The organism is Allomesorhizobium camelthorni, assembly GCF_011045125.1.
Classification (GTDB): domain Bacteria; phylum Pseudomonadota; class Alphaproteobacteria; order Rhizobiales; family Rhizobiaceae; genus Allomesorhizobium; species Allomesorhizobium camelthorni.
In genome coordinates this window covers 1-115343 of the sequence record NZ_JAAKZF010000004.1, presented here as the reverse complement: position 1 = coordinate 115343, position 115343 = coordinate 1, and the positions used below count along the sequence as shown (strand labels likewise).

Annotated in this window: 92 protein-coding genes, 1 other RNA gene and 3 pseudogenes (1 of these 96 running past the window's edge); 61 read left to right on the top strand and 35 right to left on the bottom strand. The window is 63.9% G+C overall.

What is annotated here, in order from left to right; genetic code table 11:
• From G6N73_RS36735 to G6N73_RS05780, 7 genes are all read left to right on the top strand, one after another.
• Nucleotides 1-269, top strand: partial view of a hypothetical protein gene (locus G6N73_RS36735; protein WP_246251683.1) — the 3' portion only. Its footprint begins 253 nt before the window's first position; 269 of the gene's 522 nt are visible here — the last part of the coding sequence; its start codon lies off the left edge, out of view; it ends in the stop codon at nucleotides 267-269.
• A 117-nt stretch (nucleotides 270-386) separates the two neighbouring features.
• Nucleotides 387-3737 carry a transglutaminase family protein gene (locus G6N73_RS05805; RefSeq protein WP_165024633.1) on the top strand — a complete coding sequence of 1117 codons (3351 nt, stop codon included), beginning with the start codon at nucleotides 387-389 and terminating at the stop codon, nucleotides 3735-3737.
• A 6-nt stretch (nucleotides 3738-3743) separates the two neighbouring features.
• The gene (locus tag G6N73_RS05800; RefSeq protein WP_165024631.1) at nucleotides 3744-6155 is read left to right on the top strand and encodes a circularly permuted type 2 ATP-grasp protein; all 2412 of its coding nucleotides are present in this window, start codon (nucleotides 3744-3746) and stop codon (nucleotides 6153-6155) included.
• 29 nt (nucleotides 6156-6184) lie between these two features.
• On the top strand, nucleotides 6185-7060 hold the full coding sequence (locus G6N73_RS05795; protein ID WP_165024865.1) for a transglutaminase family protein: 876 nt from the start codon (nucleotides 6185-6187) through the stop codon (nucleotides 7058-7060).
• Nucleotides 7061-7776: 716 nt separating this feature from the next.
• On the top strand, nucleotides 7777-9615 hold the full coding sequence (ilvD, locus tag G6N73_RS05790; RefSeq protein WP_165024630.1) for a dihydroxy-acid dehydratase: 1839 nt from the start codon (nucleotides 7777-7779) through the stop codon (nucleotides 9613-9615).
• Between the two features lie 115 nt (nucleotides 9616-9730).
• Entirely contained in the window at nucleotides 9731-10945 is a 1215-nt protein-coding gene (locus tag G6N73_RS05785; protein WP_165024628.1) for an MFS transporter, read from the top strand.
• A 76-nt stretch (nucleotides 10946-11021) separates the two neighbouring features.
• Entirely contained in the window at nucleotides 11022-12803 is a 1782-nt protein-coding gene (locus G6N73_RS05780) for an SLC13 family permease (protein WP_165024627.1), read from the top strand.
• A gap of 4 nt (nucleotides 12804-12807) precedes the next feature.
• Here G6N73_RS05780 and G6N73_RS05775 read toward each other — a convergent pair whose 3' ends face one another.
• The 6 genes from G6N73_RS05775 to G6N73_RS05750 all read right to left on the bottom strand — a co-directional run bounded on the left by G6N73_RS05775 (nucleotide 12808) and on the right by G6N73_RS05750 (nucleotide 19742).
• On the bottom strand, nucleotides 12808-13983 hold the full coding sequence (locus tag G6N73_RS05775; protein WP_165024624.1) for a serine hydrolase domain-containing protein: 1176 nt from the start codon (nucleotides 13981-13983) through the stop codon (nucleotides 12808-12810).
• Nucleotides 13984-14050: 67 nt separating this feature from the next.
• Nucleotides 14051-15085, bottom strand: coding sequence for an ABC transporter substrate-binding protein (locus tag G6N73_RS05770; RefSeq protein ID WP_165024622.1), 1035 nt, complete (start codon nucleotides 15083-15085; stop codon nucleotides 14051-14053).
• Between the two features lie 30 nt (nucleotides 15086-15115).
• Nucleotides 15116-15922 (bottom strand): ABC transporter permease, encoded by an 807-nt coding sequence (locus G6N73_RS05765; RefSeq protein ID WP_165024619.1) that lies wholly within the window; start codon nucleotides 15920-15922, stop codon nucleotides 15116-15118.
• Nucleotides 15915-16838, bottom strand: coding sequence for an ABC transporter permease (locus tag G6N73_RS05760; RefSeq protein WP_165024617.1), 924 nt, complete (start codon nucleotides 16836-16838; stop codon nucleotides 15915-15917). Before G6N73_RS05760 ends, G6N73_RS05765 begins: the two co-directional genes overlap by 8 nt.
• 2 nt (nucleotides 16839-16840) lie before the next feature.
• Nucleotides 16841-17935, bottom strand: coding sequence for a polyamine ABC transporter ATP-binding protein (locus G6N73_RS05755; RefSeq protein WP_165024614.1), 1095 nt, complete (start codon nucleotides 17933-17935; stop codon nucleotides 16841-16843).
• A gap of 145 nt (nucleotides 17936-18080) precedes the next feature.
• Nucleotides 18081-19742: an amidohydrolase gene (locus G6N73_RS05750; protein WP_165024612.1), complete on the bottom strand. Its 1662-nt coding sequence runs from the start codon at nucleotides 19740-19742 to the stop codon at nucleotides 18081-18083.
• A gap of 142 nt (nucleotides 19743-19884) precedes the next feature.
• Here G6N73_RS05750 and G6N73_RS05745 point away from each other — a divergent pair, with 142 nt between their 5' ends.
• Nucleotides 19885-20916: a histone deacetylase family protein gene (locus tag G6N73_RS05745; RefSeq protein ID WP_165024609.1), complete on the top strand. Its 1032-nt coding sequence runs from the start codon at nucleotides 19885-19887 to the stop codon at nucleotides 20914-20916.
• Between the two features lie 99 nt (nucleotides 20917-21015).
• Nucleotides 21016-22443 carry an aldehyde dehydrogenase family protein gene (locus G6N73_RS05740; protein WP_165024606.1) on the top strand — a complete coding sequence of 476 codons (1428 nt, stop codon included), beginning with the start codon at nucleotides 21016-21018 and terminating at the stop codon, nucleotides 22441-22443.
• A 91-nt stretch (nucleotides 22444-22534) separates the two neighbouring features.
• Here the strand turns inward: G6N73_RS05740 and lpdA are convergent, their stop codons facing one another.
• The 6 genes from lpdA to G6N73_RS05710 form a co-directional block, all read right to left on the bottom strand.
• Nucleotides 22535-23932 (bottom strand): dihydrolipoyl dehydrogenase, encoded by a 1398-nt coding sequence (gene lpdA / locus G6N73_RS05735; protein ID WP_165024601.1) that lies wholly within the window; start codon nucleotides 23930-23932, stop codon nucleotides 22535-22537.
• 232 nt (nucleotides 23933-24164) lie between these two features.
• Nucleotides 24165-25529 carry a dihydrolipoamide acetyltransferase family protein gene (locus tag G6N73_RS05730; RefSeq protein WP_165024599.1) on the bottom strand — a complete coding sequence of 455 codons (1365 nt, stop codon included), beginning with the start codon at nucleotides 25527-25529 and terminating at the stop codon, nucleotides 24165-24167.
• 204 nt (nucleotides 25530-25733) lie between these two features.
• Nucleotides 25734-26747: an alpha-ketoacid dehydrogenase subunit beta gene (locus G6N73_RS05725; protein WP_165024596.1), complete on the bottom strand. Its 1014-nt coding sequence runs from the start codon at nucleotides 26745-26747 to the stop codon at nucleotides 25734-25736.
• Between the two features lie 3 nt (nucleotides 26748-26750).
• Entirely contained in the window at nucleotides 26751-27983 is a 1233-nt protein-coding gene (locus G6N73_RS05720; protein ID WP_165024593.1) for a 3-methyl-2-oxobutanoate dehydrogenase (2-methylpropanoyl-transferring) subunit alpha, read from the bottom strand.
• A gap of 359 nt (nucleotides 27984-28342) precedes the next feature.
• Nucleotides 28343-30421, bottom strand: coding sequence for a penicillin-binding protein 1C (gene pbpC / locus G6N73_RS05715; RefSeq protein ID WP_165024590.1), 2079 nt, complete (start codon nucleotides 30419-30421; stop codon nucleotides 28343-28345).
• Between the two features lie 255 nt (nucleotides 30422-30676).
• A complete protein-coding gene (locus tag G6N73_RS05710) occupies nucleotides 30677-36148 on the bottom strand; it encodes an alpha-2-macroglobulin family protein (RefSeq protein WP_165024588.1) in 5472 nt (1823 codons plus the stop codon).
• A gap of 407 nt (nucleotides 36149-36555) precedes the next feature.
• Between G6N73_RS05710 and G6N73_RS05705 the strand changes: the two genes are divergently transcribed.
• The 6 genes and pseudogenes from G6N73_RS05705 (at nucleotide 36556) to G6N73_RS36720 (ending at nucleotide 44262) form a co-directional block, all read left to right on the top strand.
• The gene (locus G6N73_RS05705) at nucleotides 36556-38211 is read left to right on the top strand and encodes an ABC transporter substrate-binding protein (RefSeq protein WP_165024585.1); all 1656 of its coding nucleotides are present in this window, start codon (nucleotides 36556-36558) and stop codon (nucleotides 38209-38211) included.
• A gap of 95 nt (nucleotides 38212-38306) precedes the next feature.
• On the top strand, nucleotides 38307-39344 hold the full coding sequence (locus G6N73_RS05700) for an ABC transporter permease (protein WP_206078682.1): 1038 nt from the start codon (nucleotides 38307-38309) through the stop codon (nucleotides 39342-39344).
• A gap of 2 nt (nucleotides 39345-39346) precedes the next feature.
• A complete protein-coding gene (locus G6N73_RS05695; protein ID WP_165024583.1) occupies nucleotides 39347-40498 on the top strand; it encodes an ABC transporter permease in 1152 nt (383 codons plus the stop codon).
• A 66-nt stretch (nucleotides 40499-40564) separates the two neighbouring features.
• Entirely contained in the window at nucleotides 40565-43024 is a 2460-nt protein-coding gene (locus G6N73_RS05690) for a dipeptide ABC transporter ATP-binding protein (protein WP_246251681.1), read from the top strand.
• A 292-nt stretch (nucleotides 43025-43316) separates the two neighbouring features.
• Nucleotides 43317-43682, top strand: a pseudogene (locus tag G6N73_RS36725) (IS110 family transposase); the annotation flags it as partial.
• 58 nt (nucleotides 43683-43740) lie between these two features.
• Entirely contained in the window at nucleotides 43741-44262 is a 522-nt protein-coding gene (locus G6N73_RS36720; protein WP_246251679.1) for a transposase, read from the top strand.
• 129 nt (nucleotides 44263-44391) lie between these two features.
• Here G6N73_RS36720 and G6N73_RS05680 read toward each other — a convergent pair whose 3' ends face one another.
• On the bottom strand, nucleotides 44392-44985 hold the full coding sequence (locus G6N73_RS05680) for a transglycosylase SLT domain-containing protein (RefSeq protein WP_165024579.1): 594 nt from the start codon (nucleotides 44983-44985) through the stop codon (nucleotides 44392-44394).
• 216 nt (nucleotides 44986-45201) lie between these two features.
• On the opposite strand from G6N73_RS05680, the gene G6N73_RS05675 reads away from it, so the two are divergent.
• Together G6N73_RS05675 and G6N73_RS05670 are read left to right on the top strand one after the other, a co-directional pair.
• Nucleotides 45202-46740 (top strand): trimethylamine methyltransferase family protein, encoded by a 1539-nt coding sequence (locus G6N73_RS05675; RefSeq protein ID WP_165024576.1) that lies wholly within the window; start codon nucleotides 45202-45204, stop codon nucleotides 46738-46740.
• Nucleotides 46741-47004: 264 nt separating this feature from the next.
• Nucleotides 47005-49431, top strand: coding sequence for a GcvT family protein (locus G6N73_RS05670; RefSeq protein ID WP_165024574.1), 2427 nt, complete (start codon nucleotides 47005-47007; stop codon nucleotides 49429-49431).
• On the opposite strand, the gene G6N73_RS05665 is transcribed toward G6N73_RS05670, so the two are convergent.
• Complete coding sequence (locus tag G6N73_RS05665) at nucleotides 49428-49640, bottom strand: hypothetical protein (RefSeq protein WP_165024571.1); 213 nt, start codon at nucleotides 49638-49640, stop codon at nucleotides 49428-49430. The genes G6N73_RS05670 and G6N73_RS05665 overlap by 4 nt on opposite strands.
• A gap of 355 nt (nucleotides 49641-49995) precedes the next feature.
• Here G6N73_RS05665 and G6N73_RS05660 point away from each other — a divergent pair, with 355 nt between their 5' ends.
• From G6N73_RS05660 to G6N73_RS05640, 5 genes are all read left to right on the top strand, one after another.
• Nucleotides 49996-51378, top strand: coding sequence for an NAD(P)-dependent oxidoreductase (locus G6N73_RS05660; RefSeq protein WP_165024570.1), 1383 nt, complete (start codon nucleotides 49996-49998; stop codon nucleotides 51376-51378).
• A gap of 105 nt (nucleotides 51379-51483) precedes the next feature.
• Nucleotides 51484-52797, top strand: coding sequence for an NAD-dependent dihydropyrimidine dehydrogenase subunit PreA (gene preA / locus G6N73_RS05655; RefSeq protein WP_165024567.1), 1314 nt, complete (start codon nucleotides 51484-51486; stop codon nucleotides 52795-52797).
• Nucleotides 52798-52897: 100 nt separating this feature from the next.
• Entirely contained in the window at nucleotides 52898-53410 is a 513-nt protein-coding gene (locus tag G6N73_RS05650) for an RrF2 family transcriptional regulator (RefSeq protein WP_165024565.1), read from the top strand.
• 11 nt (nucleotides 53411-53421) lie between these two features.
• Nucleotides 53422-53880, top strand: coding sequence for a carboxymuconolactone decarboxylase family protein (locus G6N73_RS05645; protein ID WP_165024860.1), 459 nt, complete (start codon nucleotides 53422-53424; stop codon nucleotides 53878-53880).
• Nucleotides 53881-53942: 62 nt separating this feature from the next.
• Nucleotides 53943-54320: a DoxX family protein gene (locus tag G6N73_RS05640; RefSeq protein ID WP_165024562.1), complete on the top strand. Its 378-nt coding sequence runs from the start codon at nucleotides 53943-53945 to the stop codon at nucleotides 54318-54320.
• 19 nt (nucleotides 54321-54339) lie between these two features.
• Here the strand turns inward: G6N73_RS05640 and G6N73_RS05635 are convergent, their stop codons facing one another.
• Nucleotides 54340-54648 carry an EthD family reductase gene (locus G6N73_RS05635; RefSeq protein ID WP_165024560.1) on the bottom strand — a complete coding sequence of 103 codons (309 nt, stop codon included), beginning with the start codon at nucleotides 54646-54648 and terminating at the stop codon, nucleotides 54340-54342.
• 108 nt (nucleotides 54649-54756) lie between these two features.
• A pseudogene (locus G6N73_RS36715) lies at nucleotides 54757-54896 on the bottom strand (TetR family transcriptional regulator C-terminal domain-containing protein); the annotation flags it as partial.
• Nucleotides 54897-54959: 63 nt separating this feature from the next.
• Between G6N73_RS36715 and G6N73_RS05625 the strand changes: the two are divergent.
• Together G6N73_RS05625 and G6N73_RS05615 are read left to right on the top strand one after the other, a co-directional pair.
• Nucleotides 54960-55331: a DoxX family membrane protein gene (locus G6N73_RS05625; protein WP_165024557.1), complete on the top strand. Its 372-nt coding sequence runs from the start codon at nucleotides 54960-54962 to the stop codon at nucleotides 55329-55331.
• A gap of 282 nt (nucleotides 55332-55613) precedes the next feature.
• Nucleotides 55614-57386, top strand: coding sequence for a cation:proton antiporter domain-containing protein (locus G6N73_RS05615; RefSeq protein WP_165024555.1), 1773 nt, complete (start codon nucleotides 55614-55616; stop codon nucleotides 57384-57386).
• On the opposite strand, the gene G6N73_RS05610 is transcribed toward G6N73_RS05615, so the two are convergent.
• Complete coding sequence (locus tag G6N73_RS05610; protein ID WP_165024552.1) at nucleotides 57383-58027, bottom strand: TetR family transcriptional regulator C-terminal domain-containing protein; 645 nt, start codon at nucleotides 58025-58027, stop codon at nucleotides 57383-57385. The two genes, G6N73_RS05615 and G6N73_RS05610, sit on opposite strands and share 4 nt — an antisense overlap.
• Nucleotides 58028-58267: 240 nt before the next feature.
• Between G6N73_RS05610 and aptA the strand changes: the two genes are divergently transcribed.
• The 5 genes from aptA (at nucleotide 58268) to hydA (ending at nucleotide 63015) form a co-directional block, all read left to right on the top strand.
• Nucleotides 58268-59596 carry an omega-aminotransferase AptA gene (gene aptA / locus G6N73_RS05605; RefSeq protein WP_165024550.1) on the top strand — a complete coding sequence of 443 codons (1329 nt, stop codon included), beginning with the start codon at nucleotides 58268-58270 and terminating at the stop codon, nucleotides 59594-59596.
• 77 nt (nucleotides 59597-59673) lie between these two features.
• Nucleotides 59674-60924 carry a Zn-dependent hydrolase gene (locus G6N73_RS05600; RefSeq protein WP_165024547.1) on the top strand — a complete coding sequence of 417 codons (1251 nt, stop codon included), beginning with the start codon at nucleotides 59674-59676 and terminating at the stop codon, nucleotides 60922-60924.
• Nucleotides 60925-60971: 47 nt separating this feature from the next.
• The gene (locus G6N73_RS05595; RefSeq protein WP_165024545.1) at nucleotides 60972-61187 is read left to right on the top strand and encodes an antitoxin MazE-like protein; all 216 of its coding nucleotides are present in this window, start codon (nucleotides 60972-60974) and stop codon (nucleotides 61185-61187) included.
• On the top strand, nucleotides 61187-61540 hold the full coding sequence (locus tag G6N73_RS05590) for a type II toxin-antitoxin system PemK/MazF family toxin (protein ID WP_165024541.1): 354 nt from the start codon (nucleotides 61187-61189) through the stop codon (nucleotides 61538-61540). Before G6N73_RS05595 ends, G6N73_RS05590 begins: the two co-directional genes overlap by 1 nt.
• A gap of 26 nt (nucleotides 61541-61566) precedes the next feature.
• Nucleotides 61567-63015: a dihydropyrimidinase gene (gene hydA, locus G6N73_RS05585; protein WP_165024522.1), complete on the top strand. Its 1449-nt coding sequence runs from the start codon at nucleotides 61567-61569 to the stop codon at nucleotides 63013-63015.
• A gap of 38 nt (nucleotides 63016-63053) precedes the next feature.
• Here the strand turns inward: hydA and G6N73_RS05580 are convergent, their stop codons facing one another.
• Nucleotides 63054-63464 (bottom strand): cupin domain-containing protein, encoded by a 411-nt coding sequence (locus G6N73_RS05580; protein ID WP_165024520.1) that lies wholly within the window; start codon nucleotides 63462-63464, stop codon nucleotides 63054-63056.
• A gap of 105 nt (nucleotides 63465-63569) precedes the next feature.
• Here G6N73_RS05580 and G6N73_RS05575 point away from each other — a divergent pair, with 105 nt between their 5' ends.
• From G6N73_RS05575 to G6N73_RS05560, 4 genes are all read left to right on the top strand, one after another.
• A complete protein-coding gene (locus G6N73_RS05575; RefSeq protein WP_165024518.1) occupies nucleotides 63570-64361 on the top strand; it encodes an ABC transporter ATP-binding protein in 792 nt (263 codons plus the stop codon).
• A gap of 301 nt (nucleotides 64362-64662) precedes the next feature.
• Nucleotides 64663-65541 (top strand): ABC transporter permease, encoded by an 879-nt coding sequence (locus tag G6N73_RS05570; RefSeq protein ID WP_165024514.1) that lies wholly within the window; start codon nucleotides 64663-64665, stop codon nucleotides 65539-65541.
• Nucleotides 65538-66659: an ABC transporter permease subunit gene (locus tag G6N73_RS05565; protein WP_165024512.1), complete on the top strand. Its 1122-nt coding sequence runs from the start codon at nucleotides 65538-65540 to the stop codon at nucleotides 66657-66659. Before G6N73_RS05570 ends, G6N73_RS05565 begins: the two co-directional genes overlap by 4 nt.
• 25 nt (nucleotides 66660-66684) lie before the next feature.
• The gene (locus G6N73_RS05560; protein ID WP_165024509.1) at nucleotides 66685-67656 is read left to right on the top strand and encodes an ABC transporter substrate-binding protein; all 972 of its coding nucleotides are present in this window, start codon (nucleotides 66685-66687) and stop codon (nucleotides 67654-67656) included.
• Nucleotides 67657-67707: 51 nt separating this feature from the next.
• On the opposite strand, the gene G6N73_RS05555 is transcribed toward G6N73_RS05560, so the two are convergent.
• The 5 genes from G6N73_RS05555 to G6N73_RS05535 all read right to left on the bottom strand — a co-directional run bounded on the left by G6N73_RS05555 (nucleotide 67708) and on the right by G6N73_RS05535 (nucleotide 72235).
• Complete coding sequence (locus G6N73_RS05555) at nucleotides 67708-69360, bottom strand: thiamine pyrophosphate-binding protein (RefSeq protein WP_165024507.1); 1653 nt, start codon at nucleotides 69358-69360, stop codon at nucleotides 67708-67710.
• Entirely contained in the window at nucleotides 69357-70532 is a 1176-nt protein-coding gene (locus tag G6N73_RS05550) for a CaiB/BaiF CoA transferase family protein (RefSeq protein WP_165024505.1), read from the bottom strand. The genes G6N73_RS05555 and G6N73_RS05550 overlap by 4 nt, the downstream gene beginning before the upstream one ends.
• 103 nt (nucleotides 70533-70635) lie before the next feature.
• Nucleotides 70636-71046, bottom strand: a complete 411-nt coding sequence (locus tag G6N73_RS05545) for a DUF2442 domain-containing protein (protein WP_165024502.1) — start codon at nucleotides 71044-71046, stop codon at nucleotides 70636-70638.
• Nucleotides 71039-71278: a DUF4160 domain-containing protein gene (locus G6N73_RS05540; protein WP_206078681.1), complete on the bottom strand. Its 240-nt coding sequence runs from the start codon at nucleotides 71276-71278 to the stop codon at nucleotides 71039-71041. Before G6N73_RS05540 ends, G6N73_RS05545 begins: the two co-directional genes overlap by 8 nt.
• Nucleotides 71279-72235, bottom strand: coding sequence for an alpha/beta fold hydrolase (locus G6N73_RS05535; protein WP_165024500.1), 957 nt, complete (start codon nucleotides 72233-72235; stop codon nucleotides 71279-71281).
• Nucleotides 72236-72862: 627 nt separating this feature from the next.
• Between G6N73_RS05535 and G6N73_RS05530 the strand changes: the two genes are divergently transcribed.
• A complete protein-coding gene (locus G6N73_RS05530) occupies nucleotides 72863-73552 on the top strand; it encodes a DUF2461 domain-containing protein (RefSeq protein WP_165024497.1) in 690 nt (229 codons plus the stop codon).
• Between the two features lie 135 nt (nucleotides 73553-73687).
• Entirely contained in the window at nucleotides 73688-75337 is a 1650-nt protein-coding gene (ettA, locus tag G6N73_RS05525) for an energy-dependent translational throttle protein EttA (RefSeq protein WP_165024494.1), read from the top strand.
• 20 nt (nucleotides 75338-75357) lie between these two features.
• On the opposite strand, the gene G6N73_RS05520 is transcribed toward ettA, so the two are convergent.
• Nucleotides 75358-75768, bottom strand: a complete 411-nt coding sequence (locus tag G6N73_RS05520; protein ID WP_246251676.1) for a hypothetical protein — start codon at nucleotides 75766-75768, stop codon at nucleotides 75358-75360.
• Nucleotides 75769-76004: 236 nt separating this feature from the next.
• Between G6N73_RS05520 and G6N73_RS05515 the strand changes: the two genes are divergently transcribed.
• Together G6N73_RS05515 and G6N73_RS05510 are read left to right on the top strand one after the other, a co-directional pair.
• On the top strand, nucleotides 76005-77126 hold the full coding sequence (locus tag G6N73_RS05515; RefSeq protein ID WP_008837124.1) for a beta-ketoacyl-ACP synthase III: 1122 nt from the start codon (nucleotides 76005-76007) through the stop codon (nucleotides 77124-77126).
• A gap of 97 nt (nucleotides 77127-77223) precedes the next feature.
• On the top strand, nucleotides 77224-77841 hold the full coding sequence (locus G6N73_RS05510) for an MOSC domain-containing protein (RefSeq protein ID WP_165024490.1): 618 nt from the start codon (nucleotides 77224-77226) through the stop codon (nucleotides 77839-77841).
• A gap of 38 nt (nucleotides 77842-77879) precedes the next feature.
• On the opposite strand, the gene G6N73_RS05505 is transcribed toward G6N73_RS05510, so the two are convergent.
• Both G6N73_RS05505 and tsaA read right to left on the bottom strand, forming a co-directional pair.
• The gene (locus G6N73_RS05505) at nucleotides 77880-78194 is read right to left on the bottom strand and encodes a DUF2293 domain-containing protein (RefSeq protein ID WP_165024854.1); all 315 of its coding nucleotides are present in this window, start codon (nucleotides 78192-78194) and stop codon (nucleotides 77880-77882) included.
• A complete protein-coding gene (gene tsaA, locus G6N73_RS05500; RefSeq protein ID WP_165024487.1) occupies nucleotides 78191-78700 on the bottom strand; it encodes a tRNA (N6-threonylcarbamoyladenosine(37)-N6)-methyltransferase TrmO in 510 nt (169 codons plus the stop codon). Before tsaA ends, G6N73_RS05505 begins: the two co-directional genes overlap by 4 nt.
• Nucleotides 78701-78817: 117 nt before the next feature.
• On the opposite strand from tsaA, the gene G6N73_RS05495 reads away from it, so the two are divergent.
• Together G6N73_RS05495 and metF are read left to right on the top strand one after the other, a co-directional pair.
• Nucleotides 78818-79822 carry an ArsR/SmtB family transcription factor gene (locus tag G6N73_RS05495; protein WP_165024484.1) on the top strand — a complete coding sequence of 335 codons (1005 nt, stop codon included), beginning with the start codon at nucleotides 78818-78820 and terminating at the stop codon, nucleotides 79820-79822.
• A complete protein-coding gene (gene metF, locus G6N73_RS05490; protein ID WP_165024482.1) occupies nucleotides 79822-80745 on the top strand; it encodes a methylenetetrahydrofolate reductase [NAD(P)H] in 924 nt (307 codons plus the stop codon). Before G6N73_RS05495 ends, metF begins: the two co-directional genes overlap by 1 nt.
• Before the next feature lie 350 nt (nucleotides 80746-81095).
• Here metF and G6N73_RS05485 read toward each other — a convergent pair whose 3' ends face one another.
• Complete coding sequence (locus tag G6N73_RS05485) at nucleotides 81096-82013, bottom strand: DMT family transporter (RefSeq protein WP_246251673.1); 918 nt, start codon at nucleotides 82011-82013, stop codon at nucleotides 81096-81098.
• A 136-nt stretch (nucleotides 82014-82149) separates the two neighbouring features.
• Between G6N73_RS05485 and G6N73_RS05480 the strand changes: the two genes are divergently transcribed.
• Nucleotides 82150-83373 (top strand): alanine racemase, encoded by a 1224-nt coding sequence (locus tag G6N73_RS05480; RefSeq protein WP_165024479.1) that lies wholly within the window; start codon nucleotides 82150-82152, stop codon nucleotides 83371-83373.
• Between the two features lie 45 nt (nucleotides 83374-83418).
• Here the strand turns inward: G6N73_RS05480 and G6N73_RS05475 are convergent, their stop codons facing one another.
• On the bottom strand, nucleotides 83419-84648 hold the full coding sequence (locus tag G6N73_RS05475; protein ID WP_165024477.1) for a lytic murein transglycosylase: 1230 nt from the start codon (nucleotides 84646-84648) through the stop codon (nucleotides 83419-83421).
• 145 nt (nucleotides 84649-84793) lie between these two features.
• A complete protein-coding gene (locus G6N73_RS05470; RefSeq protein WP_165024474.1) occupies nucleotides 84794-85594 on the bottom strand; it encodes a glycoside hydrolase family 25 protein in 801 nt (266 codons plus the stop codon).
• Between the two features lie 219 nt (nucleotides 85595-85813).
• Between G6N73_RS05470 and G6N73_RS05465 the strand changes: the two genes are divergently transcribed.
• On the top strand, nucleotides 85814-87202 hold the full coding sequence (locus G6N73_RS05465; protein WP_165024472.1) for a serine hydrolase domain-containing protein: 1389 nt from the start codon (nucleotides 85814-85816) through the stop codon (nucleotides 87200-87202).
• A 7-nt stretch (nucleotides 87203-87209) separates the two neighbouring features.
• On the opposite strand, the gene G6N73_RS05460 is transcribed toward G6N73_RS05465, so the two are convergent.
• Both G6N73_RS05460 and G6N73_RS05455 read right to left on the bottom strand, forming a co-directional pair.
• The gene (locus G6N73_RS05460) at nucleotides 87210-87869 is read right to left on the bottom strand and encodes a class I SAM-dependent methyltransferase (RefSeq protein WP_165024469.1); all 660 of its coding nucleotides are present in this window, start codon (nucleotides 87867-87869) and stop codon (nucleotides 87210-87212) included.
• The gene (locus G6N73_RS05455) at nucleotides 87869-89113 is read right to left on the bottom strand and encodes a BtaA family protein (RefSeq protein WP_165024467.1); all 1245 of its coding nucleotides are present in this window, start codon (nucleotides 89111-89113) and stop codon (nucleotides 87869-87871) included. The genes G6N73_RS05460 and G6N73_RS05455 overlap by 1 nt, the downstream gene beginning before the upstream one ends.
• A 189-nt stretch (nucleotides 89114-89302) precedes the next feature.
• Here G6N73_RS05455 and G6N73_RS05450 point away from each other — a divergent pair, with 189 nt between their 5' ends.
• Genes G6N73_RS05450 through G6N73_RS05440 form a run of 3 tightly spaced genes read left to right on the top strand, consistent with a single transcriptional unit; the run spans nucleotide 89303 to nucleotide 90573 of the window.
• Nucleotides 89303-89641, top strand: coding sequence for an ArsR/SmtB family transcription factor (locus G6N73_RS05450; RefSeq protein ID WP_165024464.1), 339 nt, complete (start codon nucleotides 89303-89305; stop codon nucleotides 89639-89641).
• Complete coding sequence (locus G6N73_RS05445; protein WP_165024462.1) at nucleotides 89638-90123, top strand: SRPBCC domain-containing protein; 486 nt, start codon at nucleotides 89638-89640, stop codon at nucleotides 90121-90123. Before G6N73_RS05450 ends, G6N73_RS05445 begins: the two co-directional genes overlap by 4 nt.
• 60 nt (nucleotides 90124-90183) lie before the next feature.
• Complete coding sequence (locus tag G6N73_RS05440; RefSeq protein WP_165024459.1) at nucleotides 90184-90573, top strand: cupin domain-containing protein; 390 nt, start codon at nucleotides 90184-90186, stop codon at nucleotides 90571-90573.
• A 13-nt stretch (nucleotides 90574-90586) separates the two neighbouring features.
• Here G6N73_RS05440 and G6N73_RS05435 read toward each other — a convergent pair whose 3' ends face one another.
• Nucleotides 90587-94222, bottom strand: coding sequence for a hydantoinase B/oxoprolinase family protein (locus tag G6N73_RS05435; protein ID WP_165024848.1), 3636 nt, complete (start codon nucleotides 94220-94222; stop codon nucleotides 90587-90589).
• A gap of 202 nt (nucleotides 94223-94424) precedes the next feature.
• Between G6N73_RS05435 and G6N73_RS05430 the strand changes: the two genes are divergently transcribed.
• The 5 genes and pseudogenes from G6N73_RS05430 to rnpB all read left to right on the top strand — a co-directional run bounded on the left by G6N73_RS05430 (nucleotide 94425) and on the right by rnpB (nucleotide 98090).
• Nucleotides 94425-94610, top strand: a complete 186-nt coding sequence (locus G6N73_RS05430; RefSeq protein WP_165024457.1) for a hypothetical protein — start codon at nucleotides 94425-94427, stop codon at nucleotides 94608-94610.
• 228 nt (nucleotides 94611-94838) lie between these two features.
• The gene (locus G6N73_RS05425) at nucleotides 94839-95558 is read left to right on the top strand and encodes a J domain-containing protein (RefSeq protein WP_165024454.1); all 720 of its coding nucleotides are present in this window, start codon (nucleotides 94839-94841) and stop codon (nucleotides 95556-95558) included.
• The gene (locus tag G6N73_RS05420; RefSeq protein WP_165024452.1) at nucleotides 95555-96319 is read left to right on the top strand and encodes an N-acetylmuramoyl-L-alanine amidase; all 765 of its coding nucleotides are present in this window, start codon (nucleotides 95555-95557) and stop codon (nucleotides 96317-96319) included. Before G6N73_RS05425 ends, G6N73_RS05420 begins: the two co-directional genes overlap by 4 nt.
• Nucleotides 96320-97190: 871 nt before the next feature.
• Nucleotides 97191-97598: pseudogene (locus tag G6N73_RS36710) on the top strand (lytic transglycosylase domain-containing protein); the annotation flags it as partial.
• Nucleotides 97599-97695: 97 nt separating this feature from the next.
• An RNA gene (gene rnpB, locus G6N73_RS05410) (RNase P RNA component class A) lies at nucleotides 97696-98090 on the top strand.
• A gap of 124 nt (nucleotides 98091-98214) precedes the next feature.
• Here rnpB and G6N73_RS05405 read toward each other — a convergent pair.
• Nucleotides 98215-98514, bottom strand: coding sequence for a nucleotidyltransferase family protein (locus G6N73_RS05405; protein WP_165024448.1), 300 nt, complete (start codon nucleotides 98512-98514; stop codon nucleotides 98215-98217).
• Between the two features lie 76 nt (nucleotides 98515-98590).
• The gene (locus tag G6N73_RS05400; protein ID WP_165024445.1) at nucleotides 98591-99706 is read right to left on the bottom strand and encodes a cystathionine gamma-lyase; all 1116 of its coding nucleotides are present in this window, start codon (nucleotides 99704-99706) and stop codon (nucleotides 98591-98593) included.
• 399 nt (nucleotides 99707-100105) lie between these two features.
• Here G6N73_RS05400 and mraZ point away from each other — a divergent pair, with 399 nt between their 5' ends.
• From mraZ to murB, 12 genes are read left to right on the top strand one after another with little or no spacing between them, the layout of a single operon-like run.
• Nucleotides 100106-100570: a division/cell wall cluster transcriptional repressor MraZ gene (gene mraZ, locus G6N73_RS05395; RefSeq protein ID WP_165024443.1), complete on the top strand. Its 465-nt coding sequence runs from the start codon at nucleotides 100106-100108 to the stop codon at nucleotides 100568-100570.
• Nucleotides 100567-101583 carry a 16S rRNA (cytosine(1402)-N(4))-methyltransferase RsmH gene (gene rsmH / locus G6N73_RS05390; RefSeq protein WP_165024440.1) on the top strand — a complete coding sequence of 339 codons (1017 nt, stop codon included), beginning with the start codon at nucleotides 100567-100569 and terminating at the stop codon, nucleotides 101581-101583. The genes mraZ and rsmH overlap by 4 nt, the downstream gene beginning before the upstream one ends.
• Nucleotides 101584-101586: 3 nt before the next feature.
• On the top strand, nucleotides 101587-101961 hold the full coding sequence (gene ftsL, locus G6N73_RS05385) for a cell division protein FtsL (RefSeq protein ID WP_165024438.1): 375 nt from the start codon (nucleotides 101587-101589) through the stop codon (nucleotides 101959-101961).
• Nucleotides 101958-103670 carry a peptidoglycan D,D-transpeptidase FtsI family protein gene (locus tag G6N73_RS05380; protein WP_206078678.1) on the top strand — a complete coding sequence of 571 codons (1713 nt, stop codon included), beginning with the start codon at nucleotides 101958-101960 and terminating at the stop codon, nucleotides 103668-103670. The genes ftsL and G6N73_RS05380 overlap by 4 nt, the downstream gene beginning before the upstream one ends.
• Nucleotides 103671-103724: 54 nt before the next feature.
• A complete protein-coding gene (locus G6N73_RS05375; RefSeq protein WP_165024434.1) occupies nucleotides 103725-105179 on the top strand; it encodes a UDP-N-acetylmuramoyl-L-alanyl-D-glutamate--2,6-diaminopimelate ligase in 1455 nt (484 codons plus the stop codon).
• Nucleotides 105176-106609 (top strand): UDP-N-acetylmuramoylalanyl-D-glutamyl-2,6-diaminopimelate--D-alanyl-D-alanine ligase, encoded by a 1434-nt coding sequence (locus G6N73_RS05370; protein ID WP_165024431.1) that lies wholly within the window; start codon nucleotides 105176-105178, stop codon nucleotides 106607-106609. Before G6N73_RS05375 ends, G6N73_RS05370 begins: the two co-directional genes overlap by 4 nt.
• 20 nt (nucleotides 106610-106629) lie before the next feature.
• Nucleotides 106630-107712 (top strand): phospho-N-acetylmuramoyl-pentapeptide-transferase, encoded by a 1083-nt coding sequence (mraY, locus tag G6N73_RS05365; RefSeq protein ID WP_165024428.1) that lies wholly within the window; start codon nucleotides 106630-106632, stop codon nucleotides 107710-107712.
• A 9-nt stretch (nucleotides 107713-107721) separates the two neighbouring features.
• Nucleotides 107722-109122 (top strand): UDP-N-acetylmuramoyl-L-alanine--D-glutamate ligase, encoded by a 1401-nt coding sequence (murD, locus tag G6N73_RS05360; RefSeq protein ID WP_165024426.1) that lies wholly within the window; start codon nucleotides 107722-107724, stop codon nucleotides 109120-109122.
• Complete coding sequence (gene ftsW / locus G6N73_RS05355; protein ID WP_165024423.1) at nucleotides 109122-110276, top strand: putative lipid II flippase FtsW; 1155 nt, start codon at nucleotides 109122-109124, stop codon at nucleotides 110274-110276. The genes murD and ftsW overlap by 1 nt, the downstream gene beginning before the upstream one ends.
• Nucleotide 110277: 1 nt before the next feature.
• A complete protein-coding gene (gene murG, locus G6N73_RS05350; RefSeq protein ID WP_165024421.1) occupies nucleotides 110278-111405 on the top strand; it encodes an undecaprenyldiphospho-muramoylpentapeptide beta-N-acetylglucosaminyltransferase in 1128 nt (375 codons plus the stop codon).
• A complete protein-coding gene (murC, locus tag G6N73_RS05345; protein ID WP_165024418.1) occupies nucleotides 111402-112808 on the top strand; it encodes a UDP-N-acetylmuramate--L-alanine ligase in 1407 nt (468 codons plus the stop codon). The genes murG and murC overlap by 4 nt, the downstream gene beginning before the upstream one ends.
• Entirely contained in the window at nucleotides 112805-113770 is a 966-nt protein-coding gene (murB, locus tag G6N73_RS05340; RefSeq protein ID WP_165024360.1) for a UDP-N-acetylmuramate dehydrogenase, read from the top strand. Before murC ends, murB begins: the two co-directional genes overlap by 4 nt.
• 323 nt (nucleotides 113771-114093) lie before the next feature.
• Here murB and G6N73_RS05335 read toward each other — a convergent pair whose 3' ends face one another.
• Nucleotides 114094-114837: an SDR family oxidoreductase gene (locus tag G6N73_RS05335; RefSeq protein WP_165024358.1), complete on the bottom strand. Its 744-nt coding sequence runs from the start codon at nucleotides 114835-114837 to the stop codon at nucleotides 114094-114096.
• Between the last annotated feature and the right edge of the window lie 506 nt (nucleotides 114838-115343).

Here is a 115343-nt window from a genome sequence, read left to right as displayed (position 1 = left end):
AGGAACGCAAGCGGCATGCCGAGGAAATGGGGCGAAAGACAGAGGGCCGCGCGGAAGACCGGGAAACCCTCGAAGAGCAACTCGAGGAAGGACTGGAAGACACGTTCCCTGCCAGCGACCCGGTTTCGGTGACTTCGACCACCATCGCCACCAAGACGACGATCATCGGCACCGACGAGGTGCTTCGCCGCCAGGCCGAGGAAAGGGCCAAGCAGGCAGAGAAAAAGGGCGGAAAAGGCGATGGCCACAAACCGGAGAAGGACAAGTAGCAGGCCTTTCGCATCGCACCGGCCGCCCAATCAATCCCATTTCGCAGTGCAATAAGTTCTTGGCGGCCCGAGACGAAGTGTGGAAAGGTGGCCTTCCGACGAAAGGCCCCGGCGCATATGGCAATTCTCGCAGCCGTCTATCACCTGACCCATTATGTCTATGACCGGCCGGTTATTCTCGGGCCTCAAACGATCCGCCTGCGGCCGGCGCCGCATTCCCGCACCAAGGTGCTCAGCCATTCGCTGAAGGTCGGCCCGGCCGAGCATTTCGCCAATCTGCAGCAGGATCCCTACGGCAATTTCCTGGCGCGCTTCGTCTTCCCGGAGCCGGTGACCGAGTTGAAGATCGAGGTCGATCTCGTCGCCGACATGACCGTCTACAACCCGTTCGACTTCTTCGTCGAACCATCGGCGGAGGCGTTTCCGTTCGAATATCCGGAAGACATTCGCCACGATCTAGCGATCTACTGCACGCCCGAGTCGGCTGGCCCCTTGCTTACAGCCTTCCTGAAGACGATCGACCGATCCGAGACGAATACGGTGAATTTCATCGTCGCGCTCAATGCACGGATTCAGCGCGAGATCGGCTACATCGTGCGCCTCGAAACCGGCGTGCAGACGCCGGAAGAAACACTCGCGCTGGCGAAGGGCTCGTGCCGCGATTCGAGTTGGCTGCTGGTCCAGGTGCTCAGGAATCTCGGCATCGCCGCGCGCTTCGTCTCCGGCTATCTGATCCAGCTCAAGCCCGATCTGGTCGCACTCGATGGTCCCGCCGGCGCGGCGCACGACTTCACCGACCTGCATGCCTGGTGCGAGGTCTATATTCCGGGCGCGGGATGGATCGGGCTCGACCCGACATCGGGGCTGCTGACCGGCGAAAGCCATGTGCCGCTGGCCGCGACGCCGCATTTCCGCAACGCAGCGCCCATTTCGGGCATGGCGAGCTTCGCCAACGTCGATTTCAAGTTCGACATGCGGGTCGATCGCGTCGCAGAGCACCCGCGCATCACCAAGCCGTTTTCCGACGCTTCCTGGCAGGCGCTGGACGCGCTCGGCGAAGATGTCGACGCCGTGCTCGAAAAACAGGACGTACGGCTCACCATGGGCGGCGAGCCGACTTTCGTTTCGATCGACGATTTCGAATCCGAGGAATGGAACACCGCGGCGGTCGGGCCGACCAAGCGTGAAAAGGCCGATCTCCTGATCCGCCGCCTGCGTGAAAAATTCGCGCCGGGCGGGTTCCTCCACTACGGGCAGGGCAAATGGTATCCCGGCGAATCCCTGCCGCGCTGGACCTTTTCGCTGTTTTGGCGCACCGACGGCGAGTCGGTGTGGAGCGATCCGTCGCTGATCGCCACGGAAAAGGCGGACGGCAAGACGACGCCGCAGCACGCCGAAACGCTGCTCACCGCGATCGCTGGCGAGCTTGGCATCGATACTGACATGGTTGCCGAGGCCTATGAGGACCCGGCCGAATGGCTGCTCAAGGAAGGCAAGCTGCCGGAGAACGTCGATCCGTCCAACTCGAAGCTGAACGATCCGGAGGAGCGCAGCCGCATGGTGCGCGTCTTCGAGCGCGGACTGACGCAGCCTTCCGGCTACGTGCTGCCGGTGCAGCGCTGGAACGCCGAAGCCGCCGGCCATCGCTGGCGCTCGGAAAAGTGGGAGACGCGGCGCGGCCGGCTTTTTCTCGTGCCGGGCGATTCTCCCGTCGGCTACCGCCTGCCGCTCGGCACGCTGCCCTATGTGCCGCCGTCGCAGTTCCCATTCATCGTGCCGGTCGATCCTTCGGTGCCGCGTGGCCCGCTGCCGCCGCGCGAAGCCGCCCCGTCTCCCGCGGAAGCCGCTAGCGCCGACGAGATGGCGCGCCGCCAGGCAGCGGCGTCCTTCACCGCCGTCACCGGCCAGCAGAACAGGGTCGAGCAGGAGCTCGGCGAGATCGGCGGAGCGGTCCGCACCGCAATCAGCGTCGAGCCGCGCGACGGACGGCTCTGCGTTTTCATGCCGCCCACCGAGGCGCTGGAGGACTATCTCGACCTGATCGCGGCGGCCGAGAACGCGGCGAAGAAGACCGGCCTGCCGGTCCACATCGAAGGCTACGGTCCGCCCCACGATCCGCGGCTCAACGTCATCCGCGTTGCGCCCGATCCCGGCGTCATCGAGGTCAACATCCATCCGGCCTCGAGCTGGCGGGATTGCGTGGCGACGACCACCGCAATCTACGATGAAGCGCGCCAGACCCGGCTCGGCGCGGAAAAATTCATGATCGACGGCCGCCATACCGGCACCGGCGGAGGCAATCATGTGGTGGTCGGCGGCGCGACGCCGAACGACAGCCCGTTTTTGCGCCGGCCCGACCTCCTGAAAAGCCTGGTCCTGCATTGGCAGCGCCATCCGGCGCTGTCCTACCTGTTTTCCGGCCTGTTCATCGGCCCGACCAGCCAGGCGCCGCGCTTCGACGAGGCGCGCCATGACAGCCTCTACGAACTGGAGATCGCACTGGCGCAGGTGCCGCATCCCGACCAAAACAATCCGCCGCTGCCCTGGCTGGTCGACCGCCTGTTCCGCAATATTCTGACCGACGTCACCGGCAACACGCACCGTTCCGAGATATGCATCGACAAGCTGTTCTCGCCGGACGGCCCGACCGGGAGGCTGGGTCTGGTCGAGTTCCGCGGCTTCGAGATGCCGCCCAATGCGCGCATGAACCTCGCCCAGCAATTGCTGGTCCGCGCCATCATAGCGCGGCTGTGGGCGAAACCGCTGGACGGCCGCTTCACCCGCTGGGGCACGGCGCTGCACGACCGCTTCATGCTGCCGCACTATGTCTGGCGCGACTTCCTCGACGTGCTCGACGATCTCGCGCAGCACGGCTTTGCCTTCCGCCCGGAGTGGTTCGACGCGCAGCTCGAATTCCGCTTCCCGTTCTGCGGCGAGGTTCAATACTCCGGCGTGAAGCTCGAGCTTCGGCAGGCGCTGGAGCCGTGGCATGTGATGGGCGAGCAAGGCGCCATCGGCGGCACCGTGCGCTTCGTCGATTCCTCCGTCGAGCGGCTGCAGGTGAAGACCGAAGGCCTCAATCCCGAGCGCCATGCCATCCTCTGCAACGGCCGCGTCGTGCCTATGAAAGTAACAGACAATCGCGAGATCGCGGTTGGCGGCGTGCGCTACAAGGCGTGGCAGCCGGCGTCCGGCATGCATCCGGCGCTGCCGGTCAATACGCCGCTCACCTTCGACATTTACGACCGCTGGTCGGGGCGCTCGGTCGGCGGCTGCGTCTATCATGTCGCCCATCCCGGCGGGCGCAACTACGAGACTTTTCCGGTCAACGCCAACGAGGCCGAGGCGCGGCGGCTGGCCCGCTTCGAGCCGCGCGGCCACACGCCCTCAACTTTCGAGATCCGGCCCGAAGAACCGTCGGATGAGTTTCCGCTGACGCTTGACCTCAGGCGGCCGCCGAGATTGTGATTGGCGATGGCTGAGGGGAATCAGAAGCGCGAGAGGGCAGGGCCGGGCCCCGGCATTTTGCTGGAGGGCTACCGGCCGGTCGCCGGCGTCGCCGACGAGATGGTCGATGAAGCCGGCAATCCGCGGCCGGTCTGGCGTGATTTCATCGCCGCGCTCGAGGATCTTGGCCCCGAGCAGCTTGCGCAGCGCTTTGCCCGCGCCGACCAGTATCTGCGAGACGCCGGCGTCTATTACCGCTTCTACGACAAGGTGGGAGCGAAGGAGCGCGAATGGCCGCTCGCCCATATTCCGCTCCTCATCGGCGAGGACGAATGGGCCGGCATCAGCGCCGGGCTGATCCAGCGCGCCGACCTCCTTGAAGCCATCGTCGCCGACATCTACGGCGACAACAGGCTGGTCGCAGAGGGCCTGCTGCCGCCCGGCCTCGTCGCATCGAACCCGGAATATCTGCGGCCCGTAGCCGGTGTGAAGCCGGCCGGCGGCCATTTCCTGCATGTCTGCGCGTTCGAACTCGGGCGCGGTCCCGGCGGCCAGTGGTGGGTGTTGGGCGACCGGACGCAAGCGCCTTCGGGCGCGGGTTTCGCGCTGGAAAACCGGGTCGCCACGACGCGGGCGCTGTCCGACATCTATGGCGACATGCACGTGCATCGGCTTGCCGGCTTCTTCCGCCGCTTCCGCGACGCGCTGATCGGAATGGTCGCCGATCGGGACGGCCGCGCCGCGATCCTCACGCCCGGGCCGCTCAACGAGACCTATTTCGAGCACGCCTACATCGCCCGCTATCTCGGCATCATGCTGCTCGAAGGCGAGGACCTGACCGTCTCCGGCGGCCGGCTGATGGTGCGCACAGTGTCCGGGCTGAAGCCGGTCAGCGTGCTGTGGCGGCGTCTCGATGCGGCTTTCGCCGACCCGCTCGAACTCAACCCGGATTCGCGAATCGGCACGCCGGGCCTCACCGAGGCGGTGCGGCATGGCTCGGTGGCTATGGTCAACGCGCTCGGCTTGGGGATCGTCGAGACCCGCGCGCTCCTGGCGTTTTTGCCGGGCATTTCCAAGGCGCTGCGCAGCGAGAGCCTGTTGTTGCCGAGCATTGCGACATGGTGGTGTGGCCAGGACCAGGAACGCCGGCACGTGACGGAAAATCTCGACCGCATGATGATCGGCCCAGCGCTGTCGACGCGGCTGGCCTTCGAGGACGACAACGCCACGGTGCTCGGCGCTTCGCTCGACCCGGACGCGAAGCAGCAACTGCTGGCGAAGTTGTCAGCAAATGGCGGCGATTTTGTCGGGCAGGAAGCGGTGACGCTGTCGACCACGCCGGTCTTCGCCGACGGCCGGCTGGAGCCGCGCCCTGCCACTTTGCGTGTCCATCTGGCGCGCACGGCCGAGGGCTGGGTGGTGATGCCCGGCGGCTTCGCCCGCGTCGGCGACACGCTGGACGCAAAGGCGATCGCCATGCAGCGCGGCGGCCAGGCCGCCGACGTCTGGGTGGTGAGCAGCAGGCCTGTCGAGCGCGACACGCTGCTGCCGGCCGAGCGCGACGGCTTCGTGCGCAGCATCCCAGGCAGCCTGCCCAGCCGCGCCGCCGAAAACCTGACCTGGCTCGGCCGCTATATCGAACGCTCGGAAGATATGGTGCGGGTGCTGCGCGCCTATCACGTGCGGCTTGCCGAGACCTCCGATCCCGACCTGCCGCTGCTTGTCGGCATCCGCGACTATCTCGAACCGTTCGGCATCGACGTCGAGGCCGCCGTTCCGGCCGGGCTCATCGCCAATATCGACAGCGCCGTCTACAGCGCCGGGCAGGTCCGCGACCGCTTCTCGCCGGATGGCTGGCTGGCTTTGCGCGACCTGTCGAAGACCGTGCACCAGTTCGCCGCGACGGTTGCGCCCGGCGACGATGCGACACGGGCGATGACGGTCCTGCTGCGCAAGCTTGCGGGATTTTCAGGCTTGCTGCACGAGAACATGTACCGCTTCACCGGCTGGCGGTTCCTCGAAATCGGCCGGCGGCTGGAACGCGCCATCCAGATCGCCCGCACCCTCGCACGTCTGACCCGGGACGACGCGCCGGACGGATCGCTCGACATGATGCTGGAGATCGGCGACAGCGTCATGACCCACCGCCGTCAGTACAACGTACGCTCAGGCCGGCGCACCGTCGTCGACCTGCTCGCGCTCGACCCGCTCAACCCGCGCTCGGTGCTGTTTCAGCTTGAACGGCTGAAGGCCGAGATCGATCTGTTGCCGGGCAGGGGCGTCGCCGGGCATCTCTCGCCCGCCGCGAAGGAAATCCTCAAGCTGCACACGACGCTGGCGATCCGGGAGCCGGCGGAGATGACGCCTGATTCGCTCGACACGCTGGCATGGGACATCGGCGGGCTCTACGAGACGCTGGCCAGGACGTATTTCGGTTAAACGACAATGAAGCAAGCGTGCCGCCCCTGATGCACTACGACATCCGCCTCACTCTCCACTACGACTACGAATCCTGGGCCGGCGGCGGCAGACACCAGATTCGCGTCATGCCGCAGACCATACCCGGCGTGCAGCGGGTGATTGCCGCCAGCCTGTCCTTTTCGCCCGAGCCGGCGGAACGGTCGGATTTCAGCGATTTCTTCCGGAACCATGTCGCTGCGATCGCCTACCGCGACGCGCATGAAACGCTCGACGTGAAGATGAGCGCGCGTATCGCCGTCAAACGGCCGGAACCCGGCCTCGACGTCTCGCCGACCGTGCCGGCGCTCGGCGAAGAAATCCGGCAGGTGCTGTCGCTGGCGCCGGACGCGCCGCATCATTTCCTCGCCTCCAGCGACCATGCCGGCATCGACCCTGCGATCACCGCCTATGCGGCGGAAAGCCTCGCGTCGGGCTCCGTGCTCGCCGTCGCCAACCATCTCTGCCACCGCCTGCACGACGAATTCGCCTATGACAATGAGGCGACCACCGTGGCAACCCATGCGGCCGATGCGTTCAGGCTGAAGCGCGGCGTCTGCCAGGATTTCTCGCACGTGATGATCGCCGGCCTGCGCGGCTTAGGCATCCCGGCCGGCTATGTCAGCGGCTTCCTACGCACCATTCCGCCGGCCGGCAAGGAGCGGCTCGAAGGCGCCGACGCCATGCACGCCTGGGTAAAAGTCTGGTGCGGTCGCGAGATGGGCTGGCAGGAATTCGACCCCACCAACGCCATGCGCGCCGGCAACGATCATATCACCGTCGGCCACGGCCGCGACTATTCCGACGTAGCGCCGATCGTCGGCCGCCTGAAGATGACGGGCGGTCAGGTGGGGGAACAGTCGGTGGACGTCGTGCCGGTGGGGTGAAGGGGGCACTTATCCTCCCCCGTTTACGGGGGAGGGCGACCATGCGAAGCATGGTGGAGGGGGCCGACCGCCGAAGGCGGTGGAGGGCGCGCTGCGACCTCAAACGTGGATAGAATCCACCCTCATTTCGGCCCATTCGCAAAAAGAACCATTGCGGATCAATGGCATAACAGCCGGCGAGAAGAATCTTCGCACCGGATTTGTTCACACATCCTGCCCCTCGCGCATAATTCGTCCATCGCCCTTGCGGGAACCGGTTCCGGACCGGGAATCGGTAGGGCGGCGGTGACCTCTCCCCGTGGATTCGGTTCCCACGGGCCTGAGGGCGTCCGACGGGCCGGCGTTCCTGCGGCAGGCGCAAATGCCTGGACGGCGGGTTTGCGGAGTATCCGTGCGTGCGACCATGAAACGTCCGTGTGCAAATCCGCGGGGCAGCATGGAGACGGCGTGTGATCGGCCGACGGGGCGACAGACACCGGACGGGCGGGCATGGGAGTGCCTGTTCTTTATACGAATTCGTGCGGCGCTTTCCTGCCCGCCCGTCTTCCCGACCACCTCAACAGCCAGACGCGAGAGCGGGCGTGGCGATGATGAAGCGCGCGGGCTGACACACATTACGGGTGACGCGACCGCCGCTTTTCGCTATCAGCAGGGGAACGGTTGCGGGTAAGCCCCCGCGCCCACACATAAAGCAAGCCGACCCAGGAACCATGCCGATGCCGCCCTATCGCTCCCGCACCACCACCCATGGCCGCAACATGGCCGGCGCGCGCGGCCTGTGGCGCGCCACCGGCATGAAGGATTCGGATTTCGGCAAGCCGATCATCGCCGTGGTCAATTCCTTCACCCAGTTCGTTCCGGGCCATGTGCATCTGAAGGATCTCGGCCAGCTTGTCGCGCGCGAGATCGAGAAGGCGGGCGGCGTGGCCAAGGAATTCAACACCATCGCCGTCGACGACGGCATCGCCATGGGCCATGACGGCATGCTCTATTCGCTGCCGTCGCGCGAGATCATCGCCGACTCCGTCGAATACATGGTCAACGCGCATTGCGCCGACGCCATGGTCTGCATCTCCAATTGCGACAAGATCACGCCCGGCATGCTGATGGCCTCGCTGCGCCTCAACATCCCGACCGTCTTCGTCTCCGGCGGCCCTATGGAAGCCGGCAAGGTGGTGCTCGCCGGCAAGACGCAGGCGCTCGACCTCGTCGACGCCATGGTCGCGGCCGCCGACGACCGGGTCTCCGACGAGGATGTCAAGACCATCGAGCGTTCCGCCTGCCCGACCTGCGGCTCCTGCTCGGGCATGTTCACCGCCAATTCGATGAACTGCCTGACCGAGGCGCTCGGCCTGTCTCTGCCCGGCAATGGATCGACGCTCGCCACCCACGCCGACCGCAAACGGCTGTTCGTCGAGGCCGGCCACCTTATAGTCGATCTCGCCCAGCGCTATTACGAGCAGGACGACGAGACGGCGCTGCCGCGCACCATCGCGTCGAAGGGCGCGTTCGAGAACGCCATGACGCTCGACATCGCCATGGGCGGCTCGACCAACACCGTGCTACACATCCTCGCCGCGGCGCACGAGGGCGAGATCGATTTCGACCTTGAAGACATCGACCGGCTGTCGCGCCGCGTGCCCGTCCTGTGCAAGGTGGCGCCCGCCAAGGCCGATGTGCACATGGAAGACGTGCACCGCGCCGGGGGCATCATGGCGATCCTCGGTCAGCTCGACGAAGCGGGCCTCATCAACCGCGATCTGCCGACCGTGCATACGGCGACCATGGGCGACGCGCTCGACCGTTGGGACATCTCGCGCACCAACAGCGAAAGCGTGCGCAAATTCTTCATGGCCGCGCCCGGCGGCGTGCCGACGCAGGTCGCCTTCAGCCAGGAGCGGCGCTGGGACGAGCTCGATCTCGACCGCGAAAAAGGCGCGATCCGCAATGTCGAGCACGCCTTTTCCAAGGACGGCGGGCTTGCGGTGCTCAGCGGCAATCTTGCGCTCGACGGCTGCATCGTGAAGACCGCCGGCGTCGACGAGAGCATCCTGAAATTCGCCGGCCCGGCGCGGGTGTTCGAGAGCCAGGACGCGACGGTGAAGTCGATCCTGTCCGGCCATATCAGGGAAGGCGACGTTCTGGTCATCCGCTATGAGGGACCGCGCGGCGGCCCCGGCATGCAGGAAATGCTCTATCCGACCAGCTATCTGAAGTCGAAGGGGCTGGGCAAGGCCTGCGCGCTGATCACCGACGGACGCTTTTCGGGCGGCACGTCCGGTCTTTCGATCGGCCATGTCTCGCCGGAAGCCGCCGAGGGCGGAACGATCGGCCTGGTGCGCGAGGGCGACCGGATCGAGATCGACATTCCGAACCGCACCATCCATCTTGCCGTGGACGAGGCGACGCTCACCGCCCGCCGCGCCGAGCAGGATGCCGCCGGCTGGAAGCCAGTCGAGCAGCGCAAGCGCAAGGTGACGACGGCGCTGAAGGCCTATGCCGCCTTCGCCACCAGCGCCTCGCGCGGCGCGGTGCGCGACCTCGGCGAGGGCTGAGCCAAGCCTGCGCCACAAAGAACGGCGATCTGTCCCAAGGAGCAACGGTGCGCACGGTCTATGTGACCGACGGGCAGGACTCTTTTTGTCCAGTCTGAGTTCACGGAATGAAATCATGACCGACGCTTCGGCGACAGCCGGCCGTATCCAGGCCGACAATACGGCCTACGCCGTCATCCTGGCGGTAAGCTTCTGCCATCTCCTCAACGACGTGATGCAGTCGCTGCTGGCGGCGATCTATCCGATGCTGAAGGCCGATTACGGCCTCGACTTCTGGCAGATCGGCGTCCTGACCATGACGTTCCAGGTCACCGCCTCGCTGCTCCAGCCGCTGATCGGCATGGTCACCGACAAAAAGCCGATGCCCTATTCGCTGCCGGTCGGCATGGGCTCGTCGATGGTCGGGCTGTTCATCCTGGCCTTCGCCTCGGACTATACGCTGCTGATCCTGGGGGCGGCCTTCATAGGCATCGGCTCGGCGATCTTCCATCCCGAAGCCTCGCGCGTGGCGCGGCTTGCCTCGGGCGGGCGCTACGGCCTAGCGCAGTCGCTGTTCCAGGTCGGCGGCAATTTCGGCTCGGCGCTCGGGCCGCTGCTGGCGGCGTTCATCGTCGTGCCTCGCGGGCAGGGCAGCGTCGCCTGGTTCTCGGCCGCGGCTTTGCTCGGCATGATCATCCTCTGGCAGGTCGGCAAATGGTACAGCCGCTACCGGATCCGCAGCGCCAAGCGCCCGGCCGGCACGGTGACAGTCGCGCTGCCGCGCCGCAAGATCGTTATCGCGCTGGTGGTTCTGGCGCTGCTGGTCTTCACCAAGAACATCTACCTCGCCAGCCTGTCGAGCTATTTCACCTTCTTCGTCATCCACAAATTCGGCGTGACGGTGCAGCAATCGCAACTGATGCTGTTCATCTTCCTTGGAGCGGCGGCGGTCGGCACCGTGGCGGGAGGGCCGGTCGGCGACCGTTTCGGGCCGAAATTCGTGATCTGGTTCTCGATCCTCGGCGTGTTGCCCTTCACGCTGGCGCTGCCCTACGCAAATCTCGAATGGACCATGGTGCTGACTGCCCTGATCGGCCTGATCCTGGCTTCAGCGTTTCCGGCCATCGTTGTGTTCGCGCAGGAACTGGTGCCGGGCAGGGTGGGCATGATCGCCGGCATCTTCTTCGGCTTCGCTTTCGGCATGGCCGGCATCGCCGCAGCCGTGCTCGGCGTGGTGGCCGACGCCAGAGGTATTGAATTCGTCTACCTGGTCTGCTCCTATCTACCGCTGCTCGGATTGCTGACGATCTTCCTGCCGAGCCAGCGCGTGATGCGGACTTCCGCGGCCTGAACCTTCGGCCGCGCAACCATGTCGCGGCCGGCGCGTTTCGTTTTGCCGTGCAGCGGAGGCCGGGGGCATTCCACGAATGACACTTGACCAGATACTATCGATCGGTGTCATAGCGGCAATGATGGCGGCGTTCGTCTGGGGTCGGTTCCGCTACGACCTCGTCGCCGCCGGCGCGCTGCTTGCGGCGCTGGCGCTGGGCGTGGTGCCCTACGAAAAGGCGTTCAGCGGCTTCAGCAACGACATCGTCATCATCGTCGGCAGCGCGCTTCTGGTCAGTGCGGGCGTGGCCCGCTCGGGTATCATGGAATTCACCATCCAGCGCTATGCGCCGGACGTTTCGTCGGTCAGGGCGCAACTGGCTCTCTTGGTCATCGTCGTCACGGTGCTGTCGGCCTTCGTCAAGAACATCGGCGCGCTGGCGATCATGGTCCCGATCGCGTTCCAATTCGCGCGTCGCTCCGGCGCATCGCCCTCGGTATTCCTGATGCCGATGGCGTTCGGGTCGCTGCTAGGCGGCCTGATGACCCTGGTCGGCACGTCGCCGAACATCGTCGTCTCGCAGCTTCGCGACGATATAACCGGCGTTGCGTTCAGGATGTTCGACTTCATGCCGGTGGGCGCAGCACTTGCGGCCGTCGGCACGGTCTTTCTCGTGCTGTTCTACCGCCTCGTGCCCCCAAGGCAGCGCGAAAGCACTTCCATGAACGAGGCGATCGACATCAAGAACTACATGGCCGAAGGCAAGGTTGTGGAAGGATCGACAGTGCTTGGCAAGACCGTCGGTGAGCTCCTGAAGATGTCCGACGGCAGCGCGATTGTCACCTCGATCGTTCGTTCGCGCGACGTTCGCGTCACGCCGCTGCCGGACGCGGTGCTGCGCGAGGGCGACATATTGCTCATGGAAGGCGCGCCCGAGGCGCTCGACCGGCTGGTGGCGCAGGCCAAGCTCAGCCTGACCGACCAACGCAAGCCGGCGGCCAGCAAACAGGGCGCGGCCGAGGAGGTGGATTCCATCGAAGCGGTTATCGGCGAACACTCGATCCTGATCGGATGGTCGGCACAGCGCCTCGCGCTCTATGACCGCTTCAACGTCAACCTCCTGGCCGTCAGCAGGAAGGGCGAAAGGCTGACGCAGCGGCTGGGCGCAATCACGCTGCGCCTGGGCGATGTCATCGTGCTTCAGGGCAACCGGCGGGCGCTGCCGGAGATATTGCGCGATCTCGGCCTGCTGCCGCTTGCCGAGCGGCCGATCATGCTGGGCACCGTTCGGCGCGGCATCGTCCCGGTGCTCATTCTGACAGGCGCGATGGGGTCGACCGCACTCGGACTGCTGCCGGTACAGATCGCCTTCTTCGCGGCGGCCGTGGCGATGATGCTGTTCAGGGTCATTCCCATGCGCGAGATCTATTCGGCGGTCGACGGGCCGATCCTGGTGATGCTGGCCACGCTCATCCCCGTCAGCGATTCGCTTCGAAGCACCGGCGCCACCGACGTCATCGCCGGCTGGCTGGCGAGCGTCGGCGCCACGCTGCCCGCCTATGGCGCACTGGGACTTATCCTGGTGGTGGCGATGGCGATCACGCCCTTCCTCAACAACGCCGCGACCGTGCTGGTGATGGCGCCGATCGCGGCGGGCTTCGCCGCCGGCCTCGACTATCGACCCGAGGCGTTCCTGATGGCAGTGGCGATCGGCGCGGGCTGCGATTTCCTGACGCCGATCGGGCACCAGTGCAACACGCTGGTGATGGGCCCCGGCGGCTACAAATTCAGCGACTATCCGCGGCTCGGGCTGCCGCTGTCCTTCATCGTCGTCGTCGTTGCCGTGCCCATGCTGATGCTGGTCTGGCCGCTGAATTGAGCCGCTACAGCATGGCCGATACCGCCTGGAAGAAAGCGACGCATTGCCGGTCGAGCGGGTCGTCGACCGGCTCGGGCTGCGACGACATCTTGACCATGACGACCTCCGCCGCCGGATCGACATAGAGCCATTGGCCGTGGATGCCGATGGCGAAGAAGGCGCCGCTGTCGAAGCCGGTCTGGTACCATTTGTTGCGATAGCGGCCGTTCTCGACCAGATGGGCGAAGTCGCCGGCTTTCCAGGCCGCCGCACTTCCGCCGGTCAGCGTGTCGCGCACCCAGCTTTCCGGCAGGATCCGCCGGCCGTCGATACTCCCACCGAGCCGCATCATCTCGCCGACGCGGGCGAGATCACGGGGCGTCACCGACACGCCGCCGGCCGCGCGCGCTGTGCCTTCGCCGTCCACCGTCACCGAGGCCGCGCGTTTTGCACCAAGCGGCAGCCAGAGCCGGTCCCGCATCAGTTCAGCATGGCGGCGGCCCGAAGCGCGTTCGACGATGACGCCGAGCAGGTCGGAATTGGGCGAGCGGTAGCGGAACTGCCCGCCATGCGGATGCGGACCTTTCCGAATCGTCAGGATGAAGGGGAGCAGCGCCTCGCCGCCGCCCGGGTTCCACAGCATGGCGCGGCGGTAACGCTCGAAAGCGCCTGTTGGGTCGAGATAGATCTCGTCGAAGTCGACGCTGACCGTCATATCCAGAAGGTGCTGCACCGTTGCGTCGCCATAGGCCGAGCCTTCGGCTTCGGGAACGTAGCGCGTGACGGGTGCCGAGGGATCGAGCAGCCCGTCCGCTTCGAGCGAACCCGCGAGGATGGCGGTCAGCGATTTGCTGATCGAGAAGACGATGTGGGCGGCATCGAGGTCCATATGCGGCGCGAAATAATCGCCAACGAATTCGCCGCGCTTCATTACAACGAAGGCGTCGGTATCCGACCGCTGAAGGAAATCCGCGACCGTCTCCCGCCGGCCTTCGACCGCGACCGACTGCGAAAGCAGATTCGTCGGGTCGACGGCGAGAGACTCGACCGCGCCGTCGGCGCAGGCGATCCCCGCCGACGGTACGAACTCGCCGGCATTCTGGAATGACCATTTGCTGTAGGGCGCAAGCCGCCAGTTCGCCAGCGTCGCCTCGTTGCGGCGGAAGCCGTAGCGCTGTTCGAATGCCGTCCGGTCCGCCATCGACCTCTCCCGGTGTTCAGGTGCAAAAAGACCCGGCGGTCGCCCGCCGGGTCGCATACTGAAAGGCTTATTTCTGCACGTCGGTCCAGATTCGCGAGTAGAGATCGACGACCTCGGGCGAACAGGCCTCCAGGAACTCGCCAGCCTTCTCGAATTCTGCCGGGACGACGAGTTCGGGCGCGGTTTTCATGTCCTCGGGCATGAACTGCTCCGATCCCTTGATGCCGTTCGCATATTTCGCGAATGCCGAGACCATCGCGGCATTCTCCGGGTCCATGATGAAGTTCATGAACAGCTTGGCATTCTCGACATTCTTCGCGTCCTTGAGGATCGCTACGCTGTCCATGAAGATCGGGTATCCTTCCTTCGGATAGCCGAACTTGATGTCCTGGTTGGCAAGGCGTGAGCGCATGATCGCGCCGTTCCAGTAGTAGACGGCAGAGTAGTCGCCGGCAGGAAGCTTGTCCGTGACGCTGTAGTCCATCGCCAGCCATTTGGTCTTTGCCTCGACCAGCTTGTCGCGGACCTTCCTGAGCAGTTCCTTGTCATCGGTGCACCAGTCGCCGCCAAAATATTTGATTGTGGCGTAGAGCACGTCGTTCATCTCCGGCGCCACGTTGATCTTGCCGACGAGTTCGGCCGGCGGGTCGAGGAAGATCGCCGAGGTGTTGATGTCGCCGCCGTAGACCTTCGTGTTGACGCCGATGCCGGTCACGCCCCACTGCCACGGCACGGAGTAGTGGCGGCCGGGATCCCAATGGACGTCCACCCAGCGCGGATCCACGTTCTTGAAGTTTTCCATCTGATCCGGGCGAGCCTCGAGAAGCAGGCCTTCCTTGACCCAGATCGGAACGTAGTTTGCCGATGGGACGACGATGTCGAAGCCGTGGCCGCCGGCGCGGACCTTGGCGAGCGCGGTATCGTTGGAATCGTAGTCGGTGATCGTCACCTTGACGTTGTGGGCTTGCTCGAACTTCTTGATCAGTTCAGGGCTGGTGTAGTCGCCCCAATTGTAGATGTTGAGTTCCCCATCCGCATGCGCCATGCCGGCGAAGGCGAGCAGCGCCGTCGCCGCGGTTGCGGTCCTTAGTTTTTGTCTCATGGTTTTCTCCCTTGGGTTTCCTTGAGCGGGTTACACCTTGCGGCGGTTGACGAAAAAGAATGCCGTGACGAGAACGACCGAGAAGAGCAGGAACGCCACCGCGATCGCATTGATCTCCGGCGTGGTTTCGCGGCGAAGCTGGCCAAGCATGTAGGTCGGCAAGGTATCTTGGCCGCCGGACTTTACGAATTCGGTGATCACCACGTCGTCCAGCGAGATGACGAAAGCCAGCATGAAGCCGGCGATTATTCCCGGCCTCAGCAGCGGCAGCGTGACGTGGCTAAACGCCTGCCATTTGGTTGCGTAGAGATCGGCGGCCGCCGTCTCGAGCGACAGATCCATGTTTTCCAGCCGCGCGCGGATCGGCAGGTAGGCGAAGGGTATGCAGAAGGCCGAGTGGGCGGCGACAAGGTAGCCGAGACCCGAATAGCCGGTCCACACCTTGATCCGCGAGAAGACGATCAGCAGGGCGACCGCCGTCACGATCTCCGGGACCATCAGCGGCTGGTTGATGAATGCGTATTTGAAGGTGAGGCCCCGATAGGGCCTAGTGCGGGTGGTGGCGATGGCGGCCATGGTAGCGGCGACCGTCGCAGTCAGAGCGGCGAACATGGCGATCACGGCCGACCGCAGCGCCGCCTCCTGCACGCGTTCGTTGCCGGCGGCTTCATAGAACCAGCGTAGCGATACGCCTTCCCATACCGCCATCGAACTGCCGGCGTTGAAGGCGTACATGACAAGGGCCGCGATCGGCAGATAGAGCATGAAAAAGGTGAACAGCGCGACAAAGCTGAAGGCCGGCTGACTGCGAAGATCGAAGGTGCGGCCGCTAGCCATGTTGTGCCCCCGAGCGCGCCGCATTGCGCACATAGACGAGCAGAGCCAGCATCACCATGGCCATCAGGGTGATCGAGATGGCAGCGCCGAGGGGCCAGTTGCGGCCGGCGCCGAACTGCAGTTCGATCAAATTGCCAAGCATCATGCTCTTGCCCCCGCCAAGGACGCGCGGAATGACGTAGGCGCCGAGCGACGGGATGAACACCAGAATGGAACCGGCAACGATGCCGGGCCTCACCAGGGGGATGATGATGCGCCAAAGCACCCGCAGTCGCGTCGCGTACAGGTCATAGCCGGCTTCGACGAGGCGAAAGTCCAGCTTCTCCATGCTCGCATAGAGCGGCAGGACCATCAGCGGCAGGTAGACGTAGACCATGCCGAAGAGAATCGCGGCGTCGGTGTACATGAGCTGAATCGGCTGATCGATTACCCCCAGCCGGATCATCAGCGTGTTCAGAATGCCTTCATTGCGGATCACCTCCTGCATGGCGAAGGTGCGTATCAGCAGGTTCGTCCAGAACGGGATGGTGACAAGGAATACCCAGACCTCGCGCGTGTGCGGCGGGCGCGTGGCGATGAAGTAGGCGGTGGGAAAACCCAGCGCCAGCGTCACCAGGGTGGTGATCAGCGACAGCTTGACCGAGCGCCAGAAGATCGACAGGTGCGCATCGGCGAGCCCGATCGTATCGTCGAAGATGTCGCGCTGGAAGAGGACGGAGAACCAGCCGTCGAGCGAGAGCTCGCCAAACCGGACGTCGCCGTAGTCGCCTTTCACCATGACGGAGTAGGCGAGCATCACGAAGAGCGGCCCGATTGCGGCGAAGAAGATGATCAGCAGCGCCGGCGCCGAAAGCAGCCAGCGCGCGCGGACATCGTCGCGCTCCACCTGTGTGACGATCTCGGCAGCACTCGTCATAGTCAGTCCTTCAGAACCTGCGCGGCATTCGCCGCGATCTGGATGCCGACGCGCTCACCGACCTCGAAGCCACAGGACTGGCTGCGCATATTCTGCTGGCGCACCGTGAAGTTGCCGCCGCTGTCCAGCTTGATGTGGATGTGCGTATCGGTGCCGAGATAAACGACGTTCTCCACCGACCCCGGCAATTGTCCTCCCGTTCTCACTGCCGTGGTATGTTCTGGCCTGATGGCGACGGTCGCTTCGGCCTTTGGCTGGTAGCCCTCCGCTACGGTGGCGGAGATCTCCGCTCCCGACAGCAGCTTCACTCTGGCAATGCCGTTTTCAATGGCGCCGACGGCAGCCGGCAGAAAATTGCTGTCGCCGATGAAATCGGCGACGAAGCGCTCCGCCGGGCGGTCGTAGATGTCCCAAGGCGAGCCGACCTGCAGGATCCTGCCGGACGACATGACCGCGATGCGGTCCGACATGGTCAGCGCCTCCTCCTGGTCGTGCGTCACGAAGATGAAGGTGATGCCTGTCTCGTTCTGCAGCCGCTTCAACTCGATCTGCATTTCCTTGCGCAGCTTGTAGTCCAGCGCGGAAAGCGGCTCGTCGAGCAGCAGCACCTTGGGCTGCGGCGCGAGCGCCCGCGCCAGCGCCACGCGCTGCTGCTGGCCGCCGGAAATCTGGCTGGTGCGGCGGTCCTTCAGCGCCTCCATCCTGACCAGCTTGAGCATGGCCGAAACTCGCGCCTCGACTTCGGCCTTGGGCTTGCCGAGCATTTCAAGCCCGAAGCCGATATTCTGGCCGACGGTCATGTGAGGAAAGAGCGCGTAGCTCTGGAACACAGTGTTGACCGGCCGCTTGAAAGGCGGCAGCGGCGCGATGTCCTGGCCGTAGAGCAGGATCTCGCCCTCGGTTGGATAGTCGAAGCCGGCGATCAGCCTGAGAAGCGTGGTCTTGCCGCAGCCGGACGGCCCGAGCAGGGTGAAGAACTCGTTTTCCCGTATCGCTACCGAGACATTGTCGAGCGCCGCCACTTGCGCTTCGCCGGTTCCGAACAGCTTGCTGACGCTGCGAACTTCGATCGCATTCCTACCCGGTGCTGCCGGCACAAAACGCCCCGCTCATTGTCCATCCCGGCTCTTTGCGGCCGGGCGGTGTTCCCGTTTCAATTGTCATCACATGCCGGCATGCTTGGCAACCGGCCTTCTGAACCGCGATTCAACGCGCCCCTATCGCCATGCAAACGCCGTGCCATCAGTGCTGCCAGGTGATTCTTCCGCCGCAGATCGTGGTCGCAACGCGGATGGCGTGCAGCGCCTCGGGCGCGGTCTTTTCGATATCGCCGGAAAGCACAGCGATATCGGCTAGATAGCCAGGCTTCAGCATGCCTTTGCGGTGTTCCATGAAACCGGCATAGGCGCCTTCCACCGTGTAGCTGGCCAGCGCCTCGTGCAGCGAAAAGTGCTGGTCCGGCATGCCTTCTGCCCAAGGCTTGCGCAGCACCGCCGCCTGGATGCCGGCAATCGGGTCGATCGGCGAAACCGGCCAGTCGGAGGCGAAGACGACATGCGCGCCCGCGTCCTTCAGCGTGCGCCAGGCGTAGCTCAGCGGCCAGCGCTTGCGGCCGATGCGCGAAATCGTCGGTTCGAGCGGCAGGCCCATGGCGCCGGGCGGATGCGGCGGCTGCATCGAGGCGATGACGCCGAGTTCCGCGAAGCGCGGCACGTCGGCCTCCGTCGTCACCTCGATATGCTCGATGCGGTGGCGGCTGTCGCGCCGGCCGTTCTTCTTCTGCGCCGCCTCATAGCCGTCGAGCACCGCGCGCACTGCTCCATCGCCGATGGCATGCACGGCGATCTGCAGGCCGCGACGGTCGGCTTCGATGGCGATTTCGGCGAACTCTTCCGGCGAAAACAGCGGCTCGCCACGCCAGTCCGGCCGGTCGGCATAGGGCTCGACCATCACCGCCGTCCAGCTATCCAGGACGCCGTCGTAGAAGACCTTGACCATGCCGGACGACAGCCACTCGCTGTCGTAGCGCTCGGCCATGGCGGACGCCTTCTCGAGCATGTCGAGTGTCATGAAGTTCTTGTAGTGGAACGGAATTTTCACGCGGCAGACCAGCCCGCCCTCTGCCTCGATCTCGGAAAGCAGTTCGAGCTGATAGAGATTGCCGTCCATGTTCTGGATGGAGGTGATGCCGTGCCTGGCGCACCAGGCGAGTCCGCGCCGCAAAATGTCTCGGTCGGCGGCGCGTTCCTCCGGCGTCGGCGCAGGATCCGGCTCGCCCCCGGTTGACAGACCGAGCCGCGCGCGCTCTTCGCCGGCCAGCGCCACGACCGGACCGAACGCCTCGCCTTCGCGCAACTCGCCCTCGGCAAGGCCGTCTTCGCCCATGACGATCTCGTTGCCGGGGCCGAGCGCCTTGCCGTGCAAGATGCCAGCCATCTCCAGCGCTTTGGTGTTGGCCCACATGGTGTGATGGTCCGGCGCGCCCATGACGAAGGGGCGGTCGGGCAGGATGCGATCGAGATGATTGCGGGTGACGCGCTCGCTTCCCAGCACCGTATAGTCGACGCCCTGGCCGACCAGCATTTTCCTGTCCGGATTGGACGCCGCGTAGCCGCGGATCGCGCTTTGCAGGGCATCGAACCCGGCAATGCCGGCAAGCTGCAGATGCGCAAGCTCGGCTGCGCCCGAGAAAAGGTGCATATGCGCTTCGATGAAGCCCGGGATAGCCGAACCGCCGCCAGCGTCGATCACTTTTGTGGCCGGCCCTCGCGCCTCAAGTACCGAGCGCCGGTCCCCTACCGACAGGATCAGGCCGTCCTTGACGGCAATAGCCTCGGCGGCGGGGTTTTCGCTGTCCATCGTGAGGACGCGCGCATTGGTGACGATCAGGTCTGCGAAGGTCATGAAGGCTCCGTTGTCAGGAGGCTAGCACTGCCTCGTGTCCAAACGCCAGACCAGACGGAAGATCGGCCTTGGCCCAAGGCCGGCGCTTGTGAAGTGCCAGCGCCTGCGGCTAGGTTCGCGGCGAACAGCCAAGAGGGCATCCATGAAGACTGTATTTTCGCCGCTGCATGCCGGCCATGGCGGGCAGATGGAACTGGTGGCCGGCGCGATCGTGCCCGGCTTCGAAAAGCCGTCCCGCGCCGAGATCGTCAGGGCGCGCGTCGAAGCCGAGGGGCTAGGCCCCATCCTTGCGCCCGAGACGCACGATCTCGCTGCCGCGGCGCGCGTCCACCGGCAGGACTATCTCGATTTCCTGCCGACCGTCTGGCCGCTCTGGGAGGCATCCGGCAAATCCGGCTCGGCGATCCCGTTCACCTGGCCGACGCGCGGCCTGCGCGGCGATGTCCGGCCCAAAACCATCGACGCGCTGCTCGGCTTCTACTCCTTCGACGGCGGCGCCAGCTTCGTGGAGGGTACCTGGGAGGCGATCAAATCGTCCTACGACGTGGCGATGACGGCAGCCGACATCGTCAAGGCAGGCGAGCGCGCGGCCTTCGCGCTCTGCCGCCCGCCGGGCCACCATGCCGGGGCGGCGTTCATGGGCGGCTATTGCTACATCAACAACGCCGCCGTCGCCGCGCAATGGTTCCGCGACCAGGGCGCGGCGCGCGTCTCGATCCTCGACGTCGACTATCATCACGGCAATGGCACACAGGAGATTTTCTACAAGCGCGGCGACGTGCAGGTGCTCAATTTGCATGGCGATCCGATGACCGAATATCCATTCTTCCTCGGCCATGCCGACGAGTGCGGCGCAGGCGAGGGCGAAGGGTTCAATCATAATTATCCGATGCCATTCGGCACGGACTGGGAAAGCTGGGGTGCTGCGCTCGACGATGCCTGCGCCAAGCTCCAGGCGTATCGTCCAGAGGTCGTGGTCGTGTCGCTCGGCGTCGATACGTTTGAAAAAGACCCGATCAGCCGGTTCAAGCTGAAAAGCGCGGACTATCCAAAGATCGGCAGGAGGATCGCCGCGCTCGGCCTGCCGACGCTGTTCGTCATGGAAGGCGGCTATGCGGTCGACGAGATCGGAATCAATGCCGTCGGCGTGCTCACCGGCTTCGAGGGCGGTTGAGCCGCCTCCGGCCTTTTTCCTAAACCATGCGCCGGATATGAGCCATTGAGCAGGCGCTATCTCGGCCATACTTCCCCGAAACCCACCGGAGCACCGAGCATGAGCAATCATCTGAACTTCTATATCGACGGCAAATGGGTTTCTCCGGTCGCCCCGGCGACGCTCGACGTGATCGACCCGTCGACCGAGGAAGCCTACACCGCGATTTCCGTCGGCTCGAAGGCCGATGTCGACAGGGCGGTCGCTGCTGCCCGCGCGGCGTTTGCGAGCTTCTCGCAGACCTCCAGGGAAGAGCGTCTGGCGCTGCTGCGCAAGGTTCTGGAAGTCTACAACAGGCGTTACGAGGACGTGGCGCAAGCGATTTCGCAGGAAATGGGCGCGCCGATCACCTGGGCCCGCGAGGCGCAGGCCTGGGCCGGCCGGGCGCATATGGAATCGACCATCAAGGCGCTGGAAGACTATGAATTCAGCGAGAAGCGCGGCGCGACCATGGTTGTCAAGGAGCCGATCGGCGTCTGCGCACTGATCACGCCGTGGAACTGGCCGCTCAACCAGATCGTCTGCAAGGTCGCGCCTGCCATAGCCGCCGGCTGCACTGTGGTGCTCAAGCCCTCCGAGATCGCGCCGATCAGCGGCATCGTCTTCGCCGAGATCATGCATGAGGCCGGCGTTCCCAAAGGCGTCTTCAATCTTGTCAACGGCACCGGCCCCGATGTCGGGCAGGTCATGGCCGGCCATCCCGACGTCGACATGGTGTCGTTCACCGGCTCGACCCGCGCCGGCATCATCGTGGCCAAGACCGCCGCCGATACAGTCAAGCGCGTGGCGCAGGAACTCGGCGGCAAGTCGCCCAACATCATCCTGCCCGACGCGAATTTCGCCCATGCGGTGCGCGAGGGCGTCAATGGCTGCTTCGGCAATAGCGGCCAGTCCTGCGATGCGCCGACCCGTATGCTGGTTCCCGCCGAACGCCACGACGAGGCACTGGCGGTGGCGAAGGAAGCCGCCGAAGCCCATAATGTCGGCGATCCACGCTCGCCCGACACCAAACTCGGGCCGGTGGTCAGCCAGCTTCAATACGACAAGATCCAGCGGCTCATCGAAAGCGGCATTTCGGAAGGCGCGACATTGGTGACTGGCGGACCGGGCCGTCCCGAAAACCTCAACCGCGGCTATTATGTGCGGCCGACCGTATTCGGCCACGTCACGCCCGAAATGACCACCGCGCGCGAGGAGATCTTCGGGCCGGTGCTTTCGATCATGTCCTACCAGGACGAGGAGGATGCGATCCGCATCGCCAACGACACGGTCTACGGCCTCGCCGCCTACGTCCAGTCTGAGAACATCGAGCGCGCCCGCCGCGTGGCGTCAAAAATGCGCGCCGGCTCCGTCTACCTCAACTACCCGGAATGGGACACTTTCGCTCCCTTCGGCGGCTACAAGCAGTCCGGCAACGGCCGCGAATATGCCGACTGGGCCATCCACGATTTTCTCGAGATCAAGGGCATCGTGGGATACGGGGAGTGAAGTTCCCCCTTCCCCGTCTCTATACGGGGAGAAGGTGCCGGCAGGCGGATGAGGGGCGGCACTGCCGGGGCGGGATTAGTCTGTAAGCCCCTCAAATATGCAGCGCATGCCCCAGCGCCTTGAGCGCGGCTTCCTGAAAACCCTCGCCCTGTGTCGGGTGCGCGTGGATCGTGCCGGCGATGTCCTCCAGGCGCGCACCCATCTCAATTGCCAGGCCGAAGGCGGTCGACAGCTCGGAAACGCCGTGTCCGACGGCCTGGATGCCGAGCACGACATGATTGTCGGCGCGGGCCACGACGCGGACGAAGCCTTCCTCGCCAAGCTTGGTCATGGCACGGCCATTGGCCGAGAACGGAAACTGCCCAACCTTGATCTCGCGGCCGGCCTTCCTCGCTTCGTCGGGCGACAGGCCGGCGGTCACCACTTCCGGGTCGGTGAAGCAGATCGCCGGGATGCAGCGTTTGTCCCAGCTCCGTTTGTGGCCGGCGACCATCTCGGCGACCATCTCACCCTGCGCCATGGCGCGGTGCGCCAGCATCGGCTCGCCGGTTACGTCACCGATCGCATAGACGCCACGCATCGAAGTGCGGCACTGGTCGTCTATGCGGATGGAACTGCCGTTGCGGTCGAGGACGAGTTCTTCGAGCCCCCAGCCATCGGTCGCCGGCTTGCGCCCGACCGTCACCAGCACCTTGTCGGCTGCCAGCCGTTTCTCCGTACCATCGGCCGCCTCGACCAGCAGCGCGTCACGCTTGGCCGAAAGACCCTTTGCCTTCACCCCGGTCAGCACCTCGATGCCGAGTTCCCCTAGCCGCTTGGCGACCGGACGGGTCAGTTCGGGGTCGTATTGCGGCAGGATGCGCGGCTCGGCCTCGACGACGCTCACCTTCGAACCAAGCTTGGCGAAGGCCGTGCCTAGCTCCAGCCCGATATAGCCGCCGCCGACCACCACCAGCTTCTCCGGCAATTTGCTCAGCGCCAGCGCCTCGGTCGATGAAATCACAGGACCGCCGAAGGGCAGGGAAGGCAGTTCCACCGAGTTGGAGCCGGTGGCGATCACCACCGTCTCGGCGCGGATTATCTGGATACCGGTTTCGGTCTCGACCTCCACCGTCTTGCCGTCCCGGAATCTGGCCCAGCCATGAACTGTCTTCACCTTGGCCTTCTTCAAGAGACCTGACACCCCGCCGGTCAGCCGTCCAACGATGCCGTCCTTCCATGCGACGGTTTTTGCGAGGTCGAGCTTGGGCGTCGACAGCGAGATGCCTAGCGGGCCCTTGCCGCCTGCCATTTGGACGACCTTCTCGAGTTCCTCGGCCGCGTGGATCAGCGCCTTGGAAGGGATGCAGCCGACGGTCAGGCAGGTGCCGCCCGGCTTCTTCGCCTCGACGATAACGGTATCCACGCCAAGCTGCCCCGCCCGGATCGCGCAGACATAGCCTCCCGGACCTGCGCCGACGACCAGAAGCTTGCAGGAGATTTCTTTCATGGCCTTGCTGTCCCCTGCAATGTGAGGCGCTCGACGTTGCCCCCCTCTGTCCTGCCGGACATCTCCCCCACAAGGGGGGAGATTGGCCGGCCGCCGCGTTGGCTTCTATTCTGAAAGCTTGAGGATTGGCGAAAGCTGCGGTGGCAGTTGATCTCCCCCCTTGTGGGGGAGATGTCCGGCAGGACAGAGGGGGGCGCGACGGAGTGCTGACGGTTCAAGGCGGCCATCCCCATCACCCCTCTACAAAAATCAGCGCCGGCGTTTCCAGCAGCGTCTTGATGCGCTGGACGAACACCGCCGCGTCCCAGCCGTCGACGACGCGGTGGTCGAAGCTCGACGACAGGTTCATCATCTTGCGCGGGATGAAGGCGTTGCCGTCCCATACAGGGCGAACCATCATCTTGTTGACGCCAACGATCGCCACTTCCGGGTGGTTGATGACCGGCGTGGTCGCAACGCCGCCCATCGCGCCGAGCGAGGTGATGGTGATGGTCGAGCCCGACAGTTCTTCGCGGGTCGCCGTACCGGCCTTGGCCGCTTCGGCCAGCCGGTTGACCTCGGCGCCGCAATCCCAGAGATCTCGCGACTCGGCGTGCTTGACGACCGCCACGACCAGCCCCGACGCGGTCTGCGCGGCGATGCCGATATGAACGCCGCCATGTCGGTGCACGATGCCGGCCTCGTCGTCGAAAATGGCGTTGAGGCCGGGCTGCTCGGCGATTGCCCTGACCATCGCCCGCATCAGGAAGGGGAGCACCGTCAGCTTCGGCCGGTCGGCGCGCTTGCCCTTGTTGAGGGCCGCGCGCAAATCCTCCAGCGCCGTCACGTCGATCTCCTCGACATAGGTGATGTGCGGGATGCGCGATTTGGCCAGCGCCATCTTTTCCGCGATCTTGCGCCTCAGCCCGACGATCTTGATGTCCTCGACCATGTCGTTGCGCTGCAGGCCGGTTGGACGCGCCGCCTGCGGGCCACGGGCGATGAAGGCGTCGAGGTCTTCGTGGGTGATGCGGCCGGCCGGGCCGCTGCCCGGAACCTGGCGCAGGTCCACGCCCGCCTCCTTCGCCCGGAGACGGACGGCGGGCGTTGCGAGCGGCTTTTCGCCCTCCGCGCGAGGCGCGCCCGAGGGTACCTGTCTGGACGGTATACCCCCACCCCTAACCCCTCCCCTCAAGGGGGAGGGGGACTCTGCCCGCACTATCTTCTCGGCTTCCCGGCCCAAGGTTGGCTGGCGCGCGGTCAGCTCCACCTGTTCCCCTCCCCCTTGAGGGGAGGGGGCAGGGGTGGGGGTATCCTGCTTGGCAGATAGGGCTTCCTCGCGGGCAGCCTGCTCGCTCTCGCCGGCCTCAGCGCCGCCTTCGACCTTCAGCCGGATCAGCGGCGAGCCGACCGCAACCGTGTCGCCGATCTCCGCGCCCAGCCAAATTATCTCGCCGTCGACGGGCGAGGGGATTTCGACCGTCGCCTTGTCGGTCATGACGGCGGCCAGGATCGAATCCTCGCGCACCAGATCGCCGACCTTGACGTGCCACTCGACAAGCTCGGCCTCCGCCACGCCTTCGCCGACGTCCGGGAGTTTGATCGTGTGCTCACCCATGTTGGGCTCCCTTGCCGGACAGGTTGACGCTGCCCCTCACCCTTACCCTCTCCCCGTGAAGGACGGGGAGAGGGAGCGTCAACGCTGATGCCAGTCTCCGACGTTGGCGATTGGCAGCGACGCAGGTGCCTCCCTCTCCCCGTCCTTCACGGGGAGAGGGTAAGGGTGACGAGCGATTGAAATGCGACGGGGCGGCGGTCATTTCTAAGCTTCCATCGTTTCGCGCAGCGCCTGGCCGACGCGGGCCGGACCCGGAAAATAATCCCATTCCTGGGCGTGCGGATAAGGCGTGTCCCAGCCGGTTACGCGGGCGATCGGCGCTTCCAGTTCGTAGAAGCAATGCTGCTGCACCAGCGCCGCCAGTTCCGCGCCGAAGCCGGAGGTCAGCGTCGCCTCGTGCACGACGACGCAGCGCCCGGTCTTTTTCACCGAGGCGACGATGGCATCGAGGTCGAGCGGCAGGAGCGTGCGCAGATCGATGATCTCGGCGTCGATGCCGGTTTCCTCGGCCGCCGCTTCGGCGACATAGACCATGGTGCCGTAGGCGAGGATGGTGACGTCTGCGCCCTGCCGCCTGATCACGGCCTTGCCGAGCGGGGTGGAATAGTGGCCGTCCGGTACTTCGCCGAGCGGATGCTTCGACCACGGCGTCACCGGACGGTCATGGTGGCCATCGAAGGGGCCGTTATAGAGCCGCTTCGGCTCCAGGAAGATGACCGGATCGGGATCCTCGATCGAGGCGATCAGCAGCCCCTTGGCGTCGTGCGGGTTGGAAGGGACCACCACCTTCAGGCCCGAGACGTGGGTGAACAGCGCCTCCGGGCTCTGGCTGTGCGTCTGGCCGCCGAAGATGCCGCCGCCGGTCGGCATGCGGATGACCATCGGGCAGGTGAACTCGCCGTTGGAGCGGTAGCGAATGCGCGCCGCCTCCGAGACGATCTGGTCGTAGGCCGGATAGACGTAGTCGGCGAACTGCACTTCCACGCAGGGGCGGAGCCCATAGGCCGCCATGCCGATCGCCGCGCCGACGATGCCAAGCTCGCTGATCGGCGCGTCGAAGCAGCGGGTGACGCCGTATTTCTGCTGCAGGCCCTGCGTGCAGCGGAAAACGCCGCCGAAATAGCCGACATCCTCGCCGAACACGACGACGTTGTCGTCCTTGCCCATCGACACGTCCATGGCGTCGCGGATCGCCTCGATCATGGTCTTGCGCGGCATGGACTAAACCCCCGCCTGCTGGCGCTGGCGGCGCAGATGCGGCGGCATCTCGGCATAGACGCCCTCGAACATGTCGCGCGCCGAGGGTTTGCCGCCGGCATGCAGCGTGCCGTGGCTCTCCGCCTCCTTCTGCGCGGCGATCACCGTGTCCAGGATTTCGGCCTCCGCCTGCTTGTGGCGCTCCTCCGACCAGAGGCCGCGGACGATCAGATGGTTCTTCAGCCGCAGCACCGGGTCGCCCAGCGGCCATGCCGCGGATTCCTCCTTTGGCCGATAGGCGGACGGGTCGTCGGAGGTCGAGTGCGCCCCGACGCGGTAGGTGACGTGTTCGATCAGCGTTGGCCCGAGATTTCTGCGCGCGCGCTCCGTCGCCCATTTGGCGACGGCGTGCACGGCCAGATAATCGTTGCCGTCCACCCTCAGTGCCGGAATGCCGAAGCCGAGGCCGCGAGCCGCAAAGGTGCCGGAGCCGCCGCGTGCAATGCCCTGGAACGTCGAGATCGCCCACTGGTTGTTGACGATGTTGAGCACGACCGGCGCCTTGTAGGTGGATGCGAAGACGAGCGCGGCATGGAAATCGCTCTCGGCCGTCGCGCCGTCGCCGACCCAGCCGACCGCGATTTTCGTGTCGTTCCTGATCGCCGAGGCCATCGCCCAGCCGACCGCCTGGATGTATTGCGTGGTCAGATTGCCGGAGATCGAGAAGAAGCCGTGTTCTTTCGAGGCGTACATGACCGGCAGTTGCCGCCCCTTCAGCGGGTCGCGCTCGTTGGAATAGATCTGGTTCATCATCTCGACCATTGGATAGCCGCCGGCGATCAGCAGGCCTGCCTGGCGGTAGGTCGGGAAATTCATGTCGCCGGGCAGGAGCGCCTTGCGAAAGGCGCAGCTCACGGCTTCCTCGCCCATGTGCTGCATGTAGAAGGAGGTCTTACCCTGGCGCTGCGCCATCTGCATGCGGGCGTCGAAGGCGCGCAGCGTCATCATGTGGCGCAGGCCCTCCAGCAATTCCTCGTCGGTCAGCGTGCCGGCCCATGGCCCGACCGCCTCGCCTTCGCGGTTCAGCACGCGGATGATCGAATAGGCGAGGTCGCGGATCGCGCGCGGATCGACATTCACTTCCGGCCGCGGAACGGAACCCGCCTTGGGGATCGGAACGTTGGAGAAATCGGGCGTGCCGCCCGGCCGCACTTCCGGTTCCGGAACATGGAGGCTGAGCATATTTTTCTGGGGCATCCGTGATACTCCGAGCCGGGTGGCTGCAGGCCATTCATTCCACCGCCGCAACCGGCGATCAAGCCCCGCCCATCCCGCCTGACGGGCGGCGAACGGTCTCTTTCGGGCGGCAAAACATCGGCGCGAAATTATATGGCGCGGGCGGCGGCCTTCGCCAGCCATTCATGTCGCGGCGCGCGCCGGGGCGGATTTTTCCGGTCTTGCCGCGCCGGGAAATCGATCCGCAAAAATTTTCGGGAAAACGCTGTTGTGTCCGGGCGCCCGTATTGTTGACGCAAAGAATCCGGCAGTTGCCTCGATGATTCGGCAAAATGGTGCAAGCTGCTGGAATTGCTGGCTTCCGAGGCTTGGGGGTCGAGCTATTCCACGAACACCCTGACGCTTGCCGCGCGGCCGGCGGCGTCGATCACCGTCAGCGTCGAATAACCCGTGCCGTCCGGCTGCCACGTTGCCGTGCGCCGGCGGACCGTCTCGGTCAGCGGCTTGCCGTTGGCCAGCCAGCGGAACGGCGCACGGCCGCCCTGCAGCTTCAGCACCAGCGGCGTCGCCTCAGCAGTGGCCGCGCCGAGTTCGACGCGCGCGCCGTCGGGTGGAAAGACGATCTGCGGCGCGGGCTCGGAGATCGCGGCGACGGCTCCGTCACCGCCCGGACCGAAGCGCTCGAGCGTGACCGGCAGATCCTCTCGCTTGGCGTGGAAAACACCGGCCGGCGCGCGGGGCAGCGGCACGGCGGCAAGGCCGGATTTGGCGAAGCCTTCGAACAGGACGGGTGCTGCCGAGACATAGCCGGAAAGGCCAGGCACCGAGCCGGAATCGGGGCGGCCAACCCAGACGCCGAGGATATGGCGGCCGTCATGGCCGATCGACCACGCGTCGCGGTAGCCGTAGGAGGTGCCGGTCTTGTAGGCGATGCCGCGCGGGGCAGCACCCTCCGGCGGCCTGACGCCGGCCAGGATGTCGGTGACCTGCCACGCCGCCTGCGCTTCCAGAATGACGCCCTCGGCAGACGGCGGCTCCCCGGCCCCCGTCCCGTTGCGCAGATGCTTCGCCCGCCCGCCATTGGCAAGACCGGTGTAAAGCTGCACCAGATCGCGCAGCGACACGCCGACGCCGCCGAGCCCGATAGCGAGGCCGGGCGTCTCCCCGGGCGGAAGCTCGGGCGTCACACCCGCCCTGCGAAAACGCGCAACGAGCCGCGCCGGGCCTACGGCATCGAGCAGCCGCACCGCCGGCACGTTCAGCGAAAGCTGCAGCGCCTGCCTGACGCTGACATCGCCCTGGTAGCTCATGTCGAAATTCTTCGGCCGGTAGCCCGCGAAATCGGCCGGCCGGTCCTCGATCAGCGTTTCCTGCGCCACCAGCCCCTGTTCGAACGCCAGACCGTAGATGAAAGGTTTTAGCGTCGAGCCGGGCGAGCGGCGGGTGTTCGTCATGTCGATCCAGCCGGAGCGGCTGGCGTCGAAATAATCCGCCGAACCGACTTCACCGAGAATTTCGCCGGTGCGGGCGTCTGCCAGCACCATGGCGACGGAAATTCGCGGCCCGAGCTTTGCCGCCGCATCGCGCGCTACCGCCTCCAGCCCCTGCTGGACGCTTTTCTTCACGGTCAATTGGTGCCGGGTTTTCTCCGGCGCGGCGCGCAGGGCGGCATCGGCTGCGTGGGCGGCGAGCGCCGGCAGCGCGAGGCGTCTGCGCGGTGGCTCCTCCAGGGCAGCGCGCGCGGCTTCCCTGTCGCCGAGCAGCCCAGCCGCCACCATGCGGGAAAGCACGCGATCGCGCGCGGCATGGGCCGCCTTCGGATGGCGGTCGGGCCGGCGCTTCTCGGGCAATTGCGGCAGTGCAACGAGAAGGGCGGCTTCCGAAACCGTCAGCCGTTTCGGCTCCTTGCCGAAATAAGCCAGCGAGGCGGCGCGCACGCCTTCGAGATTTCCGCCATAGGGCGCCAGCGTCAGGTAGCGTTCCAAAATTTCGCGTTTGGTCAGCCGCCGCTCGATCTGGACGGCGCGGGCGATCTGGCGCAGCTTCGAAGCGATGCTGCGGCCCGCGCGCGGTTCGATCAGACGCGCAAGCTGCATGGAGAGCGTCGAGCCACCGGAGACGATGCGACCATTGCCGGCGAATTGCCCCGCCGCCCGCAGCAGCGCCAGCGGATCGACGCCGCTATGCTCGTGGAAGCGCTTGTCCTCATAGGCGATCAGCATCTCGACGAATTGCGGATCGACCTGATCGAGGTTCGCCGCCAACCGCCAGCGGCCGTCCGGCGTGGCGAAGGCGCGCAGCAGCGCGCCGTCGCGGTCGACGACTTCGGTCGAGACGACGAGTTTTTCGGGCAGCGGTGGCGGGAAGGCGCGGTCGAGTTGGAGCAATCCCAGGGCGGTAGCGGATGTCGCGCCAAACAGCGCAGCGGCACCGATGACCAATTTGCGGAGGCGAGTCACGTAGTGACCTCGCCGTTGTGCTCACCACGTCGGCAAAGCCTGCGCCTTACGTTGCCCCCCTCTGTCCTGCCGGACATCTCCCCCACACGGGGGGAGATCGGCCGGCCGCAATGCTTCGCCAGCCTTAGCTGCGTTGGAGATTGAGAACCGTCGTCAATGATGGCGTAATCTCCCCCCAAGTGGGGGAGATGTCCGGCAGGACAGAGGGGGGCAACGTAGAGCACTGCCTGGGTCCTTACTTACAACCGATCACCCTCACGGCGCCTTCACCTCCATCATCCCCGTTGCCGTGCGCGCCGAGAATTGCGGGCGGTACATGTCTTCGACGCTCGCCGCCGGATGAGCATAGACGCCGGGCGTCACGGCTCGCACCACATAGGCCACCGTGACGGACCTGTCGCTGCCCGCCCCGCGGTTGAACGCCGCGACGAAGCGGTCGTCTCGGAATTCGAGATGCGCCGCCTCAGTCCGCGCGAGCCAGCCGAAATTGCCGAGATCGGCGCTCGACACCAGGCGCGGGTTGTCGATCTCGAAGCCGGCGGGCAGCAGGTCGGTGACGAGGACGCGCGACGGCCAATTGCTCAGTTCCGCGACCTTCAGCACGGCAACGAAGCGCTCGTTCTGCGTCGCCTGGGTGACGTTGGCCTCGGTTCCATCCAGGCGGTAGTAGGTGCGCTCGATGGTGAAGCCGTCGCCGCCGGCCGGCAGCGGCTCGACCGGAGCGGCGACGGTGGTGACCACCGCCTGCACCGGGTCCGGGCCGGTGTTGGCGATGACCAGCGGGTTGTCGAGGAGTTCTGTTCCGGTCAGCCGCTCGGAATAGGCGCCGGTGTGCGGCGCGTCATTGACCGTCAGCCTGATCTCCGCGCTGTTGGCCTTCATGGCGCGGGCCGCGAGCAGCATCCAGGCTTCGTCCTGTGTGCTGGTGTAAGACGCGGCGCGGCGTTCGGCCGAGACGAGCTTGATCAGTTCGGGAACCACGGCCGGCATCGGGCGGCTTTCCGCCGCCAGCGCCAGCATGGCCGCGCCGTCCCGAAGCCGCGAACCGTAGTCGGAGCGGTAGTAGTTATGCTCGGCATTACCCTTGGCCAGTTGCAGCGCGGTCGTGAAGGCCGACCCGGATCGCTGCGCGTCACCGTAGAGCGCAAGGCTGGCGGCAAGCTGGGCGACCGCCATCGGGCTCGAGAACGCTTCGATCTGCGTATCGGAATAGTAGCGCAGATCGCCGACCGACGCTTTTTTGTTGCGCGCCAGGACGTAGAGCGCATAGGCGATCTCGCTGCCGCGATCCTCCAGGTCGATGTCGTAGGAGAGCGAATTCTGGAGGTTGTTCAACGCCTGCTGCATCGCCTGGTGCGGCACGTCGTAGCTCTGCTCGCGCGCCCGGGTCAGGAAGTCGGTTACGTAGGAATCGAGCCACAGGTCGCCCGAACCCGGCGACCACAGGCCGAAACTGCCCGACGAGGACTGGTAGTTGAGCACACGGTAGATCGCGTCCTGGACGCGTCCGCGCAGGGCCGGGTCTACTTCCATGCCGGCGGTAGCCGAAAGCTCGCTGACATAGAGCAGTGGCAGTGCGCGGCTGGTGGTCTGCTCGGCGCAGCCATAGGGATAGCGGTCGAGCGTCATCAGCAGCGAAGGCACGTCGAAGGCCGAAGCCGGCGACACGCCGACGCTGACATAGGCGCCTGGAAGCAGGCTTGCCGCCAGCAATTCCCGATCGACGCGCAGGCTCCTGCCGTTCGCCCCGAGATCCACGACCATGCGGGTGGTGACCGGCATCGCGGCCGGGCGGACCGGGATCGAAAGGTTCTGCTCCACGGTCAACCCGCTCGCATGCGCAAGCCGGATAGTGATGCCAGCATCCCCGGCGGTCTGTGCGATCAGCGGAACGGTCAGCGTCTGGCGCTTGCCGGCGGTGAGTTGCAGCTTGTCCGGCAGCGCGGCGCCGCCGGTTGAGAGGTCACCGGTGGTTTCGATGGCGAGTGAATAGTCGCCGTCCGGTGCGTCGGTGTTGGCGATATCGAGCCGCATCACGGCGGCGTCGCCGGGGGCGAGGAAGCGCGGCAGGCCGGCGGTGACGACCACCGGATCGCGCACGATCACATCGGCCGAAGCATGGCCGACCGCCTCCTTCGTCCATGCGACCGACATCACGCGGACGGTGCCGTTGAATTGCGGTATGTCGAACTCGACCGTCGCCTTGCCCTCGGCATCGAGCTTTACCGGACCGGAGAAGAAGGCGACGAGCTTTTCGGTCGGCGGGCTGCCCTCGGCGGTCATCGCTGCGCCGTCGCCGCCTGTGCGCAGCCTTCCTGCTGCTCCCAGCGAACCGTCGATGAGGCGGCCGTAAAGGTCGCGCAGTTCGAGGCCGAGCTGGCGTTGGCCGAAAAACCAGGCTTCCGGATCGGGCGCCTTGTAGTCCGTCAGATTGAGGATGCCGACGTCGACCGCGGCGACCATGACATAGGCGTCGCTGCCTGGAGCGGCGCCGGTTACTGCGACGGGGATGGACAGCGTCTGGCGCGGCGACGTCTTTTCGGGCGTGGTCATCGCCACGGCCAGTTTTTTCGCGCCGGGATCGACCTTCAGCCATTTCACGCCGATGGCGCGGGCCGGCATGCGCGATTCTTGCGCCTCGCCGGGACGGTAGAGCGTGGCGGTGACGTATGCGCCCGCGCCCCAGTCTGCCCCGACGGGTATATCGACAGTCGCGCCGCCCTCTGGAACCGTGGCGGTGACCGTGGTCAGCAGCTTGTCCGCGCCGACCGTGACCAGAAGCTCGCCGGCGAAGCGCGGCGAAACCTGCAGCTTGGCTATTTCGCCGGCAGCATAGACCTCCTTGTCGAGCGCGATCTCTAGCGCATCGGGCGTTTCCGTCGACGAGGCCTCGACATACCAGCCTGCCTCGAACTCGACGCTTGTTGCCGGACCGGCCGGATCGGCGGTCTCGACCTCCAGCCGGTAGCGGCCCCAGTCCACGGAGACCGCCACTTCGGCCGTGCCATCGGCCGGAATATCGACCTTTCCGTTGGCGATGGCCTTGGTGAAAGTCACCGGTTCGTAGTTCCAGGCGTTGCCGCTGCGGTACCATTGGTAATTGCGCTCGACCTTGACCAGCGACCATTCGGCCCCGGCCAGCGCCTCGCGATTGCCGTCCGGATCGACGGCGATGACGCTGAATTTGGCGGTCGAGGCCTGCGGAACCTCGCCGGAAAACTCCGGCTTGATGCCGATCATCGCGCCGGTCGGGCGGATTTCGATGTCGGTGGATTCCTCCACGGCGCGGCCGCCGCTCTCGCGCATGCGCACCGTCACTTCGGCGTTGAGCAGGCGCGTGGTCGAGGGCAACTGGTCGATCTGGACCGGGAAAGTGGCTTTGCCGTCATCGCCCACCAGCGGCAGGCCGGCCAGCGGGATGCGGGTGGCATCGCCTTCCTGCTCATCGGCAAGCCCGAAGGAATAGCCTTTGAAGCGTTCCCATTCGCGCATCGTGGAAAGCGTGATTTCGCCTTCCAGGGCCAGCCCTGCAGCAGGCGCGCCGTAGAGGAAGCGGCCGTCCACTGTGACGTTGGCGGTCTCGCCCGCGGCGATCTCGTCGGTGTCGCTGGTCAGGGTAAACTCTATGCGGTCCGGAACGAAATCCTCGACCAGGAACATATGGCTGGCGATCGCCGCTTCCTTGGGATCGGTGTGTATGTTGACCGTCCAGGTGCCGCGCATGGCATTGGGCGAGAGCGTCAGGTCGACCGCATGGCCGCCGGCATTGGCGCCGTCCGAAACGATGCGGCGGTCCTCGACGCCGTCCGGCCGCGAGAAGATGAAGGTGAGCGGCAGGTTCTCCACCGCCTTTGCGGTGTCGTCGCGGGCGAGCGCCGCGACATGCACTTCCTCGCCGGCGCGGTAGATGCCGCGCTCCGTCCAGGCATAGATGTCGAGCGCGCCTGGCGCAGCGCGGCCCATCACGCCGCGATCCGACAGGTCGAAGCCTGCGCGGGCCATGTCGAGGAACACAAAATCCTTCTCGCCCTGGCTGGCCATCAGCACAGCCGGCGCCATGCCGCCGTCGCCGCGGGTCAGGCCGGGCATGAACATTGCGCGGCCTTCGGCGTTTGTGGTGGCGGTGCCCAATATCTCGTTGTTGCGGGCAAGCAGCGTCAGTTCGATGTCTGCGAGCGGCTTGGCCGATCCCAGCGAGCGGGCGAAGACGTTGAGCCCGTCCTGCCCGGTATAGGTGGAAAGGCCGATGTCGGAAACGACGAACCACTGCGTGGCGCGCGATTCCCAGGTGTCGCGCGTGTCGTTCTTGGGCTGCGCGGTCAGCACATAGACGCCAGGCTCGCGGTTCGGCAACGCCTCGTCGACCGGAAAGGAGGTGGTGACCTCCTCGTTCAGCGTGCTTGCAATCTCGATCTCGCCTTCCCAGATCGGCTCGCCCATCTGTTCGGCTATGTTGGTGATGTCGTAGCCGTCGAGCTGGCGCAGGAATTGGTAGCCGGTGAGAAGCTGGGCGAGCGATCGGTCGCCAATGCGGAACAGCTTCAGATCGGCGGCTTCCATGTTGATGGTGACCAGCGGGATGCCGCGCCGGGCGGAGGAGGGCAGCACGAAGCTGTCGCCGGTGAAGCGGGCCGACGCCGCCCGATCCTGGACATAGACTTCGAGCACAACCGGCGCTTCGATGACCTCGCCGATGGCGGCCGGCAGACCGGGGCGGAACGCCACGCGGTAATGGCGGCCGTGCTCCAGGCCCTCCACGCAAATCTGCCGGTCCTTGGCCTCCACCGCCTTGGGGGCAGCGTCGTCGATCGTCACGAAGGGCGCGTAGTCGACGCCGGTCTTGACCAGTTCCTCGGAAAACTGGGCGCAGACGCGCGGTGAGGCGCTGTCGGCGTCGATCGAGTGATCGACAATGCGGAAGCCCTTGCGCGCCTTCAGGTCTTCGTACTCGGCCCGGACCTCCGCCGAATTCACTAAAGCGAGGCTCGCCTCGTAAGCCTGCAGCGAGGGCCGGTAGAGCTCGCGCCGGTCGAGACCGGCGGCAAGAACGGCAAGCGTGTCGGCGCGCGTGGCGGCGGTGCGCACAAGCTTGTAGGCGTTCAGAGCGGCGTCCGTGAAGTCGCGATCGCGATTGGCGGTCTCGGAACCGTCAGCCGCCGGTATGGTCATGACGGCGCGAGCGAGGCTCGCCCACAGCTTGCCGTCATCGGGCGAAATAGCGATTGCGGCGCGGAATTTCTGGGCCGCGTCGCGCGGATCGCCGGTCAGCATGGCGTATTCGCCGGCCTCGGTCAGCGCCGCGAGCCCCTCTTCGCCGATCGCGTCCATGCCATTGGTCAGCCGGTCGCGATAGCGCGCGGCCTCCTCGACCAGCCACTTGGGCAGGAAGGTCAGTTCCGGTGGCGCGCCGATATCGGGATCGCTGCCGATCGTGACGACCTTGCCGGCGACGGCGCCGTTGAACGGCTTGAGCGTCGCGAAGTCCGACTTCAGGAAGCACCATTTCGCCTTTGTGTTGTAGGTAAAGGCGCGGCAGGCCGAATCACCGAGGCAGGTGGATTTGCACTGGTCGAGCGTGACGTTCTGCTCGGATCTCAGGTCGAAGCCGAAATAGTCCTGGTTCTGCGTGGTGACGATCGTTCTCGCATCCGCGGCCAAAGCAGGCGTGAGCCAGGAAAAGAAGAGGAAAAGGAAAGCGGAACAACCACGAGCCGCGCGCAGTGACATAATCCCCTCCAAATGCTGCTGCCGTGAACCGACATGACAATAGCTTCAATATAGCTTGTCAAAGCGAAACGGGACAGGACCCCGTGAGAGTTCGCCGCGGCGCCAGGAGATTATTTTTCAACCCGGGGTTTCGGCCGGGGTAGCCGCCCTACGGCTGCATTGGCATCACGGGCGAGCCGTTCTGGTGCTGTCGGAACCGCCGCGAATGTCACAGTTTAATTTGACGAAAGATTCTGCCCAAATCGGCCGCGCAATAGCAATTTTGCGCCAAGATTGTCGCATTCGCGCGAACTGCTTCCCGATCAAAGTTGCACATTCCCAGCGGGGTTCCCAACCCGGCCTTGTTTTGACATCGTTGGCCGGATGCGGAATGATAATCGGCAGAAAGCCAACAATGGGAGTTTGTGATGACGTTCTACAAAAGTAATGGGGATCGCGTTCCGGATCACATCGTCAAGATGGCGGAAAGCACCAGGGCGGGCGGGGTAGATCGCCGCGAATTTCTTGCGATGGCCAGCGTGTTCGGCGCCTCGACGGCGATGGCCTACGGCATGATCGGGCTTGCCGCGCCGACGCCGGCCGCCGCTCAGGAAACCCCCAAGAAAGGCGGCGTGCTGAAGGTTTCGATGTCGATCAAGGATCCGAAGGATCCGCGCACCGCAGACTGGTCCGAGATCGCCAACGCCGAGCGCCAGACGCTCGAGCCTTTGGTCAAATACACGCGCGACTTCACCTTCGAACCCTACCTGCTGGAAAGCTGGGAAGTGAATGACGACGCGACCGAATACACGCTGAAGATTCGCCCCGGCGTGACCTGGAACAATGGCGACGCCTTCAACGCCGACGACGTGATCTTCAATTTCACGCGCTGGGCCGACAAGAGCGCCGAGGGCAATTCCATGCCCGGCCGCCTTGGCACGCTGGTCGACGAGGCTTCCGGCAAGCTGCGTGAAGGCTCGGTCACCAAGGTCGACGACATGACGGTCAAGCTCACCCTGACCAAGTCGGATATCGGCCTCATCCCGAATCTCTGCGACTATCCCGGCCTGGTCGTGCATCGCGCCTTCGACGAAAAGGGCGCCAACTTCGCCCAGCATCCCGTCGGCACCGGCCCGTTCGAGCTGGTCTCTTACGACGTCGGCCAGAAGGTCGTTTACAAGCGTCGCGAGAACGGCGCCTGGTGGGGCGGTGATGTCATGCTCGACGGCGTCGAGTTCATCGATTACGGCACCGATCCCTCGGCCATGGTCTCGGCGTACGAAGCCGGCGAGGTTCACACCAACCACGAAACCACCGCCGACTATGTTTCGATTCTCGAAGGCGTAGGCGCCATCACGTCGGAGGTGGTGACCGCATCGACCATCGTGGCGCGCACCAACGTGACCAACAAGCCCTATGACGACCAGAAGGTCCGCAATGCGCTTCAGCTCGCGGTCGACAATGCGGTCGTGCTTCAGCTCGGCTACGGCAATGCCGGCGAGGTGGCTGAAAACCACCATGTCTGCCCGATCCATCCCGAATATGCCGAGCTGCCCAAAGTCGCCCGCGACATGGAAAAGGCCAAGGCTCTGATGGCCGAAGCCGGGCAGGCGGATTTCGAGCACGACCTGATCACAGTCGACGAGGACTGGCACAAGAACACCGGCGATGCGATCGCCGCCCAGCTTCGCGAGGCGGGCATCAAGGTCAAGCGCACGGTTCTGCCGGGTTCGACCTTCTGGAACGACTGGACCAAGTACCCGTACTCGATGACAAATTGGAACATGCGCCCGCTGGGCATCCAGGTCGTCTCGATCGCATACCGCACCGGCGAAGCCTGGAACGAGGCCGCCTACTCCAATCCGGAGCTCGACGCCAAGATCGGCGAGGCGCTCTCGATCGCGGATGCCGAGAAGCGCAAAGTCGTGATGGCCGACATCGAGAAGATCCTGCAGGATTCCGGCATCATCATCCAGCCCTACTGGCGCAAGCTCTACAATCACTCGGTGCCGGCGGTGAAGAATCACGGCATGCACCCGACGTTCGAGCATGATTTCGGCAAGGTCTGGCTGGACGAGGCTTGATCCGCAACGAATGTCGAGAGGGGAGCGCCTTGCTCCCCTCTACACTCTCATGGGTTGATCGCATCTGACCCCAACCCGACTGGCAGGGGGCGAACATGCTTGCTTTCATATTGCGCCGGCTGGGCACCATGGCGCTAACCATGTTGTGCCTGACGATGGTCGTGTTCTTCATGATCAATCTCGAGCCGAACCTGCGCAAGCTGTCGATCAGCCAGCTCGACATGCGCTCGTCGGACGAACATATCGAAAGCTGGCTGGTCAAGAACGGCTACCGCCAGAACTTCTTCGTGCGCTACGGCCAATGGCTCGGCGTCTGGCCCAAATATCCCAATATCGATCCCGCGACCGGCGCCGCCACCTCGCGCTTCACCTATTGCAACGAGCCCGCGGAGACGCGCTTCTCCGGCGTCCTCCAGGGCGATTTCGGCTGCTCGACCAAATTCAAGACCACCGTCGCCGCGAAGCTGTTCCCCGCGCTCGGCGCCACCGGCATCCTGATGTTCTGGGTGATGGTGACGATGGTCCCCATATCGCTGCTCATCGGCATTCTGGCCGGGATGCGGGAAGGCACCCGGACGGACCGAAGTCTCTCGGTGGCGGCGATCGCCACCACCGCCACGCCTGAATACGTCTCGGGCGTCATCTTCACGGTCATCTTCGCCTCATGGCTCGGCTGGCTGAACGGTTCGGCCGCCTCGGCGACGGGGCAGGGCATCACCTTCTACAATTTTACACTGCCGGTCATGACCATGGCCATCTACGGCACCGGCTACATCGCCCGCATGACCCGCGCCTCGATGGTCGAGGTGATGACGCAGCAATATATCCGCACGGCCAGGCTCAAGGGGCTGAGCTTCGGCAGCGTCGTCATCAAGCACGCGCTGCGCAACGCGCTGATCGCGCCGTTCACGGTCATTATGCTGCAGTTCCCGTGGCTCTTGACCGGCGTCGTCATCGTCGAGGTGATGTTCCGTTACCAGGGCTTTGGCTTCACGCTGGTCGAAGCCGCCGGCAACAACGACATCGATCTCCTGCTCGGCTGCTCGCTGGTGTCGGTGTTCGTGGTGCTGTTCACGCAGCTGATCTCGGATGTCGGCTACGCCTATCTCAATCCACGCATAAGGGTGCAGTAGGCATGGAGCATATCGGGGGATTCCAGATCTTTCTCGGCGTTCTCGCCCGCTTCTGGCCGGTCTGGCTGGCGCTGGCGATCGTCATGGGAGCGAGCTTCGTCTACAAGAAGAAGCTCGGTCTCTACGGGCAACTGTTCGATTCGGGCGTCGGCATTGTCGGCGTCGGCATATGCTTCTTCTGGCTGTTCACGGCGATGTTCGCCGGAACCATCGCGCCCTTCAATCCGCTGGCGCAGATTCCGATCATGAAGGACGCCATGCCGGGCGCGATCGACGCCGCATCCGGCCAGGTCTATCTGTTCGGCGGCGACAAGCTCGCGCGCGACGTCTTTTCCCGCATGGTCTATGGGAGCCAGATCGTGCTGATCATCGCGCCGGCGGCCACCGCTTTCGCGCTGATGGTCGGCATAACGCTCGGGCTGCCTGCCGGCTATTATGGCGGGCGCATCGATTCGGTGCTTTCGTTTCTGGCCAATCTGGTGCTGGCCTTCCCCGTCATCCTGCTCTTCTACCTGCTGGTGACGCCGGGCATCATGGAGACGCCGATCCCCTACGGCATGGCCGGGCTGTTTTTCCTGTTTCCGATCATCTTCTTTTCCGCGCTGTTCTACACGCGTTTCAAGAACCGCCCCGACCGGGTCTATATCCAGATCGGGCTGACGCTTTTGATCGGCGGCTGGATATATGCCGGCCTGGTCTTCAATGCGGACCCGTTGGGCATCGTCTCGATCAAACCGAACCAGCTCAACATCTTCGTCGCCGTGGTGTTCGCGTCGAGCCCGGGCGTGTTCCGCATCGTTCGCGGCCTGGTCATGGACATCAAGACGCGTGACTATGTCGCCGCGGCCCAGACACGCGGCGAAAGCCCGTGGTACATCATGCTGTGGGAGATACTGCCCAATGCGCGCGGGCCGCTGATCGTGGATGCCTGCCTGCGCATCGGCTACACCACCATCCTCTTGGGCACGCTCGGCTATTTCGGCCTGGGACTGGCGCCGGAAAGCCCGGACTGGGGTACGGCGATCAAGGACGCCAGCCGGCTCCTGCGCTCCTTCATCCACCCGGCGCTGCCGCCGACGATCGCGCTGATGTCCTTCGTGCTCGGTCTCAATCTTCTCGCCGACGCGCTGCGCGAACAATCGATGAAAGACTAAAAGCATGATCCCGAAAAGTGGGATCCGGTTTTCGGACAAGATCATGCTCAGGGAATGGAGATCGATATGAACGAGGCTGTCAGGAATCCCACCGAACCGATCGTCGAAATCGAGAACCTCTCCATCTCCTTCTTCACGCGGCGCGGCGAAATACCGGCCGTCATGGATTTTTCCTGCACGGTCATGCCCGGCGAGGCGATGGGCATCGTCGGGGAATCCGGTTGCGGCAAGTCGACGGTCTCGCTCGGCATTATGCGAGACCTCTCCAACATCGGCAAAATCGTCGGCGGCCGGATAAAATTCCAGGGCCGCGACATGGGCGATATGTCCCAGGAGGAGTTGCAGGCGATTCGCGGCAACAAGATCGCGATGATTTACCAGGAGCCGATGGCGAGCCTGAACCCGGCCATGAAGGTCGGCCACCAGTTGATGGAAGTGCCGCTGCTTCACGACAAGGTGTCGAAGGAAGAAGCCTACAACCGTTCGCTCGCAATGCTGAAATCGGTGCGGCTGCCCGATCCCGAGCGGATAATGAAATCCTACCCGCATCAGCTTTCGGGCGGCCAGCAGCAGCGCATCGTCATCGCCATGGCGCTGCTGTCCAAACCGGCGCTGCTGCTTCTCGACGAGCCGACGACCGCGCTCGACGTGACGGTGGAGGCGGGCATCGTCGAACTGGTCAAGGGGCTCGGCAAGGAGTTCGGCACGTCGATGATCTTCGTGTCGCACAATCTCGGCCTGATCCTCGAGACCTGCGACCGCATCACGGTGATGTATTCGGGCGAGGCGGTCGAGACCGGCAATATCAAGGACGTGTTCGACCGCATGCGGCACCCTTATACGCAGGGGCTGTTCCGCTCGATCCCGCTGCCCGGCGCCGACAAGAATTCGCGGCCGCTGATCTCGATTCCCGGCCAGCTGCCGCTGCCGCACGAGCGGCCCAAGGGCTGCAATTTTGGGCCGCGCTGCCACCATTTCGTCGAGGGCGTCTGCAACGCCGCGGAAATCCCGATGATCCCGGTCGAGGGTCACGACAACCATTTCAGCCGCTGCGTGCGCTTCAACGAGATCGACTGGTCGGCGGTGCCGGAAGGCGCCAAAACGCGGAAGGAGCCGGTCAAGCCCGGCGCGCCCGTTCTAAAGATCGACAATCTGAAGAAGTACTACAAGGTCTCCGCCAACGAGATATTCGGCGGCAGCGGCGAAGGCCGCGTCGTCAAGGCCAACGAGGCGATCAGCTTCGAGGCGCGCGAATCCGAGACCGTCGCCATCGTCGGCGAATCCGGCTGCGGCAAGTCGACCCTTGCCAAGGTGCTGCTTGGTCTGGAAACGGCGAGCTCCGGCACGGTCACGCTCGGCAATAGCGAGATCCAGTCGACCGGGATCGAGGATCGCGACGTGAAGACCGTCTCGTCGATCCAGATGGTGTTCCAGAATCCGTTCGACACGCTCAATCCCAGCCATTCGGTCGGCTCGCAGATCATCCGCACGCTCGAAAAATTTGGCGTCGGCAGGAATCCCGGCGAGCGGCGCAACCGCATGCTGGAACTTCTGGATTTGGTGAAACTTCCACGCGCTTTCGCCGAACGCATGCCGCGCCAGCTTTCGGGTGGGCAGAAACAGCGCATCGGCGTGGCGCGCGCCTTCGCCGGCCGCGCGCAGGTGGTGGTCGCCGACGAGCCGGTCTCGGCGCTCGACGTTTCGGTACAGGCAGCCGTCACCGAGCTCCTGATGGACATCCAGCGCGAGTCGAAGACGACGATGCTGTTCATCAGCCACGATCTGTCGGTGGTGCGCTACATCGCGGACCGCGTCGTTGTCATGTATCTCGGCCACATCGTCGAACAGGGCACGACCGACCAGATCTTCTCGCCGCCCTATCACCCCTATACCGAGGCGCTGCTATCGGCGATCCCGATTGCCGACACTTCCGTGGTGAAGAAGCACATCGTGCTCGAAGGCGACATTCCCTCGGCCATGAACCCGCCTTCGGGCTGCCCGTTCCAGACTCGCTGCCCGCGCAAGCATCTCGTTCCAGACAATCTCTGCGAGACGCAACTGCCGCCGTTCAAGGATCTCGGCAATGGGCATCGCAGCCTGTGCTGGCTCGACGACGACGTTTTGGCGACTATGGAGCCGGTGATCAGCTTCTCCGGCGGTGACGATCACGCGCCCGTAGCGGAAGCCGTTCCCGCCGACGCGCCGCAACGGCCGGAGGGCAGGGGCGCGGATCCGGGCTTTGCCGGCCGGCCGCCGCAGCGCCCACACGGCAAGCGCGCAACGCCCGAAGCCGGCTTGGCCGGCGCCGAAGCTCGCGAAGCCGAAGCAACGGCGCGCACGCGCCGCGAGGAGGTTCGCGACGATCGCGGCGGGCAGGGCGCCGACGTCGACCCATCCGATCCTTCCTCGGCGCTTCCCGCCAGCCCGTTGCAGGTCGGCGACGGCCGGCAGGCCGACGATGCCGACGTGCCCTCCGCCTTCGAGCCGACCGAGGAGGAAAACGAGGAGGAGGCGAAGAAGAAGTAGAGGTGCGTCCTTCGAGGCTCGCCCGCGGGTGCGGACGCCTCTCGACACATCGTCGTGCGGGCTCGCACCTCAGGATTGTTTGAGAAGGATTGTGTAGTCTGGCGGCCGAAGCTGCGAGCCCTTCTGCAGCCCGCAGCTTCGGCGGCAGGCGACCGTCCTTAGGATTGGGTGACACCCGGCCTCATCAAGGTTCCCTGCCGTCTTGCCGCCATCGCTTGGAGAGTTGATTGGGCCTCTGGTTCGACGCCACGCCCGCAAACAATCCGAAGCTTGTCTGAAGGATAGCATCAGCATGGCTTTCTTGCATCACGAACCTTCGCATTGCCTCGGCTTCGACATCGCCAAGGCCACCATCACCGTCTCGGACGGCACTGCCAGGACCGCCCGGACCATCGCCAACAGCCGCCGTGCGATCCGTGCCTTCCTCAAGACGAGCCAAGCCGGCTTCGTTATCTGCGAGCCAACCGGAGGCCATGAGTTATTGCTGCTCGACGAGGCGGTAAAGGCCGGCATTGCCTGCCACCGCGTCGACACCAACAAGCTCAAAGGCTTCATCCGTTCCTTCGGCACACAGGGCAAGAGCGACGCCATCGATGCCGCCATGCTTGCCGCCTACGGCCGCGAACGCTGGCAGATCCTGCCGCTGTGGCGTGCGCGGGACGCGCAGGAGGCGCGGCTGCGCATCCTCGTCAGACGCCGGGCACGAACTGGTCGCGATGCGGGTCGCCGAGCAAAACCGTGCCAAGGCGCCCGGCAACGGCGAACTGCTCGCCTCCTTCCGCGCCATCATCGTCGCCCTCAACCGCCAGATACTCGCTCTCGATGCGGCCATCCAAGCCCTTGTCGACCAGACCCATACCCTCAGGCAACGCATCGAGGTCTGCACCGGCATGAACGGCATAGGCCGCCTGAGCGCCGCCGCCCTCCTCGCCACCTTGCCCGAACTCGGATCGATGACCCGCCGCCAGGCCGCAAGCCTCGCCGGCGTGGCGCCACATCCCAACGACAGTGGCTTCAAGAAGGGCTATCGCAAGATGCGTGGCGGCCGGCCCGAGGTCAGAACCATCCTGTTCATGCCGGCGCTACGCGCCGCTGCCGGAAACGGCGAATTCGCAAGTTTCTACAAACGCCTCGTCGCCAACGGCAAGAAGCCAATCGCCGCAATCGCCGCCGTCATGCGAAAGATCGTCATCACACTCAACGCTAGGCTCACGCCGAACCCGTCGCTTCAGAGTTGATGAGGAAGGTTGTGCCTGCATAGGAAACCGAAAAAGGTCAGCCTACATCACAAAAAAGGGGATGGCATCCTACGGTCCTCATCCTGAGGTGCGAGCGAAGCGAGCCTCGAAGGACGCACCAATGGATACCTACCCGCCGCAGCGCGCCAACTGCGCCGCATATTTCTGCGCCATCGCCTCGGTGTCGCGGGCGTAGCGCTGCAGGCTGGCATTGCCGCGCCAATCGCCGCGTTTATAGCCGCCCCAGCCGGCATAATAGGCCAGATAGAGATTGAAGGTGTCGTTGCGGGCGACGCCGTATGTGTCGGCGGTCTTGGAATGGTACCAGCCTACGAAATCCACGGCGTCGGCGAAGCTGTTTCGCCGGGCGGCGAAATTGCCGGTCTCGGTCCTGTATTGCGCCCATGTGCCGTCGAGCGCCTGCGAATAGCCATAGGCGCTGGACTGGCGCTTCCACGGTATGAAGCCGAGCAGCTTGGTGCGCGGCGGCTTGGCGTTGCTCTTGAAGCCCGATTCCTTGCGAAGCGTCGCCATCAGAACGGGGACCGGCACGCCGTGCTTGCGTTCCGCCTGTTTGGCCTCGCGGTGCCAATTGCTGATCCAGCCGTCGTTCTGCTCGAATACGGCGCAGACATCGTTGATTTGGTTCGGCGCGCTGGCGCAGGCGGAAAGCGCAAGCGCCGAGGCTACGACTACAATTTTACTAAAACTCGACGCACACATCGCGCCAGCTTTAGGCGCAAAACATAAAAGGAATCTTGCGGCATTCCTTAACCAAGCGCCGGCTGACGGATATCTCGCCGAGTAATACCAATAATACGACGCTTGACGACGCTTTCGTTGTTGTGGCCGCCCAGCAATGACGCTCTGGCTAAAATCGCGTCCGCTGATGCCGGATTTCTGACAGCCGGCCTGCCCCGGAGGCGTATTGATGCGGGCATGACCGAACCCAGACGAAAGCGCGGCGCTGAGCGGACGAGCAACCGGGGGCCGACCGCGATCCCGCAACTGCCGCTGCGCCGGGTGCGCAATCCTTATCCGCCTATGGCGCTATTGTCGGACGACCAGATCGAGACGATCCACGAAGCCTCGCTGCATATTCTGGAAAATTTCGGCATCGAGCTGATGAGTTCCCGCGCTCTCGCTCTGTTCGAGAAAGCTGGCGCGAAGGTCGATCATGCGACGCAGACCGTCTGGCTCGACCGGGGCTTCGTCGACCAGGCGCTGAAGACCACCCGGCCGACTTACACGCTGACGCCGCGCAATCCCGAGCGAAAGATCCATCTCGGCGGCGACACGATCAACTTCACCCTCGTCGCCGGCCCGCCCAACGTCCACGACATGGAGCGCGGCCGCCGCGCCGGCAATCTGCGCGACTATTCCGACCTCGTGCGGCTGGCGCAGCATTTCAACTGCATTCACCTGATCGGCAACCAGGTCTGCGCTCCGGTCGAGCTGCCGGCCAATTCGCGCCATCTCGACACCTATTTCGCCAATCTGACCCTGACCGACAAGGCGTTCCACGTCTCGGCGATCGGCCGGGGCAGGGCGCTGGACGGCGTCAGGATGATGGCGATCTCGCGCGGGCTGACGCTGGACGAACTGGCGACCGACCCCGGCGTCACCACCGTCATCTCCGTCAACTCGCCGCGCCGCTACGACGAGTTCATGTCGGACGGTCTGATGGCGATGGCGGAGCATGGCCAATCGGTCGCCGTCACGCCTTTCACGCTGATGGGCGCGATGAGCCCGGTGACGCTCGCCGGCGCGCTCTCCCAGCAGAACGCCGAGGCGCTGTTCGGGGTGGTGCTGACCCAACTCGTGCGCCCCGGCGCGCCGGTCATGTACGGCGCGTTCACTTCGAACGTCGACATGCGCTCGGGCGCGCCGGCTTTCGGGACACCGGAAAACACCAAGGCCAACATCGCATCCGGCCAACTCGCGCGCAGGTACAATCTGCCTTACCGCACCACGCCCGGCTCGGCCTCCAACGCGGCCGATGCACAGGGCGCCTACGAGACCATGATGGCGCTGTGGGGTGCGGTGCTCGGCCACGGTAACCTCATCTACCATGCCGCCGGCTGGCAGGAGGGCGGGCTGACCGCCTCCTTCGAAAAATTCATCATCGATGTCGAACTCATCCAGCACATGATGGAGTTCCTAAAGCCGATCGAGGTCAATGAGGGCGAACTGGCGCTCGATGCGCTTGGCCGCGTGCCGACCGGCGGCCATTTCTTCGGCGAACAGCACACGCTGGAGCGCTACTCCACCGCCTTTTACCAGCCGCTGCTTTCCAACTGGCAGAATTACGAAGCCTGGCAGGAAGCCGGCGGCCTCGACGCCACCGCCCGCGCCACGCGGCTGTGGAAGAAGGCGCTGGAGGAATATGTCGAGCCGGCGATGGACGCCTCGGTGCGCGAGGAACTGGAGGCATATGTGGCGAAGCGCAAGGAGGAGATCGGGGCGGGGGAGCCGTGATGCGCGTACCGCTGGCGCCGCCCCTCACTGTCCTGCCGGACATCTCTCCCCGTAAACGGGGAGAGAGACGCTGGCCTTGCCGGTTTCGGCAGTCGCCGGCGCTGGAGATTGGCGAAAGCCTCGCCGTTGCGGTCTTCTCCCCGTTTACGGGGAGAAGGTGCCGGCAGGCGGATGAGGGGCGGCGCCGGCTTTACAAACTGAATCAACTGCCTCGCAATTCGATTCTTCGACCGAACTCAACCCACTGAAACACCGAGAGAAAATATGAAATCGCACACCCAGGTCGTGGTTATCGGCGGAGGCGTCGTAGGCTGCTCGGTGCTGTTCCATCTGGCCAAGCACGGCTGGACCGATGTCGTGCTGCTCGAGCGCGACGAACTCACCTCCGGCTCGACCTGGCATGCCGCCGGCGGCATGCACACCGTCAATGGCGACCCCAACGTCGCCAAGCTGCAGAAATACACGATCGAGCTCTACAAGGAGATCGAGGCGCTGTCCGGCCAGGCGACCGGCGTGCACCTGACCGGCGGCGTCATGCTGGCCGCCACGCAGGCGCGCATGGATTGGCTGCGCGGCCTCGTCGCCAAGGGCCGCTATCTCGGCATTGAACTGGAGGAGATCTCGGCGAAGGAAGCCGGCGAGATCATGCCGCTGCTCGACCCGAAGGAATTCGTCGGCGCGGTCCGCACGGTGGTCGACGGCCATCTCGATCCGTCCGGCGTCACCCATGCCTACGCCAAGGCCGCCCGTGCGCTCGGCGCGGAGGTCGAGCGCTTCACCAGGGTCGAGGATATTGTCCGGCGCGAGGACGGGCTCTGGCGCGTCATCACCAACAAGGGCGAGATCATAACGGAACACGTCGTCAACGCCGGCGGCCTGTGGGCGCGCGAGGTCGGCCGCATGGTCGGGCTGGAACTGCCGGTGCTCGCCATGGAGCACATGTACCTCATCACCGAAGATATGCCCGAGGTGAAGGCCTGGAACGACAAGACCGGCACGGAAATCATCCACGCAATCGATTTCGACGGCGAGCTTTACCTGCGCCAGGAGCGCGGCGGCATGCTGATGGGCACCTATGAGAAGGCAAACAAGCCCTGGTCGGAATTCGAGACGCCGTGGAATTTCGGCCACGAACTGCTCGAGCCCGACATCGATCGCATCGCGCCGTCGCTGGAAATCGGCTTCCGCCACTTCCCCGCTTTCCAGAACACCGGGATCAAGCAGATCATCAACGGCCCATTCACCTTCGCGCCCGACGGCAACCCGTTGGTCGGCCCGGTGCGCGGCCTGCCGGGCTTCTGGGTCGCCTGCGGCGTCATGGCCGGCTTCTCCCAGGGCGGCGGCGTCGGCCTGGCGCTCGCCAACTGGATGATCCATGGCGATCCGGGCGCCGACATCTGGGCGATGGACGTCTCGCGCTATGGCGACTGGGCGTCGATGGCCTACACCAACGCAAAAGTGCGTGAAAACTACTCGCGCCGCTTTTCCAACCGCTTCCCCAATGAGGAACTGCCCGCCGGCCGGCCGCTCAAGACCACGCCGATCTATGACTTGCTTTCCGCAAAAGGCGCACAGTGGGGCGCGGCCTACGGGCTGGAAATCCCGCTATGGTTCGCGCCGGAAGGCGTCGGGGACGAATTCTCCTGGCGGCGCTCGACCGATTTCGAGCATGTGGCGAATGAATGCCGGACCGTGCGGACAAGCGTCGGCCTGTCGGAAATTTCCGGCTTCGCCAAGTACCGCGTGAAGGGGCAGGGCGCCGAAGCCTGGCTGGACAAAATGCTCGCCTGCAAGCTGCCCAAGCCCGGCCGAATGACACTTGCGCCGATGCTGAAGGAAGACGGCAAGCTGATCGGCGATTTCTCGCTTGCCAATCTTGGCAACGGGGAATGGTTCATCGCCGGCTCAGGCATCGCCGAGCAGTATCATATGCGCTGGTTCGAAAAGCATCTGCCGAAGGACGGTTCGGTGACCATCGAGGCCCTGGGGCCAAGGCTTACCGGCCTGTCGATCGCCGGGCCGAACGCCCGCAACCTTCTGGCAAAGGTCACGCGCGCGGACGTCTCCGCTGCCGCGTTCAAGTTCATGGACGTGAAGAAGCTCGACATCGGCATGGCGCCGTGCCTCGTCGGCCGCGTCAGCTACACCGGCGATCTCGGCTACGAAATCTGGGTCAAGCCGGAATATCAGCGCGCCGTTTTCCACAGCCTGATGGCGGCAGGCGAAGAGTTCGGCATCGGCCTGTTCGGTTCCCGCGCACTCAACGCGCTCAGGCTGGAAAAGAACTACGGCTCCTGGGCTCGCGAATACCGCCCGATTTACGGCCCGCTCGAAGCCGGGCTCGACCGCTTCGTCGCCTATGGCAAGGACGCCGATTTCATCGGCAAGGCCGGCGCGCTGGCCGAGCGCGCCTCGGGCGGCAGGCTGCGGCTCCGCGCCTTCATCGTCGAAACCGACGATGCCGACGTCATCGGCGACGAGCCGATCTGGTTTTCCGGCGAAGTGCGCGGCTGGGTCACTTCCGGTGGATTCGCGCACGGCTCGAAGGCATCAGTGGCCATGGGCTACGTGCCGAAGGAGATCGCCGACGAAAGCGGCGGCTTCGAGATCGAACTGCTCGGCAAGCGCTATCCCGCCCGCATCCAGCCCGCGCTGCTCTTCGACGCCAATCTGGAGCGCATGCGGGGTTAGGTAAAACCTCCCTTCTCCCACAAGGGAGAAGGGAGGACAGGTACAACCTTCGCCAGTGCACAAATTCCCGCCCCCTGCAAAATTTTTAACGCCATGAAATCAATGGCTTGTACGATTTCTTCGCTTTTCCAGCCGACGATTTGTCCACACTCCTTGCCGCCCTGCGCATACTCCATCCCGGCAGCTTGCTGGTGGGAACGGGTGTGCACGACCGGCATCCAGGCAAGTGTGGCGCCGGAGATGACTCCCGCATGGTCGTGCGGGGCGTTCCGGCCCCGGGTCGCGCTTGTGCGCCCGCGCTTTGTCCCAGACTACCGGGACAGGGCGATGGGCCGGGAGCGGCAAGGGGAGAAAACGCCGGCGGCGCATGGCAGCGCGTCAACTAACTAAATTGATTAGGCGTCGCTGCCATGCGCCGCTTCCCACAATGGCCAGACGCGAAAGCGGGCGTGGCGACGGAGAGGTGCGTCCTCTTCAAAATTTGACCGATTGATAAAAAATCAAAACGTGCTAGCCTTCTCAAAAAATAGCCAGCGACAAAGCCAGCTAAGGGGAACTGCGACGATGCCAGAAGGCCAGTTCAAGGAAGGCATAGCCGGAGACCGGCTTTCGCCCGAAAAATACGCCGAAAATTTTTCCGACCTGCACCCGCCGCTCGACCGCCACGAGGCGCTGGTCGAGGCGGATCGCTGCTATTTCTGCTACGATGCGCCGTGCATGAATGCGTGCCCGACCTCGATCGATATTCCGCTGTTCATCCGCCAGATCGCCACCGGCAACCCGCTCGGCTCGGCCAAGACCATCTTCGACCAGAACATTCTGGGGGGCATGTGCGCCCGCGTCTGCCCGACGGAAACGCTGTGCGAGGAGGTCTGCGTGCGCGAGGTGGCCGAGGGCAAGCCGGTTCAGATCGGCCGGCTGCAGCGCTACGCCACCGATGTAGCCATGGCGATGGACAAGCAGTTTTACAAGCGCGCACAGCCGACCGGCCGGAAGATCGCCGTGGTCGGCGCCGGTCCGGCAGGCCTCGCCTGCGCTCACCGGCTGGCCCGCTACGGCCATGATGTGACGATCCTGGAGGCGCGGCCGAAGGCCGGCGGGCTCAACGAATATGGCATCGCCGCCTATAAGAGCACCGACGATTTCGCCCAGGCCGAAGTCGACTACGTCACCGCCATCGGCGGCATCGATCTCGTCGAGGGCAAGGCGCTCGGCCGCGATTATTTCCTGCCGGATCTGGTCAAGACTTACGACGCAGTCTTCCTCGGCATGGGCCTTGGCGGCATCAATGGGCTTCGCGTCGAAGGCGAGGACGCCGACGGCGTCGTGAATGCGGTCGAGTTCATCGCCACCCTTCGACAGGCTGAGGACTTTTCCGATTTGCCGGTCGGCCGACGTGTCGTCGTCATCGGAGGCGGCATGACGGCTATCGACGCCGCGGTGCAGTCGAAGCTGCTCGGCGCGGAAGAGGTGACGATCTGCTACCGCCGCGGCAAGGAGCACATGAACGCTTCGGAGTTCGAGCAGGATCTGGCGACCTCGAAGGGCGTAGTCATCCGCCATTGGCTGCAGCCGAAACGCGTCGTGGTGCAGTTCGGCAAGGCCGCCGGCATCGAACTCGAATACACCGAACTGGTTGACGGCAAGCTGGTCGGCACCGGCGAGACCGTCCACATCGAGGCGGACCAGATTTTCAAGGCGATCGGCCAGACCTTCGATCTGTCGAGCCTGAACAGCACCGGCTCCACGGTCCGCCTGGAGGGCGGCAAGATCGCTGTCGACGCCGAGGGCCGCACTTCGCTGCCGAAAGTCTGGGCGGGCGGCGATTGCGTCGGCGTCGGCGAAGATTTGACCGTTTCGGCTGTCGCGCAGGGCCGCGATGCGGCCGAGAGCATCCATCGCGCATTGGCGGCCGTGGCCGCTGCGCCAGTTGCAGTTTCGGCTTAGAGCCTCCTTTCGACAGGTCGAAAGGAGGCTCTAAGTTGGTTTTAGCCGCATGATCTGACCGAAAAGTCTGCAACTTTTCGGGATCATGCTCCAGGGAGCAGACCCATGGCAGATCTCCGCAACAATTTCGTCGGCATCAAATCGCCGAACCCGTTCTGGCTCGCCTCCGCGCCGCCGACCGACAAGGCCTACAACGTCATCCGCGCCTTCAAGGCGGGCTGGGGCGGCGTGGTGTGGAAGACACTCGGCGAGGAGGGGCCTCCTGTCGTCAACGTCAACGGCCCGCGCTACGGCGCGATCTGGGGCGCGGACCGGCGGCTGCTCGGCCTGAACAACATCGAGCTCATCACCGACCGCGACCTCTTCGTGAATCTGCGAGAGATCAAACAGGTCAAGAAGGACTGGCCCGACCGCGCCATAGTTGTTTCGCTGATGGTGCCCTGCGTCGAGGAAAGCTGGAAGGCGATCCTGCCGCTCGTCGAGGAAACCGAAGCCGACGGCATCGAGCTTAATTTCGGCTGTCCGCATGGCATGTCGGAACGCGGCATGGGCGCCGCGGTCGGCCAGGTGCCGGAATACATCGAAATGGTGGTGCGCTGGTGCAAGGCCAATACGCGCATGCCGGTCATCACCAAGCTGACGCCCAACATCACCGATGTGCGCAAGCCGGCGCGGGCCGCCCTTGCCGGCGGCACCGACGCGGTGTCGCTGATCAACACGATCAACTCGATCACCGCCGTCGATCTCGACACATTCTCGCCGGAGCCGTCGATCAACGGCAAGGGCTCACATGGCGGCTATTGCGGCCCGGCGGTCAAGCCGATCGCGCTCAACATGGTGGCCGAGATCGCCCGCGATCCGGAAACTCATGGCCTGCCGATCTCCGGCATCGGCGGCATCACCACCTGGCGCGACGCCGCCGAATTCATGGCGCTCGGCGCCGGCAATGTGCAGGTCTGCACGGCGGCGATGACGTATGGCTTCAAGATCGTCCAGGAGATGATCGACGGCCTGAACAACTGGATGGACGAGAAGGGCCATGCCGATCTCGACGCCATCATCGGCCGGGCGACGCCGAACGTCACCGACTGGCAGTATCTCAACCTCAACTACGTCGCCAAGGCGCAGATCAACCAGGATCTCTGCATCAAATGCGGCCGCTGCCACATCGCTTGCGAAGACACTTCGCACCAGGCCATCACCTCCATGGTCGACGGCATCAGGCATTTCGAGGTGATCGAGGCTGAGTGCGTCGGCTGCAATCTCTGCGTCAATGTTTGTCCGGTCGAGGGCTGCATCACCATGGAGCCGCTGGCGGCCGGCGTCATCGACGAGCGCACCGGCATGCCGGTCTCGCCGGTCTACGCCAACTGGACGCAGCATCCCAACAACCCGATGGCCAAGGTGGCTGCGGAATAGGATAATTTGAAAGGCGCGGTTTCCCGCGCCTTTTTCACATGCCTATTGACGATAATATCTATCCAGGATATGAATTATCCATGAAATGGGAGTCAGCCAGATGAAGCTGAGCGAAGGCGTGGAAGCGGCGATCCATTGCGCCGCAACGCTGGTCAGTGTCGAAGGCGAGGGCACCATACCGGGCGCCGCCCTGGCCGAGCAGTTCGGTCTGTCGCCGAGTTATTTGCTGAAGCACCTCAATGCTCTAACGGCGGCAGGCATTCTGGAGTCGGTGCCGGGCCCTTATGGCGGATACAGGCTTGCGCGTCCTGCCGACCGCATATCACTGCTCGACATCGTGCTGGCGGTGGAAGGTCCGGAGCCCGCGTTTCGCTGCGGTGAAATCCGCCAGAACGGCCCGGTGAAGCTCGACGCGTCGGCCTATGCGAAGCCGTGCGGCATCAACGCTGCCATGCTCAGGGCGGAAAAGGCCTATCGCGCCGCGCTCGCCGCCGAGCGCCTCTCCGACATCGTGCATAACTTCAAGACCGAGGCCGACCCCCGCTCGGTCGCCGCCGGCTGCGCTTTCGTCGAGCGCCATCAGCGGCCGCAGAAATCTCCCAAGCAGAAGTGAAAGGAATGATGATGAAGCCCAGGCTGAATTTCTACGGTCAGGCGCCTGAATTGACGAAGGCGCTCGTCGCGCTGAACAAGGCGGTCGACGAATGTGGCCTCGAAAAGAGCCTGCTGCATCTGATCAAGCTGCGGGCGTCGCAGATCAATGGCTGTTCGTTCTGCGTCGAGATGCACAGCCGCGAGGCTCGTGTGGACGGCGAGATCGAGCAGCGGCTTTATCTCGTTTCTGCATGGAAGGAGTCGCCGCTCTTCACCGATCGCGAGCGCGCCGCATTCGCCTGGGTGGAAGCGGTGACGAAAATCGCCGACGCCGGCGTTCCGGACGAACTCTACGACAAGACGCTGCAGCATTTCTCGGCGGAAGAATTGACGAAGCTTACGGTGGCGACCGGCATGATCAACATCTGGAATCGGCTCTGTGTGAGCTTCCACGCCATTCATCCGATGCCGGCTGCCAACGCGGCGTAAGTGTCGGATCAAGGCTTCGGGCGGTTGCCGCCCCGGTCATTTTTCATCGAGAGAAAAAGATCATGACCACAGATATTTCAGTAGAGATCCTTTTCGCCGGGCGCCTGTTGCTCGGTGGCGCGTTCGTGTTTGCCGGCATTCGCAATATTCTGAACGCGCCCTTGCTGACGCAGCTCATCTCGGCACGCGGCGTGCCGCAGGCGCGGCTGATGCTGTGGCTCGGCATCGCCCTGCAGATCGCGGCCGGCGCACTGCTGATTGCCGGCATATGGACCGCTCTCGCGGCAGCCGGCCTCATCCTGTTCCTGCTCGTCGCCACGCCGATGTTCCATAATTTCTGGGATCATCAGGGCCTGGAGCGGGCGGCCAAGATCAACGGCGTCGTCGGCAACGTCGCGCTGATCGGCGGGTTTCTCGTGGTTGTCGCCGGCGCACAGTGAAGATGCGCCGGCGCCATCGTCAGGCGTCCCTGGTCTCGAACATGAGCAGGTCCGCGCCGCCATCGGCGAAATTGGCAAGATCGCCCGCCACCGCCTGGCCCTCGGGCGAGGCGAGACCTTTCTGCAGATCCTCCATGGAAGCGAAGGTGAGCGTCGCCACGAGATGCACGCCCGACGGACCGGCCGGGGCCGCGACGGCGCCCTCGCTGATGTCGTAGCTCCGCAGGCCGGGAATTTTCTTGGCCAGCGGTATATGGGTCGACGAGTAGTAGCGGTCGAACGCGGCTGCGTCCTTCGGCGTCTTGTAGAGCACGATGAGCTTCGCCATCGGGTTCCTCCTTGTCGCGTTTTCGGTGTTGGCGCCCGCTGCAAAGCTGCGTGCAACGGCCGCCGAACACAAGCGGAAAGCGCCGGTCTGACCGACAGCAGGAGGAGTTCAGCCCTTCGGTTGCAATCCATCGACGAAAAGCTGTTCCAGAAACTGCGCCGCGTCATCGAACGGCCGTCGCCGCCGCGGTCCGGGCCGAGCACGGCGCGCACCTGCACGTCGAAGTCGGCATAGTGCTGGGCCGTTGAACGACTGCCTCTTCCACTCATGGACCGAACCGGCTATCGGAAAGCTGAAGGGGAGGGACGCAAATGGCGACGACTGCAGTTCTGATGACCATCGGACGCGTGGTGTTCGGCGGTTTCTTCCTCATCGCCGGCATCCGCAATTTGCTGCATTTCGGCGAACGGAAGGAGGGCGCCACCAACTACGGCTGGAAGCTGCCCGCGCCGATCATGGCGGTGGGTTTCGTCGTGCAGTTGCTCGGTGGGCTGGCGCTGATCCTCGGCATCTGGACCGTGCCGACGGTGATCGCACTCATCGTATTTCTCGTTCTGGCGACCGCACTCTATCACAATCTTTTTCTGTTCCGGGGCAAGGAGCGCGACCCGCATCTTTACCTCACCCTGGTCAACATCACGCTGGCCGCCGGCCTACTGCTCGTCATGGCCGACGTTAGCTGATTTGGGTCAGACTTCCTTCGAAGAAGGCGAATTCCTGGCCGGCCTTCCACTGCTGGGCCTTGCGCACAGCCTTCGAAATGGAAATCCGGAATTTGGGGAGAGAGTTGCGGTCGCGACCATTTTCCTACCTTTTCGAATCGATCAGAGTCGGCAGTGGGCTTGCTCACGCGTATTTTTCCGGTGGGGCAGCTGGATCGCTCATCAATCATCACAAGCGGCGAAATCGTTTGACTACACCAACTTGCGCCGACAGAAGGGGAACAAGACTGTCGAGGTTGAGCCTTGCCGCATGATGTGAACCTTGTCGCAACGATTGCCGTCGGCTTCGTGCTGGCGTCCATCTTCGGCTATCTGGCCGACAGGCTGCGGCTGCCGGCTCTGGTCGGCTACCTCGTCGCTGGCATCTTCATCGGACCCTTTACGCCCGGTTTCGTGGCCGATGCGGATATGGCGGGGCAACTCGCCGAAATCGGCATCGTTCTTCTGATGTTCGGCGTCGGCCTGCATTTCTCGGCTTCCGACCTGCTCGCCGTGCGCGGAGTGGTCGTGGCGGGCGCTCTGGGCCAGATACTGCTCGCGACCCTGCTCGGCTTCGGGCTCTGCTGGCTTTGGGGATGGAACGCCGGCCACGGCATCGTCTTCGGATTGTGCATTTCGGTTGCGAGCACAGTGGTGCTTCTCAAGGCGCTAGAGGAGCGAAATCTCCTTCAGTCGACTCAGGGACGGGTCGCGGTCGGCTGGCTGATCGTCGAGGATCTGGCGATGGTATTGGCGCTGGTGTTGCTGCCGGTCTTCGCCGAGAGCATGGGCGGGCATGCCGAGGCGGGCAGCGAGACCTCGAGCGCGCCAATCACCCTTACGATTCTCCTCACGCTCACGAAGGTCGCCGGCTTTGCGCTGATTGCAGCCCTGATCGGGCCGAGGATCGTGCCCTGGATCCTGATCAAGGTGGCGCGCACCGGCTCGCGCGAACTCTTCACGCTCTCGGTTCTGGCGCTAGCGCTTGGCATCGCCTTCGGTTCGGCGGCGGCCTTTGGAGTGTCTTTCGCGCTCGGCGCGTTCTTCGCCGGCGTGATCATGGGCGAGTCGCAGCTCAGCCACCGAGCCGCGGCCAATTCCCTGCCGCTGCAGGACGCATTCTCGGTCCTGTTCTTCGTCTCGATCGGCATGCTGTTCGAACCGGCCATCCTCGTCGAAAAGCCGCTCGAGGTGCTCGCAGTGGTTGCGGTCATAGCCTTGGGCAAGCCGATCGGTGCTTTCCTGCTCATCCTTGCGCTGCGCTATCCAGTCCGGCTGGCGCTCGGCATAGCGGCGGGCATCGCGCAGATTGGCGAGTTTTCCTTTATTCTCGCCGGCCTCGGCGCCGCCTACGGATTGGTGACCAAGGAGGGCCAGAGCCTCATCCTCGCCGCCGCGCTCCTGGCCATAACCATCAATCCGCTTGCCTTCGCCACGGCGGAGGCGCTTGAGCGGTGGATAAGCGGCCGTTTCCCGCGGTGGTCAGCCAATTTCGGCAGGCGGCGCGAACGCGTGCTGGCCGTGGAGCTCGACCGCATCCAGGCCCAGGCCAAGAAGCGCGATCACGAGCAGGCGCGCAAGATCACGGAGTTCATCGAGACCTTCCCGCTGTTCAAGGCAATTAACGTCGATGATCAGGAGGAACTGCTGTTGCTCTTCGTGCCGAAGGCGGCCTCGCCGGGCGACCGCATCGTGCGCATCCGCGAGAAAGGCGACGCGATGTATTTCGTCGTTTCCGGAACCGTGGAGGTGGACGTCAATGGCGCCGCCGTGCAGCTCGGAGCCGGGTCGTTCTTCGGCGAAATGGCGTTGCTCACGGGCGATCCGCGCACCGCCGACGTGACGGCCGTCGACTACTGCAACTTCCTCGTTCTGTCGCGGCGCGACTTCAGGCTCTTCATGTCGCGGCATCCGGCGGTGCGGGCCGCGGTGCAGGCGATGGCGGAAGAACGTCTTGCCATGAACCGCGCGGCCGTGAATAGTTCCGAGTATCACGACGAGCGGCTGGACCAGGGGGCCGCCGCCACGGATCGCTAACCCTGCCGATCCGGCCTTGGCCTCAGCCCGTCAAGGAACAACTGCTCCAGAAAGCGCGCGGCATCCTCGAAGCGGCCGTCGCTGCCGCGATCGGCGCCTAGCACCGCGCGCACCTGCACGTCGAAATCGGCGTAGTGCTGTGTCGTTGCCCAGATCGAGAAGATCAGGTGCCAGGGATCGGTCTTGGCGATCTTTCCGGCGCGCATCCAGCCCTTGATCACCTCGGCCTTCTCGTCGACCAGGCTTTTCAACTCGCCCTCCAGCATCGGCTTGATGCGCGGCGCGCCTTGCAGGATCTCGTTGGCGAAGAGCCGGCTTTCACGCGGAAAATCCCGCGCCATTTCGAGCTTGCGCCTGATATAGCTACGCAATTCGGTCAGCGGGTCGCCGATATCGTCGAGTTCCTTGAGCGGCGCCAGCCAGGTGTCGAGCAGGCGCTGCATCAGCGTCTCGTGGATTTCTTCCTTGCGGCGGAAATAATAGAGCAGGTTCGGCTTGGACATTCCGGCCGCGTCGGCGATCTGGTCAATGGTCGACCCGCGAAAGCCGTGCGCCGAGAAAACCTCGAGCGCCGCCTCCAGGATGAGTTCGCGCTTTTCCGTTTGGATGCGTGTCCTGGGACGCGGCGCCTTGGTGTCCATGTCTATGCCGCTCCCCGCGATATGGCAGCGAAATCGGTTCTGTGGCCCAATCCGCTGGACCAGTTCAACCTGCCTTGTGGAGCGCGATTTCGGCCAGCCATTTCCGCTACTATTTCCTTGACCGCCGATCTGGCGGTGCTAACGTTTGTCCAATCGGTCAAAAATTTGCGTAGCACGAAAACGCAGCCAAGACCAAGCGTTGGCCGTATCGAAACAGGGGATTCAAGGGAAGGCTTGGTCATGTCCAACAGAATGAATGTAGCGCCGAACGACCTCAGCGCATTCTGGATGCCGTTTACGTCGAACCGGCAGTTCAAGCAGGCGCCGCGCATGATGGTCGCGGCCAAGGACATGCATTACACGGCGAGCGACGGCCGCAAGATCCTCGACGGCACCGCCGGCCTGTGGTGCGTCAATGCCGGCCACTGCCGCCCGAAGATCACCGAGGCGATCCAGCGGCAGGCGGCCGAGCTCGACTATGCGCCGGCCTTCCAGATGGGCCATCCGATCGTGTTCGAACTGGCCAATCGGCTGGTCGACATCGCACCGGCCGGCATGGAGCACGTCTTCTTTACCAATTCAGGCTCGGAATCGGTCGATACCGCGCTGAAGATGGCGCTGGCATATCAGCGCGTTAAGGGCGAAGGCTCGCGCACCCGGCTGATCGGTCGCGAGCGCGGCTATCACGGCGTCAATTTCGGCGGCATCTCGGTCGGCGGCATCGTCACCAACCGCAAGATGTTCGGTACGCTTCTGACTGGCGTGGACCACATGCCGCACACGCATCTGCCGGAGAAGAACGCATTCACGCGCGGCGAGCCTGAATATGGCGCGGAACTCGCCAACGAACTCGAGCGGATCGTGACGCTGCATGACGCATCGACCATCGCCGCCGTCATCGTCGAGCCGGTAGCCGGTTCGACCGGCGTGCTGATCCCGCCGAAGGGTTATCTGCAGAAGCTGCGCGAGATCTGCACCAGGCACGGCATCTTGCTGATCTTCGACGAAGTCATCACCGGCTTCGGCCGCATGGGAACGCCGTTCGCGGCGGATTATTTCGGCGTCACGCCGGACATCATCACCACGGCCAAGGGCGTGTCCAACGGCGTCATCCCGATGGGCGCGGTGTTCGTCACGAAGGAAATCCACGACGCCTTCATGACCGGCCCCGAGCACATGATCGAGTTCTTCCACGGCTACACCTATTCGGGCAATCCGATCGCCTGCGCGGCCGCACTCGGCACGCTCGACACCTACAAGGAAGAAGGCCTGCTCACCCGTGGCGCCGAACTCGCCCCCTACTGGGAAGAGGCGCTGCATTCGCTCAAGGGCGAGCCGAACGTCATCGACATCCGCAATATCGGCCTGATCGGGGCGATCGAGCTTGCGCCGATCGCCGGCAGCCCGACCAAGCGCGCCTTCTCCGCTTTCGTGAAGGCGTTCGAGCGCGGCGCGCTGATCCGCACCACCGGCGACATCATCGCGCTGTCGCCGCCCCTGATCATCACCAAGGGACAGATCGACGAGCTGATCGACCACGTGCGCGAGGTGTTGCGTCTCGTGGAATGAACCACTGGAAGAACAGGAAGGCCGGCGTCGGGAACCGCCGGACCTTCCCCGAAGTAAAATGAGAGGAAGATAAGCGCATGGCCGCCCCGGGCGAGAATTTGCGAATCAATTCAGATCGTTTGTGGGATTCCATCATGGAGATGGCGAAGATTGGCCCCGGCGTCGCCGGGGGCAATAACCGCCAGACGCTGACCGACGAGGACGGCGAGGGCCGTCATCTCTTCCAGAAATGGTGCAAGGAAGCCGGCCTCGAAATCGCCGTCGACCAGATGGGAACGATGTTCGCCCGCCGCGAGGGCACAGACTCGGATGCGCTGCCAGTCTATGTCGGCAGCCATCTCGACACCCAGCCGACCGGCGGCAAGTTCGACGGCGTGCTCGGCGTTCTGGGCGGGCTGGAGATCATCCGCACACTGAACGAGCTCGACATCAAGACGAAGCATCCGATCGTCGTCACCAACTGGACCAACGAGGAGGGCACGCGCTACGCGCCTGCGATGCTCGCCTCCGGCGTGTTCGCCGGCGTGCACGACAAGGACTGGGCCTACGATCGGGTCGACGCCAGGGGCAAGCGCTTCGGCGACGAGCTGGAACGCATCGGCTGGAAGGGCGACGAGGAAGTCGGCGCACGCAAGATGAAGGCCTTCTTCGAGCTTCACATCGAGCAGGGGCCGATCCTCGAGGACGAGATGATCGATATCGGCGTCGTCACCCACGGCCAGGGCCTGAAGTGGCTGCAGGTGACCCTCACCGGCAAGGAGAGCCATACCGGCTCGACGCCGATGCCCAAGCGACGCAATGCCGGTCTCGGCATGGCGCGGGTGACGGAGCTCGTGCACGAGATCGCAATGGACTATCAGCCCGACGCAGTCGGCGCGATCGGCCACATGGAAGCCTATCCGAATTCGCGCAACATCATCGCCGGCAGGACGGTCTTCACCATCGACATCCGCTCGCCCAACAAGGACGTGCTCGACGAGATGGACGCCCGCATCCGCGATGGCATTGCCACCATCTGCGAGGCGCTCGACATAAAGTTCGAGATCGAGCAGGTTGGCCATTTCGACCCCGTCACCTTCGACGAGGGCTGCGTCAAGGCGATCCGCGACGCGGCTGAAAGGCTCGGCTATTCGCACCGCAACATCGTCTCAGGCGCCGGCCATGACGCCTGCTGGATCAACCGGGTGGCGCCGACGGCGATGGTGATGTGCCCCTGCGTAGATGGGCTCAGCCACAACGAGGCCGAGGAAATTTTCCCGGAATGGGCCGCGGCCGGCTGCGACGTGCTGTTTCACGCGGTGGTCGAAACGGCGGTGATTGTTGAATGACGGGCGCTAAGAGCCGATAATATCTCCATCGGGAACAGGAGGTCGCCATGGGCCGGCCAAAGGAACTGACGGAAGAGGAAAAGAAGGAGCTCGCTGCCGAAGGCTATCGGCCTGTGGAGGTGTGGTTGCCTGACCTTTGGTCCGATGAGCTCTGGAAACAGATTGAGGAAGATTGCCGACAGATCAGGGAGTCTGACCGGCGAACCGGAATGATGAAGACGTTGGACGCATTTGCTGAAGATCTCTGGGACGATCTCGACTAATGCGTCGCGGTGATTTGGTCATCGTTTCAGCGAAGGGCGACTACGGTAAGCCTCGACCCGCTGTTGTGATCCAAAATGATCGGTTGGAGGATTGGGTCGAGAGCCTTACGGTGTGCTTTCTCACGACTGACCTGACGACGGGGCGCAATTTGCGTGTCGATGTCGAGCCAAATTCTGGCAACGGCTTGCATGGAAAATCGCAGGTTCAGATCGAAAAAATCATGACCTTCCCGAAAGATAAAGCTCGCGGACCAGTCGGCCGTTTAAGCAGCGACCAAATGAGAGCTGTCGATCGTGGGCTGCTTCTGTTGCTTGATCTCCTTCCACCAATAGAAATTCCACGCGTGCCTTGAGCGTCAATACCTGGGGAGCACCCGCCATGTCCAAAGTCATCAAGAACGGCACTATCGTCACCGCCGACCGCACATGGAAGGGCGACGTGCTGGTCAAGCACGACAAGATCATCGGCATCGGGCCGGATCTGCATGGCGACCACGAGTACGACGCAACCGGCTGCTACGTGATGCCGGGCGGCATCGATCCGCACACCCATCTCGAAATGCCGTTCATGGGCACCTATTCGGCCGACGATTTCGAAAGCGGGACACGGGCCGCCCTTGCCGGCGGCACGACCATGGTGGTCGACTTCTGCCTGCCCGCGCCCGGCCAGTCGCTGCTCGAGGCGCTGCAGATGTGGGACAACAAGACCTCGAAGGCCTGCGCGGATTTCTCGTTCCACATGGCGATCACCTGGTGGGGCGAGCAGGTGTTCAACGAGATGGCGACCATCGTCGACAAGGGCATCACCTCGTTCAAGCATTTCATGGCCTACAAGGGCGCGCTGATGGTCGACGACGACGAGATGTATTCGTCGTTCCAGCGCTGCGCTGCCCTTGGCGCCCTGCCGCTCGTCCATGCCGAAAACGGCGACGTGGTCGCGCAATTGCAGCAGAAGCTGCTTGCCGAAGGCAATAACGGCCCGGAGGCGCATGCCTATTCGCGGCCGCCGGAGGTCGAGGGCGAGGCGACCAACCGCGCCATCATGATCGCCGACATGGCGGGCGCGCCGCTCTATGTCGTGCATGTCTCCTGCGAGCAGGCGCATGAGGCGATCCGCCGGGCGCGGCAGAAGGGCATGCGCGTTTTCGGCGAGCCGCTGGTTCAGCATCTGACGCTCGACGAAACCGAATACATGAACAAGGATTGGGACCACGCCGCGCGGCGCGTGATGAGCCCGCCCTTCCGCAACAAACTGCATCAGGATTCGCTTTGGGCCGGCCTGCAGGCGGGCAGCCTGCAGGTGGTGGCCACCGATCATTGCTCGTTCACCACGGAGCAGAAGCGCTTCGGCGTCGGCGATTTCACGAAAATCCCGAACGGCACCGGCGGGCTCGAGGATCGCATGCCGGTGCTGTGGACCAGGGGCGTCAATACCGGCCGGCTGACCATGAACGAGTTCGTCGCGGTCACTTCCACCAACATCGCCAAGATATTGAACATGTACCCGAAAAAGGGCGCGATCGTCGAAGGCGCGGACGCCGATATCGTGGTGTGGGATCCCAAGCGCAAGAAGACAATTTCGGCGAAGAACCAGCAGTCGGTGATCGACTACAACGTCTTCGAAGGCTTCGAGGTGACAGGTCTGCCGCGCTTCGTGCTGTCGCGAGGCGAACTGGTGATCCAGGAATCGAGCGTGCAGGCACAGCCTGGCCACGGTGAGTTCGTCGCTCGCGAGCCGAATGCGGCGGTCAATCGCGCCCTGTCGAAGTGGAAAGAGGTTGTCGCGCCGCGCAAGGTCGAGCGCACCGGCATTCCGGCGGGGGTGTGAACCGGGTGTTTTCGCGACAAGCCGCAGCGTCCGTGAGGCTATTTCGCCAGCGCATCCAGTTCCGGCAGCAGCACCACGCTTTCCTGCTCTTTGGGATCGGTACGCGCGATGACCGCCGTGCACGGCCGGTCCGAAAGGTTCGCCGGCAGATGCGGCACGCCGGCCGGAATGTACATCATGTCGCCGGCCTTCATGTCGGCGAACTCTTCAAGCCGCTCACCGTACCAGGTGCGAGCCTCGCCCGAAAGCACATAAACGGCAGATTCGTGGCTTTCATGCAGATGCGCCTTAGCCCGCGCGCCGGGCAGGATGGTCACGATATGCATGCACAACGCCTTCGACCCGACCGTTTCGGCGGCGATTCCCTCGAAATAGCTCAGTCCCTGCCTGCCGTCATAGGTCGAGCCGGGACGAACGACGCGGCAGGTGGGCTTCGATGAGGCATCCATTGCGGCTTCTCCACAATCCCGAACTGGATTTCTTGCATGCCAGGCGGCAATCTTGCCTACCATAGCCCGATGCTTTCAACCATGCAGCAGGAACATCCCCAAGCGATGACCGACCCTACCAGAACCGTCATCGCCGCCAAAGGATTGGGGCTGACCTTCGAAACCAGCGACGGGCCGGTGCGGGCTCTTTCCGATGTCGATCTCACCATCGGCAAGGGCGAGTTCGTCTCTTTCATCGGGCCATCGGGCTGCGGCAAGACGACGTTTCTTAGGGTGATCGCGGACCTCGAAAAGCCGACCGACGGCACGATCGAGATCAACGGCATGACGCCTGAAGAGGCGCGCGAAAGTCGGGCCTATGGCTATGTATTTCAGGCAGCGGCGCTGTTTCCGTGGCGCACGATCGAGCGCAACGTCACCCTGCCGTTGGAGATCATGGGACTGTCCAGGGCCGAGCAGAGGGAGCGTGTGAAGCGGACGCTCGATTTGGTCAATCTCACCGGCTTCGAAAAGAAATATCCGTGGCAGCTTTCCGGCGGCATGCAGCAGCGCGCCTCCATCGCGCGCGCGCTGGCGTTCGACGCCGACCTTTTGCTGATGGACGAGCCGTTCGGCGCACTCGACGAGATCGTGCGCGACCATTTGAACGAGCAGTTGCTGGAGCTCTGGAGGCGGACGAACAAGACCATCTGTTTCGTCACCCACTCCATTCCCGAGGCGGTCTATCTGTCGACGCGCATCGTTGTCATGTCGCCGCGGCCGGGTCGAGTCACCGACGTCATCGAATCGACGTTGCCCAGCGAGCGCCCGCTCGACATTCGCGAGACGCCGGAGTTCCTGGCGATCGCCGCCCGAGTACGCGACGGGCTCAGGGCAGGGCACAGCTATGAGGATTGAACTTGGGGTGCGATGCGGTCGCTCATATCGGTGCGTCCTTCGAGGCTCGCTTCGCTCGCACCTCAGAATGAGGGAGGCGGGGCGCTATACTCGAACGGAGAGGCTTGCGCTGTACTGTCGTCCTGAAAGGCTAGCGCTGCACCGTTCTCATTTTGAGCAAGTACCTCACGTCTCCTGCCCTGAAAGGCCGGCGTCCCACGTTCCTCATCTTGGGAGGCCGGCGTCTCACCTCCCTCATCCTGAGGTGCGAGCGAAGCGAGCCTCGAAGGACGCACGACAATCCAGCGGGCTGAGACATTAAATGGACAGCCTGCGCGACAAAATCATCCCCGTCACCACGATCCTCGCGGCGCTGGTCGTCGTCTGGTACGGCTTCGCCGTTCTCCTGAACGCGCCATTCCAGCGCGACCTTGACCGCCGCGCCGGCGAAACGCCGGGCTTCACGGAATTTCTGGGCAAGACGCTGTCGCAGCCGAAGCCGACGCTGCCTGCCCCGCACCAGGTGGCGCAAAATTTCTTCGAAAACACTTTTATGCGAAAGATCAGCAGCAACCGCAGTCTCGTCTATCACGGATGGGTGACGCTTTCCTCGACGCTGCTCGGCTTCGCCTTCGGCACGGCGCTCGGCATATTGATCGCAGTCGGCATCGTGCATGTCACGGCGCTCGACCGCAGCCTGATGCCCTGGATCATCGTCTCGCAGACCATTCCAATCATTGCGCTTGCGCCAATGGTCATTCTGCTGCTCGGCCCGTTCAACACGCCGGCCATCGTGACCAAGGCGCTCATCTCGACCTACCTCTCCTTCTTCCCGGTCGCGGTCGGCATGGTGAAGGGGCTGCGCTCCCCCGAGATCATGCATCTCGATTTGATGCACACCTACAATGCCAGCGCCTCGCAGACCTTCTGGAAGCTGCGCGTTCCGGCTTCGGTTCCGTTCCTCTTCACCTCGATGAAAGTAGCCATCGCCGCCAGTCTTGTCGGCGCGATCGTCGCCGAATTACCGACCGGCGCGGTGGCCGGCATCGGCGCCAAGCTGCTCATCGGCGCCTATCACAGCCAGTCCATCGACATATGGGCAGCGCTCATCGCCGGGTCGGTGGTGGCGCTGATCCTGGTCGGCATGGTCGGGTTCGCCGGCCGGCAGGTCGAAAAGAGCATGGGAGGGCGGCCGGCGTGACCCGTCTTGGTCTGTCCTGGCAGGCGCTCTCAGCGCTCGTTCTGTGCGTCGGCGCGGCATTCGGCCTGCCCCTGTTTGGCGCCCAGCCGGGCATGGGCGCGGTAGCGACGGCGGAAATTTTTGCGCTGATATTCGCTGCGATCGTCTTTTCGGCGGGTAGCGGCTTCCGGCCGACGTCAGTGCTTCTGCTGTTTGCCGCCACGCATGCCGCGGTCTGGCTGCTGGTTTCCGGTCTCGCCGGCAATGAAGGCACGGCCCGGCTGCCCTATTTCGCGCTGCTGGCCGCGACGTGGCTGCTGGCCTGGCGGACGGTAAGCGTCCTCTCACACCTCCGCCCCGTCACCGCGCAGGGCCGGACCTTCGTGCGGCTGGCTATTCCGCTGCTTTTCGGCGTCTGGATTCTGATCATCTGGGAAGCGATCGTCAGAGGCGCCGGCGTTTCCGCGATCATATTGCCGCCGCCAAGCGCGATTGCCGCCCGCATCGTCACCTCGCTGCCGATGCTCGCTGCCGATGTGAACCAGACCATCTTCAAGTCGGCGCTGACCGGCTATGTGCTGGGCGGTTCGGCCGGCTTCCTTGTCGCCATCTTAGCCGACCGCATCGCCTTCTTCCGCCGCGGCCTGCTGCCGATTGGAAACATGATGTCGGCGCTGCCGATCATCGGCGTCGCGCCGATCATGGTCACATGGTTCGGTCCCGACTGGCCGTCCAAGGCGGGCGTGGTCGTGGTCATGACCTTCTTTCCGATGCTGGTGAACACGGTGACGGGCCTCACCGCCTCCGGCCACATGGAGCGCGATCTGATGCGCACCTATGCGTCGAGCTACTGGCAGACCCTGTTCAAGCTGCGCCTGCCGGCGGCGGCGCCCTTCATCTTCAACGCGCTGAAGATCAATTCGACGCTGGCGCTGATCGGCGCCATCGTGGCGGAGTTCTTCACCACGCCCGTCGTGGGAATGGGTTTCCGCATCTCCACAGAGATCGGCCTGCTGCGGGTCGATATGGCATGGGCCGAAATCGCGGTTGCGGCGCTCGCGGGTTCGGTCTTTTATGGCGTGATCGCCCTGATCGAAAGGGCCACCACGTTTTGGCATCCGTCTGTCCGTGGTGGATAGGCGTACTTCAGAGGGTAAGCAAAAAATGAAAAAACTGATTGTTTCCATGCTTGCCGGCGCGATGTCGCTGGCTGCCGTCCAGGCATGGGCCGCCGACGAGGTGACCCTGCAACTGAAATGGGTCACGCAGGCCCAGTTCGCCGGGTACTATGTGGCCAAGGACAAGGGCTTTTACGAGGAGGAGAACCTCGAGGTCGAGATCAAGCCGGGCGGCCCCGACATCGCGCCCGAGCAGGTGATCGCCGGCGGCGGCGCCGACGTCATCGTCGACTGGATGGGCGGCGCGCTGGCCGCACGCGAAAAGGGCGTGCCGCTGGTCAATATCGCCCAGCCGTTCAAGAAGGCGGGCATGCAGCTCGTCTGCCCGAAGGACGGCCCGGTGAAGTCCGAAGCCGACTTCAAGGGCAAGACGCTCGGCGTCTGGTTCTTCGGCAACGAATATCCGTTCTTCGCCTGGATGAACAAACTCGGCCTTTCGACCGAAGGCGGGGCGGACGGCGTGACGGTTCTCAAGCAGAGCTTCGACGTGCAGCCGCTGATCCAAAAGCAGGCCGACTGCATATCGGTGATGACCTACAATGAATACTGGCAGCTCATCGACGCCGGCTACAAGCCGGAAGACCTGATCGTCTTCAACTATTCGGCGATGGGCAACGACCTGCTCGAGGACGGCCTCTATGCGATGGAGGACAAGCTCAAGGATCCGGCCTTCGAGGACAAGATGGTCCGCTTCGTGCGCGCCTCGATGAAGGGCTGGAAATACGCCGTCGAAAACCCCGATGAGGCGGCGGACATCGTCGTCGAGAATGGCGGGCAGGACGAGAATCACCAGAAGCGCATGATGGGCGAAGTCGCCAAGCTCATCGACAACGCCGACGGCAAGCTGGTCGAAGCGGCCTATGAACGCACCGCCAAGGCGTTGCAGGACCAGAAGATCATCTCCAAGGAGCCGACCGGCGCCTGGACCTCGGCGGTGACCGACAAGGCGATCCAGTAGCCATTGTCTTGCGAGGTATAGGAAAGGGGCGGGCAACCGCCCCTTTTTGCTTCACCGCTTCTCCCGAATATCCGTCATGGTCCGGGTCGGCGTGATCGCCTCGGGGTCGAGCTTGATCTCGATGATCGCCGGCTTGCCGGATGCACGCGCGCGCTCGAAGGCGGAAGCGAATTCGGCGGTCGTCTCGACCGTTTCGCCGTGGCCGCCATAGGCGCGGGCAAGGGCCGCGAAATCCGGGTTCTTCAAATCGGTGGCGACGACACGGCCGGGATATTCCCGCTCCTGATGCATGCGGATCGTGCCGTAAATGCCGTTGTTCACGACGATAACGATGATCGGCAAGTCGTACTGGACGGCGGTCGCGAATTCCTGGCCGTTCATCAGAAAGCAGCCGTCGCCGGCAAAGGCGATGACTTCACGCTCCGGGAACAGCCCTTTGGCCGCGACCGCGCCGGGCGTGCCGTAGCCCATGGAGCCCGAGGTCGGGGCCGCCTGTGTGGCATAGCGCCGGGAGCGGTGAAACCGGTGTACCCAGGTTGCGTAGTTTCCAGCACCGTTGGTCAGGATCGCATCGTCGGGCAGCACCGATTCCAGATAGCTCATGATCGGACCCATCTGCACCGCGCCGGGACCGGTCTCGGGGGGCGTCGACCAGTCGAGATAGTTCTGGTGCATTTTTGCCGTTTCAGGCGCCCAGATAGGCGGCTTACCAGGGCTGCGCGCCGAAAATGCCTCGACGAATGCGGCAGGTGACGCGTTGATGGCGAGCTTTGGGCGATAGACGCGGCCGAGTTCGCTCGCGTCGGGATGGACGTGGACCAGCGTCTGGTCCGGGTAGGGGCTCTTCAGCAGCGTGTAGTCCGACGACGGCATTTCGCCCATGCGCCCGCCGATCAGGAGCACGAGATCGGCCTGCTTGATCGCGGTCGCGAGTTTCAGGTTCGGGCTGATGCCGACATCGCCGGCATAGCAGGGGTGGAGGTGGTCGAACAGCATCTGGCGGCGGAACGAGCAGCCGACAGGCAGCGACCACGCTTCGGCGATCTTCTGCATGTGGCTGAATGCGGCTTCGCTCCAGCGCGAGCCGCCCAGAATGACGAACGGGCGCTCGGCCTTTCCAAGAAGCTCCTCAAGCCGCGCCATTTCTTCCGCTCCCGGACGGGTCTCGACCGGCGTGAAGGCCAGGGCGTCGGGCGCGTCTGCGAGGCTGGTCAGCATGTCCTCCGGCAACGAGATCACCACCGGCCCCGGCCGGCCTGAGGTGGCGACGGCAAATGCACGGGTGACGATTTCGGGGATGCGCGCCGCGTCGTCGATCTCGGTTGCCCATTTGGCGAGCGGACCGAAAAAGGCGCGGTAGTCGACCTCCTGGAAAGCCTCGCGCTCCCTGGCGTGGCTCGCCACCTGGCCGATGAACATGATCAGCGGGATGGAATCCTGCATGGCGATGTGGATGCCGGCAGAAGCGTTGGTCGCGCCGGGGCCGCGCGTGACGAAGCAGATGCCGGGCTTGCCGGTCAGCCGGCCGTGGCAATCGGCCATCATTGCCGCGCCTCCTTCCTGCCGGCAGACGATGGTTTGGATGCGGTTCGAATCGTGCAGGGCATCCAGCACGGCGAGATAGGATTCGCCGGGCACGCAATAGATGCGGTCTACTCCGTTCGCCTCGAGCGCTTCGACGATCAGCTTTCCGCCGGTTTTCATGATCCGGTTCTCTCCAGTTCGGCAAGGATTTCGGCCGTGTGCTCGCCAAGCCGCGGCGAGGGGCGTTCATAGACGAGCGGCGTTTCCGACATCACCATCGGCGCGCGCACAGAGGGTAGCGTGTTGCCATGGCCGTCGTCGAGGTCGAGCCGCATGCCGCGGGCGATGGTCTGCGGGTCGGCGAACATTTCTCCAATATCATTGATAGGGCTTGCCGGGACGCCGGCTTTTTCGAGCAAAGCGAGCAGGTTGTCGCGGTCGAAATCCGCGAGGCGCGGAACGATGTTTTCACGCAGAGCCGCGCGGTTGGCGACGCGCGCTTCATTGGTCGCATAGGCGGGATCGCCGGCCAGTTCTTCCAGCCCGACCACCGCGCAGAATTTCCGGAACTGGCTGTCATTGCCGACAGCGAGGATGAAGTGGCCGTCGCTGACCGGCAGCACTTCGTAGGGCGCGATGTTGGGATGGGCGTTGCCCATCTGGACCGGCGGCTTGCCGGATACCAGGAAATTCAGGTTCTGGTTGGCGAGCACGGAGATCTGCGCATCGAACAGCGCCATGTCGACATGCTGGCCCTGTCCAGTGGCTTCCGCGTGGCGAAGCGCCGCCTGGATGGCGATCACCGAATAGAGGCCGGTGAAAATGTCGGTGACGGCGACGCCCACTTTCTGTGGCTCGCCGCCGGCCGGGCCGGTGATCGACATCAGGCCGGACATGCCCTGGATGATGAAATCGTAGCCCGCGCGCGGCGCATAGGGCCCATCCTGGCCGAAGCCGGTGATCGAGCAATAGACCAGCTTCGGGTTGATCTTTTTCAGGCTCTCATAGTCGAGGCCATACTTCTTCAGGCCGCCAAGCTTGAAATTCTCGACGAGGACATCGGCGGTGGCGATCAGCCGGCGGACCGTCTCGGCCCCTTCGGGCTTCGAAAAATCGATGGCGATCGAGCGCTTGCCGCGATTGCAGGCATGATAATAGGCAGCCGAAAGGTTTTTGCCGTCCTTGCCGGTGACGAAGGGCGGCCCCCATTTGCGGGTGTCGTCGCCGCCGTCCGGGCTCTCGACCTTGATGACGTCGGCGCCCAGATCGGCAAGCAGCTGGCCCGCCCAGGGTCCGGCCAGGATGCGGGCGAGTTCGATAACGCGGACGCCGTGGAGCGGGGGGTTGGGCATTGAGCACCTGGGGACAGTTTACTTTTTGCCCCTCGTGGGACCTGGAAGCCGTAGATGCCTTTCCGGGGCAAGAAAGTAAACTGTCCCCGGCACTGGCCTGCTGTCACATGCGGCTAACCGACTTGCGCGGCCGTCCGCCCTTCGAGCCATTGCGCCTGGCTGCTTCCGCCTTGGCCGGCGATGTCGAGCGGCCTGCCCGACGCGCCATATAGGCGCCCGTACCGAAAATCCCGGCAAGCAGCCCGGGAACAGTGAAATCGACGTCCAGTGCTTCCCAGTGCAACCCATAGCCAGCGCCCAGGACTTCGACTTGGGAGAGTTCCTCGTCGCTTGCTCCCTCCAGGCCCTGGGCCAAACGCGGCGGGAAGGCAAAGGTGCATCCATTGGTGAGTTCGACCACGACGCGGTCGAGGCGGCTGTCGTAGCGCACGCTCGCGGCGCGGGGTTCGCCGACGGTTGCAAGCCTGCCCCGCTCAATGGCGGCGTCGATGTCCTTGTCAGTCAACTCAGCCATGGATTTCTTTCCATCTTGCGAGCAACACGTCGCGATTTTCCAGAACGATGGCCATCGATCGGCGCACTTCGCTTCGCTTCATTCCTACCGCCCAGATCAACTCGGGCAAGCCATCCGGTCCGATCAGATTGATCTTGGCTTCTCCGTCGCCGTAGACATGCACATGCGCCGGTTCATGATCATCGACGAAGATCACAATCCTGAATCCGCCTGAACGAATGACCGTGATCAATCAGTAACCCATCTTGATGGGTTTTTCAACCGATAGCTGGTTCTCTGCCCACTGCACAAAATCTTCCATGATGATGTTTCGATTCACTTCGTTCAGGCTTTCATGGCGGGTTTCGGGGTAAACCTTTGAAACGAGACTCGAAAAACCTATCCGCCGCATGCGGGCGGCGAGCGCTTCGACCGCCTTGCCGCCGTCGCTCGCCGGGTCCTTTTCGCCGCCGGCCAGGTTGAAGGGCATGTCCCTGCGGACCTTGGAAAAACTCGCGTCGTCCGCGCCATGGAAGACAAAGCGGAAGACATCCTGCCAGAGCGACACCGAAGCGTTCCAGCCGCAGAGCGGGTCGGCGATGTATTTGTCGACTTCTTCCGGATCGCGCGACAGCCAGTCGAATGGGGTGCGGTGGTTCGGCACCTTCTTTCCCCAATCGACGAAAGTCATTTTGGGGAGCATGCGGGACGGCACGTCCGAGCCCAGCCGAAAGCGCTCCCAGGCAAGGATGGCCTGCGCCACGCGGCCCAGAAGGCCGGCGGAGAAATTGGCATTCCAGATCGCGGCCGCGTGCAGATGCGCGGAATGGCGCAGCACGAAATTGAGCGCGACGATGCCGCCCATCGAATGGCCGAAAAGGATCAGCGGCAGGCCGGGAAGCTCGCGGGCGATGAGGTCGTGGACCGCGCCGATGTCGGCCAGAACCTTCGCGCCGCCATCAGGGTTGCCGAACATGCCCTGCGGCGCGTCCGGCGCGGTGGTGAAGCCGTGACCGCGATGGTCGTGGGCATAGGTGTGGAAGCCGCGGTGGCTGAGGAAATCAGCGAAGCGGGCGTAGCGCGCCGCGTGCTCGGCAAGCCCGTGGCTGATATGCACGACGCCGCGCGCCGGACTGGCGGCCTGCTTCGTATAGAGATTGAGCGCCGCGCCGGTCGGCGAGGCGAGCGTGCGTTGGTCGTCGAACGGCATGTTTTTCTCCCCCGGCGAAGACTGTTGGCGAAGGCAGGCAGGCCGTCAAGGGTTTCATTGCCAGCAGCTCGCGTGGATAGAATCCGCCGCCCGTTGCGACCAATCGAAGAAATCCGCCTTACGAATCAATGAGATGTAAGATTCTTGAAGAATCTTTTGTCCGCTTTTGTCCATCACCCCCTGCGTTCCCCGCATAATCCCCGGCAGTTTCTCCTGCGGGAACGCCGGTCATGACGGTGATTTGCGGGGAGGAACCGGTGTTCCGGGAAAGCGGCTAACGTGGCCGCGGAAGCGGAAGGTCGTCCAGAGTTTCCACGACTGTCCGCTAAGACGGGCACGAGGCGCCGTATATCGCTCGCGCTGGCACGGCAAACCACCGGCGTATGCCGGCAGGTCCGCAGGCTGGGAAACGGGGGGCTGAAAAATCACCGGCGGGGCGCGAGGTTCGCGCCACGTATAAAAATTAGGAAGGCGTTGGCCTCGCGCCCCGCTTCCCGACCTTTCCCAATGACCAGACGCGAAAGCGGGCGTGGTAACGGAGAGGTATTTGGACCGGACTGAATGCCCATTATCCGCGTGTGTCGGCGGCATGCTATGATTATCAATTCAGTTCTCGGGAGGGAGACGATGACCGGCATGGAGTTCTCGCGGTTTCCGGACGAAACGCTGACATTCCTGCGGGGGATCGCCCATAACAATTCCAGGGACTGGTTCGAGGCCAACCGCGCCCTTTACGAGGCTGGCTATGTCGAGCCGGCGCGGCGTTTCGTCGAGACGGTCGGGCCAAAGCTCGCAGGCGTTTCACAGAGCGTGCGCTACGAGCCGAAGGTGAACGGCTCGATTTCCCGCATCAATCGCGACATCCGCTTCTCCAGGGACAAGCGGCCCTACAAGGACCATCTCGACATCTGGTTCTGGCACGGCGACAAGAAAGGCTGGGACCGGCCGGGCTTCTATCTGCGCATCGCGCCCGAAGCGATCTTCATCGGCAGCGGCATGCATGTTCTCAAGGACGAGATGCTGGAGCGTTTTCGGTCGGCCGCGCTCGACGAGCGGTCCGGCCGGGAGCTTGCCGAAATTGCTGCCTCGGTTGCGGCGGCGGGTTACGAAATCGGCGGCGCAACGCGCAAAAGCGTCCCGCGCGGCTATGACGGAACCCACGAGCGCGCCCGCTTTCTGCTGCATGAGGGGCTTTACGCCGGGAAGGAACTCCCGGCGGAGGAGGCGACCACGCCCGGTTTCGCCGAACGCGCTCTGGCGCACTTCGCCGCCGCTTGGCCGGTCGGCAAGTGGCTGCTCGACAAGGTGGTAGGCTGAGGAACCTCGGGAGGTGACCGCGCCCGCTTGAGCGTGGCGCGGCAAGGCGCCCCAACCGCCGCGAAAGCATTGCCGTTGCGGGCCGCTTCGCTTACATAGCGCCCAACTCTCCTCAACATTACGGGATAAGCGCGCGTGGCACGCCAGTTCATCTATCACATGGCCGACCTGACCAAGGCCTACGGCACCAAGAAGGTTCTCGAAAACCTCAACATCTCCTTTTACCCCGACGCCAAGATCGGCATTCTCGGCCCGAACGGCGCCGGCAAGTCGACCGTGCTCAAGATCATGGCCGGCATCGACACGGAATGGAGCGGCGAAGCCTGGCTCGCCGAGGGAGCGACCGTCGGCTACCTAGCGCAGGAGCCGGAGCTTGACCCGGCGCTCAACGTGTTCGGCAACATCATGGAAGGCGTCGCCAAGAAGACCGCCATCATCGACCGCTACAACGAGCTGATGATGAACTACTCCGACGAGACGGCCGATGAGTCGGCCAGGCTCCAGGACGAGATGGACCGGCTGAACCTGTGGGACCTCGAACAGCAGGTCGAGATGGCGATGGAAGCGCTGGGCTGCCCGGCCAAGGACGCCGACGTGACCAACCTCTCGGGCGGTGAGCGCCGCCGCGTGGCGCTGTGCCAGCTTTTGCTGCGCGAGCCCGATCTTCTGCTGCTCGACGAGCCGACCAACCATCTCGACGCCGAAACGACGGCCTGGCTGGAAAAGCACCTGCGCGCCTACAAGGGCGCGGTGATGATCATCACCCACGACCGCTACTTCCTCGACAATGTGACCGGCTGGATCCTGGAGCTCGATCGTGGCCGCGGCATTCCCTACGAGGGCAACTACACCGCCTATCTCGAAGCCAAGGCCAAGCGCCTCAAGCAGGAAGGCCGCGAGGACGATGCGCGCCAGCGCGCGATCAGCCGCGAGCGCGAGTGGATCGCCTCCAGCCCGAAGGCCCGCCAGACCAAGTCCAAGGCCCGCATCCAGGCGTTCGAGAATTTGCTGGAGCAGGCCGACAAGCGCCGTCCTTCGGACACACAGATCGTGATCCCGCATGGCGAGCGGCTCGGCAATGTGGTGATCGAGGTATCCGGTCTGTCCAAGGGCTATGGCGACCGGCTGCTGATCGAGAATCTGGAATTCAAGCTGCCGCCCGGCGGCATTGTCGGCGTGATTGGCCCTAACGGCGCCGGCAAGACGACGCTGTTTCGCATGATCACCGGCCAGGAAACGCCCGACGAGGGCACGATCCGCGTCGGCGAGACCGTGAAGCTCGGCTATGTCGACCAGAGCCGCGACACGCTCGACCCGTCGAAAACGGTTTGGGAGGAGATTTCCGGCGGCGCCGAAGTGGTCAAGCTCGGCAAGCACGACGTCAACACCCGCGCCTATTGCTCGTCGTTCAATTTTCGCGGCGGCGACCAGCAGCAGAAAGTCGGCAATCTTTCGGGCGGCCAGCGCAACCGTGTGCACCTGGCCAAGATGCTGAAGACCGGCGGCAACGTGCTGCTGCTCGACGAACCGACCAACGACCTCGACACGGAGACGCTGGCAGCACTCGAAGACGCGCTGGAAAACTATGCCGGCTGCGCCGTCATCATCTCGCACGACCGCATGTTCCTCGACCGGCTGGCCACGCACATCCTCGCCTTCGAGGGCGACAGCCATGTCGAATGGTTCGAGGGCAACTTCGAGGATTACGAGCAGGACAAGATCAGGCGGCTCGGCCCCGACGCGGTCAACCCGCACCGCATGACGTATAAGAGGCTGACAAGGTAGGGGCGATCCAGACGACGACCTCACCGCATCCGGCAGCAGAACGGGAAGAACGGTCCCGAAAGCCCCGGTGCGGCGGTCGGCGTGAAGGTATAGTCACGCACGGCGTCGCTTTCGTCGGTGCAGCCGCCCGGCGTCGCGGCGATCGTGCCGCTGATGCCGTGGCTGGTCTCGAAGGTCCACGGGTCTTCGGAGGAGAAGACGACGGTGCCGGGCGTGGTCTGGATGCCGTCGCCGGAGAACGCGTCGATGAAGGAGGATTGCATCGTTCCGCCGACGCAGCTCAGTTCGACTGCCCAGTTCGGCTCGAAGCCGGAGCAGATCATCGTGTCGCCAGAGGTGACGAGGCCGTTGCAGGATACGTCGGCCGCCATGGCCGGCGCGGTAAAGCCCAGAATCGACATAATTGCAGGAACAATGGAAGTCGCGCGCATCATGAACCCTCCTGACGCATTGCTCTTCCCGGCCCGCAGCGACGATACGCCTGGCCAGCGTGAGCGTAAAGCGTCGGCGGCGGCCGAAAGATCGGCGTGGCGCTTGACAGGATCGCGGGCGTGGCGCTTAAGCCGGCGTAAACTGCTACACGGCAAAAGTGTCGACCGGGAGACCGCGAAACTGTAGGGCGTGCGTGGGCAGGGTCGCGGCAACCGCACGGGGATCGTTTAGCAGCATGCATCGCGTCATCATCAGCGGCGTCGGCGTCGTCATTCCCGAGGCCTCGATCACCAATGAGGAACTCGTCGACAGCTTCAACATTTGGGTGGACGCTGAGAACGCGCGCCGCGAGATCACCGGCGAGGAGAAGCTGGCGAAGTCCGACACCGACTTCATCGTCTATGCGTCGGGGGTGAAGAAGCGCCACGTTCTGGTGCTGGACGGGATTCTGGATCCCGAGCGGATGACGCCGCGCATCCCGCCGCGCGGCGACGACGAACTGTCGGTGATGGCGGAGTTCGGCGTCGCATCGGCGCGTCGGGCGCTCGACGATGCGGGGCTCGGTCCGGAAGATATCGACCTCGTGATCTGCGCGGCCTCGCATCACCAGCGGCCCTATCCGGCGATCGGGATCGAAATCCAGAATGCGCTCGGCATAAAAGGCGCGGCTTTCGACATGGGCCTCGGCTGCTCATCGGCGGCAGCCGGCCTGCATGTCGCCTCCAATCTGGTGCGGGCGGGCGGGCAGAAGCGGGTGCTGGTGGTGACGCCCGAGATCATCACCGGGCATCTGAATTTCCGCGACCGGCAGACGCATTTCATCTTCGGCGACGCCTCGACGGCGATGGTGGTGGAAGCGCTGGAGGAGGGCGAGACGCGGCCGGGCAAGTTCGAAGTGCTCGACACGCGCGGCTGGACACAGTTTTCCAACAACATCCGCACGAATCTCGGCTTTCTGTTGCGGGCCGGACAGGAGGATACCTCCGCAATCGACATGCGTGGCAACATGATCAAGCAGGTCGGCAACAAGGTGTTCAAGGAAGTGACGGTGGCCGGCCACCGGTTCATCGTGGACTTTCTCGCAGAGCACGGCCTGACGCCGCACGGGATCAGGCGGTTCTGGCTGCATCAGGCCAATGCGCGCATGAACGCCATGATCCTGAAGCTCTCCTTCGGCCACGATGTCGGCCACGACCGCGCACCGATGGTGCTGGAGCGGCTCGGCAACACCGCGGCGGCCGGCGCGATCATCGCCTTCAAGGAAAATCACGAGGACATGAAGGCCGGCGATTACGGCCTGCTCTGCGCCTTCGGGGCGGGTTACTCGATCGGCGGCGCGCTGCTGAGGAAGCTGTAAGGCATCAGCGGCGATCATCGGTTGATCAGGCTTTTTGGCTGGACCTGGCGGCCGTTCGACGGCAGTTTCGCGCGAATCCTCAATAAGGGAAACGACGATGCTCGACCTGCTCGCTCCGCTGAACGGAGAGCCGCAAATCCTTCCCGCAAGAAAGTTCACCGGCAGGGTCGCCGGCCTCTATGTCGCGCCGGCCGATCATTTCGAGACGGTCGCGGCCGAGACGCTAAGGCTCGGTTTCGAGGGTATCGAAGGAGATATCCATGCCGGCTATACGCGCAGGTCCGGCGGGCGCGAGCCCTGGTATCAGCGCGGCACCGAAATGTGCAACGAGCGGCAACTGTCGATCGTTTCGCCGGACGAGCTTGCCACCGTCGCCCAGCGCATGGGGCTCGCCGAGATCAAGCCGGAATGGATAGGCGCCAACCTGCTTCTGGCCGGCGTGCCGCATCTGTCGATGCTGCCTTCGGGCACGATGCTGTTCTTCAAGGGCGGCGTGACACTGAAAGTGGATGCGCAGAATGGGCCGTGCCGGATCGCGGGCAGGCAGATCGCCGAGCGCGCGAACATGCCTGACATTGAAGCCGGTTCGCTCTTGTTTCCCAAGGCGGCGAAGCGGCTGCGCGGGCTGGTCGCCTGGGTCGAGAAGCCCGGCACGATCGTAGCCGGTGAAGAGGTTTCGGTGCGGGTGCCGGAGCAGTGGATTTATGGGGCCTGAAGCTCTCGTAAGGGCAGGGAGCCTCGAGGACGCACCATTTATGCCTCGTCTTCATCCGGATCGAGCAACCGCGTGGCGCGCCAGCGGGTGAGGACGGCGTTGGTCTGGTCGACGACGAAGAAGCGCGCCGAATCGCGGTCATAGCCCTCAGCGAGCAGCTTTTCGTAATCGGTATGCTCGTGGCGGATGTGGGCGATGGCCGCCAGCCACACGGCGATTGCGGGTGGCATCGTCTTCAAATGCCGGGCGCCGGCCTCGGCGCGGATCTTTTCGGTGTCGGCATAGGGCGCAAGCGGCAGCAGCGCCGTCAACGCCTTGGCGATCGCACGCTGGCGGCCCGTGGCCATGGCTATTCGCCGCTTTCGCGACGCGCGGTCGTAGCGTCGGGAAAAGCGTCGATCGATGCAAAATAGGGCTTTATGTCGATCACCGGCGTGCCGTCCAGCACATCGATGGCGTCGAGCGTCAGCAGGCCGGCCGCAACATCGAGCGCGAGCAGCTTCGCCACATGCACGCCGACAGGGTTCGGTCGGGCAGGAGAGCGCAGCGCGAAAACGCCTTTGGGTTCAGCAGCATGACGCGGCTTCTGAATAATCAGATTCCGCGGCGCATGATGGAACCAGGACAGGATGATCACGTGGCTCGCGCCGCCGAGCCCTTCGAGCCCCGGCCGGAAAGCCTGGCCGACCTCGACCGTGGCCGCCAGCCCGCGCTCGCGCGCGGCGGCCATGTTCTTCGGGCATTCGGCACGCGATTTCCAGGGCGAGCGGATGCGGCCGATGAACACGACATGGCCGTCCGGAGGCATTGCCGCCGGATCGGTGGCGAGGGAAATCTCGCCGTCGCGCTTTTCAAACATGCCGGCGTCTCCCGAAACGGTCGCGTCATTTTCTGGCCCGTCCGCGACATTGCCGTTGCCAGACGTCGATTTTTCACATAAAGATATGTTTATGTCTTTTTGGGTAAATCAACAATCATGCGCGTAACCCTGGACCTGATGGTTGATACATTGAAGGCGGCGGCCGAATCCAGCCGTTTGCGGATCCTCGCGTTGATTTCGCGCGGCGATCTCACCGTTTCGGACCTGACCGAAATTCTCAACCAGTCTCAGCCGCGTGTTTCGCGCCATCTCAAGCTCTTGCTCGAAGCGGGACTGATCGAGCGCTATCAAGAGGGTTCGTGGGCATTCTTCCGGTTGTCGGACGACGACGCGGCCCGCGATTTCGTGAACGGGCTGGTGTCGCGGGTGCATGATGGCGATCCGCAGATCGAGCGCGATCTGGAGCGGCTGGCCAGCGTCAAGCGCAAGCGCCAGGAGCGCGCCGCCTCCTATTTTAGCCGCAACGCCGCAAGTTGGGACCAGATACGGTCGCTGCACGCGCCGGACCGCGCCGTTGAGGCGGCGCTGCTGAAGCTCGTCGGGAAACGGCCTTTCCAGTCCATGCTTGATCTCGGCACCGGCACCGGCCGGCTGCTGGAGCTTTTCGCGCCGCTATACAAGCGCGGCGTCGGCATCGACATGTCGCGCGAAATGCTGACAGTCGCGCGCGCCAATCTGGACAGAGCGGGGGTGTCGAACGCACAGGTGCGGCAGGGCGACATCTTTGCGCCGCCGGTTGAGCGCGACGCTTTCGACCTGGTGACCATGCACCAGGTTCTGCACTATCTCGACGATCCGGCAACCGGCATCCGCGAAGCTGCGCGCCTGCTGCGGCCGTCGGGCAGGCTGGTCATCGTCGATTTCGCACCGCATGCGCTGGAATTCCTGCGCGAGGAGCATGCCCATATCAGGCTCGGCTTTTCCGATCGCCAGATCGCCGAATGGTTCGCCGAGGCCGGGCTCGATCTCGAGGAGACGCTGGATTTCGAGCCGCGCGCCGCGACCGAGGCGAAGCTTACCGTGAAGCTGTGGCTCGGGCGCGACCGCCGTATGCTGATTGCCGACCCGGCGCGAAACGCCGAGCAGAGGGAAACCGCCTGATGAACCAGTTCCGTTTTTCGCGCCGCCCCGACATCGGCGACAGGATCCGCGTCTCGTTCGAGTTCTTCCCTCCCAAGACCGACGAAATGGAGGCGCGGCTGTGGAACACGGTGACGCGGCTCGAGCCGCTGCAGCCGAAATTCGTCTCGGTGACCTATGGCGCCGGCGGCTCGACACGTGAGCGCACCGCCCGGACGGTCAAGCGTATCCTGACCGACACGAGCATTTCGGCGGCGGCTCACCTGACCTGCGTCGGCGCTTCGAGGGACGAGGTGAACACTGTTATCCGCGAATATGATGCGCTCGGGATCAAGCGCTTCGTCGCTTTGCGCGGCGACCCTGCATCCGGCGTCGGCCAGGCCTATACTCCCTATCCGGGAGGGTACGAGAACGGCGCGGAACTGGTGGCTGGGCTGCGCGCGATTTCGGATTTCGACATTTCCGTCGCCGCCTATCCCGAGAAGCATCCGGAAAGCCCGGATTTCGCGACCGACATCGAGATGCTGAAGCGCAAGGTCGACAATGGCGCGACGCGCGCGATCACCCAGTTCTTCTTCGACAACGATATTTACGAGCGCTATGTCGAGCGGGTGCGCCGGGCCGGCATCTATATTCCAATCGTGCCGGGCGTCCAGCCGGTTCACAATTTCCGGCAGGTGGCGAACTTCTCGTCAAGGGCTGGCGCGCATGTCCCGGCCTGGCTGGCGGAGCGCTTCGAGGGGCTGGATGACGATCCGCAGACGCATGCGTTGGTTGCCTCGGCGGTAGCGGCCGAGCAGGTAATGGATCTGGTCGAACGCGGGGTGAGCGATTTCCATTTCTATACGATGAACCGCGCCGACCTCGTCGTTGCGATCTGTCATATGATCGGCATCCGCGCTCATGACACGACAGCCGCGGCCGAAGGCTTCGCAGCGGCATGAACCAATAGAAAAAGGCCGGGCGATTGACCCGGCCTTTTCGCTATTCCTGCCAGACTGTGCTGGCCTCCTCCAAGCTTCGGTGGCTTAAGGAAGAACTCCCATGATCAGGGCGCCAATAAAGGCGAACGCAGCACAAATCATCAATGCGTTGATTGGCCGTGTAAGTCCCATGCGTAGCCTCCTTGTTAGAGCTGCAGCCGGAGTCTAGGGGACTTTAGGCAACAGGCAAGCGGAAAACGTGCTGCATTGCGGAAGAAATGTGGAAATTCCGACCTGCCGCGTCGCGTTAGTTCTTGAAAATATTCGCCTAAAATCGGCTTCACGGCCTGTGAACAAAAGTGCAAATCGCGTTACCGGCGCAGCAGCCTGCCGTCGATCGTGACCAGGCCGAATGCGATCAGCGCCATGCCAGCCATTTCGAAAAGATCAAGCCGTTCGCCGAGAAAGGCCGTGCCGAGCAGGATGGCGCTCGCCGGAACGATCAGCGTGACCAACGAGGCATTGGTGGCGCCGGCGGACGCAACGATGTTGAAATAGAGTATGTAGGCAAAGGCCGTGGAAACAAGCGCCAGCGCAAGCACCGCCGTCCATACAGGCGCGCTTGCATCGAACAAGCCCACTGTGCCGTGCATGACGAGCACGACGGGCAGCATCATGACCGTCGATGCGGTCAGTTGGCCGGTCGCAACCACGGCAGGCGGCACACCCTTGAAACGGCGGGCGACGATCAGCGCGAAGGCGTAGGAGAGCGAAGCGCCGACAAGCGCGAACTTGGCCCAGACCGGCCCGCCCAGGCCCGCGATCAGGCCCGGCCCGATCATCACCGCCGTGCCGGCGACGCCGAGCAGGATGCCGGCGACCTTGTTCCAGCTCAGCTTCTCGTCGCTGGTCAGCATGTTGGCGATGATCAGCGTCCAGAACGGCGTGGTGGCGTTGAGCACCGAAGCAAGACCCGCGCCGAGCACGGTCTGGCCGGCGAAGATCAGCGAGAAAGGGATGACGTTGTTCAAGAGCGCCAGCAGGAAGAAGCTGGAGGCATGGGGCAAAGCGAGCTTGAAGGATGGGCCTCGCGCCAGGAGATAGAGGTGCAGGGCGATGGCGGCGATGGCGACGCGGAACAGCACCAGTGTCAGCGGCGGGATTTCGGCGACAGCAATGCGGGCGAAGAAGAAAGAGCCGCCCCAGATCGCGCCCAGCAGGAAAAGCTGCGCCCAATCGCGAGCCGTCATGATTTTCTGAGCTGAAACCGGCGCTGTGACCGCTGTCATCGAAGCCTCTGAGAGAATGTTCGTGCAAGGCTTAGCGGCATTCGCTGGCGGCAGCCACCCGATTCCCGTTGGCACAGAATCGTTCCCTTTGCGGCGAACGTGTTCTAAGTAACGGCGATTGGTCGAGGAGCACCCGATGCAGCGATTCGAGAATGCGAAAGCGGCCGCTCTCGCCCTTCGTCCCGACGATCCGGTCTATTGCTTTCGCCCCGAGGTGCTGAAGGCCGACTGCCGGCAGTTCATGGACATGTTTCCGGGCAAAACCGCCTATGCCGTGAAGACCAATGGCGAGCATATGGTGCTGAAGACGCTGGTCGAGGCCGGCGTAATGGCATTCGATGTGGCATCGCCCGGCGAATTCGCCGCTGTCCGGGCCGTCTCGACCGACGCCGAGATGCTCTACATGCATCCGGTGAAAGCACAGTCCGACATTCGCCTGGCGCTGGAGAAATACAGCATAAGGGTGATCGCGGTCGACCATGAGGACGAGATCACCAAGCTGACGCGGGTGGTGCGGGCGCTCGACATCGATCCCGGCGCGATCACGGTGTTCGTGCGCATCCAGACCAAGGGTTCGGCGGCCTATGAGCTGTCGAAAAAATTCGGAGCTGGACCGGCATATGCGGTCGAGCTCGCCGAGCGGCTGAACCGCAACGGCTACAAGGTCGGGCTGTGCTTCCATGTCGGCAGCCAGATCCAGGATCCCGACACCTATGAGCGGGCCCTGGCTTCCGCCGACTGGGTGCGAAACCGCGTCAGCTTCGATATCGCCGGGCTCGACGTCGGCGGCGGCTTTCCCGCCGACTACGGCAGCGATCCCAACAGCAAGAAGCCGGAAATGCCGTCGATCGGCCAGATCATGTCAAGGCTGCGCGGCGATCTGAAAGAATACCAGTTCGACGAGATGCCGCTCGTCGCCGAGCCCGGCCGCGTCATCGTGGCGGGCGCGTTCTCGCTCATCGTGCGCGTCTTGCTGAGAAAAGGCCGCCGCATCTACATCAATGACGGCATCTGGGCGTCGCTGTCGGACAGCTGGACCGGCAAGCTGGCGCTGCCGGCCCGGTTCATCCCGGACCCGGCGATCCGCTCGCGCAATGGCTCGGAGCAGAACATCGTGCCATTCAAGGTGTGCGGCGCGACCTGCGATTCCGTCGACATATTGTCACGGCCGTTTTGGCTGCCCGAGACGATCGACACCGGCGACTGGATCGAGATCGGCCATATCGGCGCCTATTCGCTGTCGCTCAGGACGCGGTTCAACGGCTTCTATCCCGACACCTTCATCGAAGTCACGACGCCGTTCGAGGCGGGCGATGCACCGCAGGGCCTTGCCAGCATGGAGACCATGGCGGCGGAATGAACGAGTAGGGAGTAGGGCAGTAGGTGTGGCTTCGTTGGAAGCCCTTTACTCCACTGCTCCCTTACTCCCCTCTTCTTCCCCGACTGCCTCGCCTGCTTCATCCAGACCCGCCAGCAGAGCCGGCGTCGGCCAGCCATCGACCGGCAGGCCGAGGCGCATCTGCTCCTTGCGGACGGCCTCGCGGGTGTTGGTGCCGAGGATGCCGTCGATGCCGCCGACATCGTAGCCTTTCGCCTGGAGCCTGTGCTGCAGCTCCTTCATCTGGTCGCCGTCGAGCCCCGGCTCGGGGTTGCGCCTATCATAGGCCGGCGCGCCGGCAAGCCGGGCGGCGAGATTGGCGGCCGTCATCGTGTAGGTGATCGACTGGTTCCATTCGAGATAGACGTCGTAATTGTCATAGGTGAGGAAGGCCGGGCCCTTGTGGCCCATAGGCAGGACCAGTCCGGCCTTCAGCCCGTTGTCGGCGAGCGGCGCGCCGTCGCGTCGGGTCACGCCCCATGCAGCCCATTGCGACAGAGGCAGCTTGTTGGTGCGGCCGGTCTGTTCCCAAGGCATGGTTTCGGGCACGCGGACTTCCTCGATCCACGGCTCTCCGCGCTTCCAGCCGCGCGACAGGATCTTGTTGCCGGTCGTCATGATCACGTCGGGCGCGCTGTTGCGCAGGTCGACGAAGCCGTCGCCGTCGCCATCGACGCCGCGCGCCAGATAGTCGGAGGGCAGGATCTGGGTCTGGCCGACTTCCCCGGCCCAGGCGCCTTTGACGTTAGCGGGCAGGATGCCCTGGTCAATCAAGGTGAGCAGCGGCACCACCTGGGGGCGGAAAAGTTCGGGTCGCCGGCAGTCATGCGCGAGCGTCAGCAGCGCATTGACGGTGCCGAAATCGCCTTGGACTGCACCAAAATCCGTCTCCAGAGCCCAGAAAGCGGCGATGACAGGCCCCTGCACTCCGAATTCCTGTTCGGCGCGGGCGAAGACATCGGCATATTTCTTGAGATTGGCGGCGCCCTGCTGCAGCCGGTAGTCGGAGATCATGCGGGAGGAAAATTCGATGAAGTTCTGCGTGAAGACGCCCTGGGCGCGGTCGCGCTCCAGCACCTTCCGGTCAACGCTCGCCCGCTGCAGCGCCGCAAGGCCAGTGTCGCCGACGCCCGCAGCCCTGGCTTCGGTCGCGACAGCCGTGCGCCACGCATCGAAATCGCCGCCGCACTCCTGAGCAAGCGCAGGCGTTGCCGCCATGGCTGCCAGCAGCGCGAGCGCGGTCGTTCGCGATTTCATGATTCAATGCTCCAGTCTGATTTCCAGGCAGTCGTCTGCCCAAAAGTCGTGGCGAAAAACGGGCGAGGCCGACGTTTGATGCATGATCTTGCCTGAAAAGTCTGCAACTTTTCGCTAGGCGGACCTTCGGTTCGGGATCACGCCCTCAGTGCGTATTCGCCTTCAGCCACTTCTTCCAGGCGGAGGGGCTGCCGTTGAAGACGTTAATGTCAGCATTGCCCTTGATGCCGGGAACGACGCCGGTTCCCGTATATTGCCAGAATTCGAAGGGATGACCGCCGTAGCGGTCGCTCGGATGGCCGGCGACCGAGCGCAGCCAGTAGGGATAGCCAGTGAAGGAAGCGAGGCCGTTATCGTCGAAGAAGTCGATCGAGGTATAGATGATCGGCTTCTTGCCGTAGTGCTTTTCGACGATCTCGAGGAATGTCTTCATCTCGCTGCGCACGGTCGCAGCGGGCGGACGAAGCTTGCAAGTCGGCGATTGCGGGTTCCACTCCATGTCGAGCACCGGCGGCAAAGCCGAGCGGTCGCGGGGCACGTTGCGGATGAACCAGGCCGCTTGCTCCGCGGCGGGGCGACAGAAATAGTAGAAATGATAGGCGCTGCGCGGCACGCCGGCAGCTTTGGCGCCGCGCCAGTGCTCGGCAAAATAGTCGTCGATGCGGTCGCCGCCTTCCGTCGCCTTGATGAAGGCGAAGGATATGCCGCTGGCCTTGGCGGTGTGCCAGTCGACGGACGATTGGTATTTCGACACGTCGGTGCCGTGCACGGCATGGTTCCACGGCGTGCGGCCCTGCCAGTCGTGCGGGTCGCTGTCGTCGAAGCGTGGATAACCGACCGAAACCTCGGTGCTGGGGCCGGCGTCGGTGGCGACCGGCGCCAGATCGTCCATGGTCGTGCAGGCGGCAAGCAGCGCCAGCAGGATCAGAGCCGGAATTCGGCGCATCGCGTCTCCTGTTGGACGGGTTTAGCCCGCCCGGATATCTATCGAGTATGCGTGTCCCCCTTGGACGCGCAGCCGTGCAGCAGGGCCGCCACCTCGTGACAGGCCGGAATATTCCAGTCTTGGCTGATCATGGTTGACAATCTGTTGATCCCCGCTCGACAGGCCGCGAAATTTCCATGAGGAATTGCGGCGGAACGATGGCGACGACGTGGAGGCGGAATGCGAATTGGGCGGAAGATCGCAAAATGGCTGGCTGGATTGGCTGTTGCCGCGCTGATCGGGCTGGCGGCGTGGCTCTATTTCGCGCCGCCGGCGATGATCCGGGTTGCGGCGGGTTATTCCGCGAAAATCGTCTGCTCCAACGTATTCATTGCCGGACGCGATGCCGCCGATGTGCTGCAGGCCGATGTGCAAGCGCCGGGGCATCCGATACTGAAGCTGATCAATGTTGTTGTTGACGAAAGCGCCGGAACGGTTTCGGCGGGACTGTTCGGCCTGTTCGGAAAGGGCCTGGCGGTCGACCGAACCGGCTTCGGCTGCGCGGCGGTTCCGGACGGCGACCTGGCTTCCGCTCAAGTGACCGACATCGCGATGCCGTCGCTGCCCGAGCTTTCGGATGAGATATGGCCCGAGGGCAACCGGGTCCTGCCGTCGCAGGATCCCGGGATTGCGGCGGTTCTCGACGACCTGGCGATGACCGGGCCAGGCATGCGCGCCGTGGTGGTGGTGCGGGACGGCCGCATTGTCGGCGAGCGCTACGGTGACGGATTTTCGGCCGACACGCCCTTGCTCGGCTGGTCGATCACCAAGAGCGTGACTGCCGCGATCATCGGTACGCTGGTGAAGGAAGGCCGGATGGACGTGGACCGGCGAGGGCTGTTCGAGGGCTGGGCTGACGATGGGCGGGCCGAGATCAGTGTCGCCGACCTGATGGCGATGTCGAGCGGGCTCGAATTCAACGAGGATTACGGCGACGTGACCGACGTGACGCGCATGCTCTACCTCGAACCCGACATGGCGGGCTTCGCGGCGGCAAAGCCGCTGGTCCGGCCGGTAGGGACGACCTTCAGCTATTCGAGCGGAACTACGGTGCTGCTGTCGCGGCTGTGGCAGGACGCGGTGGGCGACCCGGACCAGGCGCTGGTCTGGCCTCGGGAGGCGCTGTTCGGCCCGCTCGGGATGGCCAGCGCGGTGATGGAAACCGATGCGCGCGGCACCTTCGCAGGCTCGTCCTACATGTATGCGACGGCGCGCGACTGGGCGCGGTTCGGGCAGTTCCTTGCTCAGGACGGCGTCTGGAACGGGGAAGAACTCCTGCCGCCGGATTTCGTGGCATGGATGCGGGAGCCTGCGCCGGCCTCGAAGGGCGAATATGGACGCGGGCAGGTCTGGCTGCATGGGCCGCTAGCCGGAACGCCCGAGGGGCAGGATCCGGATGCCGGCTTCGACCTGCCGGACGACATTTTCTGGCTGCTCGGCCATGACGGCCAGTCGGTCGCGGTTGTGCCTTCGAAGGGGCTGGTGGTGGTTCGGCTCGGGCTGACGCCGTCGAAGCTCGGCTACAAGCCGCAGGTGCTGGTTGAGGCGCTGGCGAAGGGGGCGGAGTAGGGCGTTTTCAACTTGCCCGCGTTACGACGGCACGCACCGCATAGCCGCGATAAAGCGTTTCGACGGAAAGGCTTGCGCCGGTCCGCTGGCATTCCGATTCCAGCACTTCACGTAGAGAATCACGCGGCGCGACGTGGAACTTTGCCAGCCAGGCGCGCAGGCCCGAGCGGAACCAGTGCGGCAGGCCGTCCTGCTGGCCGAAATCGACGATGTGTAGCGAACCGCCCGGCGCTAGCGCGGCGAGTGCTGTCGGGATGGTTTTCTCCCAGCCCGGAATCATAGACAGCGCATAGGAGATGAAGATTCGGTCGAATGCCGGTTGGCCGAAAAGGACGTTCGCGTCGAACGCGGTGGCGTCGCCCTTCGCAAGCGCCGTGCGGCCGGAAAGGCCGTAGCGCGCGACCGCCGCCGAGGCCGTTTCCAGCATCGCGTGCGAAATGTCGATGCCGAAGAAGCGGGCATCGGGATAGCGCCGCGCCGCCTGGATCAGATTGCGGCCGGTGCCGCAGCCGAGTTCCAGCACGGTCCCGCCCGGCGGGACGCCGAGCCCTTCGATCAGCCGGTCGCGGCCAAGCAGATAGTATTTGCGGGTAAGGTCGTAGACATGGCGCTGATGGCGATAGACGCCGTCCATCAGCGCGGCATGGGCGCTTTCGCCCGCGCTCATCAGGACTTCTTCACATAGAGGTGGAAGCCGCCATAAATGGCGGAACGATCACGGGCGGAGAGTTCTCGCGACGTCTCGGCCTCGTAGCTCCATTGGTCGAGCAGCGTGTCGGAGACGCGGCCGGGCAGCAGGCTGGGCTCGGCCGCCGTGCGGAAGATGACGCGTGCGCCGGGCGCCGCCGTGCGGGTGATCTCGGTCCAGAGTTCGTTGAGCTGCCGGTCGCTCATCCAGTCCTGCGCGTCGAGCAGCACGAAGCGGTCGACCTGGCCCGCACCCTTGGCGGCGAGCAGTTCAGTGAAATTCGCGTGGTGGATTGAGACGCGATAGAGATTGCGCCGGATCGTGGCGTAGTTCGCCGCGTCGAGATAGGCCGGCAGGGCAGCCTCGCCGGGCGCGGGATAGCGGCGGGCGAAGGCCTGCCAGGCGAAGTAATTGTCCTTCAGCGGGAAATCGCAGGCGAGCTTTTCGAGCCGGGCCGAGAGTACGCTGGCCATCGTGCCGTCGCCGGAGGTGATCAGCGAATCATACTGCGCCGGCGGAATGCCGAGGCCGAACAGCGAGGCCTTGCGCGAGGTGGCCCATCGAAGGAGCGGGCGGCGGAAAATTGGAGCCAGGCGCCTTTCGAAATAGGCGCGCTGATCGTCCAGCGTTCCGGCCGTCATGATCTCCTTGACGTCGACACCGTAGAGCCGCGCCACGCGATGGCCGGCGGCGATGAACAGGCCGAGCAGGCCGCGCTGGTAAAAATTGCGTTCGAAGGCTGCGATGCGGCGCTTGCCGCGCCAGTTGCGCTTCTCCCAATAGTCCCGGCTGGCCCGGTCGAGATGCGGAGCGATGAAGCGGTCATAGGCCGCGGAATTGTGGCGGTTGCCGGCCTCGCCGAAGAAGCGGAACAAATCGGCCTGGGATGGCAGGTGGCGAACCGCGGCGAGTTTCATGCGGTTCAGCGCGATGTGGGCGGTGTTCAGGTCGACCGCGTCAATCCGCGCCGGCGAACGTGTCAGGTAGGCGAGGACGTTGCAGCCGCCCGACGCGATGGTGACGATGCGGTGGCCCTCGGTGAGCGCCATGGCCTCCATGTCGATCTCTGGATCTTCCCAGATCTGCGGATAAACCAGGCCGGAGAAAAGGAGCGTGAACAGGCGCTCCGACAGGCCTGCCTTGGAGAGCGCGCCGTTCTGGTAGACCGCATCGCGGATCGGCCGCTTGCGGCGCGTTGCAAGTTCGGCGGAAAGGTCGGTCATGCCCGCGGCTCCCTCATTGTGAGATCGTGTCCCGGCTAAGCCATGGCGATGACGCGCGGATGACATGCCGATGACGGGAGAATGACGGTTGCGGGTTTGGCGCTTTTGGCAGCCGGAGACGCAGCAATCATACGGCTTGACAAAACAAGTTTGTTATATAACAATTATGTTATGAATGGACTGACGCAAATGCTCGACCTCGACTCCGCATTCTCCGCTCTCGCTGATCCGACAAGGCGGGCGATTCTTGCACGCCTGGCGCTCGGCGAGGCCACTGTGATGGAGTTGGCGGAGCCGTTCGAGATGACCCAGCCCGCCGTCTCACGCCACCTGAAGGTGCTGGAGGGGGCAGGGCTCATCCTACGCCGCGTGGAGGGTACGAAGCGCCCGTGCCGCCTGGCGCCGCAGGCGATCACCGAAATCGACCGGTGGCTCGACTGGCTGCGGGAAGCGATGGCGCGCAATTACGACCGGCTGGACGGCGTTCTGGCCGAAATGGAAAACGAGGAAGGAAAGGACAGATCATGAGCAAGCTGACGCTGAAGACCGAGGGCGATACCCACGTCATCGTCACAAGGCGCTTTGCGGCCAAACCGGAAACCGTGTTCCGCGCCCATACCGAGCCGAAGCTGATCCAGAAATGGATGCTGGGTCCCGAGGGCTGGACGATGCCTGTCTGCATCAGCGAGGCGAAGCCGGGCGGGAAGATCCGCTATGAGTGGGCCGAAGGCGACAAGCCGGGGTTTTATCTCACCGGCGAATATCTTGAAGTCGAGCCGTATAGCCGAATCGTTCACGTCGAGCGTATGCACATGCCCGACCCGACACCCGACAACCATGTCGAAACGCGCTTCGAGGCGGACGGCTCCGGCACGCTGATGACCATGCGCATGACATTGCCTGATGCCGAGACGCGGAAAGCCATGCTTGACACCGGCATGGATCAGGGCATGGAGGCGAGCTACCAGCGGCTGGAGGAACTGGCGGAGAAGGGGCAACTGGCGGCGTGAGGCCAGGGGCTTGCTCCCATCTCTCGCGCCGGGCATCCTTCCCTTCAATCAGGAGGTTCCATGACCCGGCGCGACTTCGATCCTGCGACCGTCACCCCGGACGGTCGCCCGCCTGCCAAGGCCAAGCTTTTCGACGGCACACGCGACGGTCCTTATCGCGGCTCAATCAACGGCGAGGCCTTGGCAACGCAGATCACAGTGCTCACCTATGGTAACGACGAGCCGGGGAGTGGCCCCGTGCTGCATGTCCACCCTTATGACGAGGTTTTCGTGATCCAGCAGGGCCGCGCGCGGTTCTTCGTCGGCGACCAAACAATCGATGCGGAGGCCGGCGAAACGGTGCTAGGGCCTGCGGGGTTGCCGCACCGGTTCGTCAATCTGGGCCCCGGACGCCTCCAGACGCTCGACATTCACCTGTCGCCACGCTGGATCCAGACCAACCTCGAATAGGAAGCGCGGCGTTTCAGTCGCGCCCAAATGCTCCCGGCGTCGGTGTTGTCACGATCACTGCCTCGCCGGGTTCCAGAACGGTCTGATCGCAGGCTTTCAGGGTCTGGACAGAACCGTCATTGCGGCGGATTTCGGTCTTGCCGACTTGGCCGTCACTACCGCCTTCGAGCCCACGCGGCGGATGGGAACGGTGCGAGGAAAGGATCGCGCATTCCATTCTCTCGAGGAAGCGGATGGTGCGGCGCGTACCGTCGCCGGCGTTCCATTTGCCCTTGCCGCCGGAATTTTCACGGATGTGGAAATCTTCGAGCAACACTGGAAAGCGAAGTTCGAGGATTTCGGGGTCGGTGAGGCGCGAATTGGTCATATGGGTGTGGACGCCCGATGTGCCGTGAAAGCCGCGGCCATCGTTCATCCGGCCTGCGGGAGAACCTGAGCAGATCGTCTCATAATATTGATATTGCTTGTTGCCGTAGGTCAGATTGTTCATCGTCCCTTGCGCGTTGGCGAGCGCGCCCATGGCGCCGAAGATTGCATTGGTGACGTGCTGTGACGTCTCGACATTGCCGGCGACCACCGCCGCCGGATAGCTCGGCCGCAGCATGCAGCCTTCGGGGATGATGATATTGATCGGCCGCAAGCAGCCGGCATTCATCGGTATCATGTCTTCGACCATGACGCGGAAGGCGTAAAGCACCGCTGCGCGGGCGACCGGCTCCGGGGCGTTGAAATTGTTCTTCATCACCGGCGAGGTGCCGGTAAAGTCGACTGTCGCCTCGCGCTTTTTGCGGTCGACGGTGATCCTGACTTTGATGACCTGCCCGGTGTCGGTCGGATATTCGTATTCGGAATTGTCCGGCAGGCGCTCCAGCACGCGGCGCACGCTCTCTGCGGCGTTGTCCTGGACATGGCCCATATAGGCTTCGACCACGTCCAGCCCGAAATGTGCGACCATCTTGCGGAGCTCGGCGACGCCCTTCTCGTTGGCGGCGATCTGCGCCTTGAGGTCGGCGATGTTCTGGTGCGGGTTTCTTGCAGGCCAGGGGTGGTCGGTGAGGAGCGCGTGCAGCGCCTCCTCGCGAAAGCGGCCGCGCTCGACGAGGCGGAAATTGTCGATCAGAACGCCTTCCTCGTCGACCGTGGTGGCGAGCGGCGTCATCGAGCCGGGCGCCGTGCCGCCGATATCAGCATGGTGGCCGCGCGAGGCGGCGTAGAAGAGGATTTCCTTGCCGCCGTCGTCGAAAACCGGAGTGACGACCGTAATGTCGGGAAGGTGCGTGCCGCCATTGTAGGGCGCGTTCAGGGCGAACACGTCGCCCGGATGGATGTCGCCCTCGTTGAGGCGGATGATGGTCTCGACCGAGCGGTCCATTGAGCCGAGATGCACGGGCATGTGCGGAGCGTTGGCGACCAGCGCGCCGTTGCGGTCGAAAACAGCGCAGGAGAAATCGAGCCGCTCCTTGATGTTGACCGAATAGGCGGTGTTCTGCAGCGTCACGCCCATCTGCTCGGCGATCGACATGAAGAGGTTGTTGAAGACCTCCAGCATGACCGGGTCGGCCTCGGTGCCGAGCGCCGCCTGCCGACGCTTCTTCTCCACGCGCCGCATCAGCACGTGATCCTTTTGGGTGATCTCCGCCTGCCAGCCCTGCTCGACGACGATGGTCTGATGGCTCTCGATGATCAGCGCCGGCCCGGAAACCTTGTGGCCGGGCTTCATCGTCTCGCGGCGGAAGATTCCGGCGTCGCGCCACGCGCCGTCGCTGAACAGTTTTCGGGTCTCGCCGCGGTGGGCCGCACCTGAGGTCAGCGGGAGGTCGCTTTCGCTGCGGCCGCGCATGCGCCCGTCCGCGCCTTCGACATCGACTGTCTCGACGATCATCGGCTTGTTTTCATAGACGAAGCCGAACTGCGCCTTGTGCGCCGTCTCGAAGTCGATGCGCGCCTGATCGAGCGAGCGCGCCGCGAAGCCGACGGGCAGGGCGGTGTCGGTACCGTCGTACCGGATATGCAAGACCGGGCGCAGCGCCGCAGCTTCGGCAGGCACGCCCTGGCCGGCCAGTTCGCCGCGCACGCCGTCGCTCAGCGCATCGATGAGTTCGTCGATTGCCGGAAGGGAATCGTCGGCGAGCGGCTTCAGTAGCGCTTGCTGGCGCGAAGCGAACACGCCCGAAAGGCCGATGCCATACGCAGAAAGGAGGCCGGAGAAGGGGTGGATCAGCACCGATTCCATGCCGAGCGCGTCGGCCACCAGGCAGGCATGCTGGCCGCCGGCGCCGCCGAAGCAGTTGAGCAGGTACTCGGTGACGTCGTAGCCGCGCTGGACCGAGATCTTCTTGATGGCGTTGGCCATGTTCTCGACCGCTATGGTGACAAAGCCTTCGGCCACGGCTTCGGGGCTGCGGCCGTCGCCGATCTCGGCGGCGAGCGCCTCGAACTTCTGCTTCACGACAGCCGTATCCAGCGGCTGGTCCTGGGCCGGGCCGAAGATCGCCGGGAAGAAATCGGGCTGGAGCTTTCCCAGCATCACATTGGCGTCGGTGACGGCGAGCGGACCGCCGCGGCGATAGCAGGCGGGGCCGGGATTGGCGCCGGCGGAGTCCGGGCCGGCGCGGAAGCGGCCCGCCTCGAAATGCAGGATGGAACCGCCGCCGGCCGCAACGGTGTGGATGCGCATCATCGGAGCGCGGATGCGCACGCCGGCAACTTCGGTGTCGAAAGCGCGCTCGTACTCACCATCGAAGTGGGCGACGTCGGTCGAGGTGCCGCCCATGTCGAAACCGATGACCTTTTCGAATCCGGCGAGCTTTGCCGTCTCGACCATGCCGACAACGCCGCCGGCCGGCCCGGACAGGATGGCGTCCTTGCCCTGGAACATGTCTGCGGCGGTGAGGCCGCCGGACGACATCATGAACATCAGGCGAGGTGAGGAGGACGAGGGGGACGCCGCGCCGATCCCCAACTCTCCCGCGACACGGCTGACATAGCGCGACAGGATCGGCGACAGATACGCATCGACCACCGTAGTGTCGCCGCGGCCGACGAGCTTGACCAGGGGCGAGACCTCGTGGCTGACCGAGACCTGGCCGAAGCCGAGCTTGCGGCAAGTCTTCGCGATGGCGCGCTCGTGTTCGGGAAACTTCCAGGCGTGCATAAAAACGATCGCGACGGCGTCGATCCCATCGTTTTTCGCCTGTTCGATCAAGGGTTTGACCGCAGTGATGTCCAACAATTTGTGCACAATGCCATCGGCGCCCACGCGCTCGTCGACTTCGATAACTTTTTCATACAGTTGCTCAGGAAGAATGATCTCCTTGGCGAAAATATCGGGGCGGGCCTGGTAGGCGATCCTGAGCGCATCGCGAAACCCCTTGGTGATGAGCAGGAGAACGCGATCGCCTTTGCGCTCCAGTAGGGCGTTGGTGGCGACGGTTGTGCCCATCTTCACGTCGCCGATCAGGTGCGAAGGCATCGGTTCGCCGGACCTTACCCCAAGCAGATCGCGAATGCCCTGGATCGCGGCATCTTTGTAAGCTTCTGGATTTTCCGACAGGAGTTTGCGCGGATGCAAAGCGCCATCGGGACTGCGGCCGATAATGTCGGTGAAGGTACCGCCCCGGTCGATCCAGAAGTCCCATTTTTTCATCACAACTCTCCAGGCCGGCGGCAAATCAAGCGCCGCCATATAATTGGGTCTCGGCCGATGCCGCAACGATGCCACATGTCGTTGCTATCGTTTTGCTGCACGTCGCTTGCTGACGGATTGTTACTCGATGACAGCAGACGTGACGCAACCCGATGGCGCCGAATGCATTAAAAGCGCGACCGGGGGTAATCACGAGGAGACTGTAATGAAGAAATTGATTTTGGCTTCCGCTTCCGCGATCGCTCTTTTCGGCATCGCGGCATGCAGCGACACGGCCGACAATACAACGACACAGAGCACGCCGCCTGCCGAGACTACGCAGCCGGCAACGCCGCCGCCTGCTGAGGCCACCCCGCCTGCCGACACCACGCAGCCGGCGCCCGCCCAGTAAGGGCGACCAATCTCGAAAAGGCCGGGTTCGCCCGGCCTTTTTGCTGTATGGCGATCGCCGTAGGACCGGAACCGAATGGTTCATCCGAACTGCTCATCGCCCATGAGTAATCATTGGCCCACCCATCGCGGCAAATCACTTGGTCCACCAGATCGGCAAGCGTCTGTAGCTCGCAGCCGCGGCGTATTGCTTCTCGCCAATCCGTCAAGTCATGGTTTAAGAAGCGGCATGTCGATTTGGGACCGCATTGGCGAATTCGTCGCGCGCGTAACCTCCACCGCCGCGACGGGCGTCGCGGACGTGGTGGAAGCGGTGCGCACCATTTTCGAAGGCGACGCGGAACTGCGACGACGCGTCTCCTTCTCGATAGCCATGATCGCGCTTTCGGCGAAAATGGCAAAGGCGGACGGCATCGTCACGCAGGACGAAATCCGCGCCTTCCAGCAGATCTTTTCGGTGCCGCCCAAGGAGACGCGCAACGTTGCGAGGCTCTACGACCTGGCGCAGGCCGACGTCGCCGGCTTCGAGGCCTACGCCGAACGGATGGCCGGGCTGTGCGGGTCGGGCCGGCCGAACTGCGCCATGCTGGAGGATGTGATCGACGGCCTGTTCCACATAGCGAAGGCCGACGGCCTGCTGCACGAGCGCGAGGGGCTGTACCTTCACCGCGTGGCGCAGATATTCAAGATCAGTGAAGAGCACTATCAGAGCATTCTGGCAAGGCATCTCGATCTCGGCGAGGCCGATCCCTACACGGTGCTCGGAATAGAGCGCGGCAGGCCGTTCGACGAAGTGCGCAAGCATTATCGCAAGCTCGTCGCACACAACCATCCCGACAAGCTGATCGCGCGCGGGCTCCCGGAGGAGTTCATCGCCATCGCCACCACCCGTATCGCCGCGATCAACGCCGCCTACGAGATGATCGAACGGGGATTTCGGCATCTATGAGCGGATTTGCGCCCGATCATTCCGGCGCGGAGGTGCGGGTTTCGCCTAATTTCGGACCACGCCCGAACGGGATACGACCCGATATGATCGTGCTGCACTATACCGGCATGGAGACTGGAGCGGCGGCGGAGTCCAGGCTCTGCGATCCGGCAAGCGAAGTGTCATCGCACTACCTTGTGCATGAGGATGGCCGCATCGTGCAGATGGTGCGCGAAAGCGACCGCGCATGGCATGCGGGGAAGAGCTCCTGGCGCGGGATTACGGACATAAACTCGCGGTCGGTCGGGATCGAGATCGTCAATCCGGGGCACGAGTTCGGCTATTCGGATTTCCCGAAGGCCCAGATACTTGCGGTGATCGAGCTTTGCCGCGGCATTGCCCATCGGCATGGCGCGAGGCCCGAGATGATACTTGGCCATTCGGATGTGGCGCCTGGTCGCAAGGTCGATCCTGGCGAAAAATTCCCATGGCGGCTTCTGGCGCGCCATGGGATCGGCCATTTCGTGGAGCCGGCTCGATTGCGCGGTGCCGCGACATCGAGCCTGAGCGACAGCGGCGCAGCCGTCGAGGAATTGCAATCGATGCTGGCGCTCTATGGCTACGGCGTGGAAATCACAGGATTTTTCGATCGCCAGACCGAAATCGCCGTGGCTGCGTTCCAGCGCCATTTTCGGCCAAGGCAAGTCGACGGCGTCGCTGACCGCGCGACGGTCGCGACCTTGCGCCGCCTGCTCGCTTCGCTGCCGCCCAGTCTTGTCTGAAGACCTGCCAATATGGCCAAAGTCACGTTCTGTAACACAATGTGATTTCCTCTGCCTTTTTAGGTGCCCATTCGATCGTCAAGGCATTTCGGTGCAGATGACGAAGCTGTTCCGAAAAACAGCGTCATTGAGGTTTGGGCTGCCGTGTGAAGATCTTTCACGCGGCTCTACATAGAATTAGGATAACATGAAAAAACTGACCGTTTTAGCGGCAGCATTTGCTGCCGGCCTGACGAGCTTTGCCGCAAATTCAGCGCCATATCCGAGCCATAGCCTGAGGGGCGAGGGTGCCGAAAGCGCTCCGGCAGCAAAGGCGCAGGACAAAAGCGCGGCCGGGGATGCGAAGCAGCAGCAAAAAACCACCGCCAGGACCGAAACGGGGCAGACGGAGACCAGGCAGCCAAAGAGGGCAAATACCAAGGCCGAGATCGTGAAGACGCCGCTGTTCATAGTCAGGGATGCGGCGGGCGAGAACAAGCCGGCGGTGGAAAAAAATCAACCGAAGAGCAAGCGCGTTGCCGAAAAGAGCGCGCAGAAGAAGCGGGTAGTTGAAAAGGCTGAACCGAAGAAAAAGCAGGTAGCCAAAAAGGCCGAGCCGAAGCGGACGCGGGTCGCGAGCAAGAGCGCGTCAAAAGCAAAGCAGGCAGCCGATAAGGGGACGCCGAAAACCAAGCAGGTTGCTGAAAAGAGCACACCGAAGAAAAAGCAGGTCGCTGAAAGGAGCGCTCCGAAGGCCGAGAAAGTCGTAGAAAAGATCACGCCCAAGGCCGAGAAGGTTGGGGAAAAGGGCACGTCGAAGCCCCAGGACGGTGGCGACAGGCAGGTAGCCGTAAGGGAATCGGTGGCGCTGGATCTGGTCGAAACCGCCTCGATCGGCAGCAAGGGCGCAAAGACGATGAAGGGCGCCGGCGGCCAGTACAGCGCGATCATCGCGCAATATGCGGCTTCCTACGGCGTGCCCGTATCGTTGGCCCACGCCGTCATTCAGGTCGAAAGCAATTACCGGCCGGACGCTCGCGGCAGCGCCGGCGAGATAGGCCTGATGCAGATCAAGCCAGCGACCGCCCGCATGATGGGCTATAGCGGCAGTACGCAGGGCCTGTTTCATCCAGAAACGAACATCAAGTTCGGGATGAAGTATCTCGCCAAGGCGCATAAGCTCGGTGGTGGAACCACTTGTGGCACGATCCTGAAATACAATGCCGGCCACGCCGCCAAGCGCATGAATCCCGTGTCGTCGGCCTATTGCGTCAAGGTCAAGCGCTTCCTCGGCGTCTGACACAAGCAGCAAGCCAGAAAAGTCCGTTCTCGGAACACGTTTCGCGGAACGGGCTTTTTGTTTGCTTTTTGGCGCGCGAATGCCTTTATACGCACTGCCAGCCGGCCGGGCGGCCGCACCAGCAAATGCCGAAAGGCTGCGGGTGAGGAAAGTCCGGGCTCCATGGATACACGGTGCCGGATAATGACCGGCGGGGGCGACCCCAGGGAAAGTGCCACAGAAAGCAAACCGCCACGTTTACGTGGCAAGGGTGAAAGGGTGGGGTAAGAGCCCACCGCGCGACTGGCAACAGGAGCGGCACGGTAAACCCCACCGGGAGCAAGACCGAATAGGGATGGTACGAGGGAAACCTCAGGGCTGTTTCCGGCCCCGCCATCCGGGTAGGTTGCGTGAGGCGCATGGCGACATGCGCCCAAGACGAATGGCCGCCACGTTTTCGCGCCGCGAGGCGCGAAGGCCATACAGAACCCGGCTTACAGGCCGGCTGGCATTTTTCCAGTCAACGCTCGAGATCGGCAATCATCATAGCAACGATCGGACGCAATCCTGGGAGCTTTTCGGTGGCGATCAGCCAAAGCTGCTCAAGATCGTACGAGCGGTTTTTTCGTCGCGGCCATTACAGGATACGAATCGCTTCGCGCTCGACATCAGCGCGAATGTACTTCGAGAGGCCTTCCCGGGTGCCATACTGAATATCCGCATCCGGCAGAGCTTCTTTCAGCAAGTCATATGCGGCCATGAACTCTTCGAATCCAAATTTCTTTCCGGGCGTCTTGTCGATGAACACATCGACGTCGGAGTCGGGGCGCGCTTCATCTCTGGCATAAGAGCCGAAAAGGTAAAGCGCCTCGACACCCAGCGGCTTGAGCTTTGGCTCAACCAATCGAAGGCGATGTATGATCTCTGCGCGGTGCATAGCGATATTCTAACGCGTTTCACCGAACGCGTCATGTGGCGAGACACCAGGCGCAGCGCTCTCAACGGATCCCAAATTATGCGGCCAGCCGATCCAGCGCGGCCTTGATCGCCGACCAGAGTTCCTCCGCCGGTTCGCAGCCGATGGCGAGGCGTACGAAGCCTGGGCCGACCGCGTCACCTCTGCAGGCGCGGCGTTCGGCCGATGTGTGCATGCCGCCGAACGAGGTCGCCGGCTGGATCAGTTCGCAGCCAGCGATGAAATCGTCAGCCTGTTCGGCAGACGCCAGCGAGAAGCTGATCAGAAAGCCGAAACGCTGCATCTGGATGCGTGCGAGATTGTGCGAAGGGTCGCCCTCCAGTCCGGGGAAGCGCAGCCCGTGAACGGCCGGATGGTCTTTCAGCCGGCGCGCGATCAGCTCGGCCGAACCGCACATGCGATCGAACCGCACTTCCAGCGTCTCCAGCCCGCGATGGACAAGCCAGGCATCGAACGGGCTCGGTATACTGCCTGAAGTCTCGCGCCAGTCCATGACCGCCGTGACCATGTCGGCGTCGCGGCTGGCGACATGCCCGAACAAAGCGTCGGAGTGGCCGTTCGGCGCCTTCGTGTCCGCGGCGACGACGATATCGGCTCCGAGGTCAAGCGGACGCTGGCCATAGGGGGTCATGGTGGTGTTGTCGACGGCGAGGATTCCGCCCGCCGCATGGACTGCGTGGGCGACCGCCGCGATGTCGCAGATATCGAGCACCGGATTGGAAGGGCTCTCGACGAAGACCAGGCTATATCCTGCAAAACCGCCGTCCAGAAAGGACGCGGTCGGCCTGACATCGACGCCGATGCCAAGCTTTCCAAGGAAGCGATCGGCGAGGCCGCGCGTTGTGTGATAGCCGTCCGATGGCAGGAGGACGCGATCTCCTGCCTTCAGCAAGCCGAAGAATATCGAGGCGATTGCCGCCATGCCGGAGGGGAAGGCGACGCAAGGCGCATCTTCCAAATGGGCAAGCACCTTTTCAACCGCGTCCCATGTCGGGTTGGAAAAGCGGCCATACTGGTTGTAGCCGATCGCATCGCCGGGCGAGTGATAAGTCGCCGCCATGGTGAGCGGCAACGGAACCGGATCGCCTAGCGAATATCCGCTGCGGCGCAGGTGAATGAGGCGCGCGGCGCGCGCTTGTGCATTGTCGGTCATGTTGTTGTTCTTTCGCGGGGATGCCGGTCTGCAAGGCTATGCCGGAGGCGGGCGCCGGGCAAGGCGGAAGGCAGCGCCGAGCGAATTCTAAACGGTTCGTTAGCCTTAATGGACGATAAAGTTGGGGAAGCTGCCAAAGCCGAGTTTACGGGCCGGCGCAGACGAGTTGTGAAGCCTGTTCCCGTTGACGCCCATATTGCCCCATGATATCCCATCTCGACAATCAAGTCTTTGTTCCGGTTCCGGTGAAAGCGTTCGTCAGACATGCAGTCGGGGCGGCTGCGTGGGGCGATTTTTCAGCCCGTGGAGCGCAATATATTTTCGCAGAAGGGCCGCGCGACGATGGCGCGGACGCAGCAATGAAAAGGGGCGCGGCGGCGGAAGCGGCTGTATCGAGTGATGGACCGGTTTCTGTCAAATGCAGTGAACAGGATCGACGCCAAGGGGCGGGTGTCCGTGCCGGCGCATTTCCGTTCCGTGGTGCAGAAGCGCGGCTATTCCGAACTCTACGCCCTTCGCGCGCTCGACATTCCAGCCATGGATGTTGGCGGCCTCGACCTGCTCGACCGCTACGAGCAGCGGATCGCGCAGGAAGATCCCTTCCTGCAGGCGGCGGACGACATGTCCTTCTTCTGTCATGGCGACGGAACGTTTCTGAAACTCGACCAGGATGGCCGCATCACGGTGCCGGACTTCATCCGCGAACACACCGGTATTTCGGCGGAAGTGGCCTTCGTCGGCCGCGGCAATTTCTTCCAGATATGGGAGCCGGGCCGGCTGGCGGCCTATGGCGCGGAAGCGCGCGCGCGGCTTTTGAAGCTGCGGCAGGGTTTGGGGGCGAAAGCCTCCGGGAGTGCGGAATGAGCGCGGGCCACGGCGGGGACGAACCGGCGGTTGGCGGACCGGCTCGTCATATTCCTGTGCTCCTGAACGAGGTGCTGGCGGCGCTGGAACCGAAGCCCGGCGAACTGATCGTCGACGGCACGTTCGGCGCAGGCGGCTATACCAAAGCGGTCCTGGAGGCCGGCGCATCCGTCGTGGGGATCGACCGCGATCCCGACGCGATCGCCGCCGGGCGCGCGATGGAGCAGGCATCGGGTGGACGCCTGACGCTGGTCCAGGCGCCGTTCTCGCATCTCGACGAGCATGCGCAGAATGCGGACGGCGTCGTGCTCGACATCGGCGTCTCCTCCATGCAGCTCGACCAGGCCGAACGCGGCTTCTCGTTCCGCCATGACGGCCCGCTCGACATGCGCATGGCGCAGGAGGGCCTGAGCGCGGCTGATGTAGTCAACCGCTTCAAGGCGGGCGACCTGGCTCGCATCTTCGGCTTTCTGGGCGAGGAGCGGCATGCAGGCCGCATTGGTCGGATGATCGAGAAGCGGCGGGCGGTGCGCCCCTTCGAGCGCACGCGCGACCTCGCCGAAGCGATCGCCGACCATGTCGGGCGCAATCCCAAGGACAAGATCCATCCGGCGACCAGGGTGTTCCAGGCGCTGCGCATCTTCGTCAACGACGAACTCGGCGAACTCGCCGCAGCACTCTTCGCGGCCGAGCGCGCGCTAAAACCGGGCGGCCGGCTGGTGGTCGTCACCTTCCATTCGCTGGAAGACCGCATCGTCAAGCGCTTCATCGCAGACCGCTCGGGCCATGCGGCCGGTTCGCGCTATCTGCCCGAGACGCAAGAGAGGGCGCCGACATTCCGGAAGCTGGGCGGCGCCGTCGCGCCGACGGAGGCCGAAACCGAGGCAAATCCGCGCGCCCGTTCCGCCAAGCTGCGGGCAGCCGTGCGGACGCAAGCGCCGTCGCGCGCCGCCGATTTTTCGATCTTCGGCCTGCCGAAGCTTCCCGAAATACGCCAGTCCGGAGAAAGGTAGATCATGTTCCGCACCAGCGACATCGTGCTCATCGCCGTCATGGTTTCGGCCGCGGCCTTTACCTACAAGACCAAGCACGAGGCCGAAGACCAGCTTGCGACGGTGCGCAAGATCGAGGCGCAGATCCGGTTCGAGGAGGATTCGATCGATCTCCTGAAGGCCGACTGGAGCCTTTTGACCCAGCCCTCGCGGCTGCAGAAGCTGGCTGAGATGTACGCGGCCGAACTGGAACTGCAGCCGGTCGAAGCGCACCAGATCGTCGGGCTCGACGAACTGCCGGTGCGTCCGATGGAAATCCAGGATTTCTCGACGGAGCGCCTCGGCGGCATGGCTGAGAGCGAAACCGACAAGGTGATAACCGGAGCGGTGGTGCAATGATGAAGCTCTGGCGCAGGCGCGCTTCCGAAGCCGAGGCGTCGACCGCCTCGATCGTCGTCGACGGGGCGCGCAAGTCGACAGGCGGACGGGCAAGAACCCGCGTCGTCATGACCATGGCGGTGTTCTTCGGCATCTACGCCACGATCGCGGGCCGGCTCGTCTATCTCGGCTTCGAGGATGCCGAAGCACCTTCCGGGCCGGAGAGCCGGATCACCGCATCGCGGCCCGACATCGTCGACCGCAATGGAGAGGTGCTGGCGACCGACATCAAGACGGCGTCGCTGTTCGCCGAGCCGCGGCGCATCGTCGATCCCAACGAGGTGATCGAAAAGTTGTCGCTGGTGCTGCCCGATATCGAGGTCGAGCAGACCTACCATAAGCTGAAGAGCGGGGCGGGCTTCGTCTGGTTGCGCCGCCAACTCACGCCCAAGCAGCAGAACGACATCATGCAGCTCGGAATTCCGGGCATCGGCTTCCGCACCGAAAAGCGCCGCTTCTATCCGGGGGGCGAGACGGCGTCGCACATTGTCGGGCTGACCAACATCGACAATAAGGGCATTTCGGGCCTGGAAAAATACATTGATGACCAGGGGCTCGCGGATCTGCAGGCTACGGGTCTCGCCGTCGCCACGGACCTGAAACCGGTCAGGCTGTCGATCGATCTTCGCGTCCAGCACATCGTGCGCGACGAAATTTCCCGCGCGATGGAGAAATACCACGCGATTGCAGCCGGCGCTGTCGTCCTCAACGCAAAGACCGGCGAGGTCATGGCGATGGCGTCCGTGCCCGATTACGATCCCAACAATCCCTACAACGCGCACGACAAGGACCGGCTGAACCGCATGTCGGCCGGCACCTACGAGATGGGCTCGACGATCAAGAGCTTCACCACGGCGATGGCGCTCGATTCCGGCAAGGTGACGCTGGAAAGCCGGTTCGATGCGTCACGGCCCATTACGATCGGCAAACAGACGATCCGGGATTTCCACGGCAAGGGCAGGGTGCTGACGGTTCCGGAAGTGTTCATCTACTCGTCCAATATCGGCTCGGCGCGCGAGGCCGACGTGGTCGGCATCGAAGGCCACCGCGAATTCCTTCACCGCATGGGGCTCCTGGAGCGGATGAACACCGAGCTTCCGGAAGTGGCGCGTCCGAGCGAACCAAAAGTCTGGAAGAAGGTTCATTCGATCACCATCGCCTTCGGCCACGGCATGTCGACAACGCCGTTGCAGACCGCCGTCGCCGCCGCTGCGCTGATGAATGGCGGCAAGCTTATCGATCCGACCTTCCTGCCGCGCACGGAGGCCGAGGCCGACGCGATCGCCGAGCAGGTGATCAAGCCCAAGACCAGCGAGGACATGCGCTACCTCTACCGGCTGAACGCGGAAAAGGGCTCAGGCAAGCGCGCCGAGGTTCCCGGCTACCGCGTCGGCGGCAAGACCGGAACCGCCGAAAAGGTCGTCAACGGCCGCTATTCGTCGAGCGTGCGGTTCAACGCCTTCCTTGCTGCGTTTCCGATGGACGACCCGCAATATATCGTCTTGAGCATCATCGACGAGCCGAAACCCGAAAAACCGGGCATGGGCGCAACATCCGGCCTGAATGCCGCCCCGATCGTCGCCAATATAATTCGCCGTTCCGCCCCCCTGCTTGGCGTGAAGCCAGAATTCAGCCATGAAAGTAAGGCTACGCTGGTTTCGTACCAATGATTCTCAAGGCGCGCCGGCGAGAGCGCGCCATTTGTTTGTGACGAACGGGATTCGATGAAACTCAAGGACCTCGCCGGTATCCTGCCTGTCGAACGGGATCAGTCCGGCGAACTGGAAATCAGCGGCGTGTCGTCGGACTCGCGGCTGATCAAGCCCGGCATGATATTCGTGGCCGTCGCCGGCACGAAAGCTGACGGCGCGACCTATGCGGCGGATGCCGCAAGCCGGGGCGCCGCGGCGATCATTGCTGCCAAGGGCGGCAATCTTTCCGGGCTTCCAGTGCCGGTGATCGGCGTCGAAGACCCGAGACTCTCGCTCGCACTACTTGCGGCGAAGTTTTATCCTAGGCAGCCCGAAACGGTGGTTGCGGTGACCGGCACCAGCGGCAAGACCTCGGTGGCGGCGTTCACGCGGCAAATCTGGGAGCAGACGGGACTCGCGGCCGCCAGCATCGGCACGACCGGCGTGGTCGCGCCCGGCCGCAACGAGTATGGCTCACTGACCACGCCCGACCCTGTGGCGCTTCACAAGCTCCTGGCCGAACTTGCGGATTCGGGCGTCATGCATGTGTCCATGGAAGCCTCAAGCCACGGCCTCGACCAGCGCCGGCTCGACGGCGTCCGGCTTGCGGCGGGCGGCTTCACCAATCTCGGCCGCGACCACATGGACTATCATCCGACGGTCGAGGAATATCACCGCGCCAAGCTTCGGCTGTTCGAGTCCCTGCTGGCCAAGGATGCGCCGGCGGTCATCTTCGCGGACGATCCGTGGTCGGAGCCGACGATTTCGTCGGCGCGGGCGGCGGGCCTGAATGTGCTGACCGTTGGGCGGCATGGAACTTTCCTGCAGTTGAAGCGGGTCGAGCACGAGCGTTTCCGCCAGCGTGCGGAAGTGGAAGCCGACGGCCTCATCCACGAGATCGACCTGCCGCTCGCGGGCGACTTTCAGATCTACAATGCGCTGGTCGCGGCAGGCCTCGCGATTGCCACGGGCACACCGATCGGCAGAGCGCTTGCTGTGCTCGAAAGGCTGAAGGGCGCGCCAGGCCGGCTCGACCTGGTCGGAACGGCTGCCAACGGCGCTCCGGTCTATGTCGACTATGCGCACAAGCCCGATGCGCTCGAAAATGTGCTTGCTTCGGTGCGCCCCTTCACGACAGGCCGCGTCATCGTGGTGTTCGGTTGCGGCGGCGATCGCGACCGCGGCAAGCGCCCGATCATGGGCGAGATCGCGACGCGGCTGGCCGACGTCGTCATCGTCACTGATGACAATCCGCGGTCGGAAGTCCCGGAAACAATCCGGGCGGCGATACTCGCCGCCGTGCCCGGCGCGATCGAGATTCCCGACCGGCGCGCCGCCATCCACGAGGCGGTGGCGATGCTTCATCCCGGCGATACGTTGATCATTGCCGGTAAGGGCCATGAAGAGGGCCAGACGATCGGTTCGGAGACATTCCCGTTTTCCGACCATGAGGAAGTGCGCAAGGCGCTGGAGGAGCGCGCCGCATGAGCTATTTGTGGACCTCGGACGCGCTGGTGGCCGCGATGGGCGGCCGGCCCATCGGCCAGATGCCGGAAGGGGTCTCCGGGATTTCCATCGACAGCCGCAGCCTGAAGCCCGGCGAAGCGTTCTTCGCCATAAAGGGCGAGGCCATGGACGGACATGACTTCGCGACGGCCGCCGTCAAGGCGGGCGCTGGGCTGCTTGTGGTGGCGGAAGGCAAGCTGCCGGCGCTCGGGCGGCTGACCGCGCCGATGATAGTGGTGCCCGACGTGCTTGCGGCCCTCGAAAAAGCCGGCATCGCGGCGCGTGCGCGCACCCAGGCCAAGATCATCGCGGTGACGGGTTCGGTCGGCAAGACGACCACCAAGGAAGCGCTCCGGCATGTGCTCTCGTCGGTCGGGAAAGTGCATGCGTCGGACAAATCGTTCAACAATCATTGGGGCGTGCCGCTTACGCTGGCCCGAATGCCGGAGGATTGCGACTACGCTGTTTTCGAAGTCGGGATGAACCATCCGGAGGAAATCCGCCCGCTGGCGCGGATGGTGCGGCCGCATGTCGCCATCGTCACGCTGATCGCGCCGGCGCATCTCGGCCACTTCAAGAACCTCGACGAAATCGCCCGCGCGAAGGCGGAGATATTCGAGGGCATCGAACCGGGCGGCTATGCTCTGATAAACCGCGACGACCCGCGCTGGAAGCTTCTGGAAAAGCTGGCGCGCGACGCGGGCGTGGCCCATATCGTCGGCTTCGGCGAGAACGCGCGTGCCCACTTCAAGCTGATGCGGCATGAACTCTTCGCCGACCGTTCGACCATAGCGGCCAAGATCGGCGGCAAGGAGACCACGGCCGAAATCGGCGCGCCGGGCAGGCATATCGTGCAGAATGCGCTCGCCGTGCTGGGCGCGGCGCGATTGGTCGGTGCAGACCTGGGCAAAGTCGCCGCTGCACTCGGCAGCCTTACGGCCGAAAGCGGGCGCGGCAAGAGGCATACGCTCCAGCACCCGGACGGCCCGTTCGCGCTGATCGACGAGAGCTACAATGCCAATCCCGTGTCGATGAAGGCGGCGATCGATCTTCTCGCTGCTACGCCGATCTCCGGCAAGGGAAGGCGCGTTGCGGTGCTGGGCGATATGCTGGAACTCGGTAGCCATTCCGCCAAGCTGCATGCCGCGCTTGCGGAACCCATTGCAGGCGCCGGCATCGATCTGGTGCTGATGGGTGGGCCGGACATGAAGGCGCTCGCCGAAGCGCTTCCGGATGCGATCCCGAGCGAATACCGCGTCAGCGCCGACGAACTCAGGCCGGTGGTGTTCGAGAAGATCCGCCCGGGCGACGTAGTCATGGTCAAATCATCAAAGGGCATCGGCTTCGCCAGGCTGGTCGATGCAATGATCAAACAATTTCCGGCGGACGCCGGACGCGCGATGCCAGGCTGAGCGCAGTATCCGGGGGACGCATGTTAACACTGCTTGTCAATTTTGCGGACCAGGTCTCGGTCTTCAACATATTCCGCTATATCACGTTCCGAACGGGTGGAGCACTGATCACAGCGGCGCTGATCGTCTTCATCTTCGGACCGATGATCATCAATTCGCTGCGCATCCGCCAAGGCAAGGGCCAGCCGATCCGCGCCGACGGGCCGCAGACGCATTTCAAGAAGGCCGGCACGCCGACAATGGGCGGGCTGATGATCATTTCGGGCATTGTCGGCTCGTCGCTGCTGTGGGCCAACATAACCAGCGTCTATGTCTGGGTGGTGCTGCTGGTGACGCTGGGCTTCGGCACGATCGGGCTCTACGACGACTATCTGAAGGTGACCAAGCAGTCGCATCTCGGATTTTCCGGCAAGGCGCGGCTTGGCATCGAATTCCTGATCGCCGCGATCGCCGCCTGGGCGATCATGCACAATGGACAGGAGCCGTTCTCGTCGTCGCTGACCTTTCCTTTCATTAAGGATTTCCTGATCAATCTCGGCTGGTTCTTCATTCCGTTCGCCTGCTTCGTGATCGTGGGCGCAGGCAATGCCGTCAACCTGACCGACGGGCTGGACGGGCTGGCGATCGTGCCGATCATGATCGCCGCCGCCTCGTTCGGCGTCATCGCCTACCTCTCGGGCAATGCGGTATTCGCCGAATATCTGCAGATCCACTTCGTGCCGGGAACCGGCGAACTGGCGGTCATCCTCGGCGCGGTGATCGGCGCGGGGCTCGGCTTCCTATGGTTCAACGCGCCGCCGGCGGCGATCTTCATGGGCGACACCGGCTCGCTGGCGCTCGGCGGGCTGATCGGCACCATCGCGGTCGCCACCAAGCACGAAATAGTCCTGGCCATCATCGGCGGCCTGTTCGTTATGGAGGCGCTTTCGGTTATCATTCAGGTCGGCTTCTTCAAGATGACCGGCCGGCGCGTGTTCCTGATGGCGCCCATCCATCATCATTTCGAAAAGCTCGGCTGGACGGAAAGCCAGGTGGTGATCCGCTTCTGGATCATCGCCGTCATCCTGGCGCTGGTCGGGCTCTCGACTCTAAAGCTGCGATAGGGATACGCAATGATTCCAGCGCGGTCGTTCAGTGGAAAGCGTGTCGCACTCTTCGGGCTAGGCGGTTCTGGGATAGCGACGGCGCTCGCCTTGATCGAGGGCGGAGCGGAAGTGCTGGCGTGGGATGACAATCCACAAAGCGTGGCAAAGGCCAATTCGCATTCGATCGCCACCGGCGATCTGCGCTCCGCCGAATGGCGGGGATTTTCTTCCTTCGTGCTATCGCCCGGCGTGCCGCTGACGCATCCAAAGCCGCATTGGGCCGTGGAACTGGCGCGTGGCGCGGGCGTGGAGGTGATCGGCGATATCGAGCTGTTTTCGCGCGAGCGAATGGCCCGCGCCCCGGACGCGCCGTTCATCGCCATCACCGGCACCAACGGCAAATCGACGACCACGGCGCTGACCGCGCATATCCTGAAATCCGCCGGGCGCGACACTCAGATGGGCGGCAATATCGGCCGCGCGGTGATGACGCTCGATCCGCCGAAGCCTGACCGCCACTATGTCGTCGAGTGCTCGTCCTATCAGATCGATCTCGGTCCCTCGATCAATCCGACGGCCGGCATATTGCTCAACCTGACGCCCGACCACCTCGACCGCCACGGCACGATGCAGCATTACGCCTCAATCAAGGAGCGGCTGGTCTCGGGCAGCGATACGGCGATCATCGGCGTTGACGACATCTATTGCGCTCAGATCGCCGACCGGCTGGAACTGGTTGGCAAGGACGTCGTGCGGATATCCAAGCGGTTGCCGCTGACCGACGGCTATTTCGCTGACGGCACCGATCTTATGGAAGCCAAAGACGGACGCTACAGCCGGATCGCTTTTCTCGAACGCATTGGTTCGCTGCGCGGCCAGCACAATGCGCAGAACGCGCTGGCCGCGGTCGCGGCGTGCGTGAGGGTCGGACTCGAACTCGGCGAGATACAATCCGGGCTCGAAAGCTTTCCCGGGCTGGCGCACCGCATGGAGCAGGTTGCCTGTAAAGGCCATGTGCTTTTCGTCAACGATTCCAAGGCTACCAATGCCGATGCCGCGGCGCCCGCGTTGTCGAGCTTCCCGCGCATCTACTGGATTGCTGGCGGGTTGCCGAAGGAGGGCGGCATCGAGCCGCTGCGCTCATTCTTCCCGCGCGTCGCCAAGGCCTATCTGATCGGCGAGGCTGCCCCGGCTTTCTCCGCCACGCTCGGCGAGGCGGTGCCTTACGAAATCTCGGGCACACTGGCTGCGGCCGTGGAGCATGCGGCGCGCGACGCGGCGCTGGACGATGCCGGCGAGGCGGTGGTTCTCCTGTCGCCGGCCTGCGCCAGTTTCGACCAGTTCAAGAATTTCGAGATTCGCGGCGAAGCCTTCAGGCAAGCTGTGAATGCTATCGAGGGTGTCAGACCTATCGGAGGACTGAACTGATGGCTAGCCGGCTGGACAGGAGCCCTGTCGCGACATGGTGGTGGACGGTTGATCGCTGGTTCCTTGCGGCCTTCCTGTCGCTGATGGGACTGGGGATCATCCTGTCGTTTGCGGCGAGCCCGGCGGTGGCCGAGCGCATCGGCCTCGGCAGCTTCCATTTCGCGACACGGCAGATCGTCTTCATGATCCCGGCTCTGGTGGCGATGATCTCGGTATCGTTCCTCGAGGCGAGAGAGGTGCGGCGGCTGGCGCTGGTAATGCTGTGCGGTTCGCTCCTGCTGATGGTCGCGGTGCTCTATATCGGCGTCGAGGTGAAGGGCGCGCATCGCTGGATCTCGCTCTTCGGCATGTCGATCCAGCCATCCGAATTCATGAAGCCCGGCTTCGTCATCGTCTGTGCGTGGCTGTTTGCCGAGCATGCGCGTCAACCCGACATTCCCGGCAATCTGTTCGCTGTGATCCTGCTCGGGCTGGTGATGGCGCTGCTGGTTGCCCAGCCCGATCTCGGCCAGACCATCCTCGTCGTCGGCACCTGGGGCGTGATGTTCTTCATGGCCGGCATGCCCTGGCTGTGGATCGTCGTGATCGGCGCGATCGGGGCCGCCGGTGCGATCAGCGCCTACACAATTTTCCCACACGTGGCGGGCCGCATCGACCGCTTCCTGACCGGCGAGGGCGACACGTTCCAGGTCGACATGGGCCGCGAGGCGGTCGTGCAGGGCGGCTGGTTCGGCGTCGGACCGGGCGAGGGCACGATCAAGCGCGTCATCCCCGACAGCCACGCAGATTTCGTCTTCGCCGTCGCCGGCGAGGAGTTCGGCATCGTGCTCTGCTTCCTCATCCTCGGCATCTTCGCTTTCATCGTGCTGCGCGGGCTGAACACGGCGCTGAAGGAGCATGACGACTTCACCCGCTATGCGGTGGCCGGGCTGGTCGTCGTTTTCGGCTTCCAGTCGATCATCAATATGGGCGTGAATTTGCAGATGATGCCGGCCAAGGGCATGACCTTGCCGTTCATTTCCTATGGCGGCTCGTCGCTGATCGCCATCGCCATTTCGATGGGCATGGTGCTGGCGCTGACGCGCAAGAAGCCGGAGAAACGCAAGCAGCTGGGTTTCCCCGAGCTCTCGCGGCGGCCCGCGCCGGCGGAATAGAATGGCCAAGGGCACGATCCTTCTCGCCGCCGGTGGCACCGGCGGCCATCTGTTTCCTGCGGAAGCTCTGGCGCACGAGCTGATCGAGCGCGGCTGGCGGATCGATCTGGCGACCGACGAGCGCGCGGAGCGCTACGCCGGGCATTTTCCGGCGGCGCACATCCATCCTGTCGCCTCGGCCACTTTCGGCTCGCGCAATCCGCTGGCGCTTGCCGGCGCCTTCTGGACCATCTGGCGCGGCGTCAGGCAGGCCTCGGAAGTGATCCGCAAGATCCAGCCCGCCGTGGTGGTCGGCTTCGGCGGTTATCCGACGCTGCCGCCGCTCTATGCGGCGACACGGCGGCGCGTACCGACGATAATCCACGAGCAGAATGCGGTGATGGGCCGCGCCAACAAGGCGCTCGCCGCCCGCGTCGACGCCATCGCCGGCGGCTTCCTGAGCGAGAGCGCGGGCGGCGCCGGCGCCAAGATCGTGATCACCGGAAATCCGGTGCGCCCGGCGGTCATCGAGGCGGCGAAGACGCCCTATGCTCCCTCCGGCCCTTTCGCGCCGTTCAGGCTGCTGGTGTTCGGCGGCAGCCAGGGCGCGCAGTTCTTTTCCGAGGCGGTGCCGCCGGCCATCGCGGCGCTTCCCGCAAGTCAGCGCAGCCGGCTGAAGGTGACGCAGCAGGCGCGCGCCGAGGACGTTGCGCGCGTGCGCTCTGCTTATCACGAGATCGGCGTCGAGGCCGACGTTCTGCCGTTCTTCACCGATATGGCTGCAAGGATGGCGGCGGCGCATCTGGTGATATCGCGATCCGGCGCGTCGACGGTTTCGGAGATCGCGGTGATAGGCCGGCCGGCGCTGCTGGTTCCATATCCGCATGCGCTGGACCACGACCAGGCGGCGAACGCCGCAGCGCTCGCGGCTGCCGGTGGCGCGCAGGTGCACCCGCAATCGACGCTGTCGACAAAGGCGCTGATGTCGCTAGTTGGCGGGCTTATGGAGAACCCGGGCAAGCTCGGCTCGATGGCGGCGGCCGCCAAGCTGGCAGGCAGGCCGGACGCGGCGCGGTTGCTCGCCGACCTGACAGAGGCTATTGCGTCGGGCAAAGCGGTAGCTGAATTAAAAAAGGGAGCGCGGCCATGAAGATGCCGCAGACGATCGGCCTCGTCCACTTCATCGGAATTGGCGGCATCGGCATGAGCGGCATTGCCGAGGTGCTGCACAATCTCGGTTATCGCGTGCAGGGCTCCGACCAGGCCGAAAGCGCCAACGTGCAGAGGCTGCGTGACAAGGGCATAGAGTGCTTCGTCGGCCATCGCGCCGAAAATGTGGGCGACGCCGAGGTGGTGGTCGTTTCCACGGCGATCAAGAAATCCAATCCCGAACTGATGGCGGCGCGTGAAAAGCTGCTTCCGATCGTTCGGCGTGCCGAGATGCTCGCCGAACTGATGCGCTTCCGGCAGGCGGTGGCGATAGGCGGCACGCATGGCAAGACAACGACGACTTCCATGGTGGCGACGCTGCTTGACGCCGGCGGGCTCGACCCGACCGTCGTCAATGGCGGCATCATCAATGCCTACGGCACCAATGCGCGCATGGGCGAGGGCGAGTGGATGGTGGTGGAGGCCGACGAGAGCGACGGCACCTTCCTGAAGCTGCCGGCCGACATCGCGGTCGTCACCAATATCGACCCCGAGCATCTCGACCATTATGGAACGTTCGACAAGGTGCGCGAGGCCTTTCGCCAGTTCGTCGAGAACGTGCCTTTCTACGGCTTCGGCGTGATGTGCACGGACCATCCGGAAGTGCAGGCGCTGGTGTCGCGCATCGAAGACCGCCGCGTCATCACTTATGGCGAGAACGCCCAGGCCGACGTGCGTTTCGCGCGCCATCGCATGGACGGCGCGGTGTCGGAGTTCGACGTGATCATCCGTAACCGCAAGACCGGCGCGGAGGAGACGATCGGCGATCTGCGCCTGCCCATGCCCGGCCGCCACAATGTGGCCAACGCCACGGCGGCGATCGCGGTGGCGCATGAACTCGGCCTCTCCGCCGAGGCGATCAAGCGCGGCCTTTCATCCTTCGGCGGCGTCAAGCGCCGCTTCACGCGCACGGGTTCGTGGAACGGCGTGCAGATATTCGACGATTACGGCCACCATCCGGTCGAGATCAAGGCGGTGCTCAGGGCGGCGCGCGACGCCACCGGCGGCCGCGTCATCGCGATAGCGCAGCCACATCGCTTCACCAGATTGCGCGACCTGTTCGACGACTTTTCCGCCTGCTTCAACGATGCCGATACGGTGATGGTGGCGCCGGTCTATGCGGCGGGCGAGGACGCCATAGACGGCGTCAGCTCCGACGCGCTGGTCAGCCGCATCCGCGCCGGCGGACATCGCGACGCGCGCTTCGTAGAGGGTGCTGCGGCGGTCGCACCGATCGTGCGCGACATAGCCAGGCCAGGCGACTTCGTTATCTTCCTTGGCGCCGGCAACATCACCCAATGGGCCTATGCGCTGCCGAAGGAACTCGGCGGGGAAGCGGCATGAACCGCGGCGAGGCGCTGCTGGCCAGGCTCGGCGACCGGCTCGCCGGGATCCGGGGCCGCATCACGCCCAATGCCGAGATGGACAAGATCACCTGGTTCCGCGCCGGCGGCATTGCGGACGCGTTGTTCCAGCCTGCCGACGAGAAGGATCTCGCCGCCTTCCTGAAAGCCGTTCCAGCCGAAATTCCGCTGACTGTCGTCGGCATCGGCTCGAACCTTTTGGTGCGCGAGGGTGGCATTCCGGGCTTCGTCATCAGGCTTTCGGCCAAGGGCTTTGGTGAGGCCGAGGCAATCTCGAAGACGCAGATACGGGCAGGCGCCGCCACGCCCGACAAGCGGGTGGCGGCCGTCGCGCTCGAAGCCGGCATAGGCGGCTTCCATTTCTTCCACGGCATTCCCGGCGCGATCGGCGGGGCGTTGCGCATGAACGCCGGCGCCAACGGTGTTGAAACGCGCGAGCGGGTGGTGGAGGTCAGGGCGCTCGACCGCAAGGGCAAGGTTCACACGCTGACCAACGCCGAGATGGGCTACGCCTACCGCCATTCCTCCGCGCCCGCCGAACTGATCTTCACCTCGGCGCTGTTCGAGGGCTATCCGGAAGACAAGGCAAAGATAAAGGCCGACATGGACGCCGTGCAGCACCATCGCGAGACGGTGCAGCCGATCCGCGAGAAGACCGGCGGCTCGACCTTCAAGAATCCGGAAGGCACGTCTGCCTGGAAGGAGATCGACAAGGCAGGCTGCCGCGGGCTGATGATCGGCGGGGCGCAGATGTCGCCGATGCATTGCAACTTCATGATCAACACTGGCAACGCGACCGGCTACGACCTTGAATTTCTTGGTGAAACCGTGCGAGCGCGGGTGCTCGAACACTCCGGCATAAGGCTGCAGTGGGAGATCAAGCGCATCGGCAATTTCAAGCCGGGGCATGAGGTGGATGAGTTTTTGGGGCGGTTGCTGTAGCGCGACTTCAAGTCGGATGGCGTCTGGGCATTAGTGGCTCGACACGTACTTCGGCTAAGGGTGGTGAGCAGTCACCCAAAGCGTGCTGCGTTGCAGATACTCATTCGCGTTCATATGTCCTCTCCTTCGCGCCAATCGCGACGGAGAGACCCGTCTCGACGAACTGCTACCCTGGCGCTACGCTGCAACCGCAGCGTAGCTGGCTGTCACACTGAAACGCCAGAGAACGCGCGATTGAAGGTGTACATTAACAGGCGGGTCGTTGACGAGGGGCGGACCGCCCATTGCAGCGCGATTTGGAAACCCGGCGACGTGGGCGCCTGTCAATGAGCGGCGACGATTTCGATGGCTTGGTCGAAGTGACCATTTCTCTCCGCCCAGCGCAGGAAGCCCACTTGTTGCACGAGTATCTCCGCAGGGGTTGGCTTCTCGCCGAACAGTGTCATTGTCTCTTCAATGAACTCGTCGAGGGCCATAAACCCCTCGCGGTTCGACTGGCCGGGCTCGAGCTCGGTTCGAACCCCCGGAGGCGCGAGTTCAATCACCTCGACCTTGCCTTTGAGCTGCTCACGCAACGAGAGCGTATAGGAATGGAGCGCCGCCTTGCTCGCGCAATAGGTCGGCGTTCCGCTCAGCGGCACGAATGCCAAGCCCGACGTCACATTGACGACCGCGGCATCTGGCTGGCGCGCGAAATGATCGATCAACGCATTCGTGAGGCGGATCGGCCCCAGGAGATTTGTGACAATCGTCTTTTCGGCATTGTGCAAGTCACGGGTCCTGGTCAAATCCTCCCGGCGCATGATGCCGGCATTGTTGATCAGCACATTCAGCGACGGATAATCGGCGAGGAGCTGCCCGGCGCACGCGGTAATCGCTTCCGGATCCTCCATGTCCAGTGTGATCGCGAGCATACCTTCGCGGCCGGCGATCGTTTGCTCGAGCACCTCTTTACGCCGACCGGCGACAATCACCGTGTTCCCGAGCGCGTGGAAGCGCGCCGCCAGTTCGCGGCCGATGCCGGACCCTCCGCCCGTGATGAGAATCGTGTTTCCTGCGGTTTTCATTGTTCTTCCTCGATTTCTGATAAAGTGTTTCCGAAGGTGAGCGGCGGCTTGAGTGCGGGGTGACTCTGGAGTGGCCGAAGAAACTCCCTTCCGCACTTCGTTCCAGCTGTCATCGGCGGCCGTACAGTCTTCATGAAGTGCGAAGCCGCTCGCGCCGGTATTGCCCAGCTCCGTGCGGCGGCACGGAGCTGTTTTGAATCAACTGAGTCGCCGCCCTTCCGAATCTGTGCCGTCCAGCGTTAGTAGATCGGCAGATCGCCGCGAGGTCGTTGTGTCAGCGCGAGCAGCTTCTTCAGCCTCGGCATAACGCCTGCCGCAAAAGGCCGGCAGTCGCGGGCATGGCACGTCAGCACCTGGTGCAGCCCTTGCTTCTGCTCGGTGCAGATGCCGCCAAAGCATCTGCACCGCCGTATTGCTAAGGACGATAGGCAGCCTTGACCCAACTTGAACAGTTGGAGGTGAACGGATAGCGAACACTGTTCGTTAAGCTATTGAATTCACTTGCC

Bases quoted from the DNA above. Each gene is read 5' to 3' on its own strand.
- G6N73_RS05805 (WP_165024633.1), top strand. From the start codon at position 387: ATGGCAATTCTCGCAGCCGTCTATCACCTGACCCATTATGTCTATGAC.
- G6N73_RS05800 (WP_165024631.1), top strand. From the start codon at position 3,744: ATGGCTGAGGGGAATCAGAAGCGCGAGAGGGCAGGGCCGGGCCCCGGC.
- G6N73_RS05795 (WP_165024865.1), top strand. From the start codon at position 6,185: ATGCACTACGACATCCGCCTCACTCTCCACTACGACTACGAATCCTGG.
- ilvD (WP_165024630.1), top strand. From the start codon at position 7,777: ATGCCGCCCTATCGCTCCCGCACCACCACCCATGGCCGCAACATGGCC.
- G6N73_RS05785 (WP_165024628.1), top strand. From the start codon at position 9,731: ATGACCGACGCTTCGGCGACAGCCGGCCGTATCCAGGCCGACAATACG.
- G6N73_RS05780 (WP_165024627.1), top strand. From the start codon at position 11,022: ATGACACTTGACCAGATACTATCGATCGGTGTCATAGCGGCAATGATG.
- G6N73_RS05775 (WP_165024624.1), bottom strand. From the start codon at position 13,983: ATGGCGGACCGGACGGCATTCGAACAGCGCTACGGCTTCCGCCGCAAC.
- G6N73_RS05770 (WP_165024622.1), bottom strand. From the start codon at position 15,085: ATGAGACAAAAACTAAGGACCGCAACCGCGGCGACGGCGCTGCTCGCC.
- G6N73_RS05765 (WP_165024619.1), bottom strand. From the start codon at position 15,922: ATGGCTAGCGGCCGCACCTTCGATCTTCGCAGTCAGCCGGCCTTCAGC.
- G6N73_RS05760 (WP_165024617.1), bottom strand. From the start codon at position 16,838: ATGACGAGTGCTGCCGAGATCGTCACACAGGTGGAGCGCGACGATGTC.
- G6N73_RS05750 (WP_165024612.1), bottom strand. From the start codon at position 19,742: ATGACCTTCGCAGACCTGATCGTCACCAATGCGCGCGTCCTCACGATG.
- G6N73_RS05745 (WP_165024609.1), top strand. From the start codon at position 19,885: ATGAAGACTGTATTTTCGCCGCTGCATGCCGGCCATGGCGGGCAGATG.
- G6N73_RS05740 (WP_165024606.1), top strand. From the start codon at position 21,016: ATGAGCAATCATCTGAACTTCTATATCGACGGCAAATGGGTTTCTCCG.
- lpdA (WP_165024601.1), bottom strand. From the start codon at position 23,932: ATGAAAGAAATCTCCTGCAAGCTTCTGGTCGTCGGCGCAGGTCCGGGA.
- G6N73_RS05730 (WP_165024599.1), bottom strand. From the start codon at position 25,529: ATGGGTGAGCACACGATCAAACTCCCGGACGTCGGCGAAGGCGTGGCG.
- G6N73_RS05725 (WP_165024596.1), bottom strand. From the start codon at position 26,747: ATGCCGCGCAAGACCATGATCGAGGCGATCCGCGACGCCATGGACGTG.
- G6N73_RS05720 (WP_165024593.1), bottom strand. From the start codon at position 27,983: ATGCCCCAGAAAAATATGCTCAGCCTCCATGTTCCGGAACCGGAAGTG.
- G6N73_RS05710 (WP_165024588.1), bottom strand. From the start codon at position 36,148: ATGTCACTGCGCGCGGCTCGTGGTTGTTCCGCTTTCCTTTTCCTCTTC.
- G6N73_RS05705 (WP_165024585.1), top strand. From the start codon at position 36,556: ATGACGTTCTACAAAAGTAATGGGGATCGCGTTCCGGATCACATCGTC.
- G6N73_RS05700 (WP_206078682.1), top strand. From the start codon at position 38,307: ATGCTTGCTTTCATATTGCGCCGGCTGGGCACCATGGCGCTAACCATG.
- G6N73_RS05695 (WP_165024583.1), top strand. From the start codon at position 39,347: ATGGAGCATATCGGGGGATTCCAGATCTTTCTCGGCGTTCTCGCCCGC.
- G6N73_RS05690 (WP_246251681.1), top strand. From the start codon at position 40,565: ATGAACGAGGCTGTCAGGAATCCCACCGAACCGATCGTCGAAATCGAG.
- G6N73_RS36720 (WP_246251679.1), top strand. From the start codon at position 43,741: ATGCGGGTCGCCGAGCAAAACCGTGCCAAGGCGCCCGGCAACGGCGAA.
- G6N73_RS05680 (WP_165024579.1), bottom strand. From the start codon at position 44,985: ATGTGTGCGTCGAGTTTTAGTAAAATTGTAGTCGTAGCCTCGGCGCTT.
- G6N73_RS05675 (WP_165024576.1), top strand. From the start codon at position 45,202: ATGACCGAACCCAGACGAAAGCGCGGCGCTGAGCGGACGAGCAACCGG.
- G6N73_RS05670 (WP_165024574.1), top strand. From the start codon at position 47,005: ATGAAATCGCACACCCAGGTCGTGGTTATCGGCGGAGGCGTCGTAGGC.
- G6N73_RS05660 (WP_165024570.1), top strand. From the start codon at position 49,996: ATGCCAGAAGGCCAGTTCAAGGAAGGCATAGCCGGAGACCGGCTTTCG.
- preA (WP_165024567.1), top strand. From the start codon at position 51,484: ATGGCAGATCTCCGCAACAATTTCGTCGGCATCAAATCGCCGAACCCG.
- G6N73_RS05650 (WP_165024565.1), top strand. From the start codon at position 52,898: ATGAAGCTGAGCGAAGGCGTGGAAGCGGCGATCCATTGCGCCGCAACG.
- G6N73_RS05645 (WP_165024860.1), top strand. From the start codon at position 53,422: ATGAAGCCCAGGCTGAATTTCTACGGTCAGGCGCCTGAATTGACGAAG.
- G6N73_RS05640 (WP_165024562.1), top strand. From the start codon at position 53,943: ATGACCACAGATATTTCAGTAGAGATCCTTTTCGCCGGGCGCCTGTTG.
- G6N73_RS05635 (WP_165024560.1), bottom strand. From the start codon at position 54,648: ATGGCGAAGCTCATCGTGCTCTACAAGACGCCGAAGGACGCAGCCGCG.
- G6N73_RS05625 (WP_165024557.1), top strand. From the start codon at position 54,960: ATGGCGACGACTGCAGTTCTGATGACCATCGGACGCGTGGTGTTCGGC.
- G6N73_RS05610 (WP_165024552.1), bottom strand. From the start codon at position 58,027: ATGGACACCAAGGCGCCGCGTCCCAGGACACGCATCCAAACGGAAAAG.
- aptA (WP_165024550.1), top strand. From the start codon at position 58,268: ATGTCCAACAGAATGAATGTAGCGCCGAACGACCTCAGCGCATTCTGG.
- G6N73_RS05600 (WP_165024547.1), top strand. From the start codon at position 59,674: ATGGCCGCCCCGGGCGAGAATTTGCGAATCAATTCAGATCGTTTGTGG.
- G6N73_RS05595 (WP_165024545.1), top strand. From the start codon at position 60,972: ATGGGCCGGCCAAAGGAACTGACGGAAGAGGAAAAGAAGGAGCTCGCT.
- G6N73_RS05590 (WP_165024541.1), top strand. From the start codon at position 61,187: ATGCGTCGCGGTGATTTGGTCATCGTTTCAGCGAAGGGCGACTACGGT.
- hydA (WP_165024522.1), top strand. From the start codon at position 61,567: ATGTCCAAAGTCATCAAGAACGGCACTATCGTCACCGCCGACCGCACA.
- G6N73_RS05580 (WP_165024520.1), bottom strand. From the start codon at position 63,464: ATGGATGCCTCATCGAAGCCCACCTGCCGCGTCGTTCGTCCCGGCTCG.
- G6N73_RS05575 (WP_165024518.1), top strand. From the start codon at position 63,570: ATGACCGACCCTACCAGAACCGTCATCGCCGCCAAAGGATTGGGGCTG.
- G6N73_RS05570 (WP_165024514.1), top strand. From the start codon at position 64,663: ATGGACAGCCTGCGCGACAAAATCATCCCCGTCACCACGATCCTCGCG.
- G6N73_RS05560 (WP_165024509.1), top strand. From the start codon at position 66,685: ATGAAAAAACTGATTGTTTCCATGCTTGCCGGCGCGATGTCGCTGGCT.
- G6N73_RS05555 (WP_165024507.1), bottom strand. From the start codon at position 69,360: ATGAAAACCGGCGGAAAGCTGATCGTCGAAGCGCTCGAGGCGAACGGA.
- G6N73_RS05550 (WP_165024505.1), bottom strand. From the start codon at position 70,532: ATGCCCAACCCCCCGCTCCACGGCGTCCGCGTTATCGAACTCGCCCGC.
- G6N73_RS05545 (WP_165024502.1), bottom strand. From the start codon at position 71,046: ATGGCTGAGTTGACTGACAAGGACATCGACGCCGCCATTGAGCGGGGC.
- G6N73_RS05535 (WP_165024500.1), bottom strand. From the start codon at position 72,235: ATGCCGTTCGACGACCAACGCACGCTCGCCTCGCCGACCGGCGCGGCG.
- G6N73_RS05530 (WP_165024497.1), top strand. From the start codon at position 72,863: ATGACCGGCATGGAGTTCTCGCGGTTTCCGGACGAAACGCTGACATTC.
- G6N73_RS05520 (WP_246251676.1), bottom strand. From the start codon at position 75,768: ATGCGCGCGACTTCCATTGTTCCTGCAATTATGTCGATTCTGGGCTTT.
- G6N73_RS05515 (WP_008837124.1), top strand. From the start codon at position 76,005: ATGCATCGCGTCATCATCAGCGGCGTCGGCGTCGTCATTCCCGAGGCC.
- G6N73_RS05510 (WP_165024490.1), top strand. From the start codon at position 77,224: ATGCTCGACCTGCTCGCTCCGCTGAACGGAGAGCCGCAAATCCTTCCC.
- tsaA (WP_165024487.1), bottom strand. From the start codon at position 78,700: ATGTTTGAAAAGCGCGACGGCGAGATTTCCCTCGCCACCGATCCGGCG.
- G6N73_RS05495 (WP_165024484.1), top strand. From the start codon at position 78,818: ATGCGCGTAACCCTGGACCTGATGGTTGATACATTGAAGGCGGCGGCC.
- metF (WP_165024482.1), top strand. From the start codon at position 79,822: ATGAACCAGTTCCGTTTTTCGCGCCGCCCCGACATCGGCGACAGGATC.
- G6N73_RS05485 (WP_246251673.1), bottom strand. From the start codon at position 82,013: ATGACAGCGGTCACAGCGCCGGTTTCAGCTCAGAAAATCATGACGGCT.
- G6N73_RS05480 (WP_165024479.1), top strand. From the start codon at position 82,150: ATGCAGCGATTCGAGAATGCGAAAGCGGCCGCTCTCGCCCTTCGTCCC.
- G6N73_RS05475 (WP_165024477.1), bottom strand. From the start codon at position 84,648: ATGAAATCGCGAACGACCGCGCTCGCGCTGCTGGCAGCCATGGCGGCA.
- G6N73_RS05470 (WP_165024474.1), bottom strand. From the start codon at position 85,594: ATGCGCCGAATTCCGGCTCTGATCCTGCTGGCGCTGCTTGCCGCCTGC.
- G6N73_RS05465 (WP_165024472.1), top strand. From the start codon at position 85,814: ATGCGAATTGGGCGGAAGATCGCAAAATGGCTGGCTGGATTGGCTGTT.
- G6N73_RS05460 (WP_165024469.1), bottom strand. From the start codon at position 87,869: ATGAGCGCGGGCGAAAGCGCCCATGCCGCGCTGATGGACGGCGTCTAT.
- G6N73_RS05455 (WP_165024467.1), bottom strand. From the start codon at position 89,113: ATGACCGACCTTTCCGCCGAACTTGCAACGCGCCGCAAGCGGCCGATC.
- G6N73_RS05450 (WP_165024464.1), top strand. From the start codon at position 89,303: ATGCTCGACCTCGACTCCGCATTCTCCGCTCTCGCTGATCCGACAAGG.
- G6N73_RS05445 (WP_165024462.1), top strand. From the start codon at position 89,638: ATGAGCAAGCTGACGCTGAAGACCGAGGGCGATACCCACGTCATCGTC.
- G6N73_RS05440 (WP_165024459.1), top strand. From the start codon at position 90,184: ATGACCCGGCGCGACTTCGATCCTGCGACCGTCACCCCGGACGGTCGC.
- G6N73_RS05430 (WP_165024457.1), top strand. From the start codon at position 94,425: ATGAAGAAATTGATTTTGGCTTCCGCTTCCGCGATCGCTCTTTTCGGC.
- G6N73_RS05425 (WP_165024454.1), top strand. From the start codon at position 94,839: ATGTCGATTTGGGACCGCATTGGCGAATTCGTCGCGCGCGTAACCTCC.
- G6N73_RS05420 (WP_165024452.1), top strand. From the start codon at position 95,555: ATGAGCGGATTTGCGCCCGATCATTCCGGCGCGGAGGTGCGGGTTTCG.
- G6N73_RS05405 (WP_165024448.1), bottom strand. From the start codon at position 98,514: ATGCACCGCGCAGAGATCATACATCGCCTTCGATTGGTTGAGCCAAAG.
- G6N73_RS05400 (WP_165024445.1), bottom strand. From the start codon at position 99,706: ATGACCGACAATGCACAAGCGCGCGCCGCGCGCCTCATTCACCTGCGC.
- mraZ (WP_165024443.1), top strand. From the start codon at position 100,106: ATGGACCGGTTTCTGTCAAATGCAGTGAACAGGATCGACGCCAAGGGG.
- rsmH (WP_165024440.1), top strand. From the start codon at position 100,567: ATGAGCGCGGGCCACGGCGGGGACGAACCGGCGGTTGGCGGACCGGCT.
- ftsL (WP_165024438.1), top strand. From the start codon at position 101,587: ATGTTCCGCACCAGCGACATCGTGCTCATCGCCGTCATGGTTTCGGCC.
- G6N73_RS05380 (WP_206078678.1), top strand. From the start codon at position 101,958: ATGATGAAGCTCTGGCGCAGGCGCGCTTCCGAAGCCGAGGCGTCGACC.
- G6N73_RS05375 (WP_165024434.1), top strand. From the start codon at position 103,725: ATGAAACTCAAGGACCTCGCCGGTATCCTGCCTGTCGAACGGGATCAG.
- G6N73_RS05370 (WP_165024431.1), top strand. From the start codon at position 105,176: ATGAGCTATTTGTGGACCTCGGACGCGCTGGTGGCCGCGATGGGCGGC.
- mraY (WP_165024428.1), top strand. From the start codon at position 106,630: ATGTTAACACTGCTTGTCAATTTTGCGGACCAGGTCTCGGTCTTCAAC.
- murD (WP_165024426.1), top strand. From the start codon at position 107,722: ATGATTCCAGCGCGGTCGTTCAGTGGAAAGCGTGTCGCACTCTTCGGG.
- ftsW (WP_165024423.1), top strand. From the start codon at position 109,122: ATGGCTAGCCGGCTGGACAGGAGCCCTGTCGCGACATGGTGGTGGACG.
- murG (WP_165024421.1), top strand. From the start codon at position 110,278: ATGGCCAAGGGCACGATCCTTCTCGCCGCCGGTGGCACCGGCGGCCAT.
- murC (WP_165024418.1), top strand. From the start codon at position 111,402: ATGAAGATGCCGCAGACGATCGGCCTCGTCCACTTCATCGGAATTGGC.
- murB (WP_165024360.1), top strand. From the start codon at position 112,805: ATGAACCGCGGCGAGGCGCTGCTGGCCAGGCTCGGCGACCGGCTCGCC.
- G6N73_RS05335 (WP_165024358.1), bottom strand. From the start codon at position 114,837: ATGAAAACCGCAGGAAACACGATTCTCATCACGGGCGGAGGGTCCGGC.